Annotated in this window: 99 protein-coding genes, 1 tRNA gene and 2 pseudogenes; 59 read left to right on the top strand and 43 right to left on the bottom strand. The window is 63.1% G+C overall.

The window, feature by feature from the left end; translation table 11 throughout:
• From NKH38_RS22730 to NKH38_RS22720, 3 genes are all read left to right on the top strand, one after another.
• Positions 1 to 667, top strand: a 667-nt coding sequence (locus NKH38_RS22730) for an IMP dehydrogenase (protein ID WP_352904504.1), incomplete at its 5' end; no start/stop codon positions are given.
• A gap of 19 nt (positions 668 to 686) precedes the next feature.
• A complete protein-coding gene (locus tag NKH38_RS22725) occupies positions 687 to 1,256 on the top strand; it encodes a hypothetical protein (protein ID WP_050587175.1) in 570 nt (189 codons plus the stop codon).
• Positions 1,257 to 1,278: 22 nt separating this feature from the next.
• Complete coding sequence (locus NKH38_RS22720) at positions 1,279 to 1,698, top strand: MAPEG family protein (protein ID WP_023673032.1); 420 nt, start codon at positions 1,279 to 1,281, stop codon at positions 1,696 to 1,698.
• A 63-nt stretch (positions 1,699 to 1,761) separates the two neighbouring features.
• On the opposite strand, the gene rnd is transcribed toward NKH38_RS22720, so the two are convergent.
• The 3 genes from rnd to NKH38_RS22705 all read right to left on the bottom strand — a co-directional run bounded on the left by rnd (position 1,762) and on the right by NKH38_RS22705 (position 5,543).
• Positions 1,762 to 2,913, bottom strand: a complete 1,152-nt coding sequence (gene rnd, locus NKH38_RS22715; protein ID WP_352762296.1) for a ribonuclease D — start codon at positions 2,911 to 2,913, stop codon at positions 1,762 to 1,764.
• Between the two features lie 75 nt (positions 2,914 to 2,988).
• On the bottom strand, positions 2,989 to 4,233 hold the full coding sequence (locus tag NKH38_RS22710; RefSeq protein WP_352762208.1) for an MFS transporter: 1,245 nt from the start codon (positions 4,231 to 4,233) through the stop codon (positions 2,989 to 2,991).
• A 104-nt stretch (positions 4,234 to 4,337) separates the two neighbouring features.
• Positions 4,338 to 5,543, bottom strand: coding sequence for an MFS transporter (locus NKH38_RS22705; RefSeq protein ID WP_352762209.1), 1,206 nt, complete (start codon positions 5,541 to 5,543; stop codon positions 4,338 to 4,340).
• A 107-nt stretch (positions 5,544 to 5,650) separates the two neighbouring features.
• Between NKH38_RS22705 and NKH38_RS22700 the strand changes: the two genes are divergently transcribed.
• Complete coding sequence (locus tag NKH38_RS22700) at positions 5,651 to 6,409, top strand: DeoR/GlpR family DNA-binding transcription regulator (protein ID WP_023715384.1); 759 nt, start codon at positions 5,651 to 5,653, stop codon at positions 6,407 to 6,409.
• A 200-nt stretch (positions 6,410 to 6,609) separates the two neighbouring features.
• Here the strand turns inward: NKH38_RS22700 and NKH38_RS22695 are convergent, their stop codons facing one another.
• Complete coding sequence (locus NKH38_RS22695) at positions 6,610 to 6,825, bottom strand: hypothetical protein (protein ID WP_352762211.1); 216 nt, start codon at positions 6,823 to 6,825, stop codon at positions 6,610 to 6,612.
• 225 nt (positions 6,826 to 7,050) lie between these two features.
• Here NKH38_RS22695 and aspS point away from each other — a divergent pair, with 225 nt between their 5' ends.
• Positions 7,051 to 8,838, top strand: a complete 1,788-nt coding sequence (gene aspS / locus NKH38_RS22690) for an aspartate--tRNA ligase (RefSeq protein ID WP_352762297.1) — start codon at positions 7,051 to 7,053, stop codon at positions 8,836 to 8,838.
• A gap of 230 nt (positions 8,839 to 9,068) precedes the next feature.
• Here aspS and NKH38_RS22685 read toward each other — a convergent pair whose 3' ends face one another.
• Positions 9,069 to 10,259: an aq_1923 C-terminal domain gene (locus NKH38_RS22685; RefSeq protein ID WP_023697470.1), complete on the bottom strand. Its 1,191-nt coding sequence runs from the start codon at positions 10,257 to 10,259 to the stop codon at positions 9,069 to 9,071.
• A 404-nt stretch (positions 10,260 to 10,663) separates the two neighbouring features.
• Here NKH38_RS22685 and parC point away from each other — a divergent pair, with 404 nt between their 5' ends.
• Positions 10,664 to 12,916 carry a DNA topoisomerase IV subunit A gene (gene parC, locus NKH38_RS22680; RefSeq protein WP_023694915.1) on the top strand — a complete coding sequence of 751 codons (2,253 nt, stop codon included), beginning with the start codon at positions 10,664 to 10,666 and terminating at the stop codon, positions 12,914 to 12,916.
• Positions 12,917 to 13,037: 121 nt separating this feature from the next.
• Positions 13,038 to 14,252 (top strand): AI-2E family transporter, encoded by a 1,215-nt coding sequence (locus tag NKH38_RS22675; protein ID WP_352762212.1) that lies wholly within the window; start codon positions 13,038 to 13,040, stop codon positions 14,250 to 14,252.
• On the opposite strand, the gene NKH38_RS22670 is transcribed toward NKH38_RS22675, so the two are convergent.
• The 3 genes from NKH38_RS22670 to NKH38_RS22660 all read right to left on the bottom strand — a co-directional run bounded on the left by NKH38_RS22670 (position 14,240) and on the right by NKH38_RS22660 (position 16,632).
• Positions 14,240 to 15,136: a DMT family transporter gene (locus NKH38_RS22670; protein WP_352762214.1), complete on the bottom strand. Its 897-nt coding sequence runs from the start codon at positions 15,134 to 15,136 to the stop codon at positions 14,240 to 14,242. The two genes, NKH38_RS22675 and NKH38_RS22670, sit on opposite strands and share 13 nt — an antisense overlap.
• Before the next feature lie 121 nt (positions 15,137 to 15,257).
• Complete coding sequence (locus NKH38_RS22665; protein WP_023682417.1) at positions 15,258 to 16,022, bottom strand: arginyltransferase; 765 nt, start codon at positions 16,020 to 16,022, stop codon at positions 15,258 to 15,260.
• Between the two features lie 139 nt (positions 16,023 to 16,161).
• Positions 16,162 to 16,632, bottom strand: coding sequence for an RDD family protein (locus NKH38_RS22660; RefSeq protein ID WP_352762216.1), 471 nt, complete (start codon positions 16,630 to 16,632; stop codon positions 16,162 to 16,164).
• Between the two features lie 190 nt (positions 16,633 to 16,822).
• Between NKH38_RS22660 and sthA the strand changes: the two genes are divergently transcribed.
• Entirely contained in the window at positions 16,823 to 18,211 is a 1,389-nt protein-coding gene (gene sthA, locus NKH38_RS22655; RefSeq protein WP_023682415.1) for a Si-specific NAD(P)(+) transhydrogenase, read from the top strand.
• 57 nt (positions 18,212 to 18,268) lie between these two features.
• Here sthA and NKH38_RS22650 read toward each other — a convergent pair whose 3' ends face one another.
• Positions 18,269 to 18,940: an alpha/beta hydrolase gene (locus NKH38_RS22650; protein WP_352762217.1), complete on the bottom strand. Its 672-nt coding sequence runs from the start codon at positions 18,938 to 18,940 to the stop codon at positions 18,269 to 18,271.
• A gap of 217 nt (positions 18,941 to 19,157) precedes the next feature.
• Between NKH38_RS22650 and NKH38_RS22645 the strand changes: the two genes are divergently transcribed.
• On the top strand, positions 19,158 to 20,414 hold the full coding sequence (locus NKH38_RS22645) for an OpgC family protein (protein ID WP_352762218.1): 1,257 nt from the start codon (positions 19,158 to 19,160) through the stop codon (positions 20,412 to 20,414).
• A 15-nt stretch (positions 20,415 to 20,429) separates the two neighbouring features.
• Here NKH38_RS22645 and NKH38_RS22640 read toward each other — a convergent pair whose 3' ends face one another.
• A complete protein-coding gene (locus NKH38_RS22640) occupies positions 20,430 to 21,512 on the bottom strand; it encodes a LacI family DNA-binding transcriptional regulator (RefSeq protein ID WP_352762219.1) in 1,083 nt (360 codons plus the stop codon).
• A gap of 147 nt (positions 21,513 to 21,659) precedes the next feature.
• On the opposite strand from NKH38_RS22640, the gene NKH38_RS22635 reads away from it, so the two are divergent.
• Together NKH38_RS22635 and NKH38_RS22630 are read left to right on the top strand one after the other, a co-directional pair.
• Complete coding sequence (locus NKH38_RS22635) at positions 21,660 to 21,803, top strand: hypothetical protein (protein WP_352762220.1); 144 nt, start codon at positions 21,660 to 21,662, stop codon at positions 21,801 to 21,803.
• Between the two features lie 63 nt (positions 21,804 to 21,866).
• The gene (locus NKH38_RS22630) at positions 21,867 to 22,010 is read left to right on the top strand and encodes a hypothetical protein (RefSeq protein ID WP_023689522.1); all 144 of its coding nucleotides are present in this window, start codon (positions 21,867 to 21,869) and stop codon (positions 22,008 to 22,010) included.
• Positions 22,011 to 22,049: 39 nt separating this feature from the next.
• Here NKH38_RS22630 and NKH38_RS22625 read toward each other — a convergent pair whose 3' ends face one another.
• Positions 22,050 to 22,424, bottom strand: coding sequence for a DUF423 domain-containing protein (locus NKH38_RS22625; protein ID WP_023673013.1), 375 nt, complete (start codon positions 22,422 to 22,424; stop codon positions 22,050 to 22,052).
• Positions 22,425 to 22,467: 43 nt separating this feature from the next.
• Positions 22,468 to 23,733 (bottom strand): multidrug efflux MFS transporter, encoded by a 1,266-nt coding sequence (locus tag NKH38_RS22620; RefSeq protein ID WP_352762221.1) that lies wholly within the window; start codon positions 23,731 to 23,733, stop codon positions 22,468 to 22,470.
• Between the two features lie 149 nt (positions 23,734 to 23,882).
• Here NKH38_RS22620 and NKH38_RS22615 point away from each other — a divergent pair, with 149 nt between their 5' ends.
• Positions 23,883 to 24,548, top strand: a complete 666-nt coding sequence (locus tag NKH38_RS22615) for a GntR family transcriptional regulator (RefSeq protein ID WP_352762222.1) — start codon at positions 23,883 to 23,885, stop codon at positions 24,546 to 24,548.
• A gap of 109 nt (positions 24,549 to 24,657) precedes the next feature.
• Positions 24,658 to 24,891 (top strand): DUF982 domain-containing protein, encoded by a 234-nt coding sequence (locus tag NKH38_RS22610; protein WP_245259900.1) that lies wholly within the window; start codon positions 24,658 to 24,660, stop codon positions 24,889 to 24,891.
• Positions 24,892 to 24,963: 72 nt separating this feature from the next.
• On the opposite strand, the gene NKH38_RS22605 is transcribed toward NKH38_RS22610, so the two are convergent.
• Entirely contained in the window at positions 24,964 to 25,122 is a 159-nt protein-coding gene (locus NKH38_RS22605; protein ID WP_023673009.1) for a hypothetical protein, read from the bottom strand.
• A 178-nt stretch (positions 25,123 to 25,300) separates the two neighbouring features.
• Between NKH38_RS22605 and NKH38_RS22600 the strand changes: the two genes are divergently transcribed.
• The gene (locus NKH38_RS22600; RefSeq protein WP_023689519.1) at positions 25,301 to 26,272 is read left to right on the top strand and encodes a glycosyl transferase family 90; all 972 of its coding nucleotides are present in this window, start codon (positions 25,301 to 25,303) and stop codon (positions 26,270 to 26,272) included.
• Positions 26,273 to 26,292: 20 nt separating this feature from the next.
• Here NKH38_RS22600 and NKH38_RS22595 read toward each other — a convergent pair whose 3' ends face one another.
• A complete protein-coding gene (locus NKH38_RS22595) occupies positions 26,293 to 27,336 on the bottom strand; it encodes an aldo/keto reductase (RefSeq protein ID WP_023689518.1) in 1,044 nt (347 codons plus the stop codon).
• 243 nt (positions 27,337 to 27,579) lie between these two features.
• On the opposite strand from NKH38_RS22595, the gene ppk2 reads away from it, so the two are divergent.
• A complete protein-coding gene (gene ppk2 / locus NKH38_RS22590; protein ID WP_352762223.1) occupies positions 27,580 to 28,500 on the top strand; it encodes a polyphosphate kinase 2 in 921 nt (306 codons plus the stop codon).
• Between the two features lie 189 nt (positions 28,501 to 28,689).
• Here ppk2 and NKH38_RS22585 read toward each other — a convergent pair whose 3' ends face one another.
• Both NKH38_RS22585 and NKH38_RS22580 read right to left on the bottom strand, forming a co-directional pair.
• Complete coding sequence (locus NKH38_RS22585; protein ID WP_352762224.1) at positions 28,690 to 29,334, bottom strand: dihydrofolate reductase family protein; 645 nt, start codon at positions 29,332 to 29,334, stop codon at positions 28,690 to 28,692.
• Positions 29,335 to 29,444: 110 nt separating this feature from the next.
• Positions 29,445 to 30,140 carry a winged helix-turn-helix transcriptional regulator gene (locus NKH38_RS22580; protein WP_352762225.1) on the bottom strand — a complete coding sequence of 232 codons (696 nt, stop codon included), beginning with the start codon at positions 30,138 to 30,140 and terminating at the stop codon, positions 29,445 to 29,447.
• A gap of 176 nt (positions 30,141 to 30,316) precedes the next feature.
• Here NKH38_RS22580 and NKH38_RS22575 point away from each other — a divergent pair, with 176 nt between their 5' ends.
• Entirely contained in the window at positions 30,317 to 30,643 is a 327-nt protein-coding gene (locus NKH38_RS22575; RefSeq protein ID WP_023693250.1) for a DUF1330 domain-containing protein, read from the top strand.
• A 140-nt stretch (positions 30,644 to 30,783) separates the two neighbouring features.
• Entirely contained in the window at positions 30,784 to 31,548 is a 765-nt protein-coding gene (locus NKH38_RS22570; protein WP_081839821.1) for an imm11 family protein, read from the top strand.
• Positions 31,549 to 31,550: 2 nt separating this feature from the next.
• Here NKH38_RS22570 and hemB read toward each other — a convergent pair whose 3' ends face one another.
• On the bottom strand, positions 31,551 to 32,606 hold the full coding sequence (gene hemB / locus NKH38_RS22565; RefSeq protein WP_027049604.1) for a porphobilinogen synthase: 1,056 nt from the start codon (positions 32,604 to 32,606) through the stop codon (positions 31,551 to 31,553).
• An 88-nt stretch (positions 32,607 to 32,694) separates the two neighbouring features.
• Entirely contained in the window at positions 32,695 to 33,117 is a 423-nt protein-coding gene (locus NKH38_RS22560; protein WP_023753657.1) for a pyridoxamine 5'-phosphate oxidase family protein, read from the bottom strand.
• Between the two features lie 263 nt (positions 33,118 to 33,380).
• On the opposite strand from NKH38_RS22560, the gene NKH38_RS22555 reads away from it, so the two are divergent.
• The 19 genes and pseudogenes from NKH38_RS22555 (at position 33,381) to NKH38_RS22470 (ending at position 52,519) form a co-directional block, all read left to right on the top strand.
• On the top strand, positions 33,381 to 34,418 hold the full coding sequence (locus NKH38_RS22555; RefSeq protein WP_352762228.1) for an enoyl-CoA hydratase/isomerase family protein: 1,038 nt from the start codon (positions 33,381 to 33,383) through the stop codon (positions 34,416 to 34,418).
• Positions 34,415 to 34,837: a DUF6163 family protein gene (locus tag NKH38_RS22550; RefSeq protein ID WP_023689511.1), complete on the top strand. Its 423-nt coding sequence runs from the start codon at positions 34,415 to 34,417 to the stop codon at positions 34,835 to 34,837. The genes NKH38_RS22555 and NKH38_RS22550 overlap by 4 nt, the downstream gene beginning before the upstream one ends.
• 203 nt (positions 34,838 to 35,040) lie before the next feature.
• On the top strand, positions 35,041 to 35,556 hold the full coding sequence (gene ldtR / locus NKH38_RS22545) for a transcriptional regulator LdtR (protein WP_023672997.1): 516 nt from the start codon (positions 35,041 to 35,043) through the stop codon (positions 35,554 to 35,556).
• 378 nt (positions 35,557 to 35,934) lie between these two features.
• Positions 35,935 to 37,188 (top strand): L,D-transpeptidase family protein, encoded by a 1,254-nt coding sequence (locus NKH38_RS22540; RefSeq protein ID WP_352762229.1) that lies wholly within the window; start codon positions 35,935 to 35,937, stop codon positions 37,186 to 37,188.
• A gap of 183 nt (positions 37,189 to 37,371) precedes the next feature.
• Positions 37,372 to 39,016 (top strand): annotated as a pseudogene (locus tag NKH38_RS22535) (Na+/H+ antiporter).
• Positions 39,017 to 39,187: 171 nt separating this feature from the next.
• Entirely contained in the window at positions 39,188 to 40,501 is a 1,314-nt protein-coding gene (gene glyA / locus NKH38_RS22530; protein WP_023730851.1) for a serine hydroxymethyltransferase, read from the top strand.
• 80 nt (positions 40,502 to 40,581) lie between these two features.
• A complete protein-coding gene (locus tag NKH38_RS22525; protein ID WP_023730852.1) occupies positions 40,582 to 41,166 on the top strand; it encodes an invasion associated locus B family protein in 585 nt (194 codons plus the stop codon).
• 138 nt (positions 41,167 to 41,304) lie between these two features.
• Positions 41,305 to 41,799 carry a transcriptional regulator NrdR gene (gene nrdR / locus NKH38_RS22520; RefSeq protein ID WP_023669351.1) on the top strand — a complete coding sequence of 165 codons (495 nt, stop codon included), beginning with the start codon at positions 41,305 to 41,307 and terminating at the stop codon, positions 41,797 to 41,799.
• A 2-nt stretch (positions 41,800 to 41,801) separates the two neighbouring features.
• Positions 41,802 to 42,932: a bifunctional diaminohydroxyphosphoribosylaminopyrimidine deaminase/5-amino-6-(5-phosphoribosylamino)uracil reductase RibD gene (ribD, locus tag NKH38_RS22515; RefSeq protein ID WP_027049601.1), complete on the top strand. Its 1,131-nt coding sequence runs from the start codon at positions 41,802 to 41,804 to the stop codon at positions 42,930 to 42,932.
• Positions 42,933 to 42,944: 12 nt separating this feature from the next.
• The gene (locus NKH38_RS22510; protein WP_352762230.1) at positions 42,945 to 43,562 is read left to right on the top strand and encodes a riboflavin synthase; all 618 of its coding nucleotides are present in this window, start codon (positions 42,945 to 42,947) and stop codon (positions 43,560 to 43,562) included.
• Complete coding sequence (locus NKH38_RS33445; protein WP_502905788.1) at positions 43,562 to 43,723, top strand: hypothetical protein; 162 nt, start codon at positions 43,562 to 43,564, stop codon at positions 43,721 to 43,723. Before NKH38_RS22510 ends, NKH38_RS33445 begins: the two co-directional genes overlap by 1 nt.
• An 81-nt stretch (positions 43,724 to 43,804) precedes the next feature.
• Positions 43,805 to 44,299, top strand: a complete 495-nt coding sequence (gene ribH / locus NKH38_RS22505; protein WP_023682391.1) for a 6,7-dimethyl-8-ribityllumazine synthase — start codon at positions 43,805 to 43,807, stop codon at positions 44,297 to 44,299.
• Positions 44,296 to 44,796, top strand: coding sequence for a transcription antitermination factor NusB (gene nusB / locus NKH38_RS22500; RefSeq protein ID WP_023682390.1), 501 nt, complete (start codon positions 44,296 to 44,298; stop codon positions 44,794 to 44,796). Before ribH ends, nusB begins: the two co-directional genes overlap by 4 nt.
• Positions 44,793 to 46,010 (top strand): MFS transporter, encoded by a 1,218-nt coding sequence (locus NKH38_RS22495; protein ID WP_023705069.1) that lies wholly within the window; start codon positions 44,793 to 44,795, stop codon positions 46,008 to 46,010. Before nusB ends, NKH38_RS22495 begins: the two co-directional genes overlap by 4 nt.
• Positions 46,011 to 46,187: 177 nt before the next feature.
• Positions 46,188 to 47,099 (top strand): glycine betaine ABC transporter substrate-binding protein OsmF, encoded by a 912-nt coding sequence (gene osmF / locus NKH38_RS22490; protein WP_023689505.1) that lies wholly within the window; start codon positions 46,188 to 46,190, stop codon positions 47,097 to 47,099.
• A 157-nt stretch (positions 47,100 to 47,256) separates the two neighbouring features.
• The gene (locus tag NKH38_RS22485) at positions 47,257 to 48,420 is read left to right on the top strand and encodes an ABC transporter permease (RefSeq protein ID WP_352762231.1); all 1,164 of its coding nucleotides are present in this window, start codon (positions 47,257 to 47,259) and stop codon (positions 48,418 to 48,420) included.
• On the top strand, positions 48,417 to 49,355 hold the full coding sequence (locus NKH38_RS22480) for an ABC transporter ATP-binding protein (RefSeq protein WP_352762232.1): 939 nt from the start codon (positions 48,417 to 48,419) through the stop codon (positions 49,353 to 49,355). The genes NKH38_RS22485 and NKH38_RS22480 overlap by 4 nt, the downstream gene beginning before the upstream one ends.
• Positions 49,352 to 50,119 carry an ABC transporter permease gene (locus tag NKH38_RS22475; RefSeq protein ID WP_023669360.1) on the top strand — a complete coding sequence of 256 codons (768 nt, stop codon included), beginning with the start codon at positions 49,352 to 49,354 and terminating at the stop codon, positions 50,117 to 50,119. Before NKH38_RS22480 ends, NKH38_RS22475 begins: the two co-directional genes overlap by 4 nt.
• 258 nt (positions 50,120 to 50,377) lie before the next feature.
• Positions 50,378 to 52,519: a sodium-translocating pyrophosphatase gene (locus NKH38_RS22470; protein WP_352762233.1), complete on the top strand. Its 2,142-nt coding sequence runs from the start codon at positions 50,378 to 50,380 to the stop codon at positions 52,517 to 52,519.
• 77 nt (positions 52,520 to 52,596) lie between these two features.
• Here the strand turns inward: NKH38_RS22470 and NKH38_RS22465 are convergent, their stop codons facing one another.
• Entirely contained in the window at positions 52,597 to 53,595 is a 999-nt protein-coding gene (locus tag NKH38_RS22465; RefSeq protein WP_352498379.1) for a glycosyltransferase family 2 protein, read from the bottom strand.
• Position 53,596: 1 nt separating this feature from the next.
• Complete coding sequence (locus tag NKH38_RS22460) at positions 53,597 to 54,142, bottom strand: dTDP-4-dehydrorhamnose 3,5-epimerase family protein (RefSeq protein ID WP_245270997.1); 546 nt, start codon at positions 54,140 to 54,142, stop codon at positions 53,597 to 53,599.
• Positions 54,143 to 54,442: 300 nt separating this feature from the next.
• On the opposite strand from NKH38_RS22460, the gene NKH38_RS22455 reads away from it, so the two are divergent.
• Both NKH38_RS22455 and NKH38_RS22450 read left to right on the top strand, forming a co-directional pair.
• Positions 54,443 to 54,904 carry an anthrone oxygenase family protein gene (locus NKH38_RS22455; RefSeq protein ID WP_352762234.1) on the top strand — a complete coding sequence of 154 codons (462 nt, stop codon included), beginning with the start codon at positions 54,443 to 54,445 and terminating at the stop codon, positions 54,902 to 54,904.
• A gap of 75 nt (positions 54,905 to 54,979) precedes the next feature.
• Positions 54,980 to 55,531, top strand: coding sequence for a hypothetical protein (locus NKH38_RS22450; protein WP_023730858.1), 552 nt, complete (start codon positions 54,980 to 54,982; stop codon positions 55,529 to 55,531).
• 26 nt (positions 55,532 to 55,557) lie between these two features.
• Here the strand turns inward: NKH38_RS22450 and NKH38_RS22445 are convergent, their stop codons facing one another.
• Entirely contained in the window at positions 55,558 to 56,472 is a 915-nt protein-coding gene (locus NKH38_RS22445; protein WP_023730859.1) for a LysR substrate-binding domain-containing protein, read from the bottom strand.
• A 206-nt stretch (positions 56,473 to 56,678) separates the two neighbouring features.
• Here NKH38_RS22445 and NKH38_RS22440 point away from each other — a divergent pair, with 206 nt between their 5' ends.
• Positions 56,679 to 57,719: a helix-turn-helix domain-containing protein gene (locus NKH38_RS22440; RefSeq protein ID WP_352762235.1), complete on the top strand. Its 1,041-nt coding sequence runs from the start codon at positions 56,679 to 56,681 to the stop codon at positions 57,717 to 57,719.
• Between the two features lie 100 nt (positions 57,720 to 57,819).
• On the opposite strand, the gene NKH38_RS22435 is transcribed toward NKH38_RS22440, so the two are convergent.
• Positions 57,820 to 58,332: an outer membrane protein assembly factor BamE gene (locus NKH38_RS22435; RefSeq protein ID WP_023669368.1), complete on the bottom strand. Its 513-nt coding sequence runs from the start codon at positions 58,330 to 58,332 to the stop codon at positions 57,820 to 57,822.
• Positions 58,333 to 58,447: 115 nt separating this feature from the next.
• On the opposite strand from NKH38_RS22435, the gene NKH38_RS22430 reads away from it, so the two are divergent.
• The 7 genes from NKH38_RS22430 (at position 58,448) to NKH38_RS22400 (ending at position 63,242) form a co-directional block, all read left to right on the top strand.
• Positions 58,448 to 58,990: a ubiquinol-cytochrome C chaperone family protein gene (locus NKH38_RS22430; protein ID WP_027049590.1), complete on the top strand. Its 543-nt coding sequence runs from the start codon at positions 58,448 to 58,450 to the stop codon at positions 58,988 to 58,990.
• A 15-nt stretch (positions 58,991 to 59,005) separates the two neighbouring features.
• Positions 59,006 to 59,554: a YceD family protein gene (locus tag NKH38_RS22425; protein ID WP_352762236.1), complete on the top strand. Its 549-nt coding sequence runs from the start codon at positions 59,006 to 59,008 to the stop codon at positions 59,552 to 59,554.
• 143 nt (positions 59,555 to 59,697) lie between these two features.
• Positions 59,698 to 60,768, top strand: a complete 1,071-nt coding sequence (gene plsX, locus NKH38_RS22420; RefSeq protein ID WP_023700539.1) for a phosphate acyltransferase PlsX — start codon at positions 59,698 to 59,700, stop codon at positions 60,766 to 60,768.
• Between the two features lie 9 nt (positions 60,769 to 60,777).
• Positions 60,778 to 61,749, top strand: coding sequence for a beta-ketoacyl-ACP synthase III (locus NKH38_RS22415; RefSeq protein WP_352762237.1), 972 nt, complete (start codon positions 60,778 to 60,780; stop codon positions 61,747 to 61,749).
• Between the two features lie 104 nt (positions 61,750 to 61,853).
• Positions 61,854 to 62,177 (top strand): integration host factor subunit alpha, encoded by a 324-nt coding sequence (locus NKH38_RS22410; protein WP_006201891.1) that lies wholly within the window; start codon positions 61,854 to 61,856, stop codon positions 62,175 to 62,177.
• A 134-nt stretch (positions 62,178 to 62,311) separates the two neighbouring features.
• The gene (locus NKH38_RS22405; RefSeq protein ID WP_023669374.1) at positions 62,312 to 62,854 is read left to right on the top strand and encodes a MerR family transcriptional regulator; all 543 of its coding nucleotides are present in this window, start codon (positions 62,312 to 62,314) and stop codon (positions 62,852 to 62,854) included.
• 85 nt (positions 62,855 to 62,939) lie between these two features.
• The gene (locus NKH38_RS22400; RefSeq protein WP_023669375.1) at positions 62,940 to 63,242 is read left to right on the top strand and encodes a hypothetical protein; all 303 of its coding nucleotides are present in this window, start codon (positions 62,940 to 62,942) and stop codon (positions 63,240 to 63,242) included.
• A gap of 73 nt (positions 63,243 to 63,315) precedes the next feature.
• Here the strand turns inward: NKH38_RS22400 and NKH38_RS22395 are convergent, their stop codons facing one another.
• Positions 63,316 to 63,585 carry a hypothetical protein gene (locus NKH38_RS22395; RefSeq protein WP_023715401.1) on the bottom strand — a complete coding sequence of 90 codons (270 nt, stop codon included), beginning with the start codon at positions 63,583 to 63,585 and terminating at the stop codon, positions 63,316 to 63,318.
• A 417-nt stretch (positions 63,586 to 64,002) separates the two neighbouring features.
• Here NKH38_RS22395 and NKH38_RS22390 point away from each other — a divergent pair, with 417 nt between their 5' ends.
• Positions 64,003 to 64,206: a hypothetical protein gene (locus NKH38_RS22390; RefSeq protein ID WP_023669377.1), complete on the top strand. Its 204-nt coding sequence runs from the start codon at positions 64,003 to 64,005 to the stop codon at positions 64,204 to 64,206.
• Between the two features lie 234 nt (positions 64,207 to 64,440).
• Here NKH38_RS22390 and NKH38_RS22385 read toward each other — a convergent pair whose 3' ends face one another.
• Positions 64,441 to 64,650: a hypothetical protein gene (locus NKH38_RS22385; RefSeq protein ID WP_352741799.1), complete on the bottom strand. Its 210-nt coding sequence runs from the start codon at positions 64,648 to 64,650 to the stop codon at positions 64,441 to 64,443.
• Between the two features lie 161 nt (positions 64,651 to 64,811).
• Positions 64,812 to 65,426 carry a hypothetical protein gene (locus tag NKH38_RS22380; RefSeq protein WP_352546001.1) on the bottom strand — a complete coding sequence of 205 codons (615 nt, stop codon included), beginning with the start codon at positions 65,424 to 65,426 and terminating at the stop codon, positions 64,812 to 64,814.
• Positions 65,427 to 65,722: 296 nt separating this feature from the next.
• Between NKH38_RS22380 and NKH38_RS22375 the strand changes: the two genes are divergently transcribed.
• Positions 65,723 to 66,004: a helix-turn-helix domain-containing protein gene (locus NKH38_RS22375; RefSeq protein WP_023715403.1), complete on the top strand. Its 282-nt coding sequence runs from the start codon at positions 65,723 to 65,725 to the stop codon at positions 66,002 to 66,004.
• Between the two features lie 77 nt (positions 66,005 to 66,081).
• Here NKH38_RS22375 and NKH38_RS22370 read toward each other — a convergent pair whose 3' ends face one another.
• A complete protein-coding gene (locus NKH38_RS22370; RefSeq protein WP_023715404.1) occupies positions 66,082 to 66,534 on the bottom strand; it encodes a cupin domain-containing protein in 453 nt (150 codons plus the stop codon).
• Between the two features lie 244 nt (positions 66,535 to 66,778).
• Here NKH38_RS22370 and NKH38_RS22365 point away from each other — a divergent pair, with 244 nt between their 5' ends.
• The 3 genes from NKH38_RS22365 (at position 66,779) to NKH38_RS33440 (ending at position 68,693) form a co-directional block, all read left to right on the top strand.
• On the top strand, positions 66,779 to 67,237 hold the full coding sequence (locus NKH38_RS22365; protein ID WP_023669382.1) for a YbaK/EbsC family protein: 459 nt from the start codon (positions 66,779 to 66,781) through the stop codon (positions 67,235 to 67,237).
• 95 nt (positions 67,238 to 67,332) lie between these two features.
• Entirely contained in the window at positions 67,333 to 68,121 is a 789-nt protein-coding gene (locus NKH38_RS22360; protein WP_023730865.1) for a hypothetical protein, read from the top strand.
• Complete coding sequence (locus NKH38_RS33440) at positions 68,118 to 68,693, top strand: CatB-related O-acetyltransferase (RefSeq protein ID WP_245259907.1); 576 nt, start codon at positions 68,118 to 68,120, stop codon at positions 68,691 to 68,693. Before NKH38_RS22360 ends, NKH38_RS33440 begins: the two co-directional genes overlap by 4 nt.
• A 69-nt stretch (positions 68,694 to 68,762) precedes the next feature.
• On the opposite strand, the gene NKH38_RS22350 is transcribed toward NKH38_RS33440, so the two are convergent.
• A tRNA-Pro gene (locus NKH38_RS22350) sits at positions 68,763 to 68,839 on the bottom strand.
• A gap of 145 nt (positions 68,840 to 68,984) precedes the next feature.
• Here NKH38_RS22350 and NKH38_RS22345 point away from each other — a divergent pair.
• Positions 68,985 to 69,953: a glycosyltransferase family 8 protein gene (locus NKH38_RS22345; protein WP_084569958.1), complete on the top strand. Its 969-nt coding sequence runs from the start codon at positions 68,985 to 68,987 to the stop codon at positions 69,951 to 69,953.
• 48 nt (positions 69,954 to 70,001) lie between these two features.
• A complete protein-coding gene (locus tag NKH38_RS22340; RefSeq protein WP_023730868.1) occupies positions 70,002 to 70,985 on the top strand; it encodes a glycosyltransferase family 8 protein in 984 nt (327 codons plus the stop codon).
• A gap of 37 nt (positions 70,986 to 71,022) precedes the next feature.
• Here NKH38_RS22340 and NKH38_RS22335 read toward each other — a convergent pair whose 3' ends face one another.
• From NKH38_RS22335 to NKH38_RS22320, 4 genes are all read right to left on the bottom strand, one after another.
• On the bottom strand, positions 71,023 to 72,294 hold the full coding sequence (locus tag NKH38_RS22335) for an O-antigen ligase family protein (RefSeq protein WP_352762238.1): 1,272 nt from the start codon (positions 72,292 to 72,294) through the stop codon (positions 71,023 to 71,025).
• Positions 72,291 to 73,826: an undecaprenyl-phosphate glucose phosphotransferase gene (locus NKH38_RS22330; RefSeq protein ID WP_023689486.1), complete on the bottom strand. Its 1,536-nt coding sequence runs from the start codon at positions 73,824 to 73,826 to the stop codon at positions 72,291 to 72,293. The genes NKH38_RS22335 and NKH38_RS22330 overlap by 4 nt, the downstream gene beginning before the upstream one ends.
• A gap of 85 nt (positions 73,827 to 73,911) precedes the next feature.
• Positions 73,912 to 75,042 (bottom strand): glycosyltransferase, encoded by a 1,131-nt coding sequence (locus NKH38_RS22325; RefSeq protein ID WP_352762239.1) that lies wholly within the window; start codon positions 75,040 to 75,042, stop codon positions 73,912 to 73,914.
• A 7-nt stretch (positions 75,043 to 75,049) separates the two neighbouring features.
• Positions 75,050 to 75,613: a polysaccharide biosynthesis/export family protein gene (locus NKH38_RS22320; RefSeq protein ID WP_023669390.1), complete on the bottom strand. Its 564-nt coding sequence runs from the start codon at positions 75,611 to 75,613 to the stop codon at positions 75,050 to 75,052.
• A 265-nt stretch (positions 75,614 to 75,878) separates the two neighbouring features.
• Between NKH38_RS22320 and NKH38_RS22315 the strand changes: the two genes are divergently transcribed.
• On the top strand, positions 75,879 to 78,095 hold the full coding sequence (locus NKH38_RS22315) for a GumC family protein (protein ID WP_352762241.1): 2,217 nt from the start codon (positions 75,879 to 75,881) through the stop codon (positions 78,093 to 78,095).
• A gap of 98 nt (positions 78,096 to 78,193) precedes the next feature.
• On the opposite strand, the gene NKH38_RS22310 is transcribed toward NKH38_RS22315, so the two are convergent.
• The 6 genes from NKH38_RS22310 to NKH38_RS22285 form a co-directional block, all read right to left on the bottom strand.
• Positions 78,194 to 79,030: a GNAT family N-acetyltransferase gene (locus NKH38_RS22310; protein ID WP_023669392.1), complete on the bottom strand. Its 837-nt coding sequence runs from the start codon at positions 79,028 to 79,030 to the stop codon at positions 78,194 to 78,196.
• Positions 79,031 to 79,035: 5 nt separating this feature from the next.
• On the bottom strand, positions 79,036 to 79,782 hold the full coding sequence (locus tag NKH38_RS22305; protein ID WP_352762299.1) for an aspartate/glutamate racemase family protein: 747 nt from the start codon (positions 79,780 to 79,782) through the stop codon (positions 79,036 to 79,038).
• Between the two features lie 2 nt (positions 79,783 to 79,784).
• Positions 79,785 to 80,603: an ABC transporter permease gene (locus NKH38_RS22300; protein ID WP_023669394.1), complete on the bottom strand. Its 819-nt coding sequence runs from the start codon at positions 80,601 to 80,603 to the stop codon at positions 79,785 to 79,787.
• Position 80,604: 1 nt separating this feature from the next.
• Positions 80,605 to 81,516 (bottom strand): ABC transporter permease, encoded by a 912-nt coding sequence (locus NKH38_RS22295; RefSeq protein WP_352762243.1) that lies wholly within the window; start codon positions 81,514 to 81,516, stop codon positions 80,605 to 80,607.
• 237 nt (positions 81,517 to 81,753) lie between these two features.
• The gene (locus NKH38_RS22290) at positions 81,754 to 83,043 is read right to left on the bottom strand and encodes an ABC transporter substrate-binding protein (RefSeq protein WP_352762245.1); all 1,290 of its coding nucleotides are present in this window, start codon (positions 83,041 to 83,043) and stop codon (positions 81,754 to 81,756) included.
• 34 nt (positions 83,044 to 83,077) lie between these two features.
• Positions 83,078 to 84,178 (bottom strand): ABC transporter ATP-binding protein, encoded by a 1,101-nt coding sequence (locus tag NKH38_RS22285; RefSeq protein ID WP_352762247.1) that lies wholly within the window; start codon positions 84,176 to 84,178, stop codon positions 83,078 to 83,080.
• A 263-nt stretch (positions 84,179 to 84,441) separates the two neighbouring features.
• Between NKH38_RS22285 and NKH38_RS22280 the strand changes: the two genes are divergently transcribed.
• Positions 84,442 to 85,152, top strand: coding sequence for a GntR family transcriptional regulator (locus NKH38_RS22280; RefSeq protein WP_023669398.1), 711 nt, complete (start codon positions 84,442 to 84,444; stop codon positions 85,150 to 85,152).
• Positions 85,153 to 85,155: 3 nt separating this feature from the next.
• On the opposite strand, the gene NKH38_RS22275 is transcribed toward NKH38_RS22280, so the two are convergent.
• Positions 85,156 to 86,385, bottom strand: coding sequence for a GNAT family N-acetyltransferase (locus NKH38_RS22275; protein WP_352762248.1), 1,230 nt, complete (start codon positions 86,383 to 86,385; stop codon positions 85,156 to 85,158).
• Positions 86,386 to 86,476: 91 nt separating this feature from the next.
• Here NKH38_RS22275 and NKH38_RS22270 point away from each other — a divergent pair, with 91 nt between their 5' ends.
• The gene (locus NKH38_RS22270) at positions 86,477 to 87,535 is read left to right on the top strand and encodes a polysaccharide deacetylase family protein (RefSeq protein WP_352762250.1); all 1,059 of its coding nucleotides are present in this window, start codon (positions 86,477 to 86,479) and stop codon (positions 87,533 to 87,535) included.
• A 15-nt stretch (positions 87,536 to 87,550) separates the two neighbouring features.
• Here NKH38_RS22270 and NKH38_RS22265 read toward each other — a convergent pair whose 3' ends face one another.
• A complete protein-coding gene (locus tag NKH38_RS22265) occupies positions 87,551 to 87,766 on the bottom strand; it encodes a DUF2842 domain-containing protein (RefSeq protein WP_352762251.1) in 216 nt (71 codons plus the stop codon).
• 152 nt (positions 87,767 to 87,918) lie between these two features.
• On the opposite strand from NKH38_RS22265, the gene NKH38_RS22260 reads away from it, so the two are divergent.
• Positions 87,919 to 89,043 carry a COX15/CtaA family protein gene (locus NKH38_RS22260; protein ID WP_352762252.1) on the top strand — a complete coding sequence of 375 codons (1,125 nt, stop codon included), beginning with the start codon at positions 87,919 to 87,921 and terminating at the stop codon, positions 89,041 to 89,043.
• Between the two features lie 53 nt (positions 89,044 to 89,096).
• Here the strand turns inward: NKH38_RS22260 and NKH38_RS22255 are convergent, their stop codons facing one another.
• From NKH38_RS22255 to speB, 3 genes are all read right to left on the bottom strand, one after another.
• Positions 89,097 to 89,936, bottom strand: coding sequence for an aminoglycoside phosphotransferase family protein (locus NKH38_RS22255; RefSeq protein WP_352762253.1), 840 nt, complete (start codon positions 89,934 to 89,936; stop codon positions 89,097 to 89,099).
• Between the two features lie 61 nt (positions 89,937 to 89,997).
• Positions 89,998 to 90,924, bottom strand: coding sequence for an N-acetyl-gamma-glutamyl-phosphate reductase (gene argC / locus NKH38_RS22250; RefSeq protein ID WP_023669404.1), 927 nt, complete (start codon positions 90,922 to 90,924; stop codon positions 89,998 to 90,000).
• 29 nt (positions 90,925 to 90,953) lie between these two features.
• The gene (speB, locus tag NKH38_RS22245) at positions 90,954 to 91,955 is read right to left on the bottom strand and encodes an agmatinase (protein ID WP_023669405.1); all 1,002 of its coding nucleotides are present in this window, start codon (positions 91,953 to 91,955) and stop codon (positions 90,954 to 90,956) included.
• A 98-nt stretch (positions 91,956 to 92,053) separates the two neighbouring features.
• Here speB and NKH38_RS22240 point away from each other — a divergent pair.
• Positions 92,054 to 92,273 (top strand): annotated as a pseudogene (locus NKH38_RS22240) (glycerophosphodiester phosphodiesterase family protein); the annotation flags it as partial.
• A 200-nt stretch (positions 92,274 to 92,473) separates the two neighbouring features.
• Here the strand turns inward: NKH38_RS22240 and NKH38_RS22235 are convergent.
• Positions 92,474 to 93,346 carry an aldo/keto reductase family oxidoreductase gene (locus tag NKH38_RS22235; RefSeq protein ID WP_023834212.1) on the bottom strand — a complete coding sequence of 291 codons (873 nt, stop codon included), beginning with the start codon at positions 93,344 to 93,346 and terminating at the stop codon, positions 92,474 to 92,476.
• 91 nt (positions 93,347 to 93,437) lie between these two features.
• Here NKH38_RS22235 and NKH38_RS22230 point away from each other — a divergent pair, with 91 nt between their 5' ends.
• Positions 93,438 to 94,337 carry a LysR family transcriptional regulator gene (locus NKH38_RS22230; protein WP_352762255.1) on the top strand — a complete coding sequence of 300 codons (900 nt, stop codon included), beginning with the start codon at positions 93,438 to 93,440 and terminating at the stop codon, positions 94,335 to 94,337.
• The last annotated feature ends 267 nt before the right edge of the window (positions 94,338 to 94,604 follow it).

Below are 94,604 nucleotides of genomic sequence, written 5' to 3'. Positions count from 1 at the left end.
AAATCCCGCCCCCACCCTGGCCGGAACCGTCCCCCCCCCCGACGGCACGCCGGCGCTCACCCCCCCGGGGCCCGAGGCCGTAATGGGCGCCCGGGCCCCGGGCTCGATCTGCACAACGCGCATCGTCGCCGGCGTCGGCGTGCCGCAGCTTTCGGCGATCATGTCGGCGGTCGAGACGGCGCATAGATCAGGCGTGTCGGTCATCGCCGACGGCGGCATCAAATATTCGGGTGACCTGGCCAAGGCGCTTGCCGCCGGCGCCAGTGCGGCCATGATCGGTTCGCTGCTGGCCGGCACCGACGAAAGCCCGGGCGAGGTCTATCTGCATCAGGGCCGCTCCTTCAAGGCCTATCGCGGCATGGGCTCTGTCGGAGCCATGGCGCGCGGCTCGGCCGATCGCTACTTCCAGGCCGAGGTTCGCGACACGCTGAAACTGGTCCCGGAAGGCATTGAAGGGCAGGTGCCATACAAGGGACCTGTGTCTGGCGTGCTGCACCAGCTTGCGGGCGGGCTAAAAGCCGCTATGGGTTATGTCGGTGGCCGCGACCTTGCCGATTTTCGCGAACGCGCCACCTTTGTGCGCATATCCAACGCCGGACTTCGTGAAAGCCACGCCCATGACGTCACGATTACCCGCGAAAGCCCGAACTATCCTGGCGGAGCCTGACCGGCAGCCAGAGCGGTACATGCTCTGGCGCCACCAGGCGACGATCGTGCTGCGGCTGGCGCGCCATGCCGGCGCGCTGTGCTTTGCCGCCGCGGCGGTTTTCATCATCATGACGCTGCTGGAATTCTTCTATTTCCGCCGGCTGAGCGGTGGCCTGCCGTCGCTCGACGTGCGCCTTGGCGGGTTCACGCCCGACGAGGGCATGGCCTGGCTGACGGCACTCGGCCGACGCGGCAGCGAGATCATCCTGGTCTGGCACTATTTGACTTTCGACCTTCTCTTCCCGGCGCTGCTGTCGCTGACCATGGTCAGCCTGATCCTGGCAACCGGGCGGCGGCTGAAGAATTTTCGTGCCATGCCGGTGCAGCTTCAGGCACTGTTCGCGCTGGTCATCGTGCTGCCCTACACGTGCGCCGACTACGCCCAGAACATTGCGGTGGCGCGGCTTCTGTCCGATGCGCTGTCGGCCAACCCGGATTCTCTGTCTTTGGCCTCGTCGCTGATCGTCACCAAATTCGCGCTGCTGGCGATCCCCGTCATCGTCATCGCGTTTTTGATCCTTGCCGCCCAGCGGCGTCCACAGGCATGAACGACAGAGCAGGGGCAACGCCATGAGCCAGACCGCGATTTTCTGGCCGATGCTGGCGCAGGTGTTGCTCGTCTATATCGTCTATGTCGTGATGGGCCGGCGCCGCTACGGCGCGGTCAAATCGGGCGAGGCCAAGGTCGGTCAATACAAGGTGCGCACGACCGAGCCCGGGTCGAGCGTCACGGTTGCCAACAATCTCATCAACCAGTTTGAACTGCCGGTGCTGTTCTATGTGCTGTGCCTGGCGCTGCACGCGACCAATGGCGTCAATTATCTGACCCTGGCCTTGATGTGGATTTTCGTGATTTCCCGCTATGGCCACGCCTGGGTCCACCTCACCAGCAACAATCTGCGGTTTCGCAGCCGCGCCTTCTACGTCGGCGCGATCATTCTCTTGCTGGCATGGATCTGGTTCGCGCTACACCTGCTCGGAGCGGTGTAGGGCAGTTGTTTACCCTCCCCCTTGTGGGGAGGGTCGCTCCGCGCAGCGGAGCGGGGTGGGGGTCTACAAATCGAACACCGCGATCTTGCGCTTGTCGAACTTGATGCCGATTTCGCCGCGCACCAGCTTCAGTGCGGCTTCGCCGAACACGGCGCGTCGCCAGCCCTGCAGGGCCGGCACGTCGGCATCCTCGCCCTCGGCGGCGATGCGGTCGATGTCGTCGCTGGACGCCAGCACTTTCGAGGCGACGCCTTCCTTCTCGGCGACGATCCGCAACAGAACTTTCAGCAGCTCGGAGGCGGCATTGGAGCCCTCGGGCGGCTGAAAGCTCTTGGGCAGCTTCGGCATCTCTTCGCGGGGCAAAGCGAGCGCCGTGTTGACCGCGCCAAGCAATGCGGTAGCCGTCGACGAACGCTCCCAGCCTTTCGGCGTCGTGCGCAGCTTGCCCAACGCTACCGCATCGCGCGGCGCCTGCTGGGCGACCTCGTATATGGCGTCGTCCTTGAGCACCCGGCCGCGCGGCACGTCACGCTCGCGCGCCTCGCGTTCGCGCCATGCCGCCACCGTCTGCACGATCGCCAGCTCCTGCGGCTTGCGCAGCCGCATCTTCAGCCGCTTCCAAGCGTCTTCGGGGTGCGGATCGTAGGTCTCGCGCGAAGTCAGCACCTCCATTTCCTCGTTTAGCCAATGGGCGCGGTTTTCCCGCTCCAGTTCGGCGCTGAGATGCTTGTAGACGTCGATCAGATGGGTGACGTCGGCCAAGGCATAGTCGAGCTGCTTGTCCGACAGCGGCCGGTGGCGCCAGTCGGTGAAACGCGAGGATTTGTCGAGCCGTGCGCCGGTGATGCGCTGCACCAGCTGATCGTAGGAGACGCTGTCGCCGAAGCCGCAGACCATGGCCGCGACCTGGGTGTCGAACACCGGATGCGGCACCAGATCGCCGAGATGGACGATGATTTCAATGTCCTGGCGCGCGGCATGGAAAACCTTGACCACCGCTTCATTGGCCATCAGCCGGAAGAACGGGGCGAGGTTGATGTCGGGCGCCAGCGGGTCGATCAGCGCGGTGACGCCTGGCGCCGCCATCTGGATCAGGCACAGAATCGGCCAGAATGTCGTTTCGCGGATGAATTCGGTGTCGACGGTGACGAAATCCGACTTTTCAAAAGCGGCGAGAACGGACTCGAGCTCAGTTTGGGTGGTGATGACGTGCATCAAATCGCTTTTTAGTAACGGGTAAGGTTCTCTTTCAATTTCAGCCATGGGCGCTTTCGTCAAGCCGCCCTTCGGTCAAGTATGAGCCGATCCGTCGGAATCGCCATTTCTGCGCGCCAGCCGCGCGAAGACGGTTGATGTGCGCAGCAGCGCCGTGAAGCGGCTGCGCTTGCCCGCCGGCACGCTGCCGCGCACCTGCATGCGGTAGAGAATGACGGCGATGAGGGTGGCGTAGACGACTGCGCTGAAGACAAACAGGGCGCCCGGTCCGAAATATTGCATGGCCGTCGAGGCCGCGAAGGGGCCACCAATGGCGCCGAAGGAATAGAACAGCATCAAGGCGGCGTTGATCAGCACGAACTCGCCCTTGTCGGCGCGGTCGTTGGAATGCGCCGCCGATAGCGAATAGAGCGGCATGGCGAAGCTGCCGAAGATGAAGACGATGATCAAATTGAGGGTCGGATCGGCGCCGGCGACGAAGGCCAGCGCCAGCGCCGCGAACATGGCGCCGCATGTCGTGGCCAGAAGCACCGCGCGCCGATCCCAGCGGTCGGAGAGGTAGCCGAGCGGATACTGGATGAGGGCGCCGCCGAAAATGCCGACGCTGACGAAGGTGACGACATCGGCGACCGACATGCCGATCTGTTCGGCATAGACCGGCGACAGCGTGCGGAAGGCGCTGTTGGTGACGCCGACGCAGATGCAGCCGAAGCAGCCGAGCGGCGAAATCCGCCAGACGCGGGCGAGATCGAGCTTGACGTCTTCCGGCGGCGTCGGGTTGGAGCGGTCGCCGAGCGACACCGGAACCAGCGACAGCGTGATCATCATCGACATGATGGCGAAGATGGCAAAGCCGCCCGGGCCGAAGATCGGGATCAGGAACTGTGCGCCGGTCACCGAGCCGATATCGACCATGCGGTAGATGGCCAGCACGCGCGCACGATCCTTGTTTTCGACGCCGGAGTTCAGCCAGGCTTCCATGACGGTGAACAGGCCGGCAAAGCAGAAACCGCCGGCAAAGCGCACCGCGCACCACATCACCGGATCGATCACCAGCACCAGGAGCAGCGTACTGGCCGCGGCGATGGCGGCGAGCGCTGAAAACGTCCGGACATGGCCGACTGCCTTGAGGATGCGGGTGACTGCGAGGCAACCAAGCAGGAAGCCCGCGAAATAGAACGTGCCCATCAGGCCGATGTCGGAGGCCGAAAATCCTTCCTGCGCGCCGCGCAGCGCGATCAGCGTGCCCTGCAGCCCGTTGCCGCCAAGCAGGATGCCGGCGGCGATGAGGAGCGGGATCAGCGGGCGGATGGAGGACATACGGAACCGTTGCTTAGGTGGCTCCACAGTTCTGAACCATCGGTGTGGCCAATGCCAGTGGCTTATCCCGCCGCCAACAGGTGTGTGGCTTCAAGTGCGGCCGTTCAAGCTCCGTCGGCCCTCGCCAAAGCTTCGCTCGCCGGCGCAGGCTTGCCCCGGGACGCCCTTCGGCCAAGCGAGCCGGCAGTCAGCAGGCTGAGGATGATGAAGGGGATGCCGATACCGAAGGCCGAGCGAATGCCCCAATGGTCGGAGACGAAGCCGAGCAATGGCGGGCCGAGCAGGAAGGCGACGAAGGAGATCTGCGACAGCGCCGCGACATTGATTGCCGCGGAGCGGTCCGTGCGTTGGGCCGCCGCCGAGATCGCCAGCGGAAAGATCGCGCTGCTGCCGATGCCAAGTAGCGCAAAGCCCAGCATCGATACGAGCGGGGCAGGCGAGAAGAAGACGAGCAGCACGCCGACCGCCATCGTCGCCAGCAGCACCCGCGCCACGACGCTCGGCGAGTGGCGCTCGACAAAGGAGTCGGCAAAGAAGCGCGTGCTCGCTTGCGAGAATGCAAACAGCGCCACGGTGAAGCCGGCGACGAAAGGGCCCGCATCGAATACGGTGCGCATGTAGATTGCCGACCAGTCGATGCTGGCGCCTTCCATCAGCATCGCCGACAGTGTCACCGCGACGAGGACGAGGATAGGCAGCGTCGGCCGCGCCAGCGTTGGCGCCGTCTCGTCATTGCCGGCGAAGCCGCTCGGCGCCGGTTCGTAACCGCCGAGAAACAGCGCGATTCCTGTCGCCACCATCGGTACGACAATGGCCAGGTGCAGTTGCGGCGAAATGCCGAGATGCGCAAGCGCGGCGCCGAACAGGCCGGCGCCGAAAAAGCCGATGCTCCAAAACGAATGCGCCCGGTTCATGATCCGGCGCTTGAGCAGGAATTCGGTTCTGTCGGCCTCGACATTGAGAATGATCTCGACGCTGCCGATCATCAGGCCGACCGGAAACAGCATCAGGAACAGCGCAAGCGGCCCAGGCGCATGCACGGCAATGGCAAAGACAACCGACAAGAGCGGCACCAGCCCGAGCAGCGCGCGGCGGAAGCCGACGCGCTCCAGGATCGGCGCCGCCAGCGTCAGCGCGGTCAAGGTGCCGATCGGCGTCCCGATCAGGCTGAGCCCGAGCGTGCCGTCTCCTATGCCCATGGCATGCTTGATGTCGGGCAGCCGCGGGAAGATTTGGCCCATGGCGAACGAATAGATCGCAAAGCCGGCGTAGACCCGGTGTTGCGGAGCGAGGCGGAGGCCAAAGGTCATGACGATGCTTTCGGGGAAGAGAGCCGGCGATTGTGGTTGATATTCTCTTATCTTGCACAAACATGCAAATCGTGCAAGAACGTGCAAAAAGAAAACAGGATCATGCAATGCTGACCGATGAGCGGCATCAAATCATTCGCGATCGCCTCGCCGTCGAGGGCCGGGTACTGGCCGGCGAGCTGGCAAGCCGCTTCGGCGTTTCGGAGGACACGGTTCGCCGCGACCTCAGGGAACTCGCCAAGGCCGGGCAATGCCGCCGCGTCTATGGCGGTGCGGTCGCGCCCGCACCCTTCGCATCGACGACTGTCGGCCTGCGCGCCAGTCATGCCGTCGAAGAAAAGACGCGGCTGGCCCGCGCAACCGTGGCACTGCTTTCGCGCGGACAGACCCTGTTCATCGACAGCGGCTCGACCAATGCCGCGATCGCCAGGGCCATCCCGCGCGACATAGATCTGACCGTCGCCACCAATTCGCTCGAAATTGCCTCCGTCCTGTCAGACCACGCTTTGGTCGAACTGATTGTGCTGGGGGGGCGGTTCGACCGCCATCTCGGCGCCTGCGTCGGCGCCGACACGCTTGCCGCTGTCGGGCAACTTGGCGCGGACTTGTTTGTTCTCGGATCCTGCGGTCTCGATGCGTCGCGCGGCGTCACGGCCTTCGATTCGGCTGAGGCCGAGGTAAAGCGGGCCATGGCCAAGAACAGCGCAGGCATCGTCATCGCTGTAACCAACGACAAGCTGGCCACAGCCGCACCCTACCGGGTCGCCAGGCCAGAGGCGATCCGCCACCTCGTGGTCGAAAAGACCGCGCCGGCCGCGATCCTCGCGGATTTCGAACGCCAGGGCGCCGAAATCCATTTGGCTTAAACGGAGCTCGGCGCGCGGGCAGTCCGGGACGCAGCATGGGCGACGAACACTTCGACATCTTCCTTTGAATGACCGAGAAGGGCTCCTTCAAGCCTCGCCAGATCATTCGATGTGAAGATGTCAAAGGCCTCTCCGCTGCGGCACGTTCTGGAGATCAACAAGCTCAGTTTGCAGCGTCATTCTTCTGTCGGCAGGCAGTATCAGCGCTCTTCCACTGAGGTTTTAGGAACAATCTGGGTGAACTTCAGGATGCGGCCTTTGTCGACAAACGGTGCAAAGCCCTGCATCGCCAATATGTCGGCGTCCATACCCGGTTCCGCCGCGAACAAGGCCATTGATTTGTCGCCCTGAAGCATCAGCTCCAATTCGCGGCCATTATGTGGCCCGACACTCGGCGGGACTGTGGGTTTTGGCATGAAGTATCTCCAGATCATTCGATGACTGCGCTGTCGCGAGAAACACTTCTGGCGGCAATGCGCCAAGCCTGGCAAAGACTTCAACACTGACGAGCGGTTAGAGAGACGACCCAAACCCGGCTTGCCTTGACAAATCGGGCCTCCCATGCGCTTTTCGCGCAAATTTTGGACCGGGCTTTGATGCTTCGGCCCGCAACCAGAACACCCCGGAATTTTGACATGACAATGCATCGTTACCGCAGCCACACCTGTGCCCAGTTGAGAAAGAGCGATGTCGGCTCTTCGGTTCGCCTGTCGGGCTGGGTGCATCGCGTGCGCGACCATGGCGGCCTGCTGTTCATCGACCTGCGCGACCATTACGGCCTGACCCAGATCGTCGTCGATCCGGATTCGCCCGCCTTCAAGGTGGCCGAGACGCTGCGTGGCGAATGGGTGATCCGCGTCGACGGCGAGGTCAAGGCGCGCCTGCCGGACACCACCAACGCCAACCTGCCGACCGGCGAGATCGAGATCTTTGCCCGCGAGATCGAGGTGCTGTCGGCAGCCAAGGAATTGCCGCTGCCGGTGTTCGGCGAGCCCGACTATCCCGAAGACATCCGCCTGAAGTACCGTTTTCTCGACCTGCGCCGCGAGACGCTGCACAGGAACATCGTGGCGCGCACGAAAATCATCGCCGAGATGCGCAAGCGTATGACCGATGTCGGCTTCACCGAATTCTCGACGCCGATCCTGACGGCCTCGTCGCCGGAAGGCGCGCGCGACTTCCTGGTGCCGTCGCGCATCCATCCCGGCACCTTTTACGCGCTGCCGCAGGCGCCGCAGCAGTACAAGCAACTGATCATGGTTTCGGGCTTCGACCGCTATTTCCAGATCGCGCCCTGCTTCCGCGACGAGGACCCGCGCGCCGACCGTCTGCCCGGCGAATTCTACCAGCTCGACCTCGAAATGAGCTTCGTCGAGCAGGACGACGTGCTGTCGACCATGGAACCGGTGATGCGCGGCGTCTTCGAGACCTTCGCCAACGGCAAGCCGGTGACGCAGACATTCCAGCGCATTCCTTACGATGTCGCGATGCGCAAATATGGCTCCGACAAGCCGGACCTGCGCAACCCGATCGAGATGCAGGCCGTCTCCGAGCATTTTCGCGATTCCGGCTTCAAGGTCTTCGCCAACATCCTGGCCAACGATCCGAAGGCCGAAGTGTGGGGCATTCCGGCCAAGACCGGCGGCAGCCGCGCCTTCTGCGACCGCATGAACTCGTGGGCGCAGGGCGAGGGCCAGCCGGGACTGGGTTACATCTTCTGGCGCAAGGAAGGCGACAAGCTTGAAGGCGCCGGTCCGCTGGCCAAGAACATCGGCGAGGAGCGCACCGAGGCGATCCGCCAGCAGCTCGGCCTTGCCGATGGCGACGCCGCCTTCTTCGTCGCCGGCGATCCGAAGAAGTTCGTTACCTTCGCCGGTGCCGCGCGTACGCGTGCCGGCGAAGAACTGAACCTTGTCGACCGCGAGCGCTTCGAATTGTGCTGGATCGTCGACTTCCCGTTCTTCGAATGGAGCGAGGAGGAGAAGAAGATCGACTTCGCCCACAACCCGTTCTCGATGCCGCAAGGCGGTACCGACGCGCTCAACGGCGACGACCTGCTCGGCATCAAGGCCTTCCAGTACGACATGGTCTGCAACGGCTTCGAGATCGCCTCTGGCGGTATCCGCAACCATTTGCCCGAGACCATGGTCAAGGCGTTTGAGACGGTCGGGCTGGACCGCGCCACGGTCGAGGAGCGCTTCGGCGGCCTCTATCGCGCCTTCCAGTATGGCGCGCCGCCGCATGGCGGCATGGCGGCCGGTGTCGACCGCGTGGTCATGCTGCTGGTCGGGGCCAAGAACCTGCGCGAGATCACCATGTTCCCGATGAACCAGCAGGCCTACGATTTGTTGATGAACGCGCCTTCGGAAGCCTCGCCGCAGCAGTTGCGTGATCTGTCGCTGCGTGTCGCGGCAGTGAAGAAGGACTGACGGCAGCGTTGCAGCTGCCCTTTCTCCCCGTCTCTATACGGGGAGAAATGTCCGGCAGGACAATGAGGGGCAGCACGCATGCAGGCGATTGGCGAACGGCCTTAGCAGTTGGCGCCTTCTGACAATCGGTTCAGCATCGAACTACAATTTGCAGGCGTTGGCGCCGCCCCTCATCTGCCTGCCAGCACCTTCTCCCCGTATAGTGACGGGGAGAAGGGAGCGAACTTCGATCAGTCTTCGTTGGCCTTGACGTGGACGCCCAGCGTCTTGGTCAGGTCGGCCGGGTTGGACATGGCGCCGGCCATGATCAGCGCGAACGGCACCGCTGCCGGCGGCTCGGCCGAAATCTCGAGGCTCTTCGGATCGTCGAGGTACTTGCTCACCGCGGCCGTCACTTCGGCGGTCAGTTCGGGATTGTTGAGCTGCGCCATGCCGAACGGCACGATCGCCTTGGCCTGGTTGGCGATGTCCTTGCCCGACATGCCCTGCTGCTTGCCGACATACTCAAGCACTTTGCCGGTGAGCGAATCGTCATCGAAGCGGATCGATGCGCTGTTGAAGGAGAGCTGCTGCAACAGGCCGAGCAGGGCCATGCCTTGCGCCGAATTGTCGGCGCCTTCGGGCTGCGCCGCCATCTTCTTCTGCATCTCCTGCAGCGACTTGACGAAGTCGACCGTGTAGCCGCCGAGGCCGAAGGTCATGCCGAGCGTGCCGGCATTCTCGACCGAGATGTCGTATTTCGACAGGTCCATCTTGCCGTCGCTCGGCTGCCAGGTGCCGCCGATTTCGATATTGCCCGAGATGTTCTGGTAGCCGAGGGCCTCGATGGCTTCCTTGGATTTCGCATCGTCGACCAGGGTCAGGTCGGCGTTGAACTTTTCCGTGGTGGCGGAAAACTCCATCGCCTTGCCGTCGGCCGGCGGCGTGATCTGGACAGCAAGCCCATCCACCGAGAAGGCGGTCTTGTCGGCAACCTTGACCGTCAGGTTTTCGAGTTCGGCCGACTTGTAGATCATCATCGAGCCGAGCGGGCCTGTAGCGCCCTCAGCCGGGATGTTGGCGTCGTGGATGACGAAGGGGGTGAGGTTGAGCGTGACGCCGTCCTTGCTGTGCTCGAAGGCCGAAGTCGTGATGGTCGCGACATCGAAGCCGCCATTGGCTTCGGTCACGCCCTCGAGCTTGACGTCGCCGATCGGCAGCGCCTCCTTTTCGGCCGCCGGTTTGACCGACACGCCCTGCAGCACCATGCTGGAATTGTCGCCGGTAACGCCGGTCCAGGTGATATCGACGCCCTGGACGGCAAGTGCGGCCTTCAGTCGGTCGGCAACCGCCGTGTCTTGCGCAAAGGCGGCATTCAGCGGCAGCGTCAGCAAAAAGGTCGAAAAAGCAAGTTTCTTGAGTGTCGAACGTTGGATTGTCATCGCGAGTTCCCTGAGAGAGTCCTGAAAAAGTGTTTTCTCAATTCTACGCCATCACCATTCCGTGACGAACTGGACGGGAAAAAGGCGCTTTCCCGCAGAGTTGTCGAAAATCACGGCGAAAGGCAAATCGGAGCGGGAGCCTTCGCCCGACGCGGTGAATATGTCATGAAGGTCGGGCTCCCCTGCGTACCGTCTCCTGCCTTGGAGAGGGCGTGTAACAGATTGATGTTGGTTGGCAACAGCACTGCTACCGTTGCTGTTGCACAGGGACGGCAAGGGGGAACATGAAGTCCGTCACATCCATTGTCGGACCTTGAGCCGCCCTCGTAAGCCCAAAGGCTGCAAAGTGCGGATTTCCGCAGCCCCGCCTTGCCGCGAATCACCCGCTCGGCTAGTCCAGCCGCATGGGAAAAAGGATTTTGCCGCCTGAAAATGGCGGCGGTGACCACATCGAACCGGTCGATCTGAAGAAGGCGCTGGAAGAGCGCTATCTTGCCTATGCGCTCTCGACCATCATGCACCGGGCGCTGCCTGACGTGCGCGACGGGCTGAAGCCTGTGCATCGCCGCATCATGCATGCGATGCGGCTGCTCAGGCTCAACCCCGACCAGGGCTTTGCCAAATGCGCCCGCATCGTCGGCGACGTGATGGGCAAGTTCCATCCGCATGGCGACCAGTCGATCTACGACGCGCTGGTGCGCCTGGCGCAGGATTTCTCCATGCGCTATCCCCTCGTCGACGGGCAGGGCAATTTCGGCAATATCGACGGCGATAACGCCGCCGCCATGCGCTATACCGAGGCGCGCATGACCGAGGTGGCGAGCGATTTGCTTGCCGGCATCACCGAGGACGCCGTCGATTTCCGGCCAACCTACAATGAGGAGGACGAGGAGCCCGTAGTGCTTCCCGGCGCCTTCCCGAATCTGCTCGCCAACGGTTCCTCCGGCATTGCGGTCGGCATGGCCACGTCCATCCCGCCGCACAATGCCGCCGAGCTTTGCAACGCAGCGCTGCAGTTGATCGAGCAGCCGGACGCGCCGGTGACAAAGCTGATGGAGTTCGTCCAGGGGCCGGATTTTCCGACCGGCGGCATCATCGTCGACAGCCGCGCTTCCATCCTGGAGGCCTATGAGACCGGCCGCGGCGGTTTTCGCGTGCGCGCCAAATGGGGCCAGGAGGATCAGGGCAGGGGCACCTGGAGCATCGTCGTCACCGAAATCCCCTACGGCATCCAGAAGGCCAGGCTGATCGAAAAGATCGCCGAGCTTTTGATCGCGCGCAAATTACCGCTGCTCGAGGATGTCAGAGATGAAAGCGCCGAGGACGTCCGCATCGTGCTCGTACCGAAGAGCCGTTCGGTTGATCCCGGCATTCTGATGGAATCGCTGTTCAAGCTGACCGAGCTCGAAAGCCGATTTCCCCTCAACATGAACGTTTTGTCGCGGGGCAAGGTGCCTAACGTCCTGTCGCTGAAGGGAGTGCTGAAGGAGTGGCTCGACCATCGGCGCGATGTGCTGATCCGCCGCTCGAAGCATCGGCTTGGCGAGATCGAGAAGCGGCTGGAAATCCTTGCCGGCTACCTGATCGCCTATCTCAACATCGACGAGGTCATCAGGATCATCCGCGAGGAGGATGAGCCCAAGCAGGTGATGATGGCCCGTTGGTCGCTCACCGACACCCAGGCCGAAGCCATCCTCAACATGCGGCTGCGGGCCTTGCGCAAGCTGGAAGAGTTCGAGATCCGCAAGGAGTTCGACGGTCTCACCACCGAGAAGAAGCAGATCGAGGCATTGCTCGCATCCGACGCCAAGCAATGGTCGACGATCAAATGGGAAGTCACGCAGGTTCGCGACAAGTTCGGCCCCGAGACCGAACTCGGCAAGCGCCGCACCCAGTTCGCCGACGCGCCGGAGCATGATCTGACCGACATTGCGCACGCCATGATCGAGCGCGAGCCGGTCACCGTGGTGGTCTCGGAAAAGGGCTGGCTGCGGGCGATGAAAGGCCATCTGGCCGACCATTCCACGCTCACCTTCAAGGAAGGCGACAGCCTCAAGCTCGCCTTCCATGCCCAGACCACCGACAAGATCCTGGTCTTCACCACCGGCGGAAAATTCTACACCATCGGCGCCGACCGGCTGCCGGGCGGCCGCGGCCATGGCGAACCGATCCGCATCATCGTCGACATGGACAACGACCAGGACATCGTCACCGCCTTCGTCCACGACCCGAAGCGCAAGCTGCTGCTCGTCTCCTACGATGCCAATGGTTTCGTCGTGCCGGAGGAGGAGGTCGTCGCCAACACCCGAAAGGGCAAGCAGGTGATGAACGTCAAGGCGCCCGACGAGGCCAAGGCCTGCGTCCCCGTGTCAGGCGATCATCTCGCCATTGTCGGCGAGAACCGCAAGATGCTGGTGTTTGCGCTCTCCGAAATTCCGGAGATGGGCCGCGGCAAGGGCGTTCGCCTGCAGAAATACAAGGATGGCGGTCTGCTCGACCTGAAACCCTTCACGCTGGCGAGCGGCCTGTCGTGGCAGGATTCCGCAGACCGCACCTTCGTCAGGTCGCGCGAGGAGCTGGCGGAATGGATCGGCGCGAGAGCGTCGGCCGGTCGCATGGTGCCGAAGGGATTCCCGCGGACCGGGAAATTTGGTTGAAGCTGCTGATCTCCCCCACAAGGGGGGAGATTGGCAGCTTCACCAACCATTTGGACTATCGTCACGATTGCGGCACTATAACAGTGCATAAACGCTGTGTAGGCTGGGGAGAATTGACCGTTTGAAGGAAGCGAAGATCCAGAAGCCGGAACGTCAGCAGCGCCTGTTCGGCCTGTCGACACCGTTGCGATCCGCCGTCATTCCGCCGCTGTCGGCTGCGCGCTGGCTGTTGGTGCTGATCGTCGCCGCCGGCGTCTATTTCTTCCACGGGTTCCTGTTTCCCGTGCTGGCAGCCCTCGTCATTGCTTTTGCCAGCTGGCCGCTCTACCGCCGGCTGCTTGACGGTGTCGGCGGTAACCGCACCGTCGCCGCGACGCTCGCCATCCTGTTCATCCTCGCCTTCCTGGTGGTGCCGATAGCGCTCGCCGGCACCTACGCCATCAACGAGGTCCGCGAATGGGTGGGCTGGGCGATCGAGACCAACAGGCACGGCGCGGTCACACCGCACTGGATCACCTCGCTGCCTGTCGTCGGCGAGTGGCTGAACGAACAGTGGATCGACAATTTCGGCCATCCCGGCGGCATCGGCGAGCTGATCCAGCTGGTCAGCGGCGCCAATATCGGCAGCATCTATCGCGGCGTGCTGGCTGCCGGCGGCAGCGCCTTCGGCCTGTTGCTGACGCTGCTGTTCATGATGATCGCGCTGTTCTTCGCCTACCGCGACGGCGAACACTTTGCCAGCCAGATCGACCGGCTCGGCGAACGCATCCTGCCGACGCGCTGGGAGCGGATTTCGCGCGTCGTGCCGGCGACCATTTCCTCGACCGTTACCGGAATGACCGTGATCGCCATCGGCGAGGGGCTGGTGCTGGGCATCGCCTACTGGCTGGCCGGGGTGCCCTCGCCGGTGACGCTCGGCGCGCTCACCGGCGTCATGGCGCTGATCCCCGGCGGCGCGCCGCTGTCGTTTACGCTTGTGTCGATCTACCTCGCCGCCAGCGGCTCGCCGATGGCGGGTCTGGCGCTGTTCATCTGGGGCGCGGTGGAGCTGTTCATCGTCGACAAGACCTTGCGCCCGAAGCTGGTCGGCGGACCGATCAAATTGCCCTTCCTGCCCACCTTTTTCGGCCTGATCGGCGGCGTCAAGACGATGGGCTTTCTCGGCCTGTTCATCGGCCCCGTGCTGATGGCGCTGCTGGTGGCGATATGGCGCGAATGGCTGCGCGAGGTGGAACTGGCCGAAGACACCGTTCCCGACGCGGCGGCCGAGCTCGAAGGCGGGCCGCCGCAGATCGAGATTGTCGCCGGCCCGGCGAAGAAAAGTCAGGCTGGGTAAGCGACGGCGAGCGCTGCCCGGCGCTTGCGCCCTTCATGCAACTGCCACAGGGAATGGGCAACCAGCGTGACGATCAGGATCACGCCGCCGATCAAGCTGTTGCGCGACGGCGTCTCGGCAAAGATCATCCATATCCAGACCGGCGCCAGAACCGTTTCCAGGAGATAGAACATCGCCACTTCCGGGCCTGAAATGTATTTCGGCCCGTTGGCTAGGCAGAAGAAGGCGAACGGCATGATGACGGCGCCGTTGAAAACGATCCACCATGGCGCCTCCACCTGAAAACCGGTCTTGGAGACCATGAGCGCCGCCAGCCCGAACGGCAGCAGGACGCCGGTCAGCGCGGGGAATCCCATATCCCTGCCGCTGGCGCGTGAAACGGTGATGGCGCAGGCAATCGCCAAGGCCGAACACAGCGCCATCACATCGCCGAACAGATTTCCCGTGCCGACGGAATCGCCGACGATGATCGCGATGCCGACGATCATCAGCGCCATTGCCGCAAGCGTCAGCGGCTTTGGTCGCTCCTTCAGGAACAGCCACGACAGCAGCGCCGAGAACATGGTGGAGAAGGCCAGGATGAAAACCAGATTGGCGGTCGAGGTGTTGTAGACGGCAGTGATGAAGGCGATTGCGCCGAGCCCGTAGAGGGTGGCGACGACGAGCCCCGACCAGCCGGGTATCAGCTGCGGAGCATTCTTGCTGAACGAGCGCCAGATGGCCCATACGATCAGCCCTGCCACGAAGGTGCAGCCGGTGCGCAGCAAAAGGATCGTCCAGGCTTCGCCATGGGCGAGCCGGATCAGGGGAATGTCGATGGTCAGCGCCAGCCCGCCAAGCGCGGTGAGCAGAAGTCCTTTGGTGTGGGCATTGTGAGAGGACATGCAACGGCTTTCGCAATGATTTGAGCAGATGCCGGTCGGCGCAATCGCCCCGCCAACGGGCGGAAAGACCAGCATCGTCTCGGCTGAAAATGTTTAGATCAGGATTTGGTAAGAAGAAAAATCAGCGCGTGACCGCTTCGTGGTCGTAGCGTTCCCAGCCCTTCGGGCCGAGATGCTCCTGCGGCATGAAGCGCATTTTATAGTTCATCTTGCGCGAGCCGTTGACCCAGTAGCCGAGATAGACATGGGGCAAGCCCATGGCCCGGGCGCGGGCGATATGGTCGAGGATCATGAAGGTGCCGAGCGAACGGTCCTCGAACTCGGGATTGAAGTAGGAATAGACCATCGACAGGCCATCGGCCATCTTGTCGGTCAGCGCCACGGCGATCAGCTCGCCCTGGCCCTTGCCGGTGATGAATGTGTCGGGGCCGCGGCGCCGGTATTCGATCACCTTGGTGTCGACATGGGTATCCTCGACCATCATGGCGTAGTCGAGCACCGTCATGTCGGACATGCCGCCGCGGCGATGGCGAGCGTCGAGATAGCCGCGAAACAGCGAATACTGCTCGGTCGACGGCTGCGCGTCGTGCATGGCGCCGATCAGATCGGAATTGCGCTGGATCACCCGCTTCATGTTGCGGCTGGCGGTGAACTCCTGCGCCAGGATACGCACCGAGACGCAGGCGCGGCAGGTCTCGCAGGCGGGACGGTAAGCGATGTTCTGCGAGCGCCGGAAACCGCCTTGCGTCAACAGATCGTTCATCTCCGGCGCCTTGTCGCCGACCAGATGCGTGAACACCTTGCGTTCGAACTGGCCCTCGAGATACGGGCACGGCGATGGCGCGGTCAGGAAGAACTGCGGCGACTGGGTCGGATGGTGCGTCATCGAACCTTGGGAACACTCCTGCGAATCGCTCTACCTTTGGCTTGGCTGGCGAAAAATTCAACAGGATTGTGAAGGCGGGGTTGAACGGACCCCTTCACATTTGCGCACAAATGCCTGTTGGCGTCGGTTGGACGCCGGTTCAACGGTCGCTGCGGCTGACGACCGTGCCAAGCAGCAGGTCGTGCAGTGTGCGCTTGCGATCGGAAAACAGCGTCACCAGGAGGACGAGCGGCGTCAGGATGACCGTGCTCGCCCAGAACAGCACCAAATGGACAACGGCGGTGAGGCCGTCGATACGGCTGCCGTCGAGACGATCGAGTCGAATGCCCATCATCTTCATGCCTGATGTGGCTTGGTTGCGACCGCCCAGCGTGTTCCAGATGTAGAGAATGGCGACCGCCGGCACGAGGATGGAATACAGCGCCCAGCCAAGACCGAATGTCAAAAGGCCAAGCACGGCCACCAGGATCGCGAACGGAATGGTGAGCAGCGCCACGATGCAATAGTCGATGATGAAGGCCAGGATGCGCCGCGTGCGCACACCGTCATAGGCCCTGACGTCGTCGAGCCTGCTGGTGATGATTTCGCCGTCAAGTACGCGCGCGTTCATGTCATGTCCTCGTAACAGGCGCCACGCTAGGGTGCGCCGCCACTGAAATGGTGAAGACCGCGGGCGGAATCAAGATCGGTTCGTCCATCGGTCCTGCTCGGCAGTGTGACGCGGTTGAGCCGATTGAATTTGGTGGACGGATGGCGTTAGCTTGCTGCGGCGCAACAAGACGCCGAGGGGACGGGGTTACATGGATTACGACATGCTGGTCATCGGCAGCGGCCCTTCCGGGCGCCGCGCCGCGGTGCAATCGGCCAAGCTCGGCAAATCGGTGCTGGTGGTCGACAGGGGCCGGCGCCTCGGCGGCGTCTCGGTGCACACCGGCACCATCCCGTCGAAGACGCTGCGCGAGACGGTGCTGAACCTGTCCGGCTGGCGCGAGCGGGGCTTTTACGGCCGCGGCTACCGGGTCAAGCAGGACATCTCCATCGCCGACCTGGTCGAGCGGCTGCACAAGACGCTCGACCACGAGGTCGAGGTGCTGCAGCACCAGTTTATGCGCAACGCCGTCAAAAGCGTGCGCGCCATGGCGAAATTCGTCGGCCCAAACAAGGTCAGCCTGACGGCAGACAATGGCGACTACTCGGAGGTTGGTTTCACCAATGCCCTGATCGCGGTCGGCACCAGGCCGCACCGGCCGCGCGACGTGCCTTTCGACAAGATCCGCGTCTTCGACAGCGATGAGATGCTGGAACTCGACCATCTGCCGCGCACGCTGACGGTGATCGGCGCCGGCGTCATCGGCGTTGAATATGCGACGATCTTTTCGGCGCTCGACGTGCCGGTGACGCTGGTGGAGCCGCGCAACACCATCCTCGATTTCGTCGACCGCGAGATCGTCGACGACTTCATCCACCAGATGCGCGACCGCGGCATGACCATTCGCCTCGGCAGTACGGTCAAGGAAATCGTCTCAAAACCCGACTATGCCGAAGTGACGCTCGCCGATGGCCGCACCATCCGCTCCGAGATCGTGCTTTACGCCGCCGGCCGCAGCGGCAATCTCGGCAGCCTCGGCCTCGACGTGGTCGGCATCGAGGCCGATTCCCGGGGCCGCATCAAGGTCGATCCGCAGACCTTCCAGACCAGTGCGCCCAACATCTATGCCACCGGCGACGTCATCGGTTTCCCCAGCCTTGCCTCGACATCGATGGAGCAGGGCAGGGTGGCCGCCTGCCACGCCTTCGGCGTGCAACTGCCACCGCCGCCGGAAACCTTCCCCTATGGCATCTACGCCGTGCCGGAAATCTCCACCGTTGGTCAGTCGGAGGAGCAGGTGCGCGAGAGCGGCGCTGCTTATGAAGTCGGTCTGGCGCGGTTCCGCGAAACCTCGCGCGGCCACATAATGGGCGTCAACTCCGGCTTTCTGAAGCTGCTGTTCTCGGTCGAAACGCGCCGCCTGCTCGGCGCCCACATCGTCGGCGAAGGCGCCACCGAACTGATCCATATCGGCCAGGCGGTGATCAACCTCGGCGGCACGGTTGATTTCTTCGTCAACAACACCTTCAACTATCCGACGCTGGCCGAAGCCTACAAGATCGCCGGGCTCGATGCTTGGAACCGGATGGGACAGGGCTAGGCGACGAGCATCTGCTCAGCTGTTCCGCCGGGCGCCGATGCGGTCTACCAAGGTCTCTTAGCCTGCCTGGCGTGCGGCCAATGCTGGTCCCGCAAGCCATTGCCGGACGATGGCGGCATCCGGGCCGCCGATTTCGTGACCTGAAGGCACGATGCGCGCATCGACCTCGGCGCCATGTTTGTTGAGCAGCGTCACCAGTGGCGGCGCAAACGGCCCGTAGGTCTCATCGGCGGCACCGGCGACAATCAGGACGCGCGTTCCGGTCAGATTGGTTGCCGGCGCATCGTCAAGCACGGGCATTGCTCTCAGCAACGCCGCTTTTCGGACGAGGCCGGAGTTGAGCAGCATCAGGCTGGAAACCAGATTGGCGCCGTTGGAATAGCCGAGGAAAGTCGCCCGGGCGAGGTCGAGCCCGTGGCGCTTTGCGGCCTCGCTTGCGAATGCGGCAAAGTACGATGTTTCGGCACGGATGCTCGCCTGTTCGAAACTGGTCGGCGTGATCCGCTCGAACCAGCGGAAGCCGTCTTCTTGGCGGATGCGGCCACGCACCGCGACCAGCGTGGCGTTAGGGGCGATCTGCCTCGCAATCGGCACCATCGTCGTTTCGTCGACACCCGACCCGTGCAGTAAAAACAGGCTCTCGCCGCCGGCATTCTCCGGCCTGAGGAGGCGGTAGGGAAAGGCCAGATCCTGGTGCAGAAAGGCGTTCTCGTCGCTATATCGATGCACGCTCATATCTCGTTGTTTTCACGGAGACATTGGCCCTTTGCCAGCTTCAAAACGGAATATTTTCACGCTCCGCCAAATGTGATTGCAACAGGCTCATTTCAGACCGTTTCTTCGCCGATATGCTCCCTGCGGGAGGAATCGAAGCGGTGTGCGCCGATGGTCGCATCCCGGCATGAACAACGCGAGCGTCCTTGCTCTCCTTTGAGGCCTTTTGTCGATGACCCTGCCAGTCCCGCCCGATCGCGCCCCGCGTATCGCCGATCGCGCCCCGCGTATCGCCGATCGCGCTCCGCGTATCGCCGATCGCGCTCCGCGTATCCCCGATCGCGACACGCGCATTGACGTGTTCCGTGCGCTCGCACTCCTGACCATCTATATCGACCACGTGCCGGGCACCGTCTTCGAAACGCTGACCTACAAGAATTTCGGATTCTCGGACGCGGCGGAAGCCTTCGTGCTGATTTCCGGCATGTCGGTCGCACTCGCATATGGCAACAAGTTCCAGCCGGGCGGCCGGCTGCTGGCGATGTTGAAGATGTGGCGCCGGGCCGGCGTGCTTTACAGTGCCCACATCGTCACCACCATGGTTGTGATGGCGTTGTTCTGCGCCGCGGCGGTGTACGGCCGGCGGCCGGAACTGCTCAAGCTGATCAACATCGAGCCGCTGATGAAGAACACGCCGGAGGTCATGATCGGCATTGTCACGCTCGGCCACCAGCTTGGCTACAACAACATCCTGCCGGTCTATGCGGCGCTGCTGTTGATGGCGCCGCTTTTCCTGCTCTTCGTCAGCTACCGGCCGCTGCCGGCGCTGGTCTTTTCCGGCGCGCTGTGGCTTGCCGCCGGCCTCTGGCAGATCGCGCCGCCGAACTATCCCGAGCCCGGCTTCTGGTTCCTCAACCCGCTGTCCTGGCAATTCCTGTTCAACATCGGCCTTGCCGGCATGCTGCATGTCAGGCGCGGCGGCACAATTCCCGTCAATCGTTGGCTGGTGGGCGCCGCGGCGACCTATGTCGCGGCAGCGGCGGTCTGGGTGCACAGCCCGCTCTGGGGCGAGATAACGTGGTTTAACCTGCCCGTGGTGATCGGCGGCTTCGACAAGACGTTCCTGTCGCTGCCGCGGCTCCTGCACATATTGGCGGTGAGCTATCTGATCGTCGCTCTGCCGGCTTTCTCGAACCTGTTCCGTCTCAGCCCGGACCATCCGCTTGCCCTGCTCGGCAAGCGCTCCTTGCCGGTGTTCCTCGCCGGCACGCTGATCGCCATGGCGGCGCAGGTGATGAAGCTGATCGATCCGGGCGGCTTTGCCTATGACGTCTTGCTGATTTCGGCCGGCATCGCCATGCAATTCGCGCTCGCCTTCTATCTTGAGTGGCTGTCCGGCATCGGCTTGGGCAAAAAGCCGGTTCGCAAAGAAGCGCCAGCCGTTCACCAGACCTTCGGCATGCCCGCGATGCCAAGGCTAAGCCGATGATCCCACATCAGCCGCCTAGCTAGCAGGCGAGGGGCCGGAAGACCCCCGCACCACAAGATCGACCGGCAGCAATTGCCGGTGCTGCGAGCCGTCATTTTCGAGGATCGCCTTGACGGCCAGCCGGCCCATCTCGGCGATCGGCTGGGCGACAGTGGTTAGTGGCGGCTCGGAGTCGGCGCCTTCCGGCACGCCGTCGAAGCCGACGATTGACACATCGCCCGGCACGGCAATGTTACGCTCGCGCAGCCAGTCGAGCGCATGCAGCGCGATCTTGTCCGACATGGCCAGGATTGCCGTCGGCGTCTGCGGCAGCGCGAAAATATGATCGAGGCCGGCCCGCACGCTCGCCTCGTCATTGAGGGTTTCGTAGATTGGCACTTGCGAGACGTCGATGCCGAAGCGGGAGAGCTCGCCGAAATAGCCACGCAGACGGTCGCGTGTGCCCGAGTAGAGGGATGTCGTCTCGACTTGCTCCTGCGTGACGGGACCAAAGCCAGCGTCGGCAGATTCCAGGGCGAGTACGGCAAAGCTGCGATGGCCGAACTCGGCCAGATGGCGCGCCGCCAGACCCGCGCCGGCGACGTTGTCGACGCCGATCGCAGCGACCGCCTCATTTTCCGAATCGAGATCAAGCGCCACGAAAGGCAGTTTGCGTTCGCGCGCCAGTTCGACCAGCCGCGACCCGCCTTCGATGCAGAACACGATGAAGCCATCGACCAGGGCGCTCTGGATGTTCCAGGCGAGCTGCTCGCTGTTGGCGGCCGAGACCAGCGAAATTCCGGCGCCGGTGGCGTCGCAGGCCTGCGAAATGCTGGCCATCATGACGCGGGCAAAGGGATCGTCGAAGAAATAGGACAATGGTTCTGCCGTTGCCACGCCGATGGCGTTGACCTTGCCGGCGCGCAGCAGCCGGCCCTTGGGATCCGGGCCGGCATAGCCCATCGCTTCCGCCGCCGCCTTGACCCGCTCGCGGACCTCTTCGCGCACGATTTCCGGGCGAGCGAACACGTTGGACGCGGTTCCGTGCGAGACGCCGGCCGCCTTGGCGATGTCGGCAAGCCGCACTGATTTCGTCTTGCCGGAGGTCAATGCCGTCATTTTCGTCTCCTGAACCGGAGCCTGTTTAGCACTTTCCTTGGATCGGTTCAAATTTTCCCTTGATCGGACGACGGAGAGGGTTCTATATTTGAATCGATCCAAGGGATTCACCAAGTACAACTTGGATCGGTTCAAGAGGAGGGTGCCATGCATCCCGTGAATTATCTGTTCGAAGACATCTACGGCAATGATTGGGGCATAGTCTCCGACGCCGTCACCCGCAAGCGCCGCGACAAGGTCGGGCCGTGGAGGCGTGACCTGCAATACCTTGTGAAACGAAAGCGCAGCTGATCGGCCCCGGCATTTTCGTGCCAGCTGATTGGATCGATTCAAGTTCTTGAAGAGGAGACGAACATGCATCCCGTGAAGCATCTGTTCGAAGACATTTATCGCAACTACTGGGGTATCTCGCCTGCCACGGAGCAGCCGCAACGGCGGCGGCCGACCAAGCCTGCCAAGCGCAACCGCGACCTGCTGCCGGAAAACCGGCAGGATTAAGCCTCGTGTGATATCTGATGGGGCAGGGTTCTTGCCTCGTCAGGACCGTTGCCGCACGAGCGCCGAGGCCGCGATCACCAGCCAGCCCGCGATGAGCAAGGTGCCGCCGATCGGCGCCGACATCGGGAACAGCCGCGATCCCACGAAATCCCGTGCCAGCAGATCGCCGCAGAACAGAACAAGCCCGACGAGCAGCACCAGGCTGCCGATCCGCAAGATCCGGTTTGCGCCGGCGAGGCCGACGGCCAAAAACACCGGCGCATGCATGAGCAGGAAGGATGCGGCCGTGCCGACGAACGCGCCGCCGAGATGCGCTGAAGCCGCCGACAGCGCCACGCCCGCCGCGCCGGCAATGCCGCCGGCGAAAACGAGGATGCGCGCGCTGTTTGCTGGTGCTGACTCGGCGATGCTCATTTCTCGGGCTCCGTGATTGACGATAGGCGGCGCGACCTGTCTGTCAGGATTTTTCCGATATCGCCAGCATGTCGCGCGTGCGGCGCGCCTGGGCCAGCCAATTATACGCGGCACCGCCCGCCATCAGCACCGACGTGCCGAGAAACACCGCGCGCATGCCGAAATGGCCGCCGACGAAGCCGCCCAGCAGCGGCCCCGCAACCTGGCCGACATATTGCGCCGAGATTGCCAGGCCCAGCACATTGCCGCCGACCCCATCGGGAACATTGTGGCGGATGACGCTGGTGATGCAGGGCAACAGCCCGCCCAGCACCAGACCCATAAAGAACCGCAGCCCGACCAACTGCCAGCTCTCGGTGACGAAGGCCTGCGGTATCAACAGCAGCGCCGAGACGGCCAGCGATGCGACGATGACGTTCCAGTGGCCGATGCGGTCGGCGAGCTTACCCAGCCGTGACGCCGACAGGATGGCGCCGAGTGCGGCCGCCGACATGACGACACCTGAGACCAGGGTCACCCGGCTTGCGTCCGCGACCAGTTGCTGGACGTAAACGGTGATGATCGGCTCGATCGACATGTTGGCGAAGGTGAACAGCATGCCGGTTGCCAGCATCGCCACGACAGGGCGTTTGTCGGTGATCTGCGCCCAACCGCCCTTTGGTTTCTCCTTGGGTTGTGCCTGCATTGGCGGGCGAGGCATCTCCTTGATCAGGAACGTCGTCGCCAGCGCCGCCAGGAAAATGACGCCGCCCGCGATGAGGAAGGTGGCGCGAATACCGATCAATGGCGGCAGCGCGCCGCCAAGCAACGGGCCGACCAGGGAGCCTGCGGTGATGCCGGCCGACAGCACGCCAAGCGCCCAGCCGGAGCGCTCCTTCGGCGTCTGCATGGCGACAAGTATGGTCGAGCCTGAGGAATAACCGCCGGCAAAGCCGATCAGCAGGCGCAAAAGCACCAATTGCCAGACGGTCTGCACCATGCCGGTCAGCGACATGCAGATCGCCATGCCGAAACTGGCCCGCACCAGCATCACCTTGCGGCCGTAGCGGTCGCCGAGCCGCCCCCACAGCGGTGCGACAAGGGCCGCGGCAAGGAAGGTGGCGCCGAAGGCGATACCGGACCATTGCACGATCGCCGCGTGGCCCACGGCGCCCAGCTGTTCGACATAGAGCGGCAGGAACGGCAGCAACAGCGTCATCGCCACAAGCGTGCCGAACGATCCGGCAAAGCACACGAGCAGGTTGCGCCGCCAATGAATGTTGTAGGTGGAAGGCGCTTCGGCGGCCTGCGCTGCACTGTCCTGCGGCATGTCCTGTCCTGTCCGCTTGCTGCGGATACCATTTTGGGATACCAACTTGGTACCTCATGGACGCAAAGCCCGGCTGCTGTCAATCAGGCGCTCTCAATGTGATCGGCAAGACCAACGGGCAAGGCCGATCGCCAGCAATGGAAGCAACTATGTCGCAGATGCAGATCGTCGAAAAAGCGCTTCGCGAGATGATCCTTGGCCTCGAGGTCGGTCCTGGCGAGCGGCTGACGGAGCGCTGGATCGAGAGCCGCTTCCGCGCCTCGCGCACGCCGGTCAGGGCAGCCCTGCTGCGGCTGGAGACGGAAGGGCTGATCTGCCGCGACGGGCGCGGCTGGACCGTGTCGCCGATCAACCTTGCCGAACTGGAACAGATCGCGGTGTACCGCGAAGCGGTCGAGGTCGCGGCGGTCAGGCTGACTTCGGCGCTGGCCGACAGGAGCGCAGCCGATGTCATCGAGGCGATGCTGGATTCCTGCGACACTGCCACGCCGCGCGAGGAATGGCACCGCGTCGGCATGGATTTCCATATCGAACTGGCGCGGCTCTCCGGCAACGAGTTCCTGTTTCGGGCCGTGCGCGATGCCATGACGCGCCTGTCGCGGGCGCGCTGGCTGGAGGTGCGCGACGAGGCGGCCCTTGGCCGCGCCTGGAGCGAGCATCACGCCATTCTGGCGGCGGTGCGGGCCGGCGATGCCGATGCGGCGGCGGCGCGACTTTCCGCCCATATAGCCGGCAGCCGCGCCCGCCTGGTGACGTCGTTGCACAATGACCGGCGCGGCCTGCGCGCCAGGGGTTTTGCCGTCGTCGCCGCTTGATACCGGTCACGAAAACGAAAGAACGCCGACGCCATCCGCTTTCGGCCTCGCTTCGCGGACGCCGATGGCGTAAGAGGCGGCCATGGAAAACAACCGATTTGAAACACCCGTGACCGTTAAGTCGGGCACGGAGGGAAGCACTCAGCTCTTGCGTACGGTGCGTGAGGCTTCCGATTACCTGCTCAACAGCTGGCCCGGCAAGCGCAGCCCCAAGCACCGCGAAGCGCTGCAGGCCTGCCATGACGCGCTGGCCGGCGACAAGCCGGCGATGATTGCAAGACGCGCCTTCATCGCCGCCGCGCGCGAGGTCAACGTCTTCGTCAGCGACAAGGCCCCGGCCTGATCACATCGGCCTGATCAGACCGGCATTTTGCCAGGATCCGGCCCGTTTCACGGGCCGGTGATCCTGTCTTGCCTATTTTTCTGTCTCGGTGTCGGTTTTGGAACTTGCCTCGTTCTCAGGCTCGGCGCGCTCCTTGGCCGCGACCTTGGCGGCGAGCTTCTCCGCCTTCTTGGCGGCCTTCTGCCGGTCGCGCTCTTTGCGTTCCTGACCGTAATTCGGTGGTCGAGCCATATCGTTTCCTTTCGCTGTGCCTGATCCTGCCTAGAAGCATTGGCCGGCAAACACAACAGCGCCGCGAGGGCAGATGCCAGCGGTTCTGGACTTGCGTGATGGCGAACACAATGGTTTAGAAAAGGCTGCGGGACAGTTGCTGGAGCCGCCGCCGACCGATTTCGAATCAAAACGACCGATGGCCACGCTTCAAAGAAACGCACAGAAGCTGATCTACTATGCGCGCAACGCCATGCGCGACATCGCGCCGCCGGTTCTTTTCCGGCGCCGGCTCGGCCGGCTGCTCGATCAGGCCAGGCTTTCCGACGCATCGGTCCGCCAGCGGCTCAATTACTACAACACGCTGCGGGAGCCTTTTAGCCCCAGCCCCGAGGCCGTGCCGGTCAGCCGGCTGCCGTCGGACCGCAGCATGTACTATTACGATCTGAAGGAGTTCACCCGTTATTTCGACCCAGATCTGCGCATCGACCTGGAATTCGGCGACGTCATCGAAGTGCCGAAGATGCCGTCGATCGTCAAGGACCGGCCGATAGCGGGCGACAACGGCAACGGCGTCCTGTTCAAGCTGAACAAGTTCCGTCATTTCTACATGCCAGCCGACGATGTCGCCTTCGCCGACAAGCATCCGCTCGTCGTTTGGCGCGGCGAACTCAACAATCCGATCCGCACCTTGTTGCTGGATGCAGCCCGCAATCTGCCGTTCTGCGATGTCGGCACGCCGAGGGCGACAGCACCTGCGGAATACCGCAAGCCCTATCTCAGCATCGATCAGCAGCGCCGCTACCGCTATATCATCTCGCTCGAAGGCAATGATGTCGCGACCAATCTGAAATGGATCATGAGCTCGAACTCGCTCTGCCTGATGCCGCCGCCGACCTATGAGACCTGGTTCGCGGAAGGGCAGCTCGAGCCCGATGTCCATTATGTGCCGCTGGCGCCCGACTTCAGCGATCTGGCCGAGCGCGTGCACCATCTCGAGAAACATCCGGCCGAGGCCCAGCGCATCGTTGCGGCGGCCAACGCCTATTGCCGCAAATTCGCCGACGAGCGGGCCGAGCAGGCGATCTGCCTGCTCGTGCTCTACAAATATTTCGTGCTCAGCGGCCAGATCGAGACCGATCCGCAGGTCTGGCGGTTTATCGCGGGCTAGCGGCCTCCGGCGCCCTTAAGTCAGATGACGCTGCGGTCCATAACCAGATCGGCCGGGCCGAAGCGGTCCTTCGCGGTGAACTGCTGGTGCCAGTAGGGATAGAGCACCGGCGGCCGGCTGACGGCATCGAGACGCTGGCGTTCATCAAAGGACAGCGTCAGGCTTGCCGCGGCGAGATTGTCTTTCAACTGGGACTCATTGCGTGCGCCGATCACCAGCGAACTGACGGCTGGCCGGCCGAGCAGCCAGGTCAGCGCCACCTGGGCCGCCGAAACGCCGCGTGCCGCACCGATGTCGACCAGCACATCGACGATCCGCCACAGCCGGTCCTCGTCGCGGATCGGCGGTTCCGACCAGCCGCCGATCTGGCGCGCCGTCGGGCTGTCGCGGCGGTATTTTCCCGACAGCAGGCCGCCGGCGAGCGGGCTCCACACCAGCACGCCAAGGCCCTGGTCGACCGAGATCGGCAAGAGCTCATACTCGGCCTCGCGTGCTTCCAGCGTGTAGTGGATCTGCTGGGTGACGAAGCGCGGCTGGTGCTGGCTGTCGCTGATGCCCAGCGCCTTCATGACCTGCCAGCCGGAATAGTTGGAGCAGCCGACATAGCGGATCTTGCCCTGGGCAACCAGCGTGTCGAGCGCGGCGATGGTTTCCTCGAGCGGCGTCGCGCCGTCCCATTCGTGAAGGAAATAGATGTCGATGACATCGGTCCTGAGGCGCTTCAGGCTCTTCTCGCATTCGCGGATCAGATGATGGCGCGACAGGCCTTCGTCATTGGGGCCCTTGCCGATCCGCATGCGCGCTTTGGAGGCGATCAGCACGTCGTTCTTGCGCTTGCCGCCGAGCGCCTCGCCGATGATCTCTTCCGACAGACCGTTGGAATAGACATTGGCGGTGTCGATGAGATTGATGCCGGCATCGATGCAAGTGTCGATGATGCGCGAGGCCTCCGCGAGATCGGAATTGCCGACGGCAGCGAACGGCCCGCTGCCGCCGAAGGTCATGGTTCCCAAGGTCAGCGCCGAAACTTTCAAGCCGGAACGGCCAAGCGTGCGGTATTCCATCTCAGATCCTCGTAGTTTTTGTGGGGAGGCGGTTTTATCAGGAAGGGGCGGGGAAGCCCGAACCGGTCCGCCATTTGTAGGACAATTTGAGCGGCTTGTCGCCATGCCAGGGCGCTGGATCGGCAATGCTCGCTGCTTTGCAGTGATGACCGGCTGGCCGGCGGCTTGCAAAAAAACCGTCATTCCCGGCCTATATCAAGTCGGCTCAGGGTTTCATGTCAGCCGGCAAGCGGAGCAGTGGAAATGACCGAGTTAAAGCAGAATTCTCCGGCCAGGGATTGGCTGGAAGCCGAACTCGCCGACACGCTCGACGAGGACTATGAGCTTGAAATGTCGGAGCCGGCGCTGTCGCTGGAGATCGCCAAGATCTACAAGAACGCGCATCCGCCGTCGATCGACCGCATGCAGTATTTCCGCGACCTGATCGGCTTGCAGTCGGAACTGATCAAGCTGCAGTCCTGGGTCGCCTACCACAAGAAGAAGCTGGTGGTGGTTTTCGAGGGCCGTGATTCCGCCGGCAAGGGCGGCGTCATCAAGCGCATCACCCAGCGCCTCAACCCGCGCATCTGCCGCGTCGTGGCGCTGCCGGCGCCGACCGAGCGCGAAAAATCGCAATGGTATTTCCAGCGCTACGTGCCGCATCTGCCGGCCGGCGGCGAGATCGTGCTGTTCGACCGCTCCTGGTACAACCGCTCCGGCGTCGAGCGGGTGATGGGCTTTGCCGAACCCGATCAGGTCGAAGAGTTCTTCCGCGATCTGCCGGAGTTCGAGCGCATGCTGGTCCGCTCCGGCGTCACCCTGGTCAAATACTGGTTCTCGATCACCGACGAGGAACAGCAGATGCGCTTCATGATGCGCATCCACGATCCGATGAAGCAGTGGAAGCTGTCGCCGATGGACCTGCAGTCGCGCGTGCGCTGGGAGCAGTACACCAAGGCCAAGGAAGAGACGTTTGCCCGAACCAACATCCCAGAGGCACCGTGGTACATCGTCGAAGGCAACGACAAGAAGCGGGCGCGGCTGAACTGCATCGACCATCTCCTCAAACAGCTGCCCTATGAGGACGTGCCGCACGAAGAAATCACGCTGCCCGAGCGGGTGTTCAATCCGGAGTACGAGCGCCAGGTCCTGCCGCGCGAGCTTTACGTGCCGGAGAAGTATTGAGCACTTTTCCTTATCCCCCTTTCACGGGGAGAAGGTGCCTGAAGGGCGGATGAGGGGCAGCGCCGGCATCGACGAATTCACAGCCGTCGGACGCTGCTAACCTCCAAAAGCAGCGCTGCCCCTCATTGCCTGCCGGGCATTTCTCCCCGCAAAACGGGGAGAAAGAAGCCTGCGCCTATCACTTCGCCACTACACCCGCTTGATCGTCACATGCGTGGCGAGCGCTGTCGCTACCTGCTCGGTGCACTGGTAACCCAGCTGCAGCATATCCAGCCCGGCAAACAGGCTCTCGCCCCTCCCGAGCAACACCGGCGACACCGCCAGATGCAACTCGTCGATGAGCTTCTCTTGTAGATATTGCCGGATGGTGGAAACGCCGCCGCCGACGCGGACATCCTTGCCGCCGGCCGCGGCCTTTGCTTGTTCGAGCGCGGCGTGGATGCCGCCGGTAACGAAGTGGAAAATGGTGCCGCCTTCCATCACAATGGAGTCGCGCTTGTAGTGGGTCAGCACGAAGGTCGGCACATGATAGGGCGGGCTGTCGCCCCACCAGCCTTTCCAGCTCTCGTCTGGCCATTCGCCGCGGATTGGACCGAACATGTTGCGGCCGAGGATCCAGGCCCCGACATTGTCGAAGCTGCGGACAGTGAACCGGTCGTCCACATCGGTGGTGCCGCCATCCTTGCCGACCATCTCATGGAAGGTGCGGGTGCCGGTCATCCATTTGTGCAGATCTTCGCCACCAACGCCGAGCGGATTTTGCAGGTCCTGGTCAGGACCGGCGCCGAAACCGTCGAGCGACAAGGTGAAGGCATTGACGCGCAGTTTGGACATGGAAGACTCCCTTTGGTGACCAGTTGTGATTTGCAATCAGTATTCAAACTGATTGCATTTTGCAACTAGTATTTTTAGAGGCAAGCCGATCTGTGGAATGCGCAGGGACCTCAAGCCGCCACGCGCTTCGGCATCACCGCAAACGGGCTGAGCCCAAGCCAGATCTGCATCTTGCCGGCGACGTCGAGATCGCCGGTCAGGCTGATCTTGTCGCGTTCCTTATGAACTGTCGTCAGCCCCATCCAGATCGAGGTCATGGTGCACAGATCGGTCGAGACGTAGAGATCGACGTCGAAGCCCGGATCGTACCAGCAAAGATCGACCTCGCCCTGCTTTTCGACGATCAGCCACCACGATCGTTTTGACACCGGCAGGTCATGGTACAGGAATTGTATCACGGTGCGCCCGTCCGGCAGCGGACTGGGGTTCAGATTGCGCCGCATGTCCCACATCAGCAGCGACGGATCGAGGTTTTTGAGCGACAGCCTGGCCTCGACCCATTTCTGGCCCCAAAACCCCATCGCCTCGACAACCGGGCGCAAATCCCGGCCCGCCTCGGTCAGCCGGTATTCGAACACGCCCTTCTCGGTCGCGATCTCGGTCCGCTCGACGATGCCTCCCGCTTCGAGATCCCTAAGCCGTTGCGACAGAAGGGTTGGCGACATTTTCGGCACGCCGCGGCGCAAATCGTTGAAGCGGGTCGATCCCGCCACCAGTTCGCGCAGCAGCACCATGGTCCAGCGTGTGCAGAGCAGCTCGGCGGCCATGGAGAGCGGGCAGAATTGCTTGTAACCGGCTTGTGTCATGTGGTGAGCTCCAAAAGATGTTGCCAGACCTTATTCAGAAAACCTGAGTTCAGCCAGTACAGAAGCTGTACTGGCACCCCCGGTACAGTTATGTGACTGGAGCGGTCCGGCGCCGCCATGCGAGACAGCGGTCACGTCACCGGGCAGTCCGGTGCCGATCCATGAGGAGTTGGACAATGACCGCTTACGTGATCGCAGACATCAAGGTGAAGGACGACAAATGGGTGCCGGCCTATGCCGCTTCGGTGCATGACCTCGTCCACAAGCATGGCGGCAAGTATCTCGCCCGCAGCGGCAATGTGAAGACGCTGGAGGGCAAGCCGCTCGACACCAGCCTGATCGCCATCATGGCGTTTCCGTCGGCAAAGGCAGCCGAAGCCTTCACCAACGATCCGCAATACGCTCCGTTTGTGGCGGAGCGTCAGAAGGGCAGCGACAGCCGCTTCCAACTGATCGACGATACCGATCTCGCTGGAACGATCCCTTATTTGCCGAAGGCGTGAGGAAAAGCCGGAACCCGGTGTATCAGGGTTCCGGCTAACCCTTCAGCATTTGCGCCACTTCGGGCGCGAAGCAGGTGGACGGGTACTCTCACGCGATTTAGTCTTGAACTCGAAAGTCGGTAAACTGAGCAGGCGCGCACGTGACCATTATTTCACTCATTGCAAAACTGTTTGTCAACCGGAACCGCCCGCAGAATAGGCCAGCTCGAGTCCCAGAGCGGGTTTTCCGCAAAGAGGCGAAATTCAAGAAACATGGAAAATTCTTCCAGATCGGACCGACATATCGCGGCGGGTCCCATTGTCTTCAGCTGGAAAACGCCCAAGCTTTGGTGCCGCCACCCCGCATACTGCTCGGGCCGACGGAGTTTGGGGGATACGGCTTTCCTGAGTACCCGGAGACGCCCAGGCTACGGCCTGAAGCGACAGCCTATTGCAGGCCACCAAAAGACTTAGAAGATTTTCATTGTTACTGGCTTGTATCCGAGCGCCTGAAGGAAGTTCTGCAGTCAGTCGACCCCGATGGGGTCGTGTTTAACGACTGCGACGTATTCTATTTGAGCGGAAAGCCGATCGAACCAAAGCACTACCTTTGCGACATTGTTCGCAAGATTGATGCCGTGGATCTCGAATCGTCGAAGTTTAGGCTTTTGATCGGCGAGAATGGAGGCGTCCACTACGACCGCGCCGGAGGCGCGTGCTTCTATTTCAAGGAGGAGATTGTTGGCGATGCGCATATCTTCAAACAGAAGAACATGGGCATCGTCATTTGCACCGCCAAATTGAGAGAAGCCTGTGTCGAAGCAGGCATCAAGAATCCCGACTTGTTCCAAGACATGTCGGTTTGCGGGCGTGGTCGGCTGGACTTCGAAACAAGAAATGTCAAAGAGAGTTATGTGCTGGAGTGAATTTATCCCTTCAGCATTTGCGCCACTTCCGGCGCGAAGTAGGTCAGAATGCCGTCGCAGCCGGCGCGCTTGAAGGCGAGCAGGCTCTCCAGCATTGCCTTTTCGCCGTCGATCCAGCCATTGGCGGCCGCCGCCTTGATCATCGAATATTCGCCTGACACCTGGTAGGCGAAGGTCGGCATCTGGAACTCGTCCTTCAGCCGGCGGATGATGTCGAGATAGGGCAGGCCGGGCTTGACCATCAGCATGTCGGCGCCCTCGGCGATATCCTGCTCGGCCTCGCGCACCGCTTCGTCGGAATTGGCGTGGTCGAGATAGTAGGTCTTCTTGTCGCCCTTGAGCAGGCCCGCGGTGCCGACCGCCTCGCGGTAGGGGCCGTAGAAGGCGGAGGCGAATTTCGTCGCATAGGACATGATCGCCACATCCGAAAAACCGTTGGCGTCGAGTGCGTCGCGGATGGCGCCGATGCGGCCGTCCATCATGTCGGACGGCGCGATGATGTCGGCGCCGGCCGCTGCCTGGATGACGGCCGCGGCGGTCACCTGTTCCACTGTCTCGTCATTGACGATGATGCCGTCGCGCAAGATGCCGTCATGGCCGTGCGAGGTGAACGGATCAAGCGCGGCATCGGTGATGATGCCGATCTCCGGCACCGCGTCCTTGATGGCGCGGGTTGCGCGGTTGATGATGTTTTCCGGGTCGAGGATGTGCGATCCCGTCAGGTCGCGCAGGCTGAGTTCAACATTGGGGAAGGTGGCGATCGCCGGAATGCCGAGCTTAGCGGCCCGCTCGGCCTCCTTGACGGCGAGGTCCAGCGACAGGCGGAATACGCCGGGCATGGCGGCGATCGGCTCGCGCGTGTTCTTGCCGTCGATGACGAAGATCGGCCAGATCAGATCGTTCACCGTAAGCCGGTTTTCCTGCACCAGGCGGCGCGACCAGTCGGCCTTGCGCATGCGCCGCAAGCGGCGGCTGCCGGTGATCTCGTCGACGCTGCGCGCACCGCCGGGCTTTGCCGGCGCGAATTTGTTGCTCGTCGCGGGGGTGAATTTGTTCATCGCAAAAACTCCGGGTCGAGGCGGCTTTTACCACGAGGCCTTGCCGCTGACCAATGCGACACGATTGTGCCAGTCGATAACGCGCTGCTTACGGCTTCGGCGGCCACGCCAGCTCGGGGCCGGTTTTGAAGAACGACACATTGTTGGTGAAGATGCTCTTCGGGGCAAGCCGGATCAGGCGCCCGTCCGGATGGCCGATGTCGGCGACATTGTCGATGAACCAGCGGTTCCAGGTCGCCTCCGGGCCGAGATATTTGTGCAGCAGCCGTTTGAAGCGGTTCGGCGCCATCGGCTCGATGGTGGCGGAGCCGCGCAGGCCGAGATGCAGCAGGATGCCGGCCTCATTGTCGAAATGGACGATCTCCACGGCGCAGCGCGGGTCACGTTCGAGGTGTTTGACAGCACTTGCCCCGGTCGAGCCGAGCAGCCAGATTGCAGCGTCCTCCCAGATGAACCACATCGGCGCGTTGCGCGGCGCGCCGTCAGGCGTCACGGTCGCCAGATTGGCCATCAGCGGGCGGCTGAGAACATCATCCGGGTCGAACTTTTTCGCATCTCCCAGCCATGGCTCGGCGCTGCGGTTTCAAGCGTCATGCGTTTGTCCCTGCATCAGAAGAAAGGCTGTTTCGCCCGGCAATTCTGCGCGCTTTTCTGCGGGGGGCAAAGCACGGTCGCGTTCCCTTGCGAAAATCCAAACCGCGCCCGCCGGTTGACGCACCCATGCGCCACCTTTAGCACTTCAGTCCCGCAGGCGCGGGGAGGGATTCTCTGACGATGGATTTTGGCGGCGGCGACGAGATCCGCTTCGAACGGTTGGGCAAGGCGGGCGTCGTCACGCTGACGCGGCCGCAGGCGCTCAATGCGCTGACACATCGCATGATCAAGGCGCTGGACAAGGCGCTCGACGCTTTTGAGCGCGATACCGGCGTCGATGTCGTCATCGTCAAGGCCGAGGGCAGGGCGTTTTGCGCCGGCGGCGACATCATGCACGTCTACGAGGCCCGCGCCGGAAAGCCGCCGGTCGAGTTCTTCGCCGACGAATACCGGCTCAACGCCCGCATCAACAGTTACAAAAAGCCCTATGTCGCGCTGATCGACGGGATCGTTATGGGCGGCGGCGTCGGCATCTCTTTCCACGGTTCGCAGCGTGTGCTGACCGAGAACGCCCAGTTCGCCATGCCCGAAGTCGGCATCGGTTTCTTCCCCGATGTCGGCGGCAGCCATCTTCTGCCCGACCTTGGCGGCAGCTTCGGCATGTATCTGGCGCTGACCGGCAACCGCATTCGCTATGGCGATGCGCTGTGGTCTGGCCTGGCCACCCACACCATCAAGGCCGCCGACCAGGCTGCCTTTCTCGATCGGCTCTGCGCCAATGGCGATCCGGAATCGGTGCTGCGCGGCTTTTTCGTGCCGGCCAGGCGGGAGACCGGCCAGCCGGTGCTGGAAGCCATTGCCCGGCATTTTTCCCAACCCTCGCTCGCCGAAATCCTCGAGAGCCTGGAGCGGGCGGCAGGCGCCGACGAGTTTGCCGCCAAGACGCTGGCCACCATCCGCACCCGCTCGCCGACCAGCCTCAATGTCGCGTGGCGCCAGATCAGCGCCGGGCTGACGCTGTCGATGGAAGCCTGCATGAAGATGGAGTTCCGCATCCTCAACCGCATGCTGGCCGGGCACGACTTCTATGAAGGCATCCGCGCCGCCATCGTCGACAAGGGCTCGACGCCGCAATGGCGGCCGGCAAGCCTGGCCGAGGTTGACGCTGCTTCGGTGGACGCCTATTTCGCGCCGCTCGAACGGGAGCTCGAACTGTGAGCGAGGTCACGTCGCGGCGCATCGTGCTGCAGCCCTCGGGTGTCGAGATCATCTTCGCCTGGTTCCAGCGCGTCATAGCGGGCTATTGCCTGCTGTTCGGCATCCTGTACTGGATCCGGCTGATCGGCTTTTATCCCGGCCCGCTGTGGCGCTTCGACCTGATGCCGGTGCACTGGCAGGTCGTGGCGGTGATGCTGGCCGTGTTCTTCCCCTTCGCCGCCGCCGGCCTCTGGATGCTGGCGTCGTGGGGCCCGGTGATCTGGTTCATCTGCGCGGTGACCGAGACCATCATGTATGCCGGCTTCCCCAATCTGTACGGCCACCGGCCGCTGATCGTCTTCTCGCATGCCGCGGTGGCGCTGCTCTACATCGCCTTCCGCGTCGTTATCTGGATGCGCAAGCGCCCCGCGCGCGCCTGAAACGCCGCCCCGCAGCCATTGGCTAAATCTTTAGGTTAATTATCCTTGCTCGGGTGACCGTTCGTTAAGCGTCTTACGAAACCTATTACCGGTAAGCTCTTGTTAGCCCTAGCGTTTAAGTCGAATTTTATGAGTATTCGATAGTGTCGCAATCAAGGTGAAAAACAAAAAATCACCAGGGCGACAAACGAGAGGCAAAGACAATGATCAATTCGCGTCCGGCGGCGAAGACCGCCAACGTATCCGACGATCGCCGCGAGGCTATCCGTTCGCTTTACATGGAATCGCTTCAGCTGGTGGAGCGTTTGCATCGCCGTCTGCTTGACGTGATCAAGGACGAGTTCGACCGCAACGGCCGTTCCGACATCAATGCCATCCAGGCGCTGCTTCTGTTCAATATCGGCAATTCCGAATTGACCGCCGGCGAGCTGCGCTCGCGTGGCTACTATCTCGGCTCGAACGTCTCCTACAATCTGAAGAAGCTGGTCGATCTCGGCTTCATCAACCACCAGCGCTCGCGCATCGACCGCCGTTCGGTCCGCGTTTCGCTGACGCCGAAGGGCAATGAAGTGGCGGAAGTCGTCGCCGGTCTCTATGAGCGCCATGTCGGCTCGATCGAACAGGTCGGCGGCATCAACAGCGAAGAGTTCAAGCAGATGAACCGCGCGCTGCAGCGCCTCGACCGCTTCTGGAACGACACCATCGCCTACCGGATGTAATCAGCGGGCATTGAATAGCAGCTGCGCCGGAAGAAGCGCGGCCGGAGGAAAGTCTCAGCCAACAGGCCGGTGCCGAAAAGCACCGGCCTTTTCTTTTCGAGCCGCCGGCGCTTCCAAATTCGGCGTAAGCCACGTTGCCGCCATATTCGCGGTGGAAGCGAGGAGGGCGGGTGATGCGGCGGCGGAAGCTGTTCGCGCGCCTGTAAGGTCGCATCGCGGTCCGCTTTTCACGGCTCAGTGATGCAGGTCATGGTTGGCTAATTGTTAACAGTGCCAACTTTAGAGTGCGGGCGATATCGCCCAAGATCGAGCACGTAGCCGAACGCTGCAACAGCCAAACGCTAGAAGCCAAACACGACAAGAATGTCTGGAACGTCCATGAGAACCAGCCGCCGCCTTTTCCTTTCCGGAGCTTCCGCGCTCGCCGTTGCCATGGTTGGCAATGCCGCCAGCGCGCAGGATGTGATCGACGATATCCTGAAATCGTCGGGCCGCGGCAATTGGGACGACCAGTTCGATGCCCGCGCCTCGGAGGGCGGCAAGGTCGCCTCGACGCTGCCGATCTTCAGCCTGCAGACGGTCGCCTTCACCGAACAGGCGGTGGCGCAGTATCAGAACATCGTCGCCCAGGGCGGCTGGGGCGAGGTGCCGGCGACCAAGAAGCTGCAGCTTGGCGTCGACGATCCGGACGTGGTGCCGCTGCGCAAGCGGCTGATGGTTTCGGGCGACCTGGCGCAGAGCGCCGGCATTTCGACGTCGTTCGATTCCTACGTCGACGCCGCGGTCAAGCGCTTCCAGGCGCGCCATGGCCTGCCGGCCGACGGCGCCATGGGCAAATACACCTATGCCGCGATGAACGTTTCGGCGCAGATCCGCCTCGGTCAGCTGCAGACCAACCTGGAGCGCCTGCGCGAAAAGGCCGGCACGCTGGGCAGCCGTTATGTGCTGGTCGATATCCCGGCGGCACAGATCGAGGCGGTCGAGAACGATCGCGTCGTGCTGCGCCACACCGCAATCGTCGGCAAGATCGACCGCCAGACCCCGGTGGTCAATTCCAAGATCAACGAGATCATCGTCAATCCTTACTGGAACGCGCCGGTCTCGATCGTGCGCAAGGACATCATTCCGCTGATGCGGAAGAACCCCGACTATCTCAAGGACAGCCACATCCGGCTGTTTGCGCCTGATGGCAGCGAAGTCGATCCGATGACTGTCGACTGGTCGACGGATGATGCCGCAAAATACCGCTTCCGCCAGGATCCGGGTTCCGGCAACGCCATGGCCTCGGTGAAGATCAACTTCCCCAGCCCCGACGGCGTCTACATGCACGATACGCCGCAGCAAAGCCTGTTCGGCAAGATGATGCGCTTCGATTCTTCGGGCTGCGTGCGTGTCCAGAACGTGCGCGACCTCGTCACATGGATCCTGCGCGACACACCCGGCTGGGACCGCCAGCATTTCGAGGCGACCATCAAGACCGGCGAGAACACGCCGGTGCAGGTCGTCAACCCGGTTCCGGTCCACTTCCTCTATGTGTCGGCCTGGTCGACGGGTCCGGGCGTCGTGCAGTTCCGCGACGACGTCTACGCGCTCGATGGCGCCAGCGAACTGCAGATCACCTCTTCGCTCTAAGCCGCTGATCTCATTTAGAAAAGGCCACCGCAAGGTGGCCTTTTCCGTTCGACATCCCAACAGAAGAAGACTGGTGGCCGCCAGCCATGCAGGCCATGAACACTGCCGGACGTTGCGCCGCAGGCCCATCTGGACGGACTAACGGCAATTGCGCATGGTCCTCAAAACAGCCGGAACCGCGCCATGCAGGTCGCAATCTTCATCCTCACCGTGCTGGTCTTCGTCGCTCTTTCCGGCGCACTGGTGCGGTTGGTTCGGGTGCCGCTGCCGGTGCTGCAGATTGCCATCGGCGCCGCGCTCGCCTGGCCGGTGAAAGGCATCCATGTCGAGATCGACCCCGAACTCTTCCTGCTGGTGTTCATCCCGCCGCTTTTGTTCGGCGATGCCTATGGAGCGCCCAAACGCGAGCTGATCGCGCTGCGCGGACCGATCCTCGATCTGGCCATCGGGCTGGTCTTCTTTACCATTGTCGGCTTCGGTTATGCCTTGCACTGGTTGGTGCCGAGCATCCCGCTGGTCGTCGCCTTCGCGCTCGCCGCCGTGCTGTCCCCGACCGACGCCGTGGCGGTGTCCTCGATCGTCGACAGAAGCCTGGTGCCGGCGGCTGATGCATATTCTGGAAGGCGAGGCGCTGCTCAACGACGCCTCGGGCCTGGTCATGTTCCGCTTCGCCGTCGCCGCCGCCGTGACCGGCAGCTTTTCCTTCGCCGATGCATCGCTGTCCTTCGTCTATGCCGTCGCCATCGGCATCCTGGCCGGCATCGCCGCGTTGTTCATCGCCGCCAGGCTGCTGCAGCTTCTGAATCGCATCGGCGGCGTTCCGGCCGAGGCGCAGGTTCTGGTCATGGTCCTGCTGCCCTTCATTGCCTATCTCGTCGCCGAACATCTGCATGCCTCAGGCATTCTGGCGGCGGTCACCGCCGGGCTTTTGACCGGCGGCTCCGGCGTCTTCCGCTTCCTCGGCGTCTCGGCGCGCATGCAGACGATCTCGCTGTGGACGACCTTGTCCTTCGTCTACAATGGCGCGCTGTTCATCGTGCTCGGCATGCAGCTTCCCGAAATCATTCGCCGCGTGCCGCCCGAACTGACCGGCCATTACCCGACCATCCAGCCGGTCGCGACGGTGATAGCGCTGACGCTGTGCCTGATCGCGCTGCGCTTCCTCTGGATCTGGGTCGGCGATATCGCGGCAAGCCTCAAGGCAAAATGGGGAAAGCGCAAGGCCGAGCCGTTTGGCATGCGTGTGCGGCTTGCCGGCTCGGTGGCGGGCGTGCGCGGCGCGATCACGCTGGCCGGCATCCTGTCGCTGCCGGTTGCCATGCCGGACGGCTCGTCTTTTCCGGCGCGCGACCTGGTGATCTTCCTCGCCGCCGGCGTCATCATCTGTTCGCTCGCCATCGCCAGCGTGGCGCTGCCGAAGATAGCGCACGGACTGGTCGAGCCGGGCGAGGATGGCAGCGCCATCGAGGAGCGTCTCGCCCGCATCGGCGCCGCCAAGGCGGCCATCGCCCGCATCGAAAGCATGGCGGGCGCCAGCGACGACGACCAGGGCGAGGTGCCCGGCGCCAGGCTTGCCGCCGCCGAAAACATCGTCGCCGGCTACCGGCGCCGCATCGCCACCTCGGACGAGGCCGACGACGCCCGGGCGGAGGCCCGCGAAGCCGGGCGGCTGGAGCTCGAAATGCGGCTTGCCGGCATCGAGGCCGAGCGCATCGCCGTGCGCGACATGTTAAGCAGCGGCGCGATCAACGACCATACGGCGCGGGCGCTGTTTACCGAGATCACGCTCACCGAAGCCTTGCTGCAGGGGCGGCAGGAGCGAAAATAGCGGTTCAGGGCCGCTCTGGCGCAATCCGGCCAGCAAATTTCGCGCTGCAAACGTGGCGAGGCGAAAACAACTGTGTTAATGGCGCGGCAATGCATGTCGCCCGGAACCGTGCAGCGGTTTCGGGGCAACGATATGCATAGATAAATGCCCCGAACCGAAGGATTTCAGGCCATGGCAACTGCAGCGGCAGCGTCGAACAAATTCGAATCCTTCTTCGAAACCACGCTGGAAGATGCCGATCCGGAGATCTTCGGCTCGATCCGCAACGAGCTTGGCCGCCAGCGTCACGAGATCGAGCTGATCGCCTCGGAAAACATCGTTTCGCGCGCCGTGCTCGAGGCGCAGGGCTCGATCATGACCAACAAATACGCCGAGGGTTATCCGGGCAAGCGCTATTATGGCGGCTGCCAGTTCGTCGACGTCGCCGAGGAACTCGCTATCGAGCGCGCCAAAAAGCTGTTCGGCTGCAACTTCGCCAATGTCCAGCCGAATTCCGGCAGCCAGATGAACCAGGCGGTCTTCCTGGCGCTGCTGCAGCCGGGCGATACCTTCATGGGCCTCGACCTGAACTCCGGCGGCCACCTGACGCACGGCTCGCCCGTCAATATGAGCGGCAAATGGTTCAAGGTCGTTTCCTATGGCGTGCGCAAGGACGACCATCTGCTCGACATGGACGCGATCGAAAAGACCGCGCATGAGACCAAGCCGAAGCTGATCCTGGCCGGCGGCACCGCCTATTCGCGCATCTGGGACTGGAAGCGCTTTCGCGAGATCGCCGATGCGGTCGGCGCCTATCTGATGGTCGACATGGCCCATATCGCCGGCCTGGTTGCCGGCGGCGTGCATCCGTCACCGCTGCCGCACGCCCATGTCGTGACCACGACCACGCACAAATCGTTGCGAGGCCCGCGCGGCGGCATGATCCTGTGCAATGACGAGGACATCGCCAAGAAGATGAACTCGGCGGTTTTCCCCGGCCTGCAGGGCGGCCCGCTGATGCATGTCATCGCCGCCAAGGCGGTCGCCTTCGGCGAGGCGCTGAAGCCGAGCTTCAAGCTCTATGCCGAGAGCGTCGTCGCCAACGCCAAGGCGCTGGCGTCGAGCCTCAAGGAAACCGGCCTCGACATCGTGTCCGGCGGCACCGACAACCATCTGATGCTGGTCGATCTCAGGCCCAAGAACGCCACCGGCAAGCGCGCCGAGGCAGCGCTCGGCCGCGCCAACATCACCTGCAACAAGAACGGCATCCCGTTCGATCCGGAAAAGCCTTTCGTCACCTCTGGCGTGCGTCTGGGCACGCCGGCCGGCACCACGCGCGGCTTCGGCCAGGCCGAATTCCGCGAGATCGGCAAGCTGATCGCCGAAGTGCTGGACGGGCTGAAGGTCGCCAATTCCGACGAAGGCAATGCGGCGGTCGAGGCGGCGGTGAAGGCAAAGGTCGTGGCGCTGACCGATCGTTTCCCGCTCTATCCCTATCTCGGTTGACCACCAGCGGCGCTTCGTCTTTTATCCCGCGCTCTGCGCCGCTTGCTGTCCGGGCGGCGCGGCCTGTTGGAGATTTGACGATGCGCATGTTCCATCCTGCCGTTCTGGCCTCCCTCGGCTCGCTTGCCGCTGTCGCCGTGTCGGGCGCGATCGCCCAGGAGCAGACGCAGCCGGGCACGGATATCCCCGCCACAAACACCTTTGGCAGGTGGACCACCATCATCGATGCGCTCGACACCGGCCAGGATTCCCGCAAGACCTGCGCTGCCTCCACGGCCTTTGTCGATGGCGGCGGCAATGCCGGCACGCTGACGCTTTCGATCTCGACCGGCGACGCGCTGCCGCCCGATGCCTATCCCGCGATCATGTTCACGATCGCCAACAAGGAGCTGCCGACCGGCAAGAAGATCGCCGCGACCTTCGGTGACCCCGGCGTCAAGGTTTCCGCGACCGTCTATTCCAATGATGCCGGCCGCCCGAGCTGGACCGTCGACAACCAGGCCAAGACCAGTCTCGCTTTGTTGCGGGCCATGCGCCAGGTCATCTCGCTCGACGTGACGTTCGGCAAGCAAGCCGTCGCCAGCATCCCTATGGACGGCTTCACCAAGGCCTACCGCAACCTCGGAACGTCCTGCGGCTTCCCGACCAAGGACGTCGCGCCCTGACATATCTGGCGCGGCTGGCAATTTTCCTCCCGCCTCGCTATCTCTGAGGGCGCGAGCGGCCGTTGCCGAACCTTTGCCGTCCCGGCAAAAACCTCTAAGCCTATCATTCCGCCAGAATCGCCAACCCGAAGGCTCTCCATGCGCTGTCCCTATTGCCAGTCCGAAGATACGCAGGTGAAGGATTCGCGCCCCGCCGAGGATGGCGCCGCGATCCGCCGGCGGCGCGTTTGCCCCGATTGCGGTGGCCGTTTCACCACTTTCGAGCGCGTCCAGTTGCGGGACCTCGTGGTGGTCAAGAAGTCCGGCAGAAAGGTGCCGTTCGACCGCGACAAGCTCTTGCGTTCGGTGGAGATCGCGGTGCGCAAGCGCAATGTCGATCCCGAGCGCATCGACCGCGCCGTCACCGGCATCGTGCGCCAGCTCGAAAGCTCCGGCGAGACGGAAATCGCCTCGGGCGAGGTCGGCCGGCTCGTGATGGAAGCGCTGAAGTCGCTCGACGACGTCGCCTATGTCCGCTTCGCCTCTGTCTATCGCAATTTCCGCGAGGCCAAGGATTTCCACGATGTCCTGGGTGAGCTCAAAGGTGACGAACTCAAAGGCGACGAGCTGAAGAGCGAAGAGGACGCCGGCTGAGCATGGCAAGCCAAACGTCAGGGAAGGCCGATCAGCAGGCCCTCGATCGCCGCTTCATGGCCGCGGCGCTGCGGCTGTCGCGGAAAAATGCCGGCCGCACCTCCACCAACCCTTCCGTCGGCACCATAATCGTTCGCGACGATGGCGCCGGCCCGATGATCGTCGGCACCGGCGTCACCGCTGTTGGCGGCCGGCCGCATGCCGAGACCGAGGCGCTGGCTGAAGCCGGCGAGTTGGCGCGCGGTGCCACCGCCTATGTCACGCTGGAGCCCTGCGCCCACCATGGCCGCACGCCGCCTTGCGCCAACGCGCTGGTCAATGCCGGAGTGGCGCGGGTCGTCGGCGCCGCCAGCGATCCCGATCCGCGCGTCTCCGGCAAAGGCTATGCCATCCTGCGCGCCGCCGGCATCGAAGTGGTCGAAAAGGTGCTGGTCGAGGAAGCCGCCGAGCAGATGGCCGGCTATTTGATTCGATCCATGAAAAAGCGTCCGGAAGTGACTCTGAAGCTTGCGCTTTCCAGCGACGGCAAGATCGGCAGGCATGGCGCCGGCCAGGTCGCGATCACCGGCGATGTCGCCCGCCGCGAAGTCTATCTGATGCGCGCCGAAGCCGATGGCATCCTGGTCGGCATCGGCACGGCGCTGGAGGATGATCCGGCGCTCACCGTGCGGCTGCCGGGGCTGGAGAACCGCTCGCCGGCGCGCATCGTGCTCGACCGCCAGATCAGGCTGCCCGAAGCCTCGAAGCTGGTCTCCGGCATCGACCGGGTGCCGCTCTATATCGCCGCGAGCCTGGAGGCCGACCCGCTGCGGCGGTCGGTGCTGGAGCGTGCCGGTGTGCGCTTCATCGGCACCGAAACCCATGAAGGCGGCATTGCCTTGCCGGAGCTGCTCGAGGATCTCGGCGCGCTCGGCATGGCCAGCGTTCTGGTCGAAGGCGGCGCCAAGGTGGCCAGCGCCTTCCTCGCCGAAAGACTGGTCGACCGCATCGTGCTGTTCCAGGGACCGGAAGCGATCGGCGAGGGCGGCATTGTATCGCCCGTCGACCCCAACCATATCCCGGCAGGCTTCCGCAAATTGCGCGAGATGCGCTTCGGGGACGATGTCTATGCGGAATGGATAAGGGACCTCTAGGGATCAGCATCGATGTTTACCGGAATTGTCACCGATATCGGCACTGTCGCGGCCATCAAGCCGCTGAGCGAAGGCGTCGGCCTGCGCATCGACACTGCCTATGATCCCGCGACCATCGCTATTGGCGCCTCGATTTCCTGCGGCGGCGTCTGTCTGACGGTGACGGCGCTGCCAGATGGCGGCTCGAATGCCCGCTGGTTCGAGGTCGAAGCCTGGGAAGAGGCACTGAGGCTGACCACGGCGTCGGGCTGGAAATCAGGCACCAAGGTCAATCTCGAGCGGGCACTGAAGATAGGCGCCGAACTCGGCGGCCACATCGTGTCGGGCCATGTCGATGGCATGGCCGAAATCGTCGAGCGCAAGGACGAGGGCGATGCCGTGCGCTTCACGCTGGAGGCGCCGCGCGAACTGGCGAAATTCATCGCGCCCAAGGGTTCCGTCGCACTCGACGGCACCTCGCTCACCGTCAACAAGGTCGAAGGCGCCCGTTTCGATGTGCTGTTGATCCACCATTCGCTGACCGTGACCACTTGGGGCGAGCGCAAGGTCGGCGACAAGGTCAACCTCGAGATCGACACCATGGCCCGCTACGCCGCGCGCCTGGTCGAGGCGGCGAAAGAGGGGCTTTGATGGCCGCAAGACTCACAATCGAACAGAAAAAGCGGCTTACGCGCGAAGCAATGGCCGATGTAGACGGGGGTCGTGTAGTGGATCACGAAGCTGTTCTCGTCTGGGCTGAAAGCCTCTGCAGCGAGTGGCCGCTACCGACGCCCAGCCCAAAGACGCGCTAGGCCAGGCTTCGCCTCCAGCAATCTTCCGCTTGCGATCAAACCGGCTTCGGCCTAAGTCACCGGCTACCCCCGGAGACATTTATGGCTGGCACATCCCAACACGGCAAAGCGTTCATTCGCCCGAAGAAGAAGGCCCACCTTCTGATCATCGAGGCGCGCTTTCATGACGATCTTGCCGACGCACTGCTCGACGGCGCGACGAGCGCGCTCGACGAAGCTAGCGCGACCTATGACGTCGTCACCGTTCCCGGTTCGCTGGAAATTCCAGCCGTGATCACTTTTGCGCTCGACGGCATGGGCGAGGGCGGCAAGGACTATGATGGTTTTGTCGCGCTCGGCACCATCATCCGCGGCGACACTTATCATTTCGACATCGTCGCCAATGAATCGAGTCGCGCGCTGATGGATCTCTCGGTCCAGGAAGCGATTGCGATCGGCAACGGCATCCTGACCACCGAGAACGACGCGCAGGCCTGGACGCGCGCCAAGCGCTCGGAGGGTGACAAGGGCGGCTTTGCCGCGCGCGCGGCGCTGACCATGATCGCGCTCAAAGAGAAGCTGGGAGCGCAATCGTGAGCGAACCCGCTTCGCCCGGCCAGCCCGCGATACGCCACGCCAACAAGCGTGGCGCCGCCCGTCTGGCCGCCGTGCAGGCGCTTTACCAGATGGACGTGGCCGGCAGCGGCGTCTTCGAGATCACCGCCGAATACGAGGCGTTCCGGCTCGGCAAGGAAGTCGACGGCGCGCTTTATCGGGAGGCCGACGCGCAGTGGTTCCGCGCCATCCTGGCCGGCGTCGTCGAGAACCAGACGACCATCGATCCGATCATACGCCAGGCGCTGACGGAAGACTGGCCGCTGTCCAGACTCGATTCGACGTTGCGCGCCATCCTGCGCGCTGGCGTCTACGAACTGATGAAGCGCGACGACGTGCCGGTGGCCGTCATCGTTTCGGAATATGTCGACATCGCCAAGGCCTTCTACGAGGAAGACGAGCCGAAGCTGACCAACGCCGTGCTCGACCGTGTGTCGCGCCGGGTGCGGGGCGAGGGGCGCGGCAAGGACGCATTGTGACCGGCACCGTCCCCGGCGCAGCAAGGGAAGCGCGCCGCACGGCGATCATCCTGGCGACGTCGCAGGCGATTATCGGTTCGGCCGCGCCGATTGCCATTTCCATGGGCGGGCTGGCCGGGCAATATCTGCTTGGCCCCGATAAGTCGCTGGCAACGGCGCCAATCACCGGCTTCAACATCGGCGTGGCGCTCGGCGCGTTGCCGGCCGCGGCCATCATCCGTTGGCTCGGCCAGCGCGGCGGCTTCATGACCGGCACCATCGTCACCGCGCTTGGCGGCGTCATCTCCACGTTGGCTCTGTTCCACGCCAGCTTCTGGCTGTTCGCTTTCGCGCTGCTGGTGATCGGCGTCGGCGGCGCCTTCGTCCAGCAGTTCCGCTTCGCCGCCGCCGATAATGCTCCGCCCGAATTCAAGGCGCGCGCCATTTCCTTCGTGCTGGCCGGCGGCGTCATCACCGCGATTCTCGGGCCGCAGATCGTCATCTTCACCCGCGAATTGCTGGCGCCGGTGATGTTTGCCGGCTCGTTCGTGGCCATTCCGGTTCTGGCGGCGGCCGGCGCCATCATCCTGTCATTCCTGCGCATCCCGGCCAAGGCTCCCGGCCACGCGGAAGTCGCGTCAAGCGACGCCCGGCCGCTGTCCGAGATCGTCACCCGGCCGCGTTTCGTCGCGGCACTGTTTTGCGCCGTCGGCAGCTATGCGCTGATGAGTTTCGTCATGACCGGCGCGCCGCTGGCCATGGTCGGCTGCGGCCTGTCGACGGACGACGCCACGCTCGGCATTTCCTGGCATGTGATGGCGATGTTTGCGCCGAGCTTCTTCACCGGATCGCTGATCCATCGCTTCGGCGCCGAACGCATCGTCGCAACCGGCCTGGTCCTGCTCATCGGCTGCGCCGCGGTGGCATTGTCCGGCCTGCATTTGTGGCAGTTCTGGACGGCGCTGATCCTGCTTGGCCTCGGCTGGAATTTCGCCTTCATCGGCGCCACCTCCATGGTCGCCGACAGCTACCATCCGTCCGAAAAGAGCAAGGTGCAGGGCTTCCACGACTTCGTCCTGTTCGGCTCCGTCGCCTTCGCCTCGCTAATGTCGGGCGCCATCTACAATGCCTGGGGCTGGGAGATGCTGAACTGGCTGGTTTTCCCGGTCGTCGCCCTGTGTTTCGTCGCCCTTGGCGCGCTCAAACTGACCGGATCGCGCAAAGCCCGCGCCTGATCCGGTTCTATCTTTGGCTTGGCACGACCTGTCAGCATGGCGCCGACCGAATCGCGGCGACCGCATAAAATTATTGCTTCTGTACCCATTGTTATGAAACCGTGTGCCCCGACGGGGCGTTGAAGCCATGCTCATATGCGGCCACCGCATTTTGGTCCAAAGCAAGGGGTTTTCACAATGTTTTCAGTCAAGATTCTGGCCGGCGCGGCGTTGGCGCTCGGCATCACGGCCGCCTCCGCCAATGCCCAGGTGGTCGTCTCCTCGAAGATCGACACCGAGGGCGGCGTGCTCGGCAACATCATCCAGCTTGTGCTCAACGCCAACAACATCAAGACCACCGACCGCATCCAGCTCGGCGGCACGCCGGTGGTACGCAAGGCGATCACCGCCGGCGAGATCGACATCTATCCCGAGTACACCGGCAATGCCGCTTTCTTCTTCGAGAAGGCCGACGATCCGGTCTGGAAGGATGCCGCCAAGGCCTATGAGACCGCCAAGAAGCTCGACTATGACGCCAACAAGATCGTCTGGCTGTCGCCGTCACCGGCCAACAACACCTGGGCGATCGCGCTGCGCAAGGAGGTTGCCGAGACCAACAAGCTGGCGACCCTGACCGACTTCGGCAAATACGTCGCCGGCGGCGGCACGGTGGTTTTGGCGGCGTCGGCTGAGTTCGTCAATTCGGCGGCAGCCCTGCCGGCGTTCCAGACCACTTACGGCTTCACGCTGAAGCCGGAGCAGTTGATCACGCTTTCGGGCGGCGACACCGCCGCGACAATCGGTGCTGCCGCCAACCAGACCAACGGCGCCAACGCCGCCATGGTCTACGGCACCGACGGCGGCATCGCGCCGTCCGGCCTGGTCGTGCTCGCCGACGACAAGGGCGTGCAGCCGGTCTACCAGCCGGCGCCGATCATCCGCGAAGCGGTGCTGAAAGAGCATCCGGAGATCGAGACGCTGTTGAAGCCGGTGTTCGCCAAGCTCGACCTCGTCACGCTGCAGGAACTCAACGGCCGCGTCCAGGTCGGCGGCGAGCCGGTCAAGGGTGTCGCCGAGGACTTTTTGAAGAAGAACGGGTTTTTGAAGTAGTCAGCGCATAGCTGATCGTGACGCTGGTGCGAGACACCCCTCTCTGGCCTGCCGGCCATCTCCCCCGCAAGGGGGGAGATCGGACTTCGCGTCGGCTTGCGCCGATCACCAGCGTAGTCTGCGCAACGTGGAAAATCGCTCCTCATGAGGGGCATCCATGACCCTGCGTTTCGACAAGCTCGGCATGGTTATCGCGGCGATCGTTGCCTATGCGGCGTTTCTGGCTCCGTTCGCCACCTTCCGCGCCAATCGTATCGTTCCCGGTCAGGCGCGCTCGATCCTGGAGGCGCTGCCGGCCACAGTCGGGCCGCTACTGCTGGCGATCGTCGTCGTGGCCGCAATTGTTGCCTTGCTGAAAACCCCGCTTGTCCTGCGCCTGGCCGCAAGCGTCGTGGCGCTCGCCGCCCTTGCCATCCTGATCGGTGTCGCCGGCACCTTCCTGATGCCGGCCGGCAACACCTTCGCCCGCATCTCGCCGGCTTCCGGGTTCTGGCTGTTGATCTTTGCCTTCACATTGTTGCTCGCCGACGTGCTGACCAGGCTCAACCTGTCGCCACCGGCCCGCGTCGGCGTGCTCGTCGTCGCGGCGCTGGCCATCGGCTTGTTGCTGATATCGGGGCAGTGGGACAGCCTGTCGATCCTCAAGGAATATGCAAACCGCGCCGATAGTTTCTGGGCCGAAGGCTCCAAGCACATCACACTGGCGCTGGGGTCGCTGGCGGCGGCGGTGATCGTCGGCCTGCCGCTCGGCATCCTGTGCCACCGCGTCGAACGGTTGCGGGCCGGCGTGCTCAATGTGCTCAACATCGTCCAGACCATACCCTCGATCGCGCTGTTCGGCCTGCTGATCGCGCCGCTGGGCTGGGTCGCCGCGCATGTTCCGGGTGCCGCAGCGCTCGGTATCAGAGGCATCGGCACCGCGCCCGCCTTCGTGGCTTTGTTCCTCTATTCGCTGCTGCCGGTGGTGGCCAACACCGTGGTCGGGCTTGCCGGCGTACCCCGCGCGGCCAATGATGCAGCGCGCGGCATGGGCATGACCGATGGCCAGCGCCTGTTCGGCGTCGAGTTTCCGTTGGCCTTTCCGGTGATCCTCACCGGCATCCGCATCGTGCTGGTGCAGAACATCGGCCTGGCCACCATCGCCGCACTGATCGGCGGCGGCGGCTTTGGCGTCTTCGTCTTCCAGGGCGTCGGCCAGACCGCAATGGACCTGGTGCTGCTCGGCGCCGTGCCGACGGTGGCGCTGGCCTTCGCCGCGGCCATCATCCTCGACGCAGTGATCGAAATGACCGCCACCAGGCGCAGGGTTGAAACGGCATGATCGAGATCGAAGGCATTACCAAGCGCTATGACGCGACGACCGTGGTCGACGACGTGTCCATGGTCGTCCAGCCGCGTACGGTTTGCGTCATTGTCGGTACCTCCGGTTCCGGCAAGACGACGCTGCTGCGAATGATCAACCGGCTGGTCGAGCCGACCGCCGGCGTCATCAAGCTCGACGGCAACGACAACCGCACGCTGCCCGGCTACGAGCTGCGCCGCAGCATCGGCTACGCTATCCAGGGCCACGGCCTGTTCCCGCACCGCACCGTTGCGCAGAACATCGCCACCGTGCCGGTCCTGCTGGGCTGGGACAAGGACCGCATCAAGGCCCGCGTCGATGAGTTGATGACACTCTACCAGCTCGACCCCGAGGCCTATGGCCCGCGCTACCCGCACGAACTGTCCGGCGGGCAACAGCAGCGTGTCGGCGTCGCCCGCGCGCTCGCCGCCGAGCCCAATGTGCTTCTGATGGACGAACCGTTCGGCGCACTCGACCCGATCATCCGCACCAAGGCGCAGGAAGATCTGCTGGCGATCCAGAAGCGCTTCGGCACCACCATCATCCTCGTCACCCACGACATGGAGGAGGCGGTCCATATGGGCGACAAGATCGCCGTCATGGATGCCGGAAAGCTGGTGCAATACGCCAAGCCGGAAGAGATCCTGGCGTGGCCGGCGAACGCCTTCGTCGAAACCCTGGTCGGCGCCAGCGAAAAGCCGTTCCGGCTCTTGTCGCTCGGCCGCGTGCGCGACGCCGTGGAAAAGGGGTCTGCCGAAGGCGAGGCGATCCCAGGCGACGCCAGCCAGCGCGACGCGCTGGCCGAGCTTCTGTGGTCGGGCCGGCCGGCGCTGCCGGTCAAGGGCGAAGACGGCAAGCCTCTCGGCCGCGTCACCGTCGACGGGCTGGTGAAGCGCGCGGCGAGACCGGCATGAAAGGGGCCGGTCTAAAAGCCTGGCTGCCTTCGCTGCTCAGGCTTGCCCTGGTGGTGCTTCTCATAGCCTTCGTTACCAATCCCGGCTGGTTCGAGCCGCTGTTGAAGCCGCTGACCGAAAACAATGCGCCGGCGATCTACAATCAGGGCAGCCTGCTGACGCTGACCCTGCTGCATCTCAGGACCGTGCTGATCGCTACCGTCGCCGCAACCATCGTTGCCGTGGCGCTTGCCATCCTGGTGACCAGGCCGGCGGGCGCCGAATTCCTGCCGCTGTCGCGCAGTCTGGTCAATATCGGCCAGACCTTTCCGCCGGTGGCGGTGCTGGCGCTGGCGGTGCCCGCCGTCGGTTTCGGCGAGAAGCCGACGCTGATTGCGCTGTTTCTCTACGGCCTGCTGCCGATCTTCGAGAACGCGCTGACCGGCCTCACAACGCTGCCGGGCAACATCATGGAGGCCGCGCGCGGCGCCGGCATGACGGGCTGGCAAAGACTGGTCAAGGTCGAATTGCCGCTGAGCGCGCCGATCATTCTGGGCGGAATAAGGCTGTCGGTGGTGATCAGCCTGGCCACGGCGACGATCGGCTCGACGGTTGCCGCCAAGACGCTGGGCGAGGTGATCATCGCCGGCCTGCTGTCCAACAATCTCGCCTTCGTCCTGCAAGGCGGCCTGATCGTCGCTGCCCTTGCGGTGCTGATCTATGACGGCCTTTCGGCGGTCGAACGCTACACGGCGCGCAAGATGGGGCAGGAGACTGGCGACTGACCTTCGCTGGACTGCGGGCAAGCAGTGACTGACGCAGCGTCATTTCAACCGATCTAATAGCAAGGCATCGGCCACGGGAATGTTCTGGCCTAAACTTTTGGCTGAAAGCGGGGCAAAAACCGAACAATATCTTGACGTTCCGAGCCCTGTTTCGCATACACCGCTGCGAAGGACGGATTCCGCCTAGGCTTATCCGCTCCCCGCACCAACGGCCCAGGGAGGGGTTCTTTTGGGCCATCAATCGAGGAAAATTCGGCAATGACCATCATTTCTGCCGTCATCGCCTGCGGCTTGCTTTCAATCCTTTACGCCATCTGGGCGACACGATCGGTTCTTGCAGCCGATCAGGGCAATGCACGCATGCAGGAAATCTCCGCCGCCATCCGCGAAGGCGCGCAGGCCTATCTGGCGCGCCAGTACACCACCATCGCCATCGTCGGCGTGGTCGTGCTCGTGCTCGCCTGGTGGCTGCTTTCGATCACCGCCGCGGTCGGCTTCCTGATCGGCGCAGTGCTTTCGGGCGCCGCCGGTTTCATCGGCATGCACGTCTCGGTGCGCGCCAATGTGCGCACCGCGCAGGCGGCGTCCAACAGCCTCGCCGCCGGTCTCGACATCGCCTTCAAGTCGGGCGCCATCACCGGTATGCTGGTGGCTGGCCTGGCGCTGCTCGGCGTGTCGATTTACTACTATATTCTGACCGGCCCGATGGGCCTGCAGCCCAATGACCGCATCGTCATCGATGCGCTGGTTTCGCTCGGCTTCGGCGCTTCGCTGATCTCGATCTTCGCCCGTCTGGGCGGCGGCATCTTCACCAAGGGCGCCGACGTCGGCGGCGATCTCGTGGGCAAGGTCGAAGCCGGTATTCCCGAAGACGATCCGCGCAACCCGGCCACCATCGCCGACAATGTCGGCGATAATGTCGGTGATTGCGCCGGCATGGCCGCCGACCTCTTCGAGACCTATGCGGTGACCGTCGTTGCCACCATGGTGCTGGCTGCCATCTTCTTCGGCGGAACCGCCGCTCTGGGTGCGGCGATGCTCTATCCGCTCGCCATCTGCGGCGCCTGTATCCTGACCTCGATCGTCGGCACCTTCTTCGTCAAGCTCGGTTCCAACGGCTCGATCATGGGCGCCCTCTACAAAGGCCTGATCGTCACCGGCCTGCTGTCGATCGTCGGTCTCGGTGTCGCTACCTCGGCAACCGTCGGCTGGGGCGAGGTCGGCACCGTCGCCGGCATGACCATCATCGGCAAGAACCTGTTCATCTGCGGCCTGATCGGTCTCGTTGTGACCGGTCTCATCGTGGTGGTCACCGAATACTATACCGGCACCAACAAGCGCCCGGTGAACTCCATCGCCCAGGCCTCGGTGACCGGTCACGGCACCAACGTCATCCAGGGACTTGCGGTGTCGCTCGAATCGACCGCACTGCCGGCAATCGTCATCGTCGGCGGCATCATCTCGACCTACCAGCTCGCCGGCCTGTTCGGCACGGCGATCGCGGTCACCACCATGCTCGGCCTTGCCGGCATGATCGTCGCCCTCGACGCCTTCGGCCCGGTCACCGACAATGCCGGCGGCATTGCCGAAATGGCCGGCCTGCCCAAGGAAGTGCGCCACTCCACCGACGCGCTCGACGCGGTCGGCAACACCACCAAGGCGGTGACCAAGGGCTATGCCATCGGTTCGGCCGGCCTCGGCGCGCTGGTGCTGTTTGCGGCCTATTCGAACGATTTGAAGTTCTTTGCCGCCAATGGCGACAAATATCCGTACTTCCAGGGCATGGGCGATGTCTCCTTCGACCTCTCCAATCCCTACGTCGTAGCCGGCCTGATCTTCGGCGGTCTGATCCCGTATCTGTTCGGCGGCATCGCCATGACGGCCGTCGGCCGTGCGGCCGGCGCCATCGTCGAGGAAGTGCGCAAGCAGTTCCGCGAGGATCCGGGCATCATGGCCGGCACCTCCAAGCCAAACTATGCCCGCGCCGTCGACCTTCTGACCAAGGCGGCGATCCGGGAAATGATCATCCCCTCGCTGCTGCCGGTGCTGGCGCCGCTCGTCGTCTATTTCGGCGTGCAGCTGATCTCGGGCTCCAAGGCGTCCGCCTTTGCGGCGCTCGGCGCCTCGTTGCTCGGCGTCATCGTCAACGGCCTGTTCGTCGCCATCTCGATGACTTCGGGCGGCGGCGCCTGGGACAATGCCAAGAAGTCGTTCGAGGACGGTTTTGTCGACAAGGACGGCGTCAAGCACCTCAAGGGGTCCGAAGCGCACAAGGCTTCGGTCACCGGCGACACGGTTGGCGATCCCTACAAGGACACCGCCGGCCCGGCGGTCAACCCGGCAATCAAGATCACCAACATCGTGGCGCTTCTGCTGCTGGCCGTGCTCGCGCACGGCTAAGGCAACGCCACTGCTTCAGGAACAAACCCGCGGGAGCGATCCCGCGGGTTTTTGTTTGAGATTTACGCTGGTGGCAGTCAACCCTCATCCGGCTCGGTCCCGGCATCGCCGCGCTTGCTGTAGCGATCCAGCAATTCGCTCACGCCAGGTTCGCGCTCAGGCATCGGCGCCAGGCCACGCAGGCGCCGCAGCTTGGCAAGGAAGGCGCCTCGCTTATACTTGCGGCGGAAGGCGCGGGCGCGGGGATGGATGCCAAGAGCCGCCATCAGCCTGCGCCTGAGATAACTCGATGCCGCCAGGCGAATGGGTTCGCCCGCGCAGCCAAGGATTTTCACGCGCAAGGCGTCTGGCGTCTGCATGGCATCCAGAAGATCCTTCTGTTCCTGCGCATTGTCGCCGAGATAGGAACCCTTGCGTATGCCGGAATGCAACTTGATCACCGTGAGGTGCGGCATCGTCGCGATCACCGCGCCCTTTCGCCATGCCCGAAACAGCCAGTCCTGCGAGCTTTCGCAAAAGCACTGGCTGGCGGGTCGCCAAGGTCCGAGCAGGCTGAACGAAGCGCGGCGAAACATGTGTGCCGAGCCAAATCCTTCCGTCGTGACGGGGTCGTAAAAACCATCCTTGCCGATCCCGAAGATCGAATTGACAGGATTGCCGGCCGCCGACGGCGGCTGGATGACGGCACCGCGCGCCAGCACCACGTCGGCGCCCGAGGCGTCGATCCAGCCGGTCATCGCCGCCAAATGGTCGGGAAACCACAGATCGTCGTGGTTGAGCAAGGCGACGAAGCGGCCACGCGCCCTGGCAAAGCCGATATTGTTGGGACCGGACTGTTCGCCGAAATTGACAGGAAGATCGATGTAGACGATGCGGGCATCGTCAAATTCAGCGACAACGGCCGCCGTATCCGGCCTGCAATCGTCGCCGATGACCAAGGCTTCCCAGCCTTGCAACGTCTGGCGCATGACGCTGGTCAATGCCTGCCGCAGTGCTGCCGGCCGGTTGTGCGTCGCGATCACGATCGAGACCAGCGGTTCGCCGCCGGCCTGATCGCGCTGCGCCGATGCTTCCACGCTACACCAGTCTGTAGGGAATGTGGTCGGTGTCTGGCGGCAGGCGCCAATGGTCGGGCTGATCGTAGGCATAGGCCTTGTCGACGAGGTTGAGCAGCACCGCCGTCTCCGCTCCGAGCGAAACAACACCGTGCCATATTCCGGGTGGAATGATGACGACCGCCGGGCGCAACGGGCCGATAATCTTGTGCCAGACGGCGCCGAAGGTCGGCGAGGCCTTGCGTCCGTCAAACAGCGAAATGCGGACGCTGCCGACGCAGCAGAATAGCCGGTCGGTGGTCACCGCATGGGCATGCCAGCCTGTCACCGCGCCGGGATACAAGGTGCGTTGGAAGATCTGGCCGACCGGTTCGGAATCGAGCTCCCACTCCTTGCGAAAAATCTCGGTCAGATAGCCGGTGGAGGTTGCGACCGGCCTTATCTCCTTGACCCTCACGCCATCGATCGCCACCGGCTCGATGGGCATCCAGTCAGGCGTGACCACCTGGCCGTCAGCCGTTCCGGTCGCCATCCAGCCTGTCGGTTTTGTCCGGTTTTTGTCCTGCACGGATGCTCCCCCAATTCAGCGTGATGCGCGATTGGCCAGCACGGTCTGATACGAATTTGACCGGTCGCTGGCAAGTACGCGTCAAGGTTTGCTGATAGGTTTCGACCCCACGGCACTTGATGTTTCCGACGCAATCGGAGGGCCGCATTGCCCAAAACATCGTTCCGTTCTGCCCAAGCCCGGACCGTCCGCCTGCTTTAATACCCCGGCCATTGGCCAGGACATTGCAATAGGCGCGGTGTCGGGCTCGCCTCTGCGGCGATTTTGGCCAGGGAAACGACATTCGGGCAGGGAAAAGACATGGACATTTTCTTGATGGCGGCTTCGCTTGCGCTGGCTGGAATTATTGCCGGCATCTACGTCTCAGGCGTAATCCACGGTTTTCGCATCAGTGATCTTACCGCCGGCCAGTACATGGCCATGCATCAGATGCGCGACCGGACGTTTACCCGGGTGATGCCGGTCGTCAGGCTGACGACGCTGGTGCTGATCGCGGCGATGGCGATGTTTGCGGTCGATGCCGGCCTGCCGCGCATCCTGACCATCGTCGGCGCGGCGCTGGTGGTGATCGACATTGGCTTCACCGTCAGCCGTCAGGTGCCGCTCAACAAACAGGTGCAGAGCTGGACGCCGGTGACCATCCCCGATGATTGGGCGCAGACGCGCGACAGCTGGGCGGCCAATCACAATTTGCGCCTTGTGCTTGGACTGGCCGAATACGCCTGCCTGTTTGCCGCGGTCATCCTGACGCTCAGCCGGTGATTCAGTTTTTGCGGAACGCCGCGGCATGGGTCGGCACTTCTGCCGGCCGCCGCCGTTGAAAACAGGAGTATTGCCATGCTGCATCACGCTTCATTCAACGCCCGCGATCCGCAGGCCGTCGCCAGCGTCCTTGCCGAAATGCTTGTCGCCACCGCGGTTCGTGCGCCGTCGCCGCCATTTCCTGAGGGCGCATGGTTTGTCTGCCTCGGCGACGATTTCGGCTCGCTGATCGAAATCCTGCCGTGCGGCACGGTTCTGGACCAGCAAGCGCCGCTCGGCATCGGCTTCGACCCGAACATGCGCCTGCGCTCCGGCTCGCATGTGCTGCTCAGCACGCCCAATTCGACCGAAACCATCCAGGGCATTGCCGCCCGCATGGGCTGGCATAGCGGGCTGATCGATGCCCGCCTGTTCAAGGTGCTCAAGGTCTGGGTCGAGGACGAAACCCTGGTCGAATTCCTGACGCCCGAGATCGCACCGCTATACCGCGCGACATTCGCCTGGGGCGGCATGGCGACACTCGACGCCAAGCTGCGCGAGCTGGAGAGCCAGATGGCGGCAGCGCTTGCCGCCAAGACCGCAAACCAGTCGGGCCGCAAGGATGAGCAAATGGCCGATACGATGTGATGAGAGCTCCTAGACGGCCGCCGAGGTCAACCGTCGCCGGTGTTGTCGCCGGCTTCCGCCTTCAGCCAGTTGATGAACGATCTGGCAGGCTCCCAGGCGGAGATGGACGGGTGGACGACGACGTAGTGGTTCCAGTTCGTCGGTATGTCCGTCGTCAGGAGGCGGACGAGCCTGCCGGTGCGCAAATCGCTCTCGACCAGCGACTTCCTCGCGATGGCGACGCCCAGACCGCTCGCCGCCGCTTCGACCGCCAACAAGGTGCCATTCAGATTCATGCCGTCGCCAACCGTATCCAGCGGCAGATTGTTTCTCTCGAACCAGTGGCGCCAATTGGCGCCACTCTCGTCATTTTCGGCCGTCGTGTCGAGGATGCGGAACAGTCGCAGCACATCGTGCTGGTCTCTGACCGGGCCGTTGGCGGCGAGATAGTCGGGACTGACGACAGGAAAGATCGCATCTGCCATCAGCCATTCGGTCTCGACGGCCGGATAGTGTCCGCCGCCGAAGCGCAATGCGATGTCGACTGTTCGCTGCGAAAGGTCGACGACTGCAAGATCCGCATTGATGTCGATCTCTGTTTCGGGATGCTTTTTGCGAAACCTGTGCAGACGCGGGGCCAGCCAGCGCACGGCATGCGAAGGAATGGCGGTGACCCTCAGCCTCGTGCGCTCGTTGCGCGCGACACTCGCGATCGTGCTCTGGATTTCCAGCAGTGCGCGTCGCACGCCCGCGGACAATCTTTCGCCTTCAAGCGTTAGTTCGACGCGGCGGACATGGCGGGTGAACAGAAGCACGCCGAGATCGGCTTCGAGATCGGCGATGCGGTGGCTGAGCGCGCTTGGCGTAACATTCAGCTCATCGCCGGCGCGCTTGAAGCTGCCCAGCCGGGCAATGACCTCGAAAGCACGAATGGATTCCAGTTGTGGAAGCCGTCTTGTCATTTGCGTTACCCGATCCCGCCATGGGTTCCTTAGCATGAATGAACAAAGCTCATCCATAGCTTCGTAAATAGTCTTTTGTCTAAGTGCGCAAATCATTGTAGTCATCCACTGCCCCCCGATTGCCGCCGTCGGATGAGAGGCCGTTCATGGAACGAGCCTCGACTACGAACGACAGTGAAATGAAGACAATCGCTTGGGAGTACCCCATGACTATTCGACCCTCCGAGTTTGCGCATGCGCGCTTTTCGACCGCCATGTGGCCTCGAGCGGAATGGCGAAACGTCTATTGCGACCTGTTGCGCCGGATGGTGACCGACATGGATTTTAACGTCACGGAGGAAAAGCTCTCCGTCGACGCGACCATCCTGCGGCTGCCGCGCGTCGGCATTGCCGATTCGAGGACCACCGCCTTCCGCACCATCCGTTCCCGCGCCATGGCCAAGGGGACCGATGATTACATTTTCTTCATGTGTCTGGAGGGCGCTGCCACCTTCTCGCATCACGGCCGCGAGGCCAGCATCGAGGCCGGCCAGGCAATCCTTCTGTCCTCCTCTGATCCGCATGTGATCGAACGGGCGATGTCGCATCATCTCTTCATCACCATCCCCAAGGCAGCGCTCGGGCCCATGGCTGCGAATGCGGATGCCGCCCTGATGACGCCGATGTCATGCGTGGGCGAAAAGTTCTTGCTGCTGACCAGCTATGTCCGTCTGCTGATGCAGGAGCCGAACCTGGCCGCGTCCGAATTGCGCTGGCTTGCCGCCAAGCACATACAGGACCTTGTCGCGGTCGTGGTCGGGGCAACGCAGGACGCCACCGAGGTCGCCGCAAGCCGCGGCATACGCGCCGCGCGGCTGCGCGCCATCAAAGCCGATATCGAAAGCAATCTGGCTTCCGGCGATGTCGGGTCGGACGCGCTGGCCGGGCGCCACCGCGTCAGCGCGCGCTATATCAGAAAGCTGTTCGAGGGTGAGGGTACCTCGCTGTCGCAGTTCGTGCTTGGCCGGCGGCTGGCGCTGGTTTGCAGCAAGCTATCCGACCTGCGCCTGGCACACCGCACCATCGGCGCAATCGCCTTCGACGCCGGCTTCGGCGATCTCTCGACCTTCAACCACGCCTTCCGCCGGCATTTCGGCATGACGCCTTCGGAAGCGCGGCAGAGTGCGGCTGTGCACCGCGCCTCGCTGGAGCCCGGCGGCCGAACAGGCCACGCGCGGCAAAGCGCGACGGGTGTTGCGGCCGCATGACCTCAAAACAAAAGCCCGCAGGATCGCTCCCGCGGGCTTTTGGTCGCCTGAGATGGTGTCGCTTCGGGGGAAGCAAAAATCTGAGGAAGGCGGTCGCTTCTTAGGCGCCGCCGCCAGGAATGGGGGGCGCCAGCTTGCTGGCGCCTTTGATGATCTGGCTGAGGAAGTTCTGGTCCTTGCCGCCGGTCGGCGTGGTGCGCGAGATGAAGTCGAAAATCTTGCCGTCCTTCAGACCGTAATTGGCAATCTGGGTGACGCGCCCGTCCTCGCCAAAATAGACCGCGAGCACTTTCTGGTCGACCAGGCGCGGCTTGTCGAAAGCGACATAGCGCTTTCGCGTCTGCGAAATGTAATAGAACGCCTCATTGTCGAAGGTGGCTTTCGTCGATGGCGTGCCGAGCGCCAGAAGCACCTGTTCGCGGCTGGAGCCCACCGGCACTGAATCGACCGCCTGCTGGTCGATAACATAGCCCTGCGTCAGCGTCTCGCTAGGGTTAAGGTCGCCGAACATCTTGGACGAATTGCAGCCCGACAGCGCGGAAGCCACCAGCACCAGCGAAACCGCGGCGGTGGCCCCGGGCAGAAAAGTCGACTTGAATTTCAGCGCGCGCAACAACAACTCCATTAGCTGGCCGCAACTTGCGCTGGGCGGCAAAACCGGTAAACCAGCTTGCTTGCCGATGCAACAAGGCCCATTCAAACAATCGGTCCCCAGGAGACCACCCTCAATGTTCCAGCGCCTTTTTGGCCGCGAACGCAACGCCAACCGCGCTATCACCGAGGCGCTTTACGCACAAATCGTGGCGGCGGCGCGGCAGACCGTGTTTTATTCCCACTGGAATGTGCCGGATACGCCGCTCGGCCGTTTCGAGATGTTGTCGCTGCACATGTTCCTGTTTCAGCACCGGCTGCGCGGCGAGGAGGGCGTCGCGCAAGAGGTCGCGCAGGTGCTGATCGACGAGTTCTTTCTCGATGTCGAGCATTCGCTGCGGGAACTGGGCGTTGGCGATGTCGGCGTGCCCAAGCGCATGAAGAGGCTGGCCAAAATGTTCTACGGCCGTACCGCCGCCTATGACGACGCGCTGAGACGCAGCGACCCCGATGCGCTTGCTGCCGCCCTGGCGCGCAATGTCAGACCCGATGCCGGCGCCTGGCCGCAAGCCTTGCCGCTGGCGTCCTATGTAATCGATGCCGCCAGGCAGCTTGAAGCACAGCCGTCCGAATCGATCGTTTCCGGTGCCGTGGCGTTTCCCGTCGCGAAAGCGGAGTGAGGAGGGGAGACCAAGATGAAACATGTGGACACGCCTAGCCCGGTCTCATTCGCGGCCAATGTCGGCCGCCTGCCGCACAAAGGTTTGCAGGTGGTGATCGACGCCGACGCCGCGCAGCGCGCAATGCTTGCGCGCGAGCACGAGCTGCTTTCGGTCGAAAACTACCGTGCTGAGCTTTTGGTGGCGCCGTGGAAGCGCAATGGCGTCAAGGTCGGCGGCCGCGTCGAGGCTGATATCACCCAGGCCTGCATCGTCACCCTTGAGCCGGTCGCGGCCCATATCGACGAAGAGGTCGAGGCGCTGTTCCTGCCCGAACAATCCAAACTCGGACGGCAAGGTTTCGAAGGCGGTGGCGAGATCCTGCTCGACGCCGAAGGGCCGGACAGCCCGGAAACTTTCTCCGGCGACACGATCGACGTCGGCGCGCTCGCCGAACAGTTCTTCGGGCTGGCGATCGATCCCTATCCGCGCAAGGCAGGCGCCTCGCTCGATGCCGCCGGCCCGGACGAGCCCGTCGAGAATGAATTCCAGCAAAAGCTGCGATCCTTGCTTGGAAAATCCTAAAACACGAAGCGATCGGAGAAAAGCCGGTTGTGCGGCAGCCCAAAACCGCTATTTTCGCCGAACCTTCGCGAGCCCCCGAATTTCGCGAGTTTCGTATTTCGCGGGCCATGTGCCCTGGCCCAAGCTAGTGAGATAAAGACCGCGTGATCAGGATTTCCATCGATGCCATGGGTGGCGATCACGGGCCAAACGTGGTCATCCCGGCACTCATGACGGTCGCCGTCAGGCGTCCCGACATCCGCTTCGTCATATATGGGCGCGAGGAATTGGTGCGCCCCGAACTCGCCAAATTCCCCAAACTGGCCGAGGTCAGCGAGTTCCACCATTGCGAAGTCGCGGTCAGGATGGACGACAAGCCGAGCCAGGCGCTGCGCCACGGCCGCTGGAAGTCGTCGATGTGGAAGGCTGTCGAAGCAGTCAAGAGTGGCAGCGCGCAGGCCTGCATTTCGGCCGGCAATACCGGCGCGCTGATGGCGATGTCGAAATTCTGCCTACGCACGATGGCGACCATCGATCGTCCGGCGATCGCGGCGATCTGGCCCACGATGCGCGGCGAGAGCGTGGTGCTGGATGTCGGCGCCACCATCGGCGCCGATGCGCACCAGCTGATCGACTTTGCCATTCTCGGCACCGGCATGGCGCGCTCGGTGTTCGGCATCGACCGGCCGAAAGTCGGCCTGCTCAATGTCGGCGTCGAGGAGATCAAGGGACAGGAAGAGGTCAAGGAAGCCGGGCGCATGCTGCGCGAGGCCAACATGGCCTCGATGAATTATCATGGCTTCGTCGAGGGTGACGACATCGGCAAGGGCACGGTCGACGTGGTCGTCACCGAGGGCTTTGCCGGCAACATCGCGCTCAAGACGGCAGAAGGCACTGTGCGCCAGATCTCAGGCTATCTGCGCGCCGCGATGAACCGCACGCTGATGGCCAGGATCGGCTATGTCTTCGCCAAGGGCGCTTTTGACCGCCTGCGCGAAAAGCTCGATCCGGGCCGCTCCAATGGCGGCGTTTTCCTGGGTCTGAACGGCATCGTGGTAAAGAGCCATGGCGGCGCCGATTCGGACGGTTTCGCGGCGGCCATCGAGCTTGGCTACGACATGGTGCGCAACAATCTGATCGACCGCATCGAGGCCGATCTCGACCTGTTCCATGCGCGCAACCCGCATGCCCAGGCAAGCAGGAAATCCGACGCCACCGTCGACGAAAAGGAATAGGAAAGAGCTTTGATCAGATCAGTCGTGCGCGGCACCGGTGCTGCGCTGCCCCGCCGCATCATGAAGAATGCCGATTTCGAAGGCATGGTCGAGACCTCGGACGAGTGGATCGCCCAGCGCACCGGCATCCGCCAGCGTCATATCTCCGCCGATGACGAGACGACGGCGTCGCTGGGCGAGGCGGCGGCGCGCGCAGCGCTCGACAATGCTGGTCTTACGCCTGCCGACGTCGACCTGATCGTGCTGGCGACCTCGACACCCAACAACACCTTTCCGGCGACCGCCGTCGAGATCCAGAACCGGCTCGGCATGCATCACGGCTTTGCCTTCGACCTGCAGGCGGTGTGCTCGGGCTTCGTCTATGCGGTGACCACCGCCGACCTCTACATCAGAGGCGGCCTCGCCAAGCGCGTGCTGGTGATCGGTGCGGAGACCTTTTCGCGCATCCTCGACTGGAGCGACCGCTCGACCTGCGTGTTGTTCGGCGACGGCGCCGGCGCGCTGGTGCTGGAAGCGGATGAGGGCACCGGCGGCATTGCCGACCGTGGCGTGCTGGCGATGAGCCTGCGCTCCGACGGCGCCCACAAGGACAAGCTTTTCGTCGATGGCGGTCCCTCGACCACCGGCACGGTCGGCCATCTCAGGATGGAAGGCCGCGAGGTGTTCAAGCACGCCGTCGGCATGATCACCGACGTTATCGAGGCGACGTTTTCGCAGGCCGGCATAACCGCCGACGACCTCGACTGGTTCGTGCCGCATCAGGCCAATAAACGCATTATTGACGCTTCGGCCAAGAAGCTCGGGATTGCTGAGCAAAAGGTGGTGGTCACCGTCGATTTGCACGGTAACACCTCGGCTGCTTCCGTGCCGCTGGCGCTTTCGGTGGCTGTCGCCGACGGTCGCATCAAGAAGGGTGATCTCGTGCTCCTGGAAGCGATGGGCGGCGGCTTCACCTGGGGCGCGGTTCTCGTTCGCTGGTAAGTGCCGAACGGTCCGGTTTCGGTCCTTGACCTTGCCGGATCAATTACTTAGGCTCTGCCTTTACCTGTATCGATTTATGTTTTTTGAACTGATGGGACGGTCGCATGGGGGGAAAGACACTTACGCGCGCCGACCTTGCCGAAGCTGTTTACCGTAAGGTCGGCTTGTCACGCACTGAATCGGCAGAACTCGTCGAAGCGGTGCTGGACGAAATCTGTGAAGCCATCGTACGCGGCGAGACGGTGAAGCTGTCGTCCTTCGCCACCTTCCACGTCCGTTCCAAGAACGAACGCATCGGCCGCAATCCCAAGACCGGCGAGGAAGTGCCGATCCTGCCGCGCCGGGTGATGACCTTCAAGTCGTCGAACGTGCTGAAAAGCCGTATCCTGCGCTCGCACCAGAACAGCAAGGCCAAGGGCGGCAAATAGGTTCTGCCGCAGGCTTCGGTTGAAAACGCCGGGCCGTTTTGACGCCGGGCTTGAATATTGTTTCATAAACCGCTGAAATGATACCCGATTCGGCAGACTGGGCCGGATCGCCGTCCAGCGTGAGGATTTCGCCCATGGACAAGAGCCCCGACGCTTTCCGCACCATCAGCGAGGTCGCGGAGGATCTCGATCTGCCGCAGCACGTGCTGCGCTTCTGGGAAACCCGTTTCAACCAGATCAAGCCGATGAAGCGCGGCGGCGGCCGCCGCTACTACCGGCCACAGGATGTCGAACTGATCAAGGGCATCCGCCACATGCTCTACGACCAGGGTTACACGATCAAGGGCGTGCAGAAACTGCTGCGCGAGAACGGCAACCATTTCCTGGTCGCCATCGGCAATGGCGACATGGCTGCCGTCGAAGCGATCTCGCAGCGCAGGCAGGCCGATCAGGTGCCGCTGACGCCAGCCGCCCAGCCGCGCGGCATGGATGACGAGATGCTGGTTGGTCAGCCCAAGGTAAAACCCAGCCGCCGCTTTTTCGGCCTGGGCAAGACCGAGGAGGAAGGTCCGGTCCAGCCCGGCGCATCGAAACTGTCGCGCGACAACCGGGCCTTGCTGCAGGAGGCGCTGTTCGACCTCCTGGAGTGCAAGCGCCTGCTCGACCAGGTGCGCTAACCTTTCCGCTGCCCTCGGGCAAGCAGACCGGAACCGGTTCTGCGGCCATGCGTTTGGCCTTCTCTCAAAAGAAGGAAAAACAATCATGGTATCGCTTTCGACCCTCTCCGATCTCGATCTCGAAAAGCAGGTCGCGACCCTTTCCAAAGAGCTCGCCGCGTTGCGCAAAGTCGTGGCCAAACGCGGCGGTGCTTACTACGAGGACGGGCGCGATGCCGCTTCGGACTATTATGGGCAGCTTGCCGACCTTGTCAGCGATGCGCTGCCGGCGATCAGGAAGCAGGGCAGGGCGATCGAAAAGACGGCGCGCGATCGTCCGGCAACAGCCGCTGCTGTTGGGTTGGTCGTGGTTGGCCTTCTCGCCAGCTTGTTGCTCAGCCGGCGCTAAAACAATTCACGAAAACAAAAAGAAAATGGCGGCCGTCCCGCGGACGGCCGCCATTTCCCTGATCTGCGGCCGATTACTTGGCGAGCTTGATCTTGGCCTGCGGCGAAACCTGCGCGGTCTGGCTGCACTTGCCATAGACAGTGCCATTCTTGTCCGTGGCGTCGGTATAGGTGCCTTTGCACTCGATCGAGAGCACCAGGCAATGACCGGAGCCCTTGCAAACCGCGCCGCCGTCGCCCGTGGGATGCGTGCCGTTGGCGAAAGCCGAGGTCGGAACGGAAGCCGAACCGAAGGCCGAGACGACGAAAGCCGCGGCGAGCGTGATGCGCTTGAAGTTGGTCATTTGAGCATTTCCTTCTCTGGATCGAGGATCGCCACCATGGCGTCCTTCTGTGTTGGGATCGCCTTATCGGCGTCCATGCCGGGTTAGTGCGGCCTCCAAAGCAAAGGTTCATGCGTGGTTCGAATTTTCTTCGCGTTTTTTCGCGACGTCGATTTTTAGCCTTCGCCAACGGACGGCGCCTGGCGGGGCCGGCCGGCATCGATCATGCATTTCGCGTGAAGTACGTTGACGTAGTAGCGCGGCATCCCATGCGAAGGTCGCACCGTGGCGTGCCCAAATGGCCAGCCAAGACCGAGTCCGCGCCTCGCTCTTGTCAGGTGGCGGCAGCAGTCATTGCCGCCACTTGGCACCGCGCTTTCTGCCACTCCCGGCTGCGACTATAACGCCAGTCCAAAGATACCGGCGGAGGAGACGGGCGTGGTCGCAAATTACATCGACGAGTTCATCATGTTCTGCGCTGGGCTGTGGATGACAGGCGTTGGTTTTGGGCTGCTCCAAAGTCCTTTTCAGGCCCAGAAAGGTCAGCAGCCATGGTGGCTGCAGGTCGCGAAGCATTTCAAATGGATGGGACCGCTTTTGATTTTGATCGCAATAGTGCTCGCGTTCGCGGCGCCGTCCTAGCGGGTTCCGACAGCATTGAGAGACCCGTGGTGTCCTGCAACTGGCAACCGCTGTGTTGTCGGCCTTGCGCCTGATACGTTCGTTGGGGTGCGCTGTGGTTGCTCGCGTTCTGGCGCATCGGCGCCATCGAATCCTGCCTTCAGCTTTTCCACGTGTCGCCTGGCAAAAACCAACGGGAAGGCGGCCTTGGCGAGGACTCCAGGGCCAGCCTTCCCGTTGGGCAAGTCGGCCGTGTCAGGCCTTCTTGGCCTCCACCTTCTTGTGGTGGTGGTGGTGGTGGTGGTGGTGGTGATGGTGATGGCGGTGATGCTTGTTGTGATGATGATGATGGTGGTGATGCTTCTTGTGCAGCGGTGCTGCGTCGGCGCTGCTGGCGCCGATGAGCGGCAGAGAGACAGCCAGGGCAAAAGCCAGCCCGAGAGCCGACAGGAGGGACTTCTTCATGACTTCGTTTCCTTTTCTGCGCGGGCTGAATTTGGCCGTCACCGAGCAAGATCGGTGCCGGTGAACCCCGCAGTCATGACTATCGCCTCCGAACTTTTCGACAGTTTTTCCGGACTGTAGAATTTTGTTTCTGGATTGTGTCTGGCGGCTTCGTCGGCAACTTACATCGGCGGAATGACGCCGTTTGTGCCGACAACGACCCGGCCCGCGGTCAGCTTGCCGTCACTGCCGCGCTCGGCGTTGACGAACACCACAGCGCCAGGCTTGAGGTCGGCGGGCGTCGCCGGCGCGAAGGTCACCACCGGCGTCGTCTGCGGGATCGCGATCTGCTTTTTCTGGCCATTGTCGTAGGTCAGCGTCACCGTGCGACCTGCAATCTCGGTGACATCGGCGACCGTGCCGTTGGTCATCCGGCTGTTGGGCTCGAGATCCCACGGGCGGTCGCCTTCGCCGGCGCCATTCAGCGCGGCCGGGAAGATCACCACCTCGAGCGCGCCGCTGCCGCCATCGGCCTTCGAAACAGAGGCAATGCCGAGGAAATCGCCTTGCTTGATATCCCCGGCATCCGCCTTGGCGACGCCGGAAATCTTCCACCCTTCAGCCAGCGCGATGGCGTCGGTAGCGCCTTCGCGGGTCTTCACCGTCAGCGTCGCTCCGGCAAAGGCGGTCACCGTGCCGCGAATGCGCACGGCCTCGGCGGCTTGCGCCGCGACCATGCTCGCGCCAGCGAGGCCTGAAATCGTGGCGAGCACGATGGCTGATGTCTTGAATGTCATGGATCTGATCCTCTTGGGAAAAGCTGGCCCGATGCGGCTGCCAGCAACATCAGGCTAACGCGCGAGCGGCGCAAAACCGCTGAACACTTCGGCCTGCGGCCCTTCAAAAGAACTTGATTGGGAGATCGGGGCGGAGATCCTATATGTGCCCTGGCGCCTGCGGTTTTGACGCCGGTTCACGATGCTGTGACGGTCGGTTTGGGCCTTGGCAAATCGCCGTCAAGCGGGCATTGTCCCGGCTCTCAGGCAACACCCTATCATTTGATCCAAAACTCTTTAGCCCCATGGAGTTGCCAATGGCCCAAACTGCAAAACACGAACCCTTCTCCAGGCTGGCGGCCGACGTTGCGCTCGAGCACCCCGGCCTCAAAGCCATCCGGGAGACAAAGGGATACAGTATTGAAGAGCTTTCCCTGACCTGCGGTCTGTCGACCAGCGAGATTGCCGACATAGAGAGCGGCAAGGACACCGATCCGACGAAACTTCGCCGGATCGCCGCAGCATTGCAATTGCCGGAAACGGCCCTGATCGATGCCCCGGCGCCCACGGCGCCTGTGGAAAACCGGTCCGTTTCATAAACAACGGCCAAGCGTCGTTCAACAAGCCCGCCATGGTTTGCCCTGGCGGGCTTGTTGCATTCGCCCAACGGCGAATGTCACTTCTTGCTCGGATCGTCCGCCGGGTTGACGTAGGTGATCGCGAACGGCCCCTCGCCATGAACCTGGACGATCGTAGCGCTTGTCGTCCAGGCGTAATGGTTCATTCCCTGTGGGGCTACGCCGAAGCCGCCGGCGGTCAGTTCGATGCCCTTGGTCTCGTCGAGCTTGTCGCCCATGCCGATATGAAAATTGCCGGAAATCACCGTCACATATTCCGAGGTGGGATGGTTGTGCGCGGCAATCCTGTAGCCGGCCGGCAGCTTCAACCGCAGCACGTAGATGCCATCCTTCGAGGGGTCCCCGGCGATGACAGCCATGTCCGCGCCGGCGGGCAAGACAGCAGGAGCAGGGCCCCATTTGATGGCGTCCGCGTTTATCGGCATGTCGTCGGCAAGCAGCGGCGCCGTCCCGACAAGCAGCAGCGCCAGAGCCGAGGCGAGCTTGAGCATGATGATCTCTCCGGTTGGTCGTGGGAGCACAGCATCAGCGCCGGCCCTGGTCCATTGCGACCTACCAAGGCAGCAGCCCGAACACATCTCCCGCACGGGGGATGCGCCTTGCGTTGCTGACATGCGGCGCGACCCGCCTGGCCTGGTATCGCTGCAGCCGTCGAGGGGCGGGGAGGTTGCCGCCGACCGAGCGTGAAGCTATCCAGTGTGAACGCTAACCGTTTTCGAATGGGACAATGCCGAGATGAGCCTTGAATCCGTGCGCGCCTTCCTGGCTGCCCATGCGCCCGATGTCGAAGTGCTCGTCACCGAAGCGAGTTCCGCGACGGTGGCGCTGGCGGCTGAGGCGCATGGCGTGGAGCCGGCGCAGATCGCCAAGACCATCTGCCTGCGCGTCGGCGGTGAGACCATGCTGATCGTGGCCGGCGGCATGTCGAGGCTCGACAACCGCAAATTCAAGGACCGTTTCGGCGGCAAGCCGCGCATGCTTGACGCCGACGAGGTTGTCGCGATTACCAGCCATCCCGTCGGCGGCGTCTGCCCATTCGGCCTGCCGGCGCCGCTGCCGGTCTATTGCGACGTCTCGCTGCGCGCCTTCGATGAAGTCGTGCCCGCGGCCGGCGCCACCAACGCCGCTGTAAGGCTCAGCCCGCAGCGCATGGCACAGATTGTCGGCGCCGAATGGGTTGATGTCTGCCAGTAGTGAATCGTCGGCTGATTTCAGCAGGAGATTTCTGGGAGCAAAACGACTGCGAGCGCAGCTAGTAGAAGATTGAACGACCCATTATACGTGGCGGAATGAACGACGTTTTTGGTTACATCGCCTATGGTGAGAACGGGCTTTACCATCGCGGCGCGCTACTCAGCGCCCTCAAGCTTTTGCACCATTGCCCGACCGCCAGAATAGTCGTCGCAACGGACAGGACTGACCTCTTTCGCGCTTATCCTGTTGAGACAATGCTCATAACGGCCGAACAGAAAGACCAGTGGTCTTTCGGCGGAAGCTACCATTTCGGTATCAAGGCCGGGGCAATGCGTGAGCTTTTGCAGCGAGCAGATCGGCTCCTTTTCATGGACACCGACATGTACCCGGTGGGTGACCCGTCGAAGGGCTTCCGCTCGATCTCTGCGACCCATTCCTCTATGCGCCTGTGCGAAGGGCCGCATCGCATCTATCAGAACGCGCTGCCGGGCAAGAACATCAGCGTCGGCGGCCAGGTCCTGACCGGCAAGGAACCGATGTGGAACAGCGGCATCGTCGGGATCCACCGGGACAACCTCACAGCCATGGTGGACGCCTTCGCTGCTATCAAGGCCGTTCATGAGGTGACCGACACTTGGGCGCCCGAGCAGTTCTGCCTCGGGGTAGCCCTTTCTCAAAACGGCCGAACCATAAGCCCTCATAGCCTGCCGATCCGACACTACAATACCCGAGGCAAAAAGCAGTTCGCTGAGCCGCGTGTTCATGCGTTCTTTAACGCGTACGGCATGGCGCCAGTCGGCCAGCAGGTTGCAAAGGCCAGTCGATATCGTCTATGGCGGACTCCCGCGGATCTCTTGCTCCAGAAGCTTAAGAGGTCACTGTGACGGGGTGGCTGCGCACGAGGAATCTGTTTCGATCCAAGCTGCCCCCAAGCGTGACCGTTGGACGTCACACCTATGGGGTGAGCCGGAAGAAGGTGCTTGGAGCGTCTGCCGCCACTCCGTTGGCCCTTGGGGCGTTCTGTTCGGTCGCCGGCAACGTGAGCTTTGAATGTTCCGGGGGAAGCCACGTGCCTTGGGCTGCAACCACTTTTCCGATCCACAGCCGCATGATGGACACGACTGATCTCAATGCGCACGGCGGCAAACCCGTCGGCATTACCATCGCCAATGATGTCTGGATCGGCCGCCAAGCGCTGATCATGCCAGGCGTCCACATCGCGGATGGCGCTATTGTTGCGGCCGGCGCCATTGTCACCAGGGATGTGCCGCCATACGCGATCGTCGGCGGGGTCCCGGCCAAGCTTATCCGGTATCGCTTTTCACAGGATGTTATTGCGAAATTGCTGGCGATCCGGTGGTGGGAATGGAGCGACGAGAAGATCAAGCAGGAGGCTGCTTTTCTCACAGGTCCCATCGAACTCTTTGTCGAGCGGCACGCCAGCATGACGGCTTAAGAATGCATCTTGTTTGCGGGAAATCGAAAAGACGGTAGCCACCTTGGGGGAAGCGGCCAACTATTTGTTTGGTCGGAGTGGCCGGATTCGAACCGACGACCCCTTGACCCCCAGTCAAGTGCGCTACCGGGCTGCGCTACACTCCGGACCGCGCAAAGCCATATATTTTCAAGGGTTATGGTGCAAGCGCTAAAACGGCGCGTTGGACCGGAAAAGTCGCGAGGCATCCGGCCTTGTCGGCGCAACGCCAAGACGGTATGGCTTGCCCAATACCGATAAGAAGGATTGCGCGTGGCAAATTCCTGTTTTTTTCTAGCGGCCGACGCCAACTATTTCCCATATGCATGCTTGGCGGCGCGCAGAATTCTGGACGTTTCGGGAGACGCAACGCCAGGCTTCATCCTGCATTTCGGCGCACGCGATGCCGATATGCGTGTTGCTGAACGCCTGCTGAAGAATCGCCTTCGCATAATGGACGTGTCGGCGTTGTTTGCGCAGGCCGGTCATACTTTCCGGCCAAGCAATGTCGGCACTTTTGTTCGGCTTTTCGCCGACCAACTGCCTCAGTTCGCGGACTATGACCGCATCGCCCATGTTGATTGTGATGTCCTCTTCAATCGGGATATAGGTGACCTGTTGGGCCAGACACTTCATGCCCCATTGTTGGCCGCCCATGACGATTATATGTACTTCCGCCCGGGCTACCGCCACAAATTGTCGATGCAGCCGGGAGCGCCTTACTTCAATGCCGGCATCATCGTCTTCAACATGCCGCTGGTGCGTGAACAGGGACTTTTGCACCGCGCCAGAGATGTCGCCGTTGCCGGGCAGATGAACGATCAGAACGCGCTGAACATCGTCTTCGAGGGCAAGTGGCAGACGATGCATCCGAACTGGAATTTGATGTCCAACGATACGAAGGAATTTCGGTTCGCCCAAGCCTATGCCCGGCATTTCGCCGGCGGCAAGCCGTGGGGGAGCCAGGTCGACGTGGAACTTGAGGCGCTTGCCGTCTGGCGCGGTCTGGCAAGGGATACGCCCTGGCTCCAGCCCTTCCGGCAGCGCATTCCCTTCGAGCGAGGCGTCATGAGGCGATTCGCTCGCAGGTTCGACGGCATCATGGGGATGTTGCCTGACAAGGATCGGTATCGGCGGCGGGCAAGGTATGATGGGAGCAAGGTGCATAGGATATATGCCGAGCATGCCCTTGCCGGTGCGATGGCCGTGCAATTTCCTGAAATACTCGGCGGCTTCGCTTGAGACATTCGCGACTTTGATCCGTAAGGCGCAGGGCAGGAGAATTAGACTGTGTCGCAAAAGCCATGCTTCTTTTTCGCCGCCGATCAAAGGTATTTTCCGTACACCTGCTTGGCGGCGCGCCGTGTGTTGGATTTGTCCGGCGCCGTCGACGGCTTTATTTTGCACACCGGCGTCATTCCCGGTGACGACCGGTCTGCCGGTGAGCGTTTGCTCGATGGGAGGATCGGCATCATCGACGTGACGAAATTCATGGAGGCGACGAACTTCAACCGTGGAACGCATCCCACCCTTGCGACCTACATCAGGCTGTTTGCCGATCAATTGCCTGAATTCGAGCCATACGACCGCATCGCCTATTCAGACGCCGACGTGCTTTTCAACCGATCGATAGCCGATCTCTGCAACACCCCGCTCAATGCACCGTTGCTGGCCGCTCACGACGAGCAGAGTTACTTCGATGCAAAGTACAGGCAACATCTGCCGATGCAGCCTGGAGCGCCGAAATTCAACGCCGGCGTTCTTCTCTTCAACATGCCCCTGCTCAGGGCTGAGGGGCTTCTGGAGCGCACGCGGCAGCTGGCGTCCGAGCATGTCTACGGAATGGATCAGGGCGCATTGAACGTGGCCTTCGAAGGCCGATGGCAGACGATGCACCCGTTCTGGAACGTGATGACCAACTACAGCAGCCAGCTCCCTTTCAGCAGGTGCTATGCGCGGCACTTCGCGTGGGGCAAACCTTGGGAGCCTCGGCCAGTCGGTGTCGAGGTCGACGCCATGGCTGTCTATCGCGACCTGGCGAAAGGCACCCCCTGGGCCGGACGCTTCAGCCGCAGCTGGCCGGTCAAGAGAGGGTTGATGAAGAATTTTGGCCGCAAGTTCGATGCCATCAGCGGCATCTTGTTGAACGACGAGAAGCGCAAACGCAGGGCGCGGTTCGACGCCGAAAAGGTCAGCGCCATCTTTGCCGATCACGCCAACAAATCGATGCTGGCAGTGCGGTATCCCGAGCGGGTGACCGGTATCGCGAGATAGAAGAAATCGTCGATCGCAATTCGTTCCGAAGGCGAAGTCATCCGAACTCGGCGGCTTTCCCATCGGTTCGGATTGCGGCCACCGCCCGCAACCCGCGCTGATGCCTGTATTCCAGCGCGATCGCGCCCCAGATCAGGCCGAGCAGCAGGTAGACATGGCGCCAGTGGTCGATGTCGATGAAGGTGCCGAGCCCGATATTGCCGATGAAAGCGACGTAGGCGCAGAGCAGATAGGGCTGCCATGGCCGGTCGCGCAAAAGGATGCGGAAGCCGGCCGCGATCGTCCACAGCGTCAGCGACAGGAACGAGACGAAGCCGAGCCAGCCATAATCCATCAGCGTCTTCAGCCAGATGTCGTGCGTGTCTTCGCCGAAAATGGTGCCGAACACCAGCGGGCCGATGCCGAGCGGATGTTCGAGCGCCATCTCGAAGCCGATCGTGTAGCGGGCAAAGCGGCCAAGGCGCGCCGTGTCGTAGCTCTGTTCGAGCTGGGCGCGGCTGGAAAACATCTCGCCGACGCCGGGCAGCTGCAGGATGACGATCATGGCGACCACCAGCAGGGTGATGGCGGCAATGCTCATGATGATGACGCGCAGCCGGAACTTGCCGCTGTTGCTTTGCAGGAACAGGGCGCCGGTGAGCAGGATGGCCGAGACGGCGAACATGCCCCAGGCGCCGCGCGAGAAGGAGAAGAAAATGCCGGCGGTGATGATCAGCAGCGGCACCGCCAGAAGCGGCATGCGCGCGATCGAGCCGGTCAACAGGAGATAGAGCAGATAGATGCCGGGCAGCACCAGGAATGGTCCGAACACGTTCGGATCCTGGAAGGCGCCCTGGGCGCGGTCGTATCTGGTGAAGATTTCAGCGCCGGGGAAAGCGTGGAAATAGCCGGCAATGCCGAGCAGCGAGGTCACCACCGCGGAGACGACATAGGCGATGAAGATCAGCCGGTAGAGGCCGGGCTGCACCGCCGTCACCGACGAGAAGAACACTGCGGTGAACGCAAGAAACAGCGAGACGGCGAGATAGAGCGGTGTGTTGGCGAGATCGGCCATCTGCGTCATGGCAATCATGCCGCCGATGTTCATCGTGATCAGCAGCACGAGCAGCGGCACGGCGGCGCGCGATATGCGCAGGCCAAACAGCACCCACACCCCGATCAGCCCGACCATGAAAAGATCGTAGGGCGCCGGCTCGTCGATGACGAAGCCTGACAGGAAGACGCCGAAAAACACCGCGCCCGACGATATCAGCGCGATCAGCTTGGCATTGACCGCAGCCTGCGACAAATCATGGGAAATCGCGCTCAATAGGCGTTTTCCGTGTTGAGCAGCCGCAGCGGCGTCATGAGCAGGATGCGCAGATCGAACAGCATCGACCAGTTCTCGATGTAGTAGAGGTCGTATTCCGTGCGCATGCGGATCTTCTCATTGGTGTCCATCTCGCCGCGCCAGCCATTGATCTGCGCCCAGCCGGTAACGCCGGGCTTGACCTTGTGGCGGGCGAAATAGCCGTCGACCACCTCATTGTAGAGAAGGTTGTGCGACTGCGCGGCAATCGCATGCGGGCGCGGGCCAACCAGTGACAGCGTGCCGAACAGCGAGTTGAAGAACTGCGGCAGCTCGTCGATCGAGCTCTTGCGGATGAAGCGGCCGACGCGGGTGACGCGCGGATCGTTCTTGGTCACCGTCTGCTTGGCGGTCGGGTCCGAGCGGTCGGTATACATGGAGCGGAATTTGTAGACTTCGACGATCTCGTTGTTGAAGCCGTGCCGCTTCTGCTTGAACAGCACCGGACCCTTGCTGTCGAGCTTGATGGCGATGGCCGTCGCCAGCATCACCGGTGAGAACAGGATGATGCCGATCAGCGAGAAGACGATGTCGAAGGCGCGCTTGGCGACCGAATCCCAGTCGTTGATCGGCCTGTCGAAGATATCGAGCATCGGCACCGAGCCGATGTAGGAATAGGCGCGCGGGCGAAACTGCAAAGCGTTCGAATGCGCCGAGAGCCGGATGTCGACCGGCAGCACCCAGAGCTTCTTCAGCAGCTGCAGCACGCGCGTTTCGGCAGTCAGCGGCAGCGACACGATCAGCATGTCGATGCGCGCGATGCGAGCGAATTCCATCAGCTCCGAAATGGTGCCGAGCTTGGGATAGCCGGCCACGATCGGCGGCGAGCGCTTGTCGCCGCGGTCATCGAAGATGCCGCAGATGCGGATGTCGTTGTCTGGCTGCTTCTCGACCGAGCGGATCAGCATCTCGGCCGCCTTGCCGCCGCCGACGATGACGGCGCGGCGTTCCATGCGGCCGTTGCGCGCCCAGCGCCGGATCAGCTTCGACATCACCAGCCTGAGGCCGAACAGCAGAAGCAGGCCGACGACAAACCAGGTGCCGAACAGCAGACGCGAATAATCCTCCGACATTTTCATGATGAAGGCCGTCAGCGCCATCAGCGCGAAGGTGCCGGCCCAGACCATCAGCACGCGGCCGAGATTGGAGATCGGTCGCATCAAGGCGGAGATCTGGTAGCAATCGCTGACGTCGAGCAGCACCACGGCCACGAATGACGCCGCGGCAATGGTCAGCGGATATTGCCAGGCGAGATAGTTGAAGAAGCCGACAAAGTGGAAGTAGAGCGCGAGCCCCGACAGGAACAGCAAGCCGAATTCGACGATGCGCAATACGCCGCTGACCATGACCGGCGACATCGTATCGCGCCGGTATTGCGAGGCGACCTGGCGGGCAACACTGTTCATGCCGCCGGGCGTGGGGCTCTCGGCAGGACTGTCGAATTTGCGCACCGCATCGGCCGAAAAGCGGCGCGTGGGGTCGGTCTCGTTCATCGGGTTTCCCACAAGCTTCCGCGATGACGATAGCAGAAAGAGAGCTAAAAAAACCTTGAGACAACTTATGGTTTTGGACGGTCGTCTATCTGTTGAGCGCGGCGAAATAGGCCTTTTCGATTTCGGCGGCCATCACATCGGCGCCGAATCGCGCCTTGAGGCTGGCGGTATCGGGCATGACGCGCCGGTAGGCGTCGAGATCGCGCAGCGCTTCACCCACCTTGTCGCCGAGTTGGCGCGGATCGGGACGGATCAGGGCAGGGGATCCCTCACCGAAGATTTCGGGAATGCCGCCGACGGCCGTGGCGATCATCGGCCTGCCTGCGGCCAGCGTCTCCAGCACGATATAGGGCATGGCTTCCGCGCGCGACGGCACAACCACGAGGTCGGCCAGTGCAAAGGCCTCCCTGGCTGACATAGGCGGCAAGAAGCGGACCTGTTTTTCGAGGCCCAGCCGTTTCACCTGCGCATGGTAGCGCGGCAGGTCGTCGCCATCGCCGACCATGACCGCGGTCAAGCGGCGCTCAAGCTGGGACCCGGCCAGCACCAGCGCGTCGATGAAAATGTCAGGCCCTTTGAGGTCGCGCATCATGCCGATGTAGAGCAGGTCGGCTGCGTCGGGCTGTGTGACCACCGGCTCGAATTCGGCGGCGCGCAGGCCGTTATAGACCAGCGTGTTCGGGATAGGCGGCTCGCCGACCTTCCTGCGATAGGTGCGCCGCTCATAGTCGGAGACGAACAGCAGGCAATCGGTGAAGCGCCCCATGAAGCGCTCCAGCGCGAAGAACAGCTTTCCGGTGGTCGTCGTTTCGTCATAGTGGAGGGAGCCGCCATGCGGCGAGTAAAGGCGGGCTACGCGAGACCTTGATACCCGCAACAATGAGCCGAACAGACGGGCATAGGCGCCACCTTTGGCGCCGTGCCCGTGCAACACGTCCGGCCGCAATTCCTTGATGATTCGATAGGTACGCCAAGCGGAGGCGAGGTCGCCCGGTCCGACATGGCGCTGCATCGGCGTGCGATGGATACCGAGCGCCAGGCTGTCCTTCATCTGGTCGAACAGGCGTTCCTCGTATTGGCCGCCGGTGGTCGAATCGCAGACGATGCCGACAGCATGTCCGGCGGCGAGCTGGGCCTCCGTCAGGTCGCGCACATGCCGGAAGATCCCGCCGACGGGTGAGCGAAAGCAGTGGACGATCCTGAGCTGGTCCGCCACGTTGATGTCAGAACAGGCGTTCGCGAACGTAGACCGTGTCGCCCGGCAGCAGCGGATCGGAGGTAACCACCCGGCCTGTCATCACCTTGCCGTTGATGTCGCGGGTGATGTCGACGCTTTCCTGGTTGGCGCGCGGCGAGAAACCGCCAGCAATCGCGATGGCCTTCTGCACGGTGAGGCCCGGCACGTAGGAATACTGGCCGGCGGCACCCACTTCGCCCATGACGAAGATCGGCCGGTAGCGATCGATCTCGACCGACACGTCGGGGTCGCGCAGATAGCCTTGGCGCAGTTTGTCGGCGAGCGCTTTTTCCAGCTGCTGGGCCGTGTGGCCGCGCGCCGGCACCGCGCCGACCAGCGGGAAGGACATGTAGCCGGACTGGTCGACACTGTAGGTGTTGGTCAGACCGTCCTGTTCGAACACCGTGACGCGGACACGGTCGCCGGCGCCGAGCCGATACGGCTGGTCGAGTACCTCGTGGAAGGCCGCCGGCGTCGGCCGGTAGCTGGAGCAGCCGGCGAGCATCGACACGGCCAGCAGAGCGCGAAACAGACCAGCAGCGCTTTTCATGATCGGACACACACCTTCGTCGCTATGGCCGCCAGGACACGGCGGCAAACCTTAAGGATCTGGGTTCGTTATCATCCTGTTAGGGTTAATGGCCGGTAAAGGGACGCGGCCGATTTGGCGGCAATCGACAATAAGCCGTATAGTTTTGCTGGCTTTGTTTACCGGATGTCAGCAAACCCTAACAGCTGCTTGCCGCGATCTTAACGGCTGAGTTACCATAGTTGTTTACGCTACCATCTAGCCTCATGTTCCGGAGCAGGAATGCATGTCCGACCAGTCCGCGGCCGCAGATGTCGATGTCGACCTGAGACAGCTCTTCGCCAGCCTGGCGCGGAACTGGCTGCGCATTCTTGTGATCACGATTCTCGTCACTGGTCTCGCCTTCGCGTTCGCGTGGCTTGCCACGCCGCATTACAAGGCGACGACGCAGCTGAAAATCCAGTTGAGCGAATCGGCCTATACGCGGCCTGCCGGTACCAATGAAGACGACAAACCTGTGCTCGATGCGGAAGGTGTAGCAACTGAGGTTCAGGTCATTTCCTCGTCCGACATTCTCAATAAGGTGGCTGGCAATCTGCACCTGGGCGACAAGCCCGAGTTCAACGATGCGCTCGGCATGTCGCCGGTAGCCCGACTTCTTGTCATTGCCGGACTGAAAAGTGATCCGGCAGAGATTCCGCTCGAAGAGCGCGTGCTGACTAAAATGCGCGACAAGCTAAACGTCTATGGCGTGGAGAAGACGCGTGCCATCGCCGTCGAATTTTCCTCGGAAGACCGCCAGCTTGCCGCCGATATTCCGAATGCCATCGCCAAGGCCTACATGGCCTATCAGGCGGATGCCAAGACCACGTCGAACGCGGCCGCGACCGCCTTCCTCGGGCCGGAGATCGAGGAGCTGCAGAAGCAGGTCAGGGATGCAGAGGCCAAGGTCGCGGCCTTCCGCTCCGCTCAGTCGGACCTGTTGATGGCTGGCAACAATTCGGTGTTGGCGACACAGCAATTGTCCGAACTATCGAGCGAGCTGTCGCGTGTGCGCGCCAGCCGCGCCTCGGCTGAGGCAACGGCCGAAAGGGTGCGCCAGGCCCTGCAGAATGGCGGTTCGCTGGACGCTGTACCCGAAGTGCTGTCTTCCGATCTGATCCAGCGGCTGCGCGAGCGTCAGATCGAGCTCAGAACCAACATCGCCGATCTTTCCACCACTTTGCTCGACAACCATCCGCGCCTGCGGGCGATGAGGTCGCAGCTAGCCGATCTCGACGGTCAGATCCGCAACGAGGCGCAAAAGATCATGCGCGGGTTGCTGACGCAGGCGCAGACCGCCCAGGCGCGCGAAAACCAGCTGATATCGGACGTCAACAAGCTGAAAGCGGCGTCGTCGCGCGCCGGCGAGGAGCAAGTCCAGCTGGATGCGCTGCAGCGTGAGGCGAACGTCCGGCGCCAGCAGCTTGAATCCTATATGGCGAGCTTCCGCGAAGTGTCCTCGCGCAAGAATTACCTGCCGGTCGATGCCAGCGTGTTTTCCGAGGCGCGCGTGCCGTCGGAACCCTATTTCCCCAAGCTCGTGCCGATCGTCGGCGCCGCCTTCGTCGGCTCGCTGGTTCTGATGTCGGTCATCACGCTGCTGCAGGAGCTGTTTTCGGGCCGCGCCATGCGTCCGGCCCCAGGGGCGCGCTTCGAGCGTATCGAGCAGGTTGCGATGCCGGCAATGTCGGCGCCGGTAGTCGACCCGGAACCGGCTCCTGAGGTCGTGGAAGTGGACGATCAGCCGACGACCATGGAGTCTGAACTGGCGCCAAAGCCCGAGCCGGCTCCTGCAGTGCAGGAGGACGCAGCGATCGCCGGTTCCGAACCGCAAGCCGAACCTGAACCTGTCCGCTCCAGCCTTGGCGAGATCGATGTCGAGAAGGCGGCGGAGAAGCTGATCGCCAGCGGTGCTGCGCGCGCCATCTTCGTCTCGCCCGAAGGCGATGAGGCCGCGGCCTCGGCAGTGCTGGTAGCGCGCGAAGTCTCCGACGCTGGCCTGCGCGTGCTGCTGCTCGATCTCACGGCGTCAGGTGCCGCCTCGCGGCCGATGCTGGACAGCGGACTTTTCCCCGGCATCACCAATCTGCTGGCTTCGGAAGCGCAGTTCAGCGACGTCATCCACGCCGACCTCTATTCGGACTGCCACGTCGTTCCCGTCGGCACCGCCGATCCGGTGCGCGCCATGCGCGCCGCCGACCGGCTGCCGATCATCATGCAGTCGCTGACCACCGCCTATGATCTGGTCATCGTCGAATGCGGACCGGCCGATGCGCAAGGCATCAGCCGACTGGTCGGCGACAGCACCGAGGTCTTCATGTCCATGCTGCAGGCGGACGATGAGGTGGCGCAGGCCGCCGTCGAGCTGATCGAAAGCGGCTATCCCGACCTCACTCTGGTGACGCCGATCGGCCACGAGACGCCGGGTAACCCGGTGCCGGGACGACGTAGCGCCGCCTGAGACATCGGACAATTCAACTTAGGCGGCGCTACTACGGATTGGCTCGTCCATCGCCCGCCGGCTCCCGAAAAACCAAGCTTGTCAGTCGGCGCCGGGATCTACCCCAACTCCAGGGTTGTCACGCCAAATATTCGGCGCGAGTCGACCTTCGGAGGCGGGCCCTTGTACATGCGCGTGGTGGTGAAGGTCGGCCTGAAACCAATTGCTGAAAGCGCCGTGGTGAAATCGAAATTTTCGGCAGGAACGTCGATATGCAGGTCGCCACCTTCGCATGCGGCAGCCAGACTGCCCATGAGCTGCATCGCCGTCTCGGTGTCGTCGGCAAACAGCGGGCCGATCTTGTAACCCGAACGGCAGGGACGAGCCACGGCGTAGCCTATGGTGCCGAGTGAACTGATCGCGGCGAACCCGCAATGCGGCGGCTGCGCCCAGCGGTGCAGGAAGGCTCGTCGAGGCGCGGGGAAACAGCGGGCGTCATAGACGATGATGTCGGGCACGAGTTGCGTGGTTATCATGCGCACCCCTTCGCTTCGGACGGGCGGGGTCGCGATACGGCCGCTGAAGCGGATGGTTTCGTACGCCGAGCTGAATCCCGTGCGGCGATAATTCGCCAGCTGCGCGGCGACCCCGTCGAGGCCGACCGTTCGGCCGGCCAGCCTGGCCATGCCCGCATTCCAGACTGCTTTGCCATGGCCTTTGCCGCGCATGTCTGGTCGGCAGATGTAGAGACCGATGAAACCGAAGTTGCCGCCATAGGCGACAGCCGAGATGGCGGCGGTCATCTCGTTGTCGACAAAAGCGCCGATGAACCCTTCAGGATCGGTTGGCCGGAACGCGGCGGCATCGTCAAGGCCAGGGTTCCAGCCTTCAGCCGCCGCCCAGTCGATGAGAACGGTCAGTTCCGGCGGAGACAATGCGCGGACGGTAGGCTTCATAGCGTTCACTCCGCGGCGACCACCCCCGGCGAGAAGGATTTCAGCACGCCGCGATAGGGCTTGGCCAGCGGGCTGGCATAGGCGCCGCGCTTCGAGGTCGACAGGCCCAATGCGATCAGCGCCTCGGCCTGTTTGAGGGCGGCGCCGACGCCGTCGATGACGGGCAGGTCGAACTCTTGCTGCAACCGGTGTGCCAGGTCGGCCATGCCGGCGCAGCCGAGCACGATGGCCTCGGCGCGGTCTTCCGCTATGGCGCGGGCGATCTCGGCGCGCAGTTTCTCGACCGCGCCGGAAGCAGCGTCTTCGAGCGAGAGTACGGGAATGTCGGCGGCGCGCACGCGCGCGCGCCCGGCCATGCCGTAGCGCTGCACCAGCCCCTCGACAGGGACACGCGAGCGTTCGGTGGTCGTCACCACTGTGAAGCGCTGGGCAATGTAGGAGGCGACACTGAGTGCGGCCTCGCAGATGCCGATGACCGGAATGGAGGCCATGGCGCGTGCCGCATCCAGGCCGGTATCGTCGAAGCAGGCGATGATGGCGGCCTGAGCCCCGGCACGTTCGCCGGCGGCGATCTCCATCAAAAGGCCGGGCACGGCCAATGCCTCGTCATAATAGCCCTCGATCGAGGCCGGGCCCATCGAGGAGGTGACCGCGATCACCTCGGTCCCGGCGCCGGCAACGCCGCGCGCCGCCGCCGCGATCGTCTCGGTCATGCTCGCCGTTGTGTTGGGGTTCACCACCAGTATCTGCACAATCAAACCCTGGCCCGCCTGCGGCCAACATAGAGGATGGCGCCCAGTGTGGCCAGGATCACCAGGAAGGAGAACACGGTGGTCACCGTGCCCAGCGCGTAGAGCACCGGCGTCGTGACATTGGTGGTCATGCCGTAGATCTCGAGCGGCAGCGTGTTGAAGGTGCCCGACGTCATCAGCGTGCGGGCGAACTCGTCATAGGACAGCGTGAAGCCGAACAGGCCGACGCCGATCAGGCTCGGCGCGATCATCGGCAGCACGACATGGGCGAAGGTCTGCCAGGAGTTGGCGCCCAGGTCACGCGCGGCTTCCTCATAGGCGGGCGAGAAGCGGTTGAAGACGGCGAACATGATGAGCACGCCGAAGGGCAAGGTCCAGGTCAGGTGCGCGCCGAAGGCCGATGTGTACCAGGCTGGGCGGAAGCCGACCTGCTGGAAGACGACGCCGATGCCGAGCGAAATGATGATCGAGGGTACTACGAGGCTGGCGACCGCCAGGTAGAACAAAGCGGTGGCGCCACGAAATTTTTGCCGGAAAGCGAGCCCTGCCAGCAGCGACACGACGACGGTGACGATCATCACCATAAGGCCGAGCACGAGCGAGCGCTTGAAGCTGCCGCCGAAATCGCCGACCGCCTGGCGCTCGAACAGATTGGCGAACCAGTGCAGCGACACGCCATTGAGCGGGAAGGTGAGGCCGCCGGTCTCGCCTTGGAAAGAAAGGATCAGGATCGCCGACAGCGGGCCGTAGAGGAACAGCACGAACAGAGTGAAGAAGACCGCAAGCACATAGAATTCGAGGGTGCGTTTTTCGTGGCTCACCTCAAAGCTCCTTGCGGATGTCGACGATGCGCAGGATGCCCGCGACCATCAACAGTACCAACACCAGCAACACTACGGCATTGGCGGCGGCTGCGGGATACTGCAGCAGCGACATCTGGTTCTTCATCATCAGTGCGACCGACGCGCTCTGGCCGCCCGACATCACCTGCACAGTGGAGAAATCGGCCATCACCAGCGTGACGACGAAGATGGTGCCGATCGCCATGCCGGGCTTGGCCAGCGGGATGACGACGTTCCACAAGATCTGCCAGCCGGACGCGCCGGCATCGCGCGCGGCCTCGACCAGCGAGCGGTCGATGCGCATCAACGTGTTGAAGATCGGCGTTACCATGAACAGCGTGTAGAGATGCACCATGGCCAGGACCACGGCGAATTCCGAATAGAGCAGCCATTCGATGGGTTTTGGCACCAGCCCCAATTGCACCAGCGTCGAGTTGATCAACCCGTTACGGCCAAGCACCGGGATCCACGAGATCATGCGGATGATGTTGGAGGTCAGGAACGGCACCGTGCAGACAAGGAACAGCACCATCTGCATGGCGGTGGTGCGGATATGGAAGGCGAGGAAATAGGCGACCCAGAAGCCGATGAACAAGGTCAGAGCCCAGACGATGGCAGCGAATTTGATGGTGTTGAGATAGGTCTTCCAGGTGACCCATGATCCCAGCACGTCGGAATAGTTCGTCGTCAGGAAATCCGGATACATGGCGGCGAAGTCATAATCCCAGAAGGAGACGACGACGATCATGATGATTGGCAAGAGCAGGAACGCACCGAGGATGAGCGCCAGCGGCGCCGATTGGAGGTAGGGCGTGACGGCACTGATGGAGAAGCGCCGGCGTCTGGCGGGCTTGGCTGCTGCGATGGCGGGGCGTTCGAGCGCGACTGTCATTGGGAAAATCCTCCGCGTGATCGCGATGACTTGCGATCCTTCGCGCCCCCCTCTGTCCTGCCGGACATCTCCCCCACGAGGGGGGAGATCGAACTCTCATAACGGCCTTCGCCAAACTCCAACGTTGCTAACGAAGAGCCGGCCATGACGCTGCCAATCTCCCCCCAAGTGGGGGAGATGTCCGGCAGGACAGAGGGGGGCGCGAAGGATCGCAACATCACAGTGAACGCGTCCGCTCTACGCGGCGATGAACTCGTTCCAGCGGTTCACCATGTAGCGGTCCTCGTCCATGACCGAGTTCCAGCAGGCGACCTTGCCCATGCGCTCTTCGAACGAGCCGCCGTCGCGCACGGCGCCGGCCTTTTCCATGACGGTGCCGTCCGGCGCCTTGATCTCGCCCTTGGCCGGCTTGCCTTCGATCCAGTAGCCCCATTCGTCGTCGGACATGAACTTCTTGGCCGAGACCATATTGGCGGAATAGTAGCCCTGGCGGTTGAGATAGCCGCCGACCCAGCCCGACGTATACCAGTTGATGTATTCGTAGGCCGCGTCGAGTTCGGCGCCCTTGAGATGGGCGGCAAGGCCAAGGCCGCCGCCCCATGAGCGATAGCCCTCCTTGAGCGGCTGGAAGCGGCATGCGATGCCTTTGGAGCGCACGGCAGCGACGGCCGGCGACCACATAGACTGGATGACCACTTCGCCCGATGCCATCAGGTTGACGCTCTCGTCGAACGACTTCCAGAAGGCGCGGAACTGGCCGGCCTGCTTGGCCTTGATGAGGAAGTCGATCGTCTTGTCGATCTCTTCCTTGGTCATGTTGCCCTTGTCGGCATATTTGATGCTGCCTGTGGCCTCCATGATCATGGCCGCATCCATGATACCGATGGACGGGATGTTAAGGATCGCGGTCTTGCCCTTGAAGGCCGGGTCCATGATGTCGGCCCAGGTGGTGATGTCGCGGCCGACGAGGTCGGGCCGGATGCCTAGCGTATCGGCGTTGTAGATCGTCGGCACCATGGTGAACCACTTGGTCGGCGCCTTGGCGAAGGTCTTTGAGTCCTGCGCTTCGACATAGCCGACCGTGTGCGGCGCGGTGCCCTGGGCAATGATGCTGTCGGGCGTCAGCTTGCCGGTTTTGAACAACGGCACCAGCTCGTCGTAGTATTTCAGCTTACTGACATCCATCGGCTGCAGCACGCCGCTCGGGAACACCTTCTTGCAGATCCAGTATTCGATGTCGGCGATGTCATAGCTGTCGGGCTGGGTCACGGCGCGCTGGGCGGCCGCGTCCGAATCGGTCGCCGTCATTTCCAGCGTGATGCCGAGGTCGGCCTTGCACTTGTCGGCGATCGCGTTCAGGTTCGACACGCCGGTGCCGAACTGGCGCAGCGTGATGTTGGACTGCGCCCAGATGGTCGGGAAGCCTGTAATGGCGCCCGAGCCTGCGGCGAGGCCGACGGCGGCCGCACCTGTCTTGAGCAACGAACGGCGCGAAATTCCGGTCTTTGTTTCTACTGTTTTTGTCATTCCTATTCCCCTGTTTTGTTTTGCTTCGTTGAATTCATGAATGAAGGCGGCCGAGGACGATGGCGTCCTCGGAATCCCAGGCGAGCGGTACGGCGTCGCCAAGGGCGACGGGTTTGGCGAAGAAGTCGGAGTCGTTGATGATAACGGTGAAATCGTCGATGCCGCCGCCGGTGACCGACAGCTTCACCGTGGCGCCGCGATATTCGATGTTGGAGACGATGCCGGTGAAGCCGAGGCCGGGAGAGGGTGCTTCGCCGATGCGCACATGGTCGGTGCGGATGGCGATGTCGATCGGCGTGCCAACCTCCTGGCCCGCCTCCCGGCCTTGCCCGCGGGCGGCGAGCGAGGCGCCACCATCGACGTCGAAGACGACCATGCCGTCGCGCACGCCGGTGACCCGGCCGGAGATGACATTGTGGTCGCCCATGAAGCGCGCGACGAAGGCGGTGGCCGGCCTTTCGAACACATCTCGCGGCGGCGCCGCCTGTTCGATGCGGCCGTCATTCATCACCACGATCAGGTCCGCCAAGGCCATGGCTTCTTCCTGGCTGTGGGTGACGTGGACGAAAGTGATGCCAAGCGAGGTCTGCAATTTCTTCAGCTCGGCGCGCATGCGTATCTTCAGGAACGGGTCGAGTGCCGACAGCGGCTCGTCGAGCAGCAGCGCCTCGGGATCGGTGATCAGAGCGCGGGCGAGTGCAACACGCTGCTGCTGGCCGCCGGAAAGCTGCGCCGGCCGGCGCGTCGCATAGGCCTCCATCTGCATCAGCTTGAGCATGTCGAGCGCCTTGGCACGGCGCTGCTCCTTGTCGACGCCCTTCATCTTCAGGCTGAAGGCGACATTGTCGACAAGGTCGAGATGCGGAAACAGCGCATAGGACTGGAACATCATCGCCGTGCCACGCTTTGCCGGCGGCAAGTCGGTGACGACAATGTTGCCGAGGCGGACATCGCCCGACGAAATGCTTTCGTGGCCGGCGATCATGCGCAGCGTCGAGGTCTTGCCGCAGCCGGAGGGGCCAAGCAGGCAGCAATAGGTGCCTGCCGGTATCTTCAGGCTGATGGCCTCGACGGCAGTCGTCGTTCCGTACACTTTCGAAACGGAGACGATGTCGATCTCGGCGGCTTTGGACATTCAGGCTTCCCCGTTTGGTCGCGTCAACCAATGCATTATGCGTGCCAATCGGCGAGATTCGGCCAAGCATTTGAATCATCAGCAAAAATCGGAATTCGTGCCCACTGCCTAGCCGGTGGGCTATCTTGTGCATTGCACAAATTATGGGCGATTGTGCGCGATCCGCGCAAGAATCGTATGCAATCTTTTTGGCTTCGTGTCCACTTTGCCTCTCGTGCGCAGGCGACGAGTTGAGTTAGAAGAGGCTGGGAATCATCATCGCCATGAACATTGCCGATCAGATCCATTCCGCCGACAGCGCCAACCAGGATCGCGCCCAGGCGATTCGCGACAATCTGCGGGACGCCATCGTTGATCGTCGGCTGACGCCCGGCACCAAGCTGTCGGAAGGCGAGGTCGGCACGCTGTTCGACGTCTCGCGCACGGTCGCGCGCGCGGCGCTGCAGATGCTGTCCTTCGAGGGGCTGGTGCGTACCGAGCGCAACCGTGGCGCCTTCGTCGCCAACCCTTCGCCCGAGGAAGCGCGCCAGGTGTTCGCATCGCGCCGGCTGATCGAGCCGGGCATCGCCATTGCCGCCTGCGGGCGGGTCACAGCCACCGATATCGCTGCGTTCCGAGCGCAGCTCGACGAGGAAGGGCGCTTCATCGCCGAGCGCGGCCCAACCGCCCGGCGCTCCGAAATCAAGGCGTCGGGCGATTTCCATCTGCTGCTCGCCTCCGTCGCCGGCAATGCCATCCTGCAGCGCTTCATGGAGGAGCTGGTGGCGCGTTCGTCGCTGGTGATCGCCCTTTACGGACGATCCGGCGTGTCGGCCTGCGGGCACAGTGAGCACACGGAAATGGTCGGCGCGCTGGAGAGCGGCGATTGCGGGTTGGTGAGCCGGCTGATGCTGCACCATATCGACCACATCGAGGCGGATCTCGACCTGCGGGTCAGGGCCGGCCCGGCGCTCCGCGAAGCGCTGAATTTCTGAACGCTAGTTTTCGTCGTCCGTGGGAGCGGGCGCTGCCTGTCCGGCGGCCTTGCGGCGCAGCATCTTGGTCAGCTTCCAGACCGTCGGGTTGTTCTTGATGAAGGCTTTCGCCCGTGCGCCCTGCCGCAGCGCCGACGCCAGGGCGCGTCCCTTCAGCGTCAGGGGCGCCAGCACCTCGAAATGCTGGGTCTCGATATCGCACCAGAGCCGCTTGTAGGGCTCGTCGCCGACCGAGAAATCATAGACATCGAAGCCTGTTTGGCAGGCTTCCTCGATGATGTCGAAGAAAAGGAAATCGCCGGGGCTGGTGTGGCCGAGATCGTCCTCGGCGATGGCGCCGAATTCGCAGATCAGGCGTTTGCCCGAGCGGCTCGAGCCGGTAATTGCGCGCAGCTTGCCGGCCACTTCGAGCCCATGCAGCACAAAGGCCGGTTTCTCCTCGGCCAGCGCGCCGGCGAAGAGGGCACGGAAGAAAGCCCGCACCTCCGGCTCGCCGAAGACATTGGCGATGCCCATCTTGGCGAAGCGGAACTCCTTCATCTCTAAGAAAGCGTCGAGCAGCCGGCTCACGTCTTCGGGTGTCTGCGCCTCGATGCGGCGATGAACGCCGACCGCCTCGAATTTGCGTGTCTGCGAACGGTGCTTCTTGCGCTTGCGCTTGCCGCCCACACGCGACAGCAGCGCATCGAAACCACCGTCGAGATTGACGGCGAGCGACAGGTTTGGGCTCGGAAAGTTGGAGAACGCCACCAGCGGATTGGCAACGCCATCGAGGTCGGGCAGAAGCCTTTCCAAGGCAACGAGATCGATGTCGGGACGCGCCTTGCCGATCGCCGTCACCAGCCTGCGGATCCCCCCAGCATCTGCCTTTGCCAGCCATGCCGGATCGGCGGCGGCGAAATTGCCGTTGGCATGGCGCCCGCCCATGAAGCGGGCGACGCGGAATGGACCAGTTCGCGTGATTTCCAGTGCCAGTGCAAAGACCGGCCTGTCCTCGATTGTCAGCGTGGCAATGACGGCATCGGGATTAGCCTGCGCCGTCCAGGCACGAACCCAGTCCGCGCTTTGCGCCGGCGCAAACAGCGCCGAACGGCAGAATTCGCCGTAAGAGGCGAGCGCGGCAGCATCTGCGATCGACACCGACAGACTGGTCTGGTCGGCAGCCGGCGTGCGCGCAGACGCCTTGCTTGCGGCGAGCCGATTGCCGTCAAATGACGCGGTGGCGTCAACCATACCTCAATCCTTAAGGCGTATTCGTCGCGATCAGGAGTTCGCGTCGGCGCGTTCCGTGCTTGGATCGAGCCTAGGCGCAAAAGGTGAATGAATGATCGACGGTGGTGAGGCAGTTCGGAAACTGGCGCTTAATATCGCCCGCTTTACCGGCCTTGCACCGCTGGCCAAGCCGTTTGTCGGCGGCATTGGCGCCATCCTCATGTTGCATCGGGTCACCGCCACGCCGGAGAAGCCGGACGGCGTTAACCGCCACCTCAACATCGCCCCGCGATTCCTCGACGCTCTCGTCGCCGACATGAAGTCGAGGGGCTATGCCTTCGTCACCCTCGACGAGGCGATCGAGCGCATCAAGGCCGGCGGCAAGGACGGCCAGTTCGCCACCATCACCGCCGACGACGCCTATCGCGACAACATGACCGAAGCGCTGCCAGTGCTCGAAAAGCACGACGCGCCGATCACCATCTATGTCGCGCCGGGTCTGATCGACGGCAGCGCCGATTTATGGTGGGACGTGGTCGAGGATATCGTCAACGCGCGGGAGCGTTTGACGCTGGCGACGCCGAAGGGGCCGGTGACCATCGACTGCTCGACCCACGGCAAGAAACTCCACGCCAATGCGCGTCTGCATGCCTATCTGACGCTCGAGGTGCGCGAGGAGGATCAGCGCGCCGTGCTGCGCGATCTGGCGCGCTCGAACGGCATCGACCTCGATGGCTTGCGCCCAAGCACGCTGATGACCTGGGACGATATCCGCGCCGTGGCCGGGCACAGGCTGGTGACGATCGGCGCGCATACGGTCAACCACCGCAATCTGAAGCGGCTCGACGAAGCCGATGCGCGCCATGAGATCGTCGACGTCAGGCGCCAACTGCAGGCGCAGCTCGGCGAAGACTCCCGTCATCTCGCTTACCCCTATGGCTACGCCAGCGCTGTCGGCTGCCGCGAAGTGGGCTTTGCCCGCGACGCCGGCTACGCCTCGGCGGTGACCACGCGCCACGGCGTGCTGCACGCCGAGCACGCCGGCTTCCTGCACGCGCTGCCGCGCATTTCGGTCAACGGCCGCTACCAGAGCGTCGCCCATATCCGCACCATGTTGTCGGGCGTGACGACGCCGCTGGCCAATGCCGGCAAAATGGTCGTCACCATCTGACCTGGGTCGGGCGCTTCAGCCTTTCGGCGGCGGCTCCAGGATCAGCCATTTGATGATGCCCATCGCAGGCAGCACCCAGAACAGGCCGCTGAACAGGAAGAACAGGAAATGCACCAGCGGGCTGGATTGCGACAGCTGCGCGACCGCTATGATCGACGCGACCAGCGCATAGATGATGACCAGCGCCACCAGCAGGAAGGTTCCGATCAGCTTTTTCAGGCGGTTGGGCATGAGGCGTTCTCGTTGATCGCCTTCGCTTAGGCCCAACCACGCGCCTGTGCAACCCGGGAGATGCGGCGCGACGGCGTGCCGCGCCGTCCGGTCTTGTCAGCCGGGTTGCGATGGTTCACCAATCCGCCACGTCAACCTGCCGGGACCAACCCATGGCCGCAATATCAGCCGCCGCGCCTTACATTGACCGCGATCGCGACTTGAAAAATCGGGCGCTGGTGCGCGGCTGGCTGTATGTCGTGCTTCTGGTGCTGTTTGCGCTGGTGCTGGTCGGCGGCGCCACCAGGCTCACCAATTCCGGCCTGTCGATCACCGAGTGGAAGCCGATCCACGGCGTGATACCGCCGCTCAACGACGCCGAGTGGCAGGAGGAATTCCAGCTCTATCAGAAGATTCCGCAATATGCCGAGCTCAACAAGGGCATGAGCCTGGACGCCTTCAAATCGATCTTCTGGTGGGAGTGGGCGCACCGTATCCTGGCGCGCAGTGTCGGCCTGGTCTTCGGCCTACCGCTGCTGGTCTTGTGGGCGACGCGCCGCATCGAGCGCGGCCTTGGGCCAAAGCTGGTCGGTATTCTGCTGTTTGGTGGCCTTCAAGGCGCCATCGGCTGGTGGATGGTGGCCTCCGGCCTGATCGACCGGGTCTCCGTCAGCCAGTACCGCCTGGCCACGCATTTGACGCTTGCCGCCCTGATCTTCACCGCCACCATGGTGGTCGCGCGCGGGCTGGCGCCGCATTCGGAGCCTGCCGCCGACCGGCCGACACAAAGGCTGGCCGGCTTCATCGTGCTGCTGGTGCTGGTCCAGATCTATCTCGGCGGCCTGGTCGCAGGGCTCGACGCCGGCCTGAGCTACAACACCTGGCCGCTGATGGACGGCAAGGTGATCCCGTCAGATTTGCTTCTGCTCGAGCCGGCCTGGCGCAACTTGTTCGAGAACCCGAAGACGGTGCAGTTCGTCCACCGACTGGGCGCCTACACGGTCTTTGCCGTCGCGCTCTGGCACATGATCGCGACACGCCGGCGTTTACCAGGCACGACACACGCACGCCGCGCGACGCTGCTGTTTCTGCTGGTGCTGGTCCAGGCCTCGATCGGCATCGGCACGCTTCTGATGCAGGTGCCGCTGCACATGGCGCTGACCCATCAGGCCTTCGCGCTTGTCCTGCTGGGATTTGCCGCCGCCCACTGGCGCGGCAACAAGGGCGCCTATCCACTGCCAACGCGGCCGCCCATGAACGCAGGTACATCGTCTACGGTGTCTTGGCCGTCGCAATAATCTATTTCGCGAACGAACTGCCTCGCTACGTCTAACGCGCGAGGCTGCGCCGGTCAGAAGCTGAGCCGCACCTTTCGGATCACTCCCGCAACCGACAGCTCGCGGTTCTCGTCGACCGCATTCTCGTCCTCATGATGCCATGCGGCCGACAAGCAGCCATAGGCGATAGCATGGTCGAGAATGGCAGCCGGCGTCTGGCCGAGTGTCCTGGCGAAGATCTCGGCCATATGCGCGATGCGCTCGGGATCGAGGCAGAGGTCGTCGCGCCCCAGTGGGTTGTAGAACAGATTGGCGGCGTCGAAGCCGGGATCGCCGAGCACGCCCTTCGGGTCGATCGCCAGCCAGCCGCGCGCACCGTGCAAAATGTTGTCGTGATGCAGATCGCCATGCAGCGGCTTGACCGCATGCGGGGCATCGAGCAGCCGGTCCGCGATTTCGGCGGCCTCGATATAGAGGCTGTGCTCTCCGGCGTCGCGATCGGCTCCGGCCTTTTTGAACAGGCTGGCAAACCGTGTCCGCAGCGGCTGCAGGTCCGGCGGGGCAGGGTGTCTTGTAGGCGAGAACAGTCTCCCCATCAACTCGGCCGCGATTGCGGTCGCGGCGTTGTCGCCTTCTTTGGCCAGAACGTCGGAAAGCAGGGTGTCGCCGGCATATTCGAGCAGCATGCGGTGGCCGTCCCGGCCAAGCAGCCGCACCGCGCCTTCGCCGCGCCGCCATGCGAGATAGTGCTCGCCGCGCAACTCGTCCTCGACATCGTCGAATGGTTTGAGCGCCTTGACGATGGCCGGCGAGCCGTCCTCACGCCGCACCTTCCAGATGCGGCTCGAAAACGTCTCCGCAATGAGCTCGGGCGCGCTGATCTTCCAGCGCTTTGGAAATGCAGGCGCGTCCATTCAGAGCGTGATGCCGAAAAGTGTTAAGCGGTTTTCGGGCAACATGCTCTCTCCAACTGAATTAAAGGCCGAGCATCAGATCCATGTTCTGAACGGCAGCACCCGAGGCGCCCTTTCCGAGATTGTCATAGACCGCAATCAGCAGCGCCTGCGCCCTGTCGTCATTGGCAAAGACATAGACCTTCATCCGATTGGTGCCGTTATAGACCTCGGGATTGATCTCGGGCAGGCGCTCCACGTGCTCGTAAGGAGCTACCTCGACCACGCCGCCCTTGATGGCGGCAAAATGGTCGGCGATTGCCGCGTGCAGTTCGGCGCCGGCCGGCACATGGTCAAGCCCGCCGAGCTGCAGCGGCACCACCGTGATCATGCCTTGGGCGAAATTGCCGACCGCCGGCTGCATGATCGGATCGTGCGACAGCTTCGCATAGGTGCGCAGCTCCGGCACATGCTTGTGCTGCAGGGTCAGCCCATAGACCTGGAATTCAGAGGCATCCTCGCCCTTGGCGACATAGTCCTCGATCATCGGCCGGCCGCCGCCCGAATAGCCCGAAATGCCATTGACGGTGATCGGGAAATCCGCCGGCAGCAGGCCGGCGGCGACCAGCGGCCGCAGTGTCGCGATCGGTCCTTGCGGCCAGCAGCCGGGATTGGCGACGCGTTTTGCATTGGCGATGATCTTGGCCTGGCCCTTTTCCATCTCGGCAAAGCCATATTCCCAGCCCTCGGCTACGCGATGCGCCGTGGAGGCGTCGATCACCTTGGTGGTGTCGTTGGCAATCAGCGATACGCTTTCCTTGGCAGCCGCATCCGGCAGGCACAGGATGGCGACATCGGCTGCATTGAGGAACTCGGCGCGCGCCGCCGTTTCCTTGCGGCGCTCGGCCGGGATCGAGATGATCTCGAGGTCGCCGCGCTCGGCCAGCAGCGCCCGGATCTGCAGGCCGGTGGTGCCGTGTTCGCCATCGATGAAGATTTTCGGTTTCATGTGCCCGTCAATTCCCTGCTAATTCAGGCCTATATGCCCTGGCCATGGTTTGCCGCGCCATGGTTGCCGCTGTTCAGCTCTTCCGCCCGCGCTTTTCGCTCGGCCACCAGGCCGAGATAGTGCATGGCCACCATCGAGCCGGCGATCGCCGTTATATCGGCGTGATCATAGGCCGGCGCAACCTCGACGACGTCGGCGCCGACAATATCGACCTGGCCGAGCTGGCGCAGCGTCGACAGGATTTTCGCCGAGGACGGTCCGCCGGCAACCGGCGTGCCGGTGCCGGGCGCAAAGGCCGGGTCGAGGCAGTCGATGTCGAAGGTGAGATAGGTCTTCCTGCCGCCGGTGCGGTCGACGATCGCATAGGCGATGTCGGAAGCCCGCATCTCCTCGATCTCGTGACCGTAAAGGATCTTGATGCCGAACGTATCGGGGGCATGCGTGCGGATGCCGATCTGGATCGAACGATCGGGGTCGATGATGCCTTCATTGACGGCGCGGCCGACGAACGAACCATGGTCGATGCGCTTGCCATCGTCAGGCCAGGTGTCCTGGTGCGCATCGAACTGCACCAGCGCCAGCGGCCCGTGGATGGCGGCATGTGCCTTGAGCAGCGGCCAGGTGACGAAATGATCGCCGCCGAGCGACAACAGGAAGGCACCCGATTTCAGGATCTTCGCCGCCTCGCGCTCGATCGTGCCTGGTGTCTTCTGGTGATTGCCCGAATCGAGCAGGCAATCGCCATAGTCGATGACGGCGAGATGCTCGAACAGGTCGCGCGAGAACGGATATTGCGGGTCGTTGTCGAGGATCGCCGAGGCGCGGCGGATCGCCTGCGGCCCGAAGCGCGCGCCCGGCCGGTTGGTGACGGCGGCATCGAACGGAATGCCCCACACGACGGCGTCCGCGCCCTTTGCATCCTTGGTGTATTTGCGCCGCATGAACGACAGCGCGCCGGCATAGGTCGGCTCGAAGGAAGGCCCCGTCTTGGAGCGGGCGGTGAAGGCGTTATCGATGGTCTGGTTCGCCATTACGGGTCCTTCTTTGTTCATCGGGCTGCCACAACTACAGAACCGGCACGCAAGATGCCAGTCACAGCTTGGCGAAGGACTTGTATCGCCAAGGTGCAAGGCCCGGCGGCATCCTCTCCGGCGGCCGCGGCGATGAACTGGCGGTGCGGGCCGGCATGCCGGCCGAGACCACGGTTTCTGGGCCGAACGCGGCGCCACCATCATCCAGACCGACGAACCGAAGGCTGCCATTGGCTGGCTGGGGGCCAACGGGTTTAGGGTGCCTTATGTGGATGAGGCGAAGCCGGCCGAGCCGCGAATACGGCGAGTATCAATTAGAAATCGTACGTCGGCGCCATCACCCCACCCGGCGCTGCGCGCCGACCTCCCCATCGAGGGGAGGTAGGGCGTTGGCGCTTTAGATTCCGACAGTCGTAGCGATTGCGAGGCATGCAAGGCTGCCGCGACCTCCTACCTCCCCTCGATGGGGAGGTCGCGCCGAAGGCGCGGGTGGGGTGACAGCGCCGCCCGCAAAATCTTCACGCCGCTTTCGCCACCCCATCCAATTCCCTTAGCACATCGGCCGACAGCTCCAGTTCCGCCGCCGCCAGGTTCTCTCTCAAATGCCCGATCGACGACGTCCCCGGGATCAGCAGGATGTTCGGCGAGCGGCGCAGCAGCCAGGCGAGCGCAACCTGCAAGGGTGTGGCGCCGAGCCGCGCGGCCACATCCGACAAGGTCGACGACTGCAGCGGGCTGAAACCGCCGAGCGGGAAGAACGGCGTGTAGGCGATACCGGCGCGCGCCAGTTCATCGATCAACCCGTCGTCGTCGCGATGCGCCAGATTGTACTGGTTCTGCACGCAGACGATCTCGGCGATCCCACGGCCTTCCTCGACCTGCGCTGGGGTGACGTTGCTCAGGCCGATATGGCGCACCAGACCCTTGCGCTGCAGTTCGGCAAGCGCGGTCAACTGCGGCTCGATCGAGCCCTCGGCCGGACCCATCACCCCGAACATGATGCGCAGATTGACGACATCCAGCACCTCAAGGCCGAGATTCCTGAGATTGTCGTACACGGCCTGCTCTAGTTCCTTGGCGGAATAGGCAGGCAGCCAGGAGCCGTCGCTGCCGCGCCGCGCCCCGATCTTGGTGACGATGACGAGGTCTTGCGGATAGGGCGCCAGCGCTTCGCGGATCAGCTGGTTGGTTACATGCGGGCCATAGTAGTCGCTGGTGTCGATGTGGTTGACCCCGGAGGCCACCGCTTCGCGCAGCACTGCAATGGCCGCGTCATGATCCTTCGGCGGACCGAAAACGTGCGGGCCGGCAAGTTGCATGGCGCCGTAGCCGAGCCGTTTCACGGTGTGGCTGCCGAGGGTGAATGTGCCGGATTTTTGGATGGTGGACATGGTCGGTCTCCTTTGAGGAGGCGAAGATAGACGCTGCTCAACCTCGGAATAATAAGGTACAATCCGTACAGCTTGTGCGGAATGGCGAACAATGATGGACCTTGGCGATCTGAACGCTTTCGTGACGGTGGCGCGTGCCGGCGGTTTTCGGGAAGGGGCTCGCGCCAGCGGCGGCAGCGCGTCGGGCCTGAGCGAAGCGGTGCGCCGCCTGGAGACGCAGCTCGGCGTCAGGCTGTTCAACCGCACCACACGCAGCGTTGTTCCAACCGACGCAGGCCTCAGCCTCTTGGGAAGGCTTGGCCCGGCGCTGTCGGAGGTGGATGCGGCCCTCGACGTGGTTAATGGCTTTCGCGACAGGCCGGCCGGTTCGCTGCGCCTCAACGTCCCGGTCAGCGCCGCGCGGCTGATATTGCCCGACATCGTTCCGGGCTTCCTCGCCGCCTATCCCGGCATTCGGCTGGAGGTCATCGCCGATGAGAACTTCGTCGACGTGTTGGCGGCCGGCTGCGACGCCGGCATCCGCTATGACGAGCGACTGGAGCAGGACATGATCGCGGTGCCGATCGGACCGCGCGTCCAGCGCTTCGCCACTGGCGCCAGCCCCGCCTATCTCGATCGCCATGGGCGGCCGCAGCACCCGAGCGATCTGCTTGGCCATGCTTGTCTGCGCGGCCGTTTTGCCAGTGGTTCGATGCTGCCGTGGGAATTCGAGCGCGACGGCGAGGTGGTGCGGGTCGACACGACGGGGCCGTTGATCGTGCGCATCGGCGGGGCGAGCGATCTTGCCGTCCATGCGGCGATTGCCGGCAGCGGCATCGTCGCTCTCTTTGAAGGGTGGCTTCGCCCTCACTTCGAAAGCGGTGACCTGGAGCCCGTGCTCGAACCATGGTGGCAGAGCTTTCCCGGGCCATTTCTGTACTATCCCGGACGGCGTCTGGTTCCGGCGCCGCTACGGGCGTTTATCGATTACATCAAGGCCGGCAAGTTCTGAGACTTGAACCGAGGCCGGCGCCATCACCCCACCCGGCGCTTCGCGCCGACCTCCCCATCGAGGGGAGGTAGGGTGCCGCGTTTTTATGGTCGAACTGGTTTGCTAGCCGCTGGACCATCGTGGATTGTCCGGGCGGCAAAACTGCCGCGACCTCCTACCTCCCCTCGATGGGGAGGTCGGCGCGGCGCGCCGGGGGGGGGGGCGGCCCCGGCCCCAAAGAAAAGGCCGCCCGGGGGGGGGCGTTAGGTGGGGGGGGAGGGGCAGCGG

The organism is Mesorhizobium sp. M1078 (genome assembly GCF_040318615.1).
In the GTDB taxonomy this organism is placed as follows: domain Bacteria; phylum Pseudomonadota; class Alphaproteobacteria; order Rhizobiales; family Rhizobiaceae; genus Mesorhizobium.
Note: the sequence above shows the minus strand (reverse complement) of the source record. Positions and strands in the feature narration are given on the sequence as shown.

Bases quoted from the DNA above. Each gene is read 5' to 3' on its own strand.
- NKH38_RS22725 (WP_050587175.1), top strand. From the start codon at position 687: ATGCTCTGGCGCCACCAGGCGACGATCGTGCTGCGGCTGGCGCGCCAT.
- NKH38_RS22720 (WP_023673032.1), top strand. From the start codon at position 1,279: ATGAGCCAGACCGCGATTTTCTGGCCGATGCTGGCGCAGGTGTTGCTC.
- rnd (WP_352762296.1), bottom strand. From the start codon at position 2,913: ATGCACGTCATCACCACCCAAACTGAGCTCGAGTCCGTTCTCGCCGCT.
- NKH38_RS22710 (WP_352762208.1), bottom strand. From the start codon at position 4,233: ATGTCCTCCATCCGCCCGCTGATCCCGCTCCTCATCGCCGCCGGCATC.
- NKH38_RS22705 (WP_352762209.1), bottom strand. From the start codon at position 5,543: ATGACCTTTGGCCTCCGCCTCGCTCCGCAACACCGGGTCTACGCCGGC.
- NKH38_RS22700 (WP_023715384.1), top strand. From the start codon at position 5,651: ATGCTGACCGATGAGCGGCATCAAATCATTCGCGATCGCCTCGCCGTC.
- NKH38_RS22695 (WP_352762211.1), bottom strand. From the start codon at position 6,825: ATGCCAAAACCCACAGTCCCGCCGAGTGTCGGGCCACATAATGGCCGC.
- aspS (WP_352762297.1), top strand. From the start codon at position 7,051: ATGCATCGTTACCGCAGCCACACCTGTGCCCAGTTGAGAAAGAGCGAT.
- NKH38_RS22685 (WP_023697470.1), bottom strand. From the start codon at position 10,259: ATGACAATCCAACGTTCGACACTCAAGAAACTTGCTTTTTCGACCTTT.
- parC (WP_023694915.1), top strand. From the start codon at position 10,664: ATGGGAAAAAGGATTTTGCCGCCTGAAAATGGCGGCGGTGACCACATC.
- NKH38_RS22670 (WP_352762214.1), bottom strand. From the start codon at position 15,136: ATGTCCTCTCACAATGCCCACACCAAAGGACTTCTGCTCACCGCGCTT.
- NKH38_RS22665 (WP_023682417.1), bottom strand. From the start codon at position 16,022: ATGACGCACCATCCGACCCAGTCGCCGCAGTTCTTCCTGACCGCGCCA.
- NKH38_RS22660 (WP_352762216.1), bottom strand. From the start codon at position 16,632: ATGAACGCGCGCGTACTTGACGGCGAAATCATCACCAGCAGGCTCGAC.
- sthA (WP_023682415.1), top strand. From the start codon at position 16,823: ATGGATTACGACATGCTGGTCATCGGCAGCGGCCCTTCCGGGCGCCGC.
- NKH38_RS22645 (WP_352762218.1), top strand. From the start codon at position 19,158: ATGACCCTGCCAGTCCCGCCCGATCGCGCCCCGCGTATCGCCGATCGC.
- NKH38_RS22640 (WP_352762219.1), bottom strand. From the start codon at position 21,512: ATGACGGCATTGACCTCCGGCAAGACGAAATCAGTGCGGCTTGCCGAC.
- NKH38_RS22635 (WP_352762220.1), top strand. From the start codon at position 21,660: ATGCATCCCGTGAATTATCTGTTCGAAGACATCTACGGCAATGATTGG.
- NKH38_RS22630 (WP_023689522.1), top strand. From the start codon at position 21,867: ATGCATCCCGTGAAGCATCTGTTCGAAGACATTTATCGCAACTACTGG.
- NKH38_RS22625 (WP_023673013.1), bottom strand. From the start codon at position 22,424: ATGAGCATCGCCGAGTCAGCACCAGCAAACAGCGCGCGCATCCTCGTT.
- NKH38_RS22620 (WP_352762221.1), bottom strand. From the start codon at position 23,733: ATGCCGCAGGACAGTGCAGCGCAGGCCGCCGAAGCGCCTTCCACCTAC.
- NKH38_RS22615 (WP_352762222.1), top strand. From the start codon at position 23,883: ATGTCGCAGATGCAGATCGTCGAAAAAGCGCTTCGCGAGATGATCCTT.
- NKH38_RS22605 (WP_023673009.1), bottom strand. From the start codon at position 25,122: ATGGCTCGACCACCGAATTACGGTCAGGAACGCAAAGAGCGCGACCGG.
- NKH38_RS22600 (WP_023689519.1), top strand. From the start codon at position 25,301: ATGGCCACGCTTCAAAGAAACGCACAGAAGCTGATCTACTATGCGCGC.
- NKH38_RS22595 (WP_023689518.1), bottom strand. From the start codon at position 27,336: ATGGAATACCGCACGCTTGGCCGTTCCGGCTTGAAAGTTTCGGCGCTG.
- ppk2 (WP_352762223.1), top strand. From the start codon at position 27,580: ATGACCGAGTTAAAGCAGAATTCTCCGGCCAGGGATTGGCTGGAAGCC.
- NKH38_RS22585 (WP_352762224.1), bottom strand. From the start codon at position 29,334: ATGTCCAAACTGCGCGTCAATGCCTTCACCTTGTCGCTCGACGGTTTC.
- NKH38_RS22580 (WP_352762225.1), bottom strand. From the start codon at position 30,140: ATGACACAAGCCGGTTACAAGCAATTCTGCCCGCTCTCCATGGCCGCC.
- NKH38_RS22575 (WP_023693250.1), top strand. From the start codon at position 30,317: ATGACCGCTTACGTGATCGCAGACATCAAGGTGAAGGACGACAAATGG.
- hemB (WP_027049604.1), bottom strand. From the start codon at position 32,606: ATGAACAAATTCACCCCCGCGACGAGCAACAAATTCGCGCCGGCAAAG.
- NKH38_RS22560 (WP_023753657.1), bottom strand. From the start codon at position 33,117: ATGGCCAATCTGGCGACCGTGACGCCTGACGGCGCGCCGCGCAACGCG.
- NKH38_RS22555 (WP_352762228.1), top strand. From the start codon at position 33,381: ATGGATTTTGGCGGCGGCGACGAGATCCGCTTCGAACGGTTGGGCAAG.
- ldtR (WP_023672997.1), top strand. From the start codon at position 35,041: ATGATCAATTCGCGTCCGGCGGCGAAGACCGCCAACGTATCCGACGAT.
- NKH38_RS22540 (WP_352762229.1), top strand. From the start codon at position 35,935: ATGAGAACCAGCCGCCGCCTTTTCCTTTCCGGAGCTTCCGCGCTCGCC.
- glyA (WP_023730851.1), top strand. From the start codon at position 39,188: ATGGCAACTGCAGCGGCAGCGTCGAACAAATTCGAATCCTTCTTCGAA.
- NKH38_RS22525 (WP_023730852.1), top strand. From the start codon at position 40,582: ATGCGCATGTTCCATCCTGCCGTTCTGGCCTCCCTCGGCTCGCTTGCC.
- nrdR (WP_023669351.1), top strand. From the start codon at position 41,305: ATGCGCTGTCCCTATTGCCAGTCCGAAGATACGCAGGTGAAGGATTCG.
- ribD (WP_027049601.1), top strand. From the start codon at position 41,802: ATGGCAAGCCAAACGTCAGGGAAGGCCGATCAGCAGGCCCTCGATCGC.
- NKH38_RS22510 (WP_352762230.1), top strand. From the start codon at position 42,945: ATGTTTACCGGAATTGTCACCGATATCGGCACTGTCGCGGCCATCAAG.
- NKH38_RS33445 (WP_502905788.1), top strand. From the start codon at position 43,562: ATGGCCGCAAGACTCACAATCGAACAGAAAAAGCGGCTTACGCGCGAA.
- ribH (WP_023682391.1), top strand. From the start codon at position 43,805: ATGGCTGGCACATCCCAACACGGCAAAGCGTTCATTCGCCCGAAGAAG.
- osmF (WP_023689505.1), top strand. From the start codon at position 46,188: ATGTTTTCAGTCAAGATTCTGGCCGGCGCGGCGTTGGCGCTCGGCATC.
- NKH38_RS22485 (WP_352762231.1), top strand. From the start codon at position 47,257: ATGACCCTGCGTTTCGACAAGCTCGGCATGGTTATCGCGGCGATCGTT.
- NKH38_RS22480 (WP_352762232.1), top strand. From the start codon at position 48,417: ATGATCGAGATCGAAGGCATTACCAAGCGCTATGACGCGACGACCGTG.
- NKH38_RS22475 (WP_023669360.1), top strand. From the start codon at position 49,352: ATGAAAGGGGCCGGTCTAAAAGCCTGGCTGCCTTCGCTGCTCAGGCTT.
- NKH38_RS22470 (WP_352762233.1), top strand. From the start codon at position 50,378: ATGACCATCATTTCTGCCGTCATCGCCTGCGGCTTGCTTTCAATCCTT.
- NKH38_RS22455 (WP_352762234.1), top strand. From the start codon at position 54,443: ATGGACATTTTCTTGATGGCGGCTTCGCTTGCGCTGGCTGGAATTATT.
- NKH38_RS22450 (WP_023730858.1), top strand. From the start codon at position 54,980: ATGCTGCATCACGCTTCATTCAACGCCCGCGATCCGCAGGCCGTCGCC.
- NKH38_RS22445 (WP_023730859.1), bottom strand. From the start codon at position 56,472: ATGACAAGACGGCTTCCACAACTGGAATCCATTCGTGCTTTCGAGGTC.
- NKH38_RS22440 (WP_352762235.1), top strand. From the start codon at position 56,679: ATGACTATTCGACCCTCCGAGTTTGCGCATGCGCGCTTTTCGACCGCC.
- NKH38_RS22430 (WP_027049590.1), top strand. From the start codon at position 58,448: ATGTTCCAGCGCCTTTTTGGCCGCGAACGCAACGCCAACCGCGCTATC.
- NKH38_RS22425 (WP_352762236.1), top strand. From the start codon at position 59,006: ATGAAACATGTGGACACGCCTAGCCCGGTCTCATTCGCGGCCAATGTC.
- NKH38_RS22410 (WP_006201891.1), top strand. From the start codon at position 61,854: ATGGGGGGAAAGACACTTACGCGCGCCGACCTTGCCGAAGCTGTTTAC.
- NKH38_RS22405 (WP_023669374.1), top strand. From the start codon at position 62,312: ATGGACAAGAGCCCCGACGCTTTCCGCACCATCAGCGAGGTCGCGGAG.
- NKH38_RS22400 (WP_023669375.1), top strand. From the start codon at position 62,940: ATGGTATCGCTTTCGACCCTCTCCGATCTCGATCTCGAAAAGCAGGTC.
- NKH38_RS22395 (WP_023715401.1), bottom strand. From the start codon at position 63,585: ATGACCAACTTCAAGCGCATCACGCTCGCCGCGGCTTTCGTCGTCTCG.
- NKH38_RS22385 (WP_352741799.1), bottom strand. From the start codon at position 64,650: ATGAAGAAGTCCCTCCTGTCGGCTCTCGGGCTGGCTTTTGCCCTGGCT.
- NKH38_RS22380 (WP_352546001.1), bottom strand. From the start codon at position 65,426: ATGACATTCAAGACATCAGCCATCGTGCTCGCCACGATTTCAGGCCTC.
- NKH38_RS22375 (WP_023715403.1), top strand. From the start codon at position 65,723: ATGGCCCAAACTGCAAAACACGAACCCTTCTCCAGGCTGGCGGCCGAC.
- NKH38_RS22370 (WP_023715404.1), bottom strand. From the start codon at position 66,534: ATGCTCAAGCTCGCCTCGGCTCTGGCGCTGCTGCTTGTCGGGACGGCG.
- NKH38_RS22365 (WP_023669382.1), top strand. From the start codon at position 66,779: ATGAGCCTTGAATCCGTGCGCGCCTTCCTGGCTGCCCATGCGCCCGAT.
- NKH38_RS22360 (WP_023730865.1), top strand. From the start codon at position 67,333: ATGAACGACGTTTTTGGTTACATCGCCTATGGTGAGAACGGGCTTTAC.
- NKH38_RS22330 (WP_023689486.1), bottom strand. From the start codon at position 73,826: ATGAACGAGACCGACCCCACGCGCCGCTTTTCGGCCGATGCGGTGCGC.
- NKH38_RS22320 (WP_023669390.1), bottom strand. From the start codon at position 75,613: ATGAAAAGCGCTGCTGGTCTGTTTCGCGCTCTGCTGGCCGTGTCGATG.
- NKH38_RS22315 (WP_352762241.1), top strand. From the start codon at position 75,879: ATGTCCGACCAGTCCGCGGCCGCAGATGTCGATGTCGACCTGAGACAG.
- NKH38_RS22310 (WP_023669392.1), bottom strand. From the start codon at position 79,030: ATGAAGCCTACCGTCCGCGCATTGTCTCCGCCGGAACTGACCGTTCTC.
- NKH38_RS22295 (WP_352762243.1), bottom strand. From the start codon at position 81,516: ATGACAGTCGCGCTCGAACGCCCCGCCATCGCAGCAGCCAAGCCCGCC.
- NKH38_RS22290 (WP_352762245.1), bottom strand. From the start codon at position 83,043: ATGACAAAAACAGTAGAAACAAAGACCGGAATTTCGCGCCGTTCGTTG.
- NKH38_RS22285 (WP_352762247.1), bottom strand. From the start codon at position 84,178: ATGTCCAAAGCCGCCGAGATCGACATCGTCTCCGTTTCGAAAGTGTAC.
- NKH38_RS22280 (WP_023669398.1), top strand. From the start codon at position 84,442: ATGAACATTGCCGATCAGATCCATTCCGCCGACAGCGCCAACCAGGAT.
- NKH38_RS22275 (WP_352762248.1), bottom strand. From the start codon at position 86,385: ATGGTTGACGCCACCGCGTCATTTGACGGCAATCGGCTCGCCGCAAGC.
- NKH38_RS22270 (WP_352762250.1), top strand. From the start codon at position 86,477: ATGATCGACGGTGGTGAGGCAGTTCGGAAACTGGCGCTTAATATCGCC.
- NKH38_RS22265 (WP_352762251.1), bottom strand. From the start codon at position 87,766: ATGCCCAACCGCCTGAAAAAGCTGATCGGAACCTTCCTGCTGGTGGCG.
- NKH38_RS22260 (WP_352762252.1), top strand. From the start codon at position 87,919: ATGGCCGCAATATCAGCCGCCGCGCCTTACATTGACCGCGATCGCGAC.
- NKH38_RS22255 (WP_352762253.1), bottom strand. From the start codon at position 89,936: ATGGACGCGCCTGCATTTCCAAAGCGCTGGAAGATCAGCGCGCCCGAG.
- argC (WP_023669404.1), bottom strand. From the start codon at position 90,924: ATGAAACCGAAAATCTTCATCGATGGCGAACACGGCACCACCGGCCTG.
- speB (WP_023669405.1), bottom strand. From the start codon at position 91,955: ATGGCGAACCAGACCATCGATAACGCCTTCACCGCCCGCTCCAAGACG.
- NKH38_RS22235 (WP_023834212.1), bottom strand. From the start codon at position 93,346: ATGTCCACCATCCAAAAATCCGGCACATTCACCCTCGGCAGCCACACC.
- NKH38_RS22230 (WP_352762255.1), top strand. From the start codon at position 93,438: ATGATGGACCTTGGCGATCTGAACGCTTTCGTGACGGTGGCGCGTGCC.